The sequence below is a fragment of the Coriobacteriia bacterium genome (assembly GCA_018368455.1).
In the GTDB taxonomy this organism is placed as follows: Bacteria; Actinomycetota; Coriobacteriia; order Coriobacteriales; family UMGS124; genus JAGZEG01.
The window spans coordinates 1-115,343 of the sequence record JAGZEG010000008.1; the positions used below are offsets into that span (position 1 = coordinate 1).

75 protein-coding genes, 1 other RNA gene and 1 pseudogene (1 of these 77 running past the window's edge) are annotated in these 115,343 nt (G+C 66.0%); 24 read left to right on the forward strand and 53 right to left on the reverse strand.

Annotated elements, in window-relative coordinates; translation table 11 throughout:
• Positions 1 to 206 precede the first annotated feature (206 nt).
• On the forward strand, positions 207 to 524 hold the full coding sequence (locus tag KHZ24_06210; GenBank protein MBS5450792.1) for a DUF1653 domain-containing protein: 318 nt from the start codon (positions 207 to 209) through the stop codon (positions 522 to 524).
• A 54-nt stretch (positions 525 to 578) separates the two neighbouring features.
• Here KHZ24_06210 and KHZ24_06215 read toward each other — a convergent pair whose 3' ends face one another.
• From KHZ24_06215 to pepF, 9 genes are all read right to left on the reverse strand, one after another.
• Positions 579 to 1,511 carry a hypothetical protein gene (locus tag KHZ24_06215; GenBank protein MBS5450793.1) on the reverse strand — a complete coding sequence of 311 codons (933 nt, stop codon included), beginning with the start codon at positions 1,509 to 1,511 and terminating at the stop codon, positions 579 to 581.
• A gap of 511 nt (positions 1,512 to 2,022) precedes the next feature.
• On the reverse strand, positions 2,023 to 5,583 hold the full coding sequence (locus tag KHZ24_06220) for a helix-turn-helix transcriptional regulator (protein ID MBS5450794.1): 3,561 nt from the start codon (positions 5,581 to 5,583) through the stop codon (positions 2,023 to 2,025).
• 528 nt (positions 5,584 to 6,111) lie between these two features.
• The gene (locus KHZ24_06225) at positions 6,112 to 7,071 is read right to left on the reverse strand and encodes a transketolase family protein (protein ID MBS5450795.1); all 960 of its coding nucleotides are present in this window, start codon (positions 7,069 to 7,071) and stop codon (positions 6,112 to 6,114) included.
• On the reverse strand, positions 7,064 to 8,062 hold the full coding sequence (locus KHZ24_06230; protein MBS5450796.1) for a transketolase: 999 nt from the start codon (positions 8,060 to 8,062) through the stop codon (positions 7,064 to 7,066). The genes KHZ24_06225 and KHZ24_06230 overlap by 8 nt, the downstream gene beginning before the upstream one ends.
• Positions 8,059 to 8,958: a YitT family protein gene (locus KHZ24_06235; GenBank protein MBS5450797.1), complete on the reverse strand. Its 900-nt coding sequence runs from the start codon at positions 8,956 to 8,958 to the stop codon at positions 8,059 to 8,061. Before KHZ24_06235 ends, KHZ24_06230 begins: the two co-directional genes overlap by 4 nt.
• Position 8,959: 1 nt before the next feature.
• Positions 8,960 to 10,153 (reverse strand): peptide chain release factor 2, encoded by a 1,194-nt coding sequence (prfB, locus tag KHZ24_06240; GenBank protein MBS5450798.1) that lies wholly within the window; start codon positions 10,151 to 10,153, stop codon positions 8,960 to 8,962.
• Positions 10,154 to 10,165: 12 nt separating this feature from the next.
• On the reverse strand, positions 10,166 to 12,919 hold the full coding sequence (gene secA, locus KHZ24_06245) for a preprotein translocase subunit SecA (protein MBS5450799.1): 2,754 nt from the start codon (positions 12,917 to 12,919) through the stop codon (positions 10,166 to 10,168).
• A 381-nt stretch (positions 12,920 to 13,300) separates the two neighbouring features.
• On the reverse strand, positions 13,301 to 14,179 hold the full coding sequence (locus KHZ24_06250; GenBank protein MBS5450800.1) for a DUF362 domain-containing protein: 879 nt from the start codon (positions 14,177 to 14,179) through the stop codon (positions 13,301 to 13,303).
• Positions 14,180 to 14,646: 467 nt separating this feature from the next.
• On the reverse strand, positions 14,647 to 16,476 hold the full coding sequence (pepF, locus tag KHZ24_06255) for an oligoendopeptidase F (GenBank protein MBS5450801.1): 1,830 nt from the start codon (positions 16,474 to 16,476) through the stop codon (positions 14,647 to 14,649).
• 489 nt (positions 16,477 to 16,965) lie between these two features.
• On the opposite strand from pepF, the gene KHZ24_06260 reads away from it, so the two are divergent.
• The gene (locus KHZ24_06260; protein MBS5450802.1) at positions 16,966 to 18,912 is read left to right on the forward strand and encodes an FAD-dependent oxidoreductase; all 1,947 of its coding nucleotides are present in this window, start codon (positions 16,966 to 16,968) and stop codon (positions 18,910 to 18,912) included.
• A 175-nt stretch (positions 18,913 to 19,087) separates the two neighbouring features.
• Here the strand turns inward: KHZ24_06260 and KHZ24_06265 are convergent, their stop codons facing one another.
• The 3 genes from KHZ24_06265 to pth2 form a co-directional block, all read right to left on the reverse strand.
• Positions 19,088 to 20,020, reverse strand: a complete 933-nt coding sequence (locus KHZ24_06265) for a LysR family transcriptional regulator (protein MBS5450803.1) — start codon at positions 20,018 to 20,020, stop codon at positions 19,088 to 19,090.
• A gap of 118 nt (positions 20,021 to 20,138) precedes the next feature.
• Positions 20,139 to 21,332 carry an ATP-binding protein gene (locus KHZ24_06270; GenBank protein MBS5450804.1) on the reverse strand — a complete coding sequence of 398 codons (1,194 nt, stop codon included), beginning with the start codon at positions 21,330 to 21,332 and terminating at the stop codon, positions 20,139 to 20,141.
• Between the two features lie 117 nt (positions 21,333 to 21,449).
• Positions 21,450 to 21,863, reverse strand: coding sequence for an aminoacyl-tRNA hydrolase (pth2, locus tag KHZ24_06275; protein ID MBS5450805.1), 414 nt, complete (start codon positions 21,861 to 21,863; stop codon positions 21,450 to 21,452).
• A 355-nt stretch (positions 21,864 to 22,218) separates the two neighbouring features.
• Here pth2 and KHZ24_06280 point away from each other — a divergent pair, with 355 nt between their 5' ends.
• Positions 22,219 to 24,006, forward strand: a complete 1,788-nt coding sequence (locus tag KHZ24_06280; GenBank protein ID MBS5450806.1) for an FAD-dependent oxidoreductase — start codon at positions 22,219 to 22,221, stop codon at positions 24,004 to 24,006.
• A gap of 184 nt (positions 24,007 to 24,190) precedes the next feature.
• Positions 24,191 to 25,687, forward strand: a complete 1,497-nt coding sequence (locus tag KHZ24_06285; protein ID MBS5450807.1) for a helix-turn-helix transcriptional regulator — start codon at positions 24,191 to 24,193, stop codon at positions 25,685 to 25,687.
• A 28-nt stretch (positions 25,688 to 25,715) separates the two neighbouring features.
• On the opposite strand, the gene dnaE is transcribed toward KHZ24_06285, so the two are convergent.
• The 4 genes from dnaE to KHZ24_06305 all read right to left on the reverse strand — a co-directional run bounded on the left by dnaE (position 25,716) and on the right by KHZ24_06305 (position 32,447).
• Positions 25,716 to 29,399: a DNA polymerase III subunit alpha gene (dnaE, locus tag KHZ24_06290; protein MBS5450808.1), complete on the reverse strand. Its 3,684-nt coding sequence runs from the start codon at positions 29,397 to 29,399 to the stop codon at positions 25,716 to 25,718.
• Between the two features lie 168 nt (positions 29,400 to 29,567).
• Positions 29,568 to 29,747, reverse strand: a complete 180-nt coding sequence (locus KHZ24_06295; protein MBS5450809.1) for a hypothetical protein — start codon at positions 29,745 to 29,747, stop codon at positions 29,568 to 29,570.
• 556 nt (positions 29,748 to 30,303) lie between these two features.
• Positions 30,304 to 30,576 (reverse strand): TrpR YerC/YecD, encoded by a 273-nt coding sequence (locus tag KHZ24_06300; protein MBS5450810.1) that lies wholly within the window; start codon positions 30,574 to 30,576, stop codon positions 30,304 to 30,306.
• A 344-nt stretch (positions 30,577 to 30,920) separates the two neighbouring features.
• Positions 30,921 to 32,447 (reverse strand): MFS transporter, encoded by a 1,527-nt coding sequence (locus tag KHZ24_06305; protein MBS5450811.1) that lies wholly within the window; start codon positions 32,445 to 32,447, stop codon positions 30,921 to 30,923.
• 332 nt (positions 32,448 to 32,779) lie between these two features.
• On the opposite strand from KHZ24_06305, the gene KHZ24_06310 reads away from it, so the two are divergent.
• Positions 32,780 to 33,289, forward strand: a complete 510-nt coding sequence (locus tag KHZ24_06310; GenBank protein ID MBS5450812.1) for a winged helix-turn-helix transcriptional regulator — start codon at positions 32,780 to 32,782, stop codon at positions 33,287 to 33,289.
• Between the two features lie 1,210 nt (positions 33,290 to 34,499).
• Here the strand turns inward: KHZ24_06310 and KHZ24_06315 are convergent.
• Together KHZ24_06315 and KHZ24_06320 are read right to left on the reverse strand one after the other, a co-directional pair.
• Positions 34,500 to 35,483, reverse strand: a complete 984-nt coding sequence (locus KHZ24_06315; protein MBS5450813.1) for a nucleoside hydrolase — start codon at positions 35,481 to 35,483, stop codon at positions 34,500 to 34,502.
• An 11-nt stretch (positions 35,484 to 35,494) separates the two neighbouring features.
• Positions 35,495 to 36,424 (reverse strand): ribokinase, encoded by a 930-nt coding sequence (locus KHZ24_06320; protein MBS5450814.1) that lies wholly within the window; start codon positions 36,422 to 36,424, stop codon positions 35,495 to 35,497.
• A 249-nt stretch (positions 36,425 to 36,673) separates the two neighbouring features.
• Between KHZ24_06320 and KHZ24_06325 the strand changes: the two genes are divergently transcribed.
• The 4 genes from KHZ24_06325 to KHZ24_06340 all read left to right on the forward strand — a co-directional run bounded on the left by KHZ24_06325 (position 36,674) and on the right by KHZ24_06340 (position 45,624).
• On the forward strand, positions 36,674 to 37,288 hold the full coding sequence (locus KHZ24_06325; protein MBS5450815.1) for a Fic family protein: 615 nt from the start codon (positions 36,674 to 36,676) through the stop codon (positions 37,286 to 37,288).
• A 9-nt stretch (positions 37,289 to 37,297) separates the two neighbouring features.
• Positions 37,298 to 38,101: a metallophosphoesterase gene (locus KHZ24_06330; GenBank protein MBS5450816.1), complete on the forward strand. Its 804-nt coding sequence runs from the start codon at positions 37,298 to 37,300 to the stop codon at positions 38,099 to 38,101.
• Between the two features lie 176 nt (positions 38,102 to 38,277).
• Positions 38,278 to 41,751 (forward strand): PD-(D/E)XK nuclease family protein, encoded by a 3,474-nt coding sequence (locus KHZ24_06335; protein MBS5450817.1) that lies wholly within the window; start codon positions 38,278 to 38,280, stop codon positions 41,749 to 41,751.
• Positions 41,752 to 45,624 carry a UvrD-helicase domain-containing protein gene (locus KHZ24_06340; GenBank protein ID MBS5450818.1) on the forward strand — a complete coding sequence of 1,291 codons (3,873 nt, stop codon included), beginning with the start codon at positions 41,752 to 41,754 and terminating at the stop codon, positions 45,622 to 45,624.
• Positions 45,625 to 45,664: 40 nt separating this feature from the next.
• Here the strand turns inward: KHZ24_06340 and KHZ24_06345 are convergent, their stop codons facing one another.
• The 5 genes from KHZ24_06345 to kdpA form a co-directional block, all read right to left on the reverse strand.
• Positions 45,665 to 47,083 carry a lipase family protein gene (locus KHZ24_06345; protein MBS5450819.1) on the reverse strand — a complete coding sequence of 473 codons (1,419 nt, stop codon included), beginning with the start codon at positions 47,081 to 47,083 and terminating at the stop codon, positions 45,665 to 45,667.
• A 150-nt stretch (positions 47,084 to 47,233) separates the two neighbouring features.
• Positions 47,234 to 47,608: an MGMT family protein gene (locus tag KHZ24_06350; protein MBS5450820.1), complete on the reverse strand. Its 375-nt coding sequence runs from the start codon at positions 47,606 to 47,608 to the stop codon at positions 47,234 to 47,236.
• A 410-nt stretch (positions 47,609 to 48,018) separates the two neighbouring features.
• A complete protein-coding gene (gene kdpC, locus KHZ24_06355) occupies positions 48,019 to 48,624 on the reverse strand; it encodes a potassium-transporting ATPase subunit KdpC (protein ID MBS5450821.1) in 606 nt (201 codons plus the stop codon).
• 15 nt (positions 48,625 to 48,639) lie between these two features.
• The gene (kdpB, locus tag KHZ24_06360) at positions 48,640 to 50,727 is read right to left on the reverse strand and encodes a potassium-transporting ATPase subunit KdpB (protein ID MBS5450822.1); all 2,088 of its coding nucleotides are present in this window, start codon (positions 50,725 to 50,727) and stop codon (positions 48,640 to 48,642) included.
• A gap of 14 nt (positions 50,728 to 50,741) precedes the next feature.
• A complete protein-coding gene (kdpA, locus tag KHZ24_06365) occupies positions 50,742 to 52,595 on the reverse strand; it encodes a potassium-transporting ATPase subunit KdpA (protein MBS5450823.1) in 1,854 nt (617 codons plus the stop codon).
• Between the two features lie 331 nt (positions 52,596 to 52,926).
• Here kdpA and KHZ24_06370 point away from each other — a divergent pair, with 331 nt between their 5' ends.
• Both KHZ24_06370 and KHZ24_06375 read left to right on the forward strand, forming a co-directional pair.
• A complete protein-coding gene (locus KHZ24_06370; GenBank protein MBS5450824.1) occupies positions 52,927 to 55,707 on the forward strand; it encodes a sensor histidine kinase KdpD in 2,781 nt (926 codons plus the stop codon).
• Between the two features lie 80 nt (positions 55,708 to 55,787).
• The gene (locus tag KHZ24_06375) at positions 55,788 to 56,528 is read left to right on the forward strand and encodes a response regulator transcription factor (GenBank protein MBS5450825.1); all 741 of its coding nucleotides are present in this window, start codon (positions 55,788 to 55,790) and stop codon (positions 56,526 to 56,528) included.
• A gap of 456 nt (positions 56,529 to 56,984) precedes the next feature.
• Here KHZ24_06375 and KHZ24_06380 read toward each other — a convergent pair whose 3' ends face one another.
• Positions 56,985 to 57,569, reverse strand: coding sequence for a carbonic anhydrase (locus tag KHZ24_06380; GenBank protein MBS5450826.1), 585 nt, complete (start codon positions 57,567 to 57,569; stop codon positions 56,985 to 56,987).
• Between the two features lie 78 nt (positions 57,570 to 57,647).
• A complete protein-coding gene (locus KHZ24_06385; GenBank protein MBS5450827.1) occupies positions 57,648 to 58,193 on the reverse strand; it encodes a prolyl oligopeptidase family serine peptidase in 546 nt (181 codons plus the stop codon).
• 2,044 nt (positions 58,194 to 60,237) lie between these two features.
• Between KHZ24_06385 and KHZ24_06390 the strand changes: the two genes are divergently transcribed.
• Positions 60,238 to 61,491 carry a hypothetical protein gene (locus KHZ24_06390; protein MBS5450828.1) on the forward strand — a complete coding sequence of 418 codons (1,254 nt, stop codon included), beginning with the start codon at positions 60,238 to 60,240 and terminating at the stop codon, positions 61,489 to 61,491.
• Between the two features lie 102 nt (positions 61,492 to 61,593).
• Here the strand turns inward: KHZ24_06390 and KHZ24_06395 are convergent, their stop codons facing one another.
• Together KHZ24_06395 and KHZ24_06400 are read right to left on the reverse strand one after the other, a co-directional pair.
• The gene (locus tag KHZ24_06395) at positions 61,594 to 63,765 is read right to left on the reverse strand and encodes a S9 family peptidase (GenBank protein MBS5450829.1); all 2,172 of its coding nucleotides are present in this window, start codon (positions 63,763 to 63,765) and stop codon (positions 61,594 to 61,596) included.
• A gap of 388 nt (positions 63,766 to 64,153) precedes the next feature.
• On the reverse strand, positions 64,154 to 64,303 hold the full coding sequence (locus KHZ24_06400; protein ID MBS5450830.1) for a hypothetical protein: 150 nt from the start codon (positions 64,301 to 64,303) through the stop codon (positions 64,154 to 64,156).
• Between the two features lie 114 nt (positions 64,304 to 64,417).
• Between KHZ24_06400 and KHZ24_06405 the strand changes: the two genes are divergently transcribed.
• Positions 64,418 to 65,059, forward strand: a complete 642-nt coding sequence (locus tag KHZ24_06405; protein ID MBS5450831.1) for a hypothetical protein — start codon at positions 64,418 to 64,420, stop codon at positions 65,057 to 65,059.
• Positions 65,060 to 65,144: 85 nt separating this feature from the next.
• Here the strand turns inward: KHZ24_06405 and KHZ24_06410 are convergent, their stop codons facing one another.
• The 5 genes from KHZ24_06410 to KHZ24_06430 form a co-directional block, all read right to left on the reverse strand.
• Positions 65,145 to 65,684 (reverse strand): shikimate kinase, encoded by a 540-nt coding sequence (locus KHZ24_06410; GenBank protein ID MBS5450832.1) that lies wholly within the window; start codon positions 65,682 to 65,684, stop codon positions 65,145 to 65,147.
• 174 nt (positions 65,685 to 65,858) lie between these two features.
• Positions 65,859 to 66,452: a recombination mediator RecR gene (gene recR, locus KHZ24_06415; protein MBS5450833.1), complete on the reverse strand. Its 594-nt coding sequence runs from the start codon at positions 66,450 to 66,452 to the stop codon at positions 65,859 to 65,861.
• A 2-nt stretch (positions 66,453 to 66,454) separates the two neighbouring features.
• Positions 66,455 to 66,763, reverse strand: a complete 309-nt coding sequence (locus tag KHZ24_06420) for a YbaB/EbfC family nucleoid-associated protein (protein ID MBS5450834.1) — start codon at positions 66,761 to 66,763, stop codon at positions 66,455 to 66,457.
• A gap of 690 nt (positions 66,764 to 67,453) precedes the next feature.
• Complete coding sequence (dnaX, locus tag KHZ24_06425) at positions 67,454 to 69,985, reverse strand: DNA polymerase III subunit gamma/tau (protein MBS5450835.1); 2,532 nt, start codon at positions 69,983 to 69,985, stop codon at positions 67,454 to 67,456.
• A 171-nt stretch (positions 69,986 to 70,156) separates the two neighbouring features.
• Entirely contained in the window at positions 70,157 to 71,614 is a 1,458-nt protein-coding gene (locus tag KHZ24_06430) for a response regulator transcription factor (GenBank protein ID MBS5450836.1), read from the reverse strand.
• A gap of 379 nt (positions 71,615 to 71,993) precedes the next feature.
• Between KHZ24_06430 and KHZ24_06435 the strand changes: the two genes are divergently transcribed.
• On the forward strand, positions 71,994 to 73,724 hold the full coding sequence (locus KHZ24_06435) for an FAD-dependent oxidoreductase (protein ID MBS5450837.1): 1,731 nt from the start codon (positions 71,994 to 71,996) through the stop codon (positions 73,722 to 73,724).
• 498 nt (positions 73,725 to 74,222) lie between these two features.
• On the opposite strand, the gene KHZ24_06440 is transcribed toward KHZ24_06435, so the two are convergent.
• The 14 genes and pseudogenes from KHZ24_06440 to KHZ24_06505 form a co-directional block, all read right to left on the reverse strand.
• On the reverse strand, positions 74,223 to 75,035 hold the full coding sequence (locus KHZ24_06440; protein MBS5450838.1) for an ATP-binding cassette domain-containing protein: 813 nt from the start codon (positions 75,033 to 75,035) through the stop codon (positions 74,223 to 74,225).
• A gap of 262 nt (positions 75,036 to 75,297) precedes the next feature.
• Positions 75,298 to 76,209 carry an ABC transporter permease gene (locus tag KHZ24_06445; GenBank protein ID MBS5450839.1) on the reverse strand — a complete coding sequence of 304 codons (912 nt, stop codon included), beginning with the start codon at positions 76,207 to 76,209 and terminating at the stop codon, positions 75,298 to 75,300.
• Positions 76,210 to 76,313: 104 nt separating this feature from the next.
• Complete coding sequence (locus KHZ24_06450) at positions 76,314 to 77,435, reverse strand: ABC transporter substrate-binding protein (protein MBS5450840.1); 1,122 nt, start codon at positions 77,433 to 77,435, stop codon at positions 76,314 to 76,316.
• A 449-nt stretch (positions 77,436 to 77,884) separates the two neighbouring features.
• A complete protein-coding gene (locus KHZ24_06455) occupies positions 77,885 to 79,834 on the reverse strand; it encodes a hypothetical protein (protein ID MBS5450841.1) in 1,950 nt (649 codons plus the stop codon).
• Between the two features lie 198 nt (positions 79,835 to 80,032).
• Positions 80,033 to 80,998 carry a DedA family protein gene (locus KHZ24_06460; protein ID MBS5450842.1) on the reverse strand — a complete coding sequence of 322 codons (966 nt, stop codon included), beginning with the start codon at positions 80,996 to 80,998 and terminating at the stop codon, positions 80,033 to 80,035.
• A gap of 191 nt (positions 80,999 to 81,189) precedes the next feature.
• Positions 81,190 to 81,285: signal recognition particle sRNA small type (gene ffs, locus KHZ24_06465), an RNA gene on the reverse strand.
• 178 nt (positions 81,286 to 81,463) lie between these two features.
• Positions 81,464 to 83,419, reverse strand: a complete 1,956-nt coding sequence (locus KHZ24_06470) for a WG repeat-containing protein (GenBank protein MBS5450843.1) — start codon at positions 83,417 to 83,419, stop codon at positions 81,464 to 81,466.
• Between the two features lie 204 nt (positions 83,420 to 83,623).
• Positions 83,624 to 84,328 (reverse strand): ABC transporter ATP-binding protein, encoded by a 705-nt coding sequence (locus KHZ24_06475; GenBank protein MBS5450844.1) that lies wholly within the window; start codon positions 84,326 to 84,328, stop codon positions 83,624 to 83,626.
• Entirely contained in the window at positions 84,329 to 85,243 is a 915-nt protein-coding gene (locus tag KHZ24_06480; GenBank protein ID MBS5450845.1) for an ABC transporter ATP-binding protein, read from the reverse strand.
• A complete protein-coding gene (locus tag KHZ24_06485) occupies positions 85,240 to 86,529 on the reverse strand; it encodes a branched-chain amino acid ABC transporter permease (GenBank protein ID MBS5450846.1) in 1,290 nt (429 codons plus the stop codon). The genes KHZ24_06480 and KHZ24_06485 overlap by 4 nt, the downstream gene beginning before the upstream one ends.
• Before the next feature lie 3 nt (positions 86,530 to 86,532).
• Positions 86,533 to 87,459: a branched-chain amino acid ABC transporter permease gene (locus KHZ24_06490; GenBank protein ID MBS5450847.1), complete on the reverse strand. Its 927-nt coding sequence runs from the start codon at positions 87,457 to 87,459 to the stop codon at positions 86,533 to 86,535.
• A gap of 183 nt (positions 87,460 to 87,642) precedes the next feature.
• Complete coding sequence (locus KHZ24_06495; GenBank protein ID MBS5450848.1) at positions 87,643 to 88,878, reverse strand: ABC transporter substrate-binding protein; 1,236 nt, start codon at positions 88,876 to 88,878, stop codon at positions 87,643 to 87,645.
• Between the two features lie 475 nt (positions 88,879 to 89,353).
• Positions 89,354 to 90,547 (reverse strand): aminotransferase class I/II-fold pyridoxal phosphate-dependent enzyme, encoded by a 1,194-nt coding sequence (locus KHZ24_06500; protein ID MBS5450849.1) that lies wholly within the window; start codon positions 90,545 to 90,547, stop codon positions 89,354 to 89,356.
• A 264-nt stretch (positions 90,548 to 90,811) separates the two neighbouring features.
• Positions 90,812 to 91,606 (reverse strand): annotated as a pseudogene (locus KHZ24_06505) (2-keto-4-pentenoate hydratase).
• 1,097 nt (positions 91,607 to 92,703) lie between these two features.
• Here KHZ24_06505 and guaD point away from each other — a divergent pair.
• On the forward strand, positions 92,704 to 94,122 hold the full coding sequence (guaD, locus tag KHZ24_06510) for a guanine deaminase (GenBank protein ID MBS5450850.1): 1,419 nt from the start codon (positions 92,704 to 92,706) through the stop codon (positions 94,120 to 94,122).
• A gap of 179 nt (positions 94,123 to 94,301) precedes the next feature.
• Positions 94,302 to 95,846 carry a purine/pyrimidine permease gene (locus tag KHZ24_06515; protein ID MBS5450851.1) on the forward strand — a complete coding sequence of 515 codons (1,545 nt, stop codon included), beginning with the start codon at positions 94,302 to 94,304 and terminating at the stop codon, positions 95,844 to 95,846.
• Between the two features lie 117 nt (positions 95,847 to 95,963).
• Here KHZ24_06515 and KHZ24_06520 read toward each other — a convergent pair whose 3' ends face one another.
• Entirely contained in the window at positions 95,964 to 97,091 is a 1,128-nt protein-coding gene (locus KHZ24_06520) for a 5-methyltetrahydropteroyltriglutamate--homocysteine S-methyltransferase (protein MBS5450852.1), read from the reverse strand.
• An 822-nt stretch (positions 97,092 to 97,913) separates the two neighbouring features.
• Between KHZ24_06520 and KHZ24_06525 the strand changes: the two genes are divergently transcribed.
• The 4 genes from KHZ24_06525 (at position 97,914) to KHZ24_06540 (ending at position 100,991) form a co-directional block, all read left to right on the forward strand.
• Positions 97,914 to 98,537 carry a hypothetical protein gene (locus KHZ24_06525; GenBank protein ID MBS5450853.1) on the forward strand — a complete coding sequence of 208 codons (624 nt, stop codon included), beginning with the start codon at positions 97,914 to 97,916 and terminating at the stop codon, positions 98,535 to 98,537.
• Between the two features lie 3 nt (positions 98,538 to 98,540).
• Positions 98,541 to 99,152 (forward strand): bifunctional nicotinamidase/pyrazinamidase, encoded by a 612-nt coding sequence (gene pncA, locus KHZ24_06530; protein MBS5450854.1) that lies wholly within the window; start codon positions 98,541 to 98,543, stop codon positions 99,150 to 99,152.
• Between the two features lie 45 nt (positions 99,153 to 99,197).
• The gene (locus KHZ24_06535; protein ID MBS5450855.1) at positions 99,198 to 99,779 is read left to right on the forward strand and encodes an NAD(P)H-dependent oxidoreductase; all 582 of its coding nucleotides are present in this window, start codon (positions 99,198 to 99,200) and stop codon (positions 99,777 to 99,779) included.
• 237 nt (positions 99,780 to 100,016) lie between these two features.
• On the forward strand, positions 100,017 to 100,991 hold the full coding sequence (locus tag KHZ24_06540; GenBank protein MBS5450856.1) for a 2-dehydropantoate 2-reductase: 975 nt from the start codon (positions 100,017 to 100,019) through the stop codon (positions 100,989 to 100,991).
• A gap of 87 nt (positions 100,992 to 101,078) precedes the next feature.
• On the opposite strand, the gene KHZ24_06545 is transcribed toward KHZ24_06540, so the two are convergent.
• Positions 101,079 to 102,713, reverse strand: coding sequence for a helix-turn-helix transcriptional regulator (locus tag KHZ24_06545; GenBank protein MBS5450857.1), 1,635 nt, complete (start codon positions 102,711 to 102,713; stop codon positions 101,079 to 101,081).
• Between the two features lie 232 nt (positions 102,714 to 102,945).
• On the opposite strand from KHZ24_06545, the gene KHZ24_06550 reads away from it, so the two are divergent.
• Positions 102,946 to 104,670: an FAD-binding protein gene (locus KHZ24_06550; protein MBS5450858.1), complete on the forward strand. Its 1,725-nt coding sequence runs from the start codon at positions 102,946 to 102,948 to the stop codon at positions 104,668 to 104,670.
• 751 nt (positions 104,671 to 105,421) lie between these two features.
• On the opposite strand, the gene KHZ24_06555 is transcribed toward KHZ24_06550, so the two are convergent.
• Positions 105,422 to 107,173: an FAD-binding protein gene (locus KHZ24_06555; protein ID MBS5450859.1), complete on the reverse strand. Its 1,752-nt coding sequence runs from the start codon at positions 107,171 to 107,173 to the stop codon at positions 105,422 to 105,424.
• Positions 107,174 to 107,482: 309 nt separating this feature from the next.
• Between KHZ24_06555 and KHZ24_06560 the strand changes: the two genes are divergently transcribed.
• Positions 107,483 to 108,826: a hypothetical protein gene (locus KHZ24_06560; GenBank protein ID MBS5450860.1), complete on the forward strand. Its 1,344-nt coding sequence runs from the start codon at positions 107,483 to 107,485 to the stop codon at positions 108,824 to 108,826.
• Positions 108,827 to 109,326: 500 nt separating this feature from the next.
• On the opposite strand, the gene KHZ24_06565 is transcribed toward KHZ24_06560, so the two are convergent.
• Positions 109,327 to 110,265 (reverse strand): EamA family transporter, encoded by a 939-nt coding sequence (locus KHZ24_06565; protein MBS5450861.1) that lies wholly within the window; start codon positions 110,263 to 110,265, stop codon positions 109,327 to 109,329.
• A gap of 497 nt (positions 110,266 to 110,762) precedes the next feature.
• Between KHZ24_06565 and KHZ24_06570 the strand changes: the two genes are divergently transcribed.
• Positions 110,763 to 112,037, forward strand: a complete 1,275-nt coding sequence (locus tag KHZ24_06570; GenBank protein MBS5450862.1) for an IS30 family transposase — start codon at positions 110,763 to 110,765, stop codon at positions 112,035 to 112,037.
• Positions 112,038 to 112,332: 295 nt separating this feature from the next.
• On the opposite strand, the gene KHZ24_06575 is transcribed toward KHZ24_06570, so the two are convergent.
• Positions 112,333 to 114,105 carry an FAD-dependent oxidoreductase gene (locus KHZ24_06575; GenBank protein ID MBS5450863.1) on the reverse strand — a complete coding sequence of 591 codons (1,773 nt, stop codon included), beginning with the start codon at positions 114,103 to 114,105 and terminating at the stop codon, positions 112,333 to 112,335.
• 116 nt (positions 114,106 to 114,221) lie between these two features.
• On the opposite strand from KHZ24_06575, the gene KHZ24_06580 reads away from it, so the two are divergent.
• The gene (locus KHZ24_06580; protein ID MBS5450864.1) at positions 114,222 to 114,380 is read left to right on the forward strand and encodes a hypothetical protein; all 159 of its coding nucleotides are present in this window, start codon (positions 114,222 to 114,224) and stop codon (positions 114,378 to 114,380) included.
• Between the two features lie 71 nt (positions 114,381 to 114,451).
• Here the strand turns inward: KHZ24_06580 and KHZ24_06585 are convergent, their stop codons facing one another.
• Positions 114,452 to 114,757: a hypothetical protein gene (locus KHZ24_06585; GenBank protein ID MBS5450865.1), complete on the reverse strand. Its 306-nt coding sequence runs from the start codon at positions 114,755 to 114,757 to the stop codon at positions 114,452 to 114,454.
• Positions 114,754 to 115,343, reverse strand: partial view of a D-alanyl-lipoteichoic acid biosynthesis protein DltD gene (gene dltD, locus KHZ24_06590; GenBank protein ID MBS5450866.1) — the 3' end only. 616 nt of this gene lie beyond the right edge of the window; 590 of the gene's 1,206 nt are visible here — the last part of the coding sequence; its start codon lies beyond the right edge, outside the window; the stop codon is at positions 114,754 to 114,756. Before dltD ends, KHZ24_06585 begins: the two co-directional genes overlap by 4 nt.

Genomic DNA, 115,343 nt, shown 5'->3' on the forward strand with positions numbered 1-115,343 from the left:
GGCGCACCCGGACCCGCTACGAGACGATCGACGGCAGGAGGGCGAGGCTGGGCCTGCCGGTGTAGGATTGGTCCAAGAAATCTGCCGCATCCCCCGAGCTCGATTCCTGGCCACGATCCGGCCCCGCGCGTGCAAAATGGTCGCAACGCGCGGCAATGCAAGGCCCACAGGGGCCCGCAGCCGCCCTACACGAGGGGGAGAGTCCCATGGACGCAAGCGTCGAGAGCCCGGAAGCCATCGATAGGCACGGCCTGCACGTCGGCGACATCGTGCGCAACTTCAAGCGCGAAAACGTAGCCGACGGCAGCCAGCGCTACCTCTATCGCATCCTCGCATTCGCTCGCCACACAGAGACGGATGAGGACCTCGTCGTGTACGAGGCCCTCTACCCGCCGTTTGGCACGTGGGTGCGTCCGGCCGCGCTGTTCTTCAGCGAGGTCGACCACGAGAAGTACCCGCAGACAGCCACCCGTTGGCGCTTCGAGCCCGCCACATCCGCCGACCTCGCAGAGCTCGGGCGATAGCCATCCGGGCGGCGGGCAGAAACGAGACCCGCCCGCCGCCCGCCTTGACCTGCCTTACGCGAGGCTCGTGCCCTCGGCAGCCTCGGCGTTGGCCGCCACAACGTCGAGCTTGAAGAAGTTGCCGTTGGGCAGTTGGCCGTCAACGTTGTCCATCAGGTAGAGCCCGGAGAAGTCGGCATCGACCCGCACCCAGTACCCAATGAGGAAGTCCTTCTTCTCGCCCGGCTCGAGCTGGTAGTGATAGACCTCTCCCATGCCGGGATCGTCCTTCGTGCCGCTGAACGTGGCGACAATCGAGTCGTATGCGCCCATTTCCTTCGACGTCAGGCGCCACGAGCCGATGTTGAAGTCCTTGAACATGTCCTCGGGCAGCGTCGAGAAGTCCGCCTTCTGGTCGGGGTCATTCGCGTCGCGCGCGGCCTGCACCGGCGTCACGGCATCGACGTTCGTCATCGAAAGGCTGACGATGAGCAGGCGCCAGTCCGTCCACTCGTACTCGCAGTCGCTCAACCCACCGGGCTTGCCCTGCGCGATATAGCCGAGGTCGAGCTTGTTGAGGTCTTCATCGACATTGAACGAGCCCTGATAGAGCGTCGCGGAGTTCACCGTGACCTCCATCGTTCCCTCCCAGCCCAGGCCGTGGTTCACCTGGTCGGGCGTCGAGTTGGGATCCGTCTCGTTGCTCAGGGCGACCGTCTGGCCCATGGGAATCTCGTTACGCAGGAAATACAGGCCGTCGGGATCATCAGCCCGAGCCGAATCCGCCGGACCGTTGACCATGCCGTCTCGAGCGGACGCCGCGGCCCCGTCCACGATGCTCGCGGCCGGGTCAGCAAACGCGGAGCGCGCCACGAGCGGGGCCGCAAACGCCGCGACACAGGCGCCGGCCAGGCCAAGGGCGCCTGCGACAAAGCGACGGCGTGAGACAGCTTCGGAGATGCGGGCAGGAGCGGCGGACATCGTCGGGGTCGTATTGTTTGCCTTCATGGGGACTCCTCCTTTTCGTCGAGGCGATAGGGAACGGCACTCCATGGGGAGCGAAGCGCGCCGAGAACGGATGGGCGCTTCTGTCAGACGCGCCCCGCCTCGCCTTGGGCGTGTCCGACTCTAGGCTTGCACGACGAAGCCGCGCCGTCTGCCGTCAGGCAAGAGGGAGCGCATGCCGACGCGTGACTACAGGTCTGACCTGCATGTTTGTTGATGACTTCGAGGTGAATTCCGCCTTGCGGCGCACCATGCGTCGCTTGATTGCACCGGGCGTCGCACCGCATGCTACGGAATCGGACACCGTGACGACATCCCATCCGGGCGGCGCGGCCGTGCGAGGACGCCTCGCATACGCGCCGCCTCTCAGGCAATGCACGGTGCAAGCACGGGAGCTCCCCGAAGCGTGCGCCATCCACCGAGTGAGGCGCGACGCGGCGGATCGTGCGCGAACGTGGACGCCTCTCGAGCGGGCACGGCGCGGGCACCACGCTCTAGGCGGATCCCCGTCCTCCTATGCGGCGAGAACTGCCTGAAGAACGGTGACGAGCTGCTCGCGAGAGTGCACGCCCAGCTTGCGATAGGCCTCGCGGCGAGCGGAGGCCACGGAGGAGCGCGCATAGCTGAGCGACTGCGCCACCTGCGCCGCGCTGGCACCCGAGGCCGTCAGCAGCGCCACGTCGACTTCCAGCTCACGCAGACCCCGGCCCACCAGATAGCCGCGCAGTCGCGTCGCCTGCGAAGGCGTCGGGGCAAGGCGAACCGCTCGGGCGTCGCACTCGCGCAGCACACAGGCAGCGATCCACCCGAGCGCAAGCACAACCAGGCATATCCCCACGATGGTGCCCACAAACAGCGCGTAGCCCTCCTGGCCACCAAACACGGCGCCGCTACCCTGGCGAAACAACGCAGTGCCATAAACGTTCGCGGCATACACCGCCGCGAAGCAGCCGGCGGAAAGCATGAGGACCGGCGCATGCCAGGCCCACGCCCGTTGCTCACTCCCCAGACCGTCAGTCTTCTCAGGTGCCGAAACACACCCCGGGATCAGCAGAGTAACGAGGCAGAGCAAGGCTCCCCCAGCAACAAGCCCGAACAGCGTCCCTTCCAGCGCGGCAATACCTACGCCGAACGCCGCAGCGACCACGCAGGCAAGCCGGGCCTTCGGGCGCACGGCCCACAGCCATCCCACCCCAAAGACGGCAAGCACCAGCACGAAATACGCGCACGGCACCTCGAGCGAGGCGAATGTCCGGCCCCGCCACAGCTCCTCCCACGCCAGCGGCAGCACGGCAGCAAGCGCCAATGTCATGCACCCCAGGCCGCCAGAGACGGGCCGGGCGAGCGCACGGGCCACGGGCCCGGACGCGCGACGCTCCCCGCCCCTGCTCGCCCCGAACAGGCCGATGACCACCATCCCGAGCGCCACCCCGATGAGCGTCTTTCGCACCGCAGGACCGCAGGTCGCAAGCGTGCCAGCTGCGCCGATGAGGACAAGTACAAGAGCCTCGGAGAGGCCCACACGCACGTTGGATAGCAGCGCGTCGAGGCGACCCCGTAAACAGACAGAGCGCGAGCACGGGGAGGCGCCATTGACGCCTATAGGATGTCCACTGCCAAGCGCGCCAAAACGTCCTTGTGCGCGAGGAAACCGCGGAAGCCGGGGGGCATCGGTGCCCGCAGGATCTTCGCCATCCGCCTCCGTCCGAGACGGGTGTCCGGCACGTGACGCGCAAGGCCGACTCGGATCATCGGCCGCGTCGCCGGCACCTTCGCACTCCGCAGCGTCCTCGGGGGCGGGGCGCACGGGTGCGCGCTCGCCCGAGTTCCGCGCGACGCGGACGCCTTGCACAGCTTCGAAGGACCGGGTGGACACCCACCAACCTGCCAACCAATCAAGTGCCGCGAGCAGGCAGGTCGCAACGAGAGCCGTGGAACCGACGACGAGCGCCCACCCGCCGCTGCGCCCGCCAAAGACATTGCCAAGGTCGCCCGGTCTGCCCTGGCACCACACGAGCGCAAACGTCGATGCGACGAGCAGCGCCGATAACACGACGGCACCCAGCCAGGCAGGTAGCCCGCCAGTGTTACGACGTCGAAGGGCGAAGCGCGAGCAGGCAAACCACAAGAGCAAGCCGAGCCCGACGCCAAACGCCGTCTCCCACACCATTCCCCACGCACTGGCGATGACGCCATAGGGCAGCAGCGTCAGCAGGCCAACGATCCCGACGCCCGCCACGCCGGAAACGCGAGCAGCCTGGGCAAGAGCGCAGCGCGTCCCTCCGCCCAGCCCAAAGCGCCCGTTATCATCCAAACCTGCGGCGTCTCGCGCCCGATCGTCCTGCCGGGTGCCAGGCATCGCAGCCGAGGAGCGCTCCGGGACGTTTGCGCCCGCCTCTTCCGCACCGGCCGCCAGCTCAAAAACACGCAGGTCAGCGGCGCTTTCCAACGCCCGGCACTCCACACCGAGCGCCGCCACGAGCTCGTCGAGCGTCGCAACGCCAGCCTTCGTGCAGGCGCGTCGGCCATAGGCGCGCACCGTCGACGGCTGGATGCCCAGCGCATCGGACGCCTGACGCGACGTCAGGCCCACGACACGCGCCCTCACAGCGTTGATCTCGTTGTCGGTCAGCCCCCAGGCCGTCAGCCGAGCGAGCGCCGCATAGGGCAGCGCATCGGCGAGCAGAGCCCTGACATCACCTGCGGTTTCGGCCTCCGGGCGCGATGCGGGCTCCGTCGTCTCCCGGACAAGATCCGACCCGTCTCCAAGCGAGGCAACCGCTCCCATCCAGCGTGCCGACGCGTATGGGGAGCATCCCTTGTTCCCCGAGGCCGCTGAGCCGACGGAGCCAGCGATCCCCGCCTCCCCAACCGCGCCGCCGCCCGGCACCTCGAGATCCAGTCCGGCGCCGCCCGCAGCAGGGGGCGTCACGCCCCTGTCCGCAAGCCCGTCTGACACGTCGTCGACAGACGACTGCCCTCCGCGCCCTGCGCCGTCGCAGCGCGCCTCTCTGCAGGCAACACGCGCACTTCCAAGATTCCGCGCAAGCAGCACGATGAGCGCCGCGGCCGCGCCGACATAGAGCACCAGGCTCACGATCGCCACGCCCTGCCCGATCCCAAGCGCCGGCGGGTAGAGTCGTCCCGCCAGCCGGAATATGAGCTCCCCCGCACCCGTCGGCACGAGCACCGCCAGCAATATGCGCTCGGGGTAAAGAATCGCAGCGCTCCCATCAGCGTGAGCGCCGTGCCCCTGGCATCCCGAACTCAGCACGGCCATGAGCGTCCCGGCAACAGCAAGCGCGAGCGCAAAAGGCACCCACGCAAACGCAAGCGTGGGATCCACCCAAGCGTATTCGGGGCGCAACATCTTGTCGGCGCCCATGAGGGGTAGAGGAAACGCGGGATGCGGCAGGAGCAGCGCGCCGGCGTATGCCCGCGTCAGGCCCATCAGCAGAGAAGCGAGTTCCACCATGCCCAACCACGCACTCGCATGGCCAGCGACGCCAGGCCGCTGCGCCCCGGAATCGGCACGACGCGTCGCAATCGCCCAACCACAGGCTCCGCATGCGAAGCCGCTCACCGCCACAAGGAGGGCGCGGTGCTGCCCGATCCACGCCGTCACCATCGAGTATCCCAGGTACCACGCAGGGATGCCGGCAGGCCAGAGACCCGTGCCCGGGGAGGGAACCAGCCCCCAGGCATACGCCAGCTCCCTAATGGGGACGTCTGCGCCCAAGACGTCGCCCACAAACAGCGCCGTCGTCAGGACACCCACAACCCACAGTGTTCGGCGCAAAACGCGGCCCGTCCGCAGCGTCATGCTTACCGGTGGAAGAGACGCCACCCACAGACCGGCCAACAGGCCAAGAAACACAAACCCATACGTCGCCCCAAAGGAAACCGTCCCCGATGACCACGAGAACGTGCCGTCGGCCGACCTCGGAGAGAAGAACAGGAGAAACTCGCTGCGCGACAGATGCGGCATGGCCGTCACGACGGAGAACCACAGGCAGCAGAGCGCCTCGAGACGATGGCCCCACACCACGCCTGCGACCCGCCGCATCCACGCCATCGCACCGACCCCCTCGCCGCCGCCCCGCGCCAGAGCGCTTCCATCGTAGCCTTCTCAGATATAGCATTCGAGCCACGACGATGCCGCCAGAGCCATGTAGTCAGGGGTCTCACTCTGGGGGCACGCGTACCTGACTACGCGCGTCACCTGCGATGATGGCGTCAGCCGGCACCTTCTCTCGCCGGGCTCCGCCAGTCGGCACGCTATCTGCTACAAAATGCCGCCTCGTGAATTTCGCTGATACAAAACGTGTCGATATGTACGACACAATTGCATTACTAGGAATACTTCCGCATCGCCCACCTGCGGCTTTCCCACTCATACGCGCGCCAACGAACCGCAACACGGCCCGCAATCGTACATATCGCACCAAAACGTAGCAGCCGAATTCACAACGCGCGATTTTGTAGCCGCACGCCCCAGCAGCACCGGCAGCACGCGCCCCAAACGCCCCCCGCGCGCCACAAAAAAGCGGGCGCCCCTCGCATCGAGAGGCACCCGCCCATCGCACCCGCAAAAGCACGCTCTTTACGCCAGCAGCTCCTTGGCCGCAGCCACGATGGCGGCGGCGTCGCAGCCGTAGTGCGCCATGAGCTCGCCAAACTCGCCCGACGTGCCAAAGACGTCCTGCGTGCCGATGAGCCGCATCGGCGTCGGAGCCTGCTGCGCGAGCACGCTGGCCACCCGCGAGCCCAGACCGCCCACGATGTTGTGCTCCTCGCACGTCACGACGCGCCCCGTCTTGCGAGCCGACGCCACAATCGTCGCCTCGTCGAGCGGCTTGATGGAGTAGGCATCGATGACCTCGGCGGAGACGCCCTCGGCCGCGAGAGCCCCAGCGGCGCGCATGGCCTCATCGACCTCGACACCGCAGGCCACGAGCGTCACGTCCGAACCCTCGCGCAGGATGCGCGACCCGCCAAGCGTCATCTCGAAGCCCGGCTCGTACACCTGGGGCACCTTGGCGCGACCCATGCGCACGTACACGGGACCTTCCGTGGCGGCGGCAAGGCGGATGGCGGCGCAGGCGGCCTCGTAGTCGGCCGGCACCAGCACGCGCATGTTAGGCAGCGCGCACATGAGCGCCAGGTCCTCGAGCATCTGGTGACTGCCGCCATCGGGACCCACAGACAGGCCGGCGTGCGTCGGGCACACCTTGACGTTGAGGTTGGCGTAACACACCGTATTGCGGATCTGGTCGTAGCAGCGGCCCGTGCCGAACACGGCAAACGACCCGGTGAACGGGATGCGTCCCGCCAGCGACAGGCCGGCGGCGATGCCCATCATGTCCTGCTCGGCGATGCCGGCGTCAACGAGCAGCTTGGCGTCAAACTTGCCGAGCTTCGCCGTCGTCGTGGAGCCGGCGAGGTCGGCGTCGACAGCAACGACGGGCACGCCCGCCTCGGCGAGCTCCACGAGCGTCGCGCCGAACGCCTCACGCGTCGCGCGAGCGGGACGGTCCTGGCTCTCAGCAGCGATGTTAGACATCGGCACGTCCCTTCTCGGCGCACCCGCACGCGACGGCGGGCACGGACAGGCCGCAGGCTTCGGCGGCAGCGTTGATCTCGGCCAGGGCCTGGGCAAGCTGCTCGGCGTTCGGCGCCTTGCCGTGCCAGCCGGCCTGGTCCTCCATGAACGAGACGCCCTTGCCCTTGACGGTGTGCGCCACGACGACGGCCGGCCTGTCATCGACGGCCGTGGCCGCGACGAGTGCCTCGTGCACGAGGTCCACGTCGTTGCCGTCAGCGCACTCGACGACGTACCAGCCAAACGACGCGAACTTCTCCGCGATGTCGCCCAGGTCGACGACGTCCTGGAGGTGACCGTCAATCTGCAGGTTGTTGTTGTCGACGATGGCCACGAGGTTGCCGAGCTTGTGCTGGGCCGCGAACATGGCAGCCTCCCACACCTGGCCCTCCTGCAGCTCGCCGTCGCCCATGAGCACGTAGACGTGCGGGATCTCGGAGCGATCAGCGCCCGCGCCCTGGGCGTCATCCCACGTCAGGCCCAAAGCGAGACCCGAGGCAACGGACAGGCCCTGGCCGAGCGAGCCTGTGGAGACCTCGACGCCGGGGCACTTGCGCATGTCGGGGTGACCCTGCAGGTGCGAGCCCAGCTTGCGCAGCGTGTCGAGCCACGCCGTCGGGAAGTAGCCCGACTCGGCGAGCGCGGCATAGAGCGCGGGGCAGCAGTGACCCTTCGAGAGGATGAAGCGATCGCGGCTCGGGTCGGCGGGGTTTGCCGGGTCATGGCGCAGCACGCCGCCGAAGTAGAGCGTCGCGACGATCTCCGTAGCCGAGAGCGATCCGCCGGGATGGCCGCTGCCGGCCTTCTCGAGCATCGTCACGATGTCGCGGCGCATCTGGGCCGCAGCCGCACGCACCTTGTCGGCGTCAAACGCCGGGGACGGGGGCTGGGACGCGGCCTGCGCGCATGCGCATGCCTGCTCGTGCTCCTGAGAACCTGCTTGCGGGCTCATTGGACTCCGATCTCCTTGAATCCTTCGCCAAACGTCTCGTGCATGTTAGATATGGCAACCACAGCGTTGGGATCGATCTGAACAATCAGACGCTTGAGATCGCCTATCTGCTTACGCGAGAGTACCACGAACAGCACCGGGCGGGGCTGCTCGGTATAGCAACCGGTTGCCGCAAAGCGCGTGCAGCCGCGGTCGAGCTGGTGCATGACAACCTGCTCGATCTCGACGTGCTTCTCGCTGATGATCCACGCCGCCTTCTCCGTGGAGGGCCCGTCGACAACGTAATCGATGACGATGCTCGTGATGACGATCGTCAGCGCCGCGCACAGGGCCGTCTCCATGGAGAACATCGGGACAGACAGCAGCACGATGACCGCGTCGACGATGAGCATCCACGTGCCCACCGAGATGGACGTGCGCTTGGCGAGCAGCTGGGCGACGATGTCGGTGCCGCCCGTGTTGCCGCCGACGCGGAAGGCCAGACCGAGGCCCAGGCCGGACACAAGGCCGCCGCACAGGGCCGCCAGCAGCACGTTACTCGTCGCCAGCTCGGGCACGAACGGGGCGAGCACGTCGGTGAACAGCGACAGCGTGACGATGCCGAATATCGTGCGCGACGCGTAGCGCAGGCCGCCTGAGAGGTACACAGGGATCATCAGGATGGCGTTCATGACGAGCGTCTGAATGCCGACGGGAATGGCGAAGCCCAGCGTCTGCTCCGAGAGGTAGTAGATGATGGTAGCAAGGCCCGACGCACCGCCTGCCGCCAGCTGCCCCGGTACGAGGAAGCAGTCGAGCGCGATGGCCGTCACGAGCGTGCCGAGCGCAATGGTGAGGTAGTCCTTACCAGAAGCGCGCAGCTGCTGTGGGATGCGCACGCGAGCGCCCCCCGCCATGCTAGAGATCCTCCGACTCGTCGGCCTGGCGCGCCTCGCGCTCGGCCGCAGCCTGCTCGGCAGCGGCCTGCGTCTGGTTGTGGACGCGCCACCGGTGGTACGCGACGATGAACGGGTCGAGCTGGCCGTCAACGAGCACGGCGTCGACGTTGCTTGTCTCATAGCCGGAGCGCAGGTCTTTGACCATCTGGTACGGGAACAACACGTAGCTGCGGATCTGGTTGCCGAACGACACGTCGCGCTTCGGGCCGCGCAGCTCGTCCATCTGGGCGGCGCGCTTCTCCTGCTCGAGTTCGTACAGCTTCGAGCGCAGGATCTGCATGCACGTGGCCTTGTTCTGGATCTGGCTGCGCTCGTTCTGACACGTCACGACGATACCCGTTGGCAGGTGCGTCACGCGCACGGCGGAGTCCGTCGTGTTGACGCCCTGGCCGCCGGGGCCCGACGAGCGATAGACGTCGATGCGCACGTCATCGGGCGAGATGTCGACCTCGATATCGTCAGGCAGAATCGGCAGCACCTCGACGCCGCAAAACGACGTCTGGCGGCGCTTCTTGTCATCGGTCGGCGAGATACGCACAAGGCGGTGAACGCCGGCCTCAGCCTTGAGCATGCCGTAGACGTCCTTGCCACTCACGGTGAACGTCGCGCGGTCGAGGCCGATGATCTCGCCGACAGGAGCGTCGTTGACCTTGACCTTCCAACGGCGCTGCTCGCAGTACTTCAGGTACATGTGCAGCAGCATCTCGCACCAGTCCTGCGACTCAAGGCCGCCCTGGCCGGGCTTGATGGTGACGATGGCGTCGGCGTGGTCGAACTCGCCCGTGAACCAGCTCGCCAGCTCGAGCTCGTCCAGCGTCTTGTCGAGCTGGGCGATCATCTCGAGCGCATACTGCTCCGTCTCCTCGTCGTCGGCCTCCACGGCGAGCTCGTCAGCGCTTGCCGCCTCGTTGAGCAGGTCGACGGCGTCATCGTACGCCTTGATGTCCTCGCGCAGCCGTGCGATGTCGCCCATGACACGCTGGGCTGCCTGGGGGTCATCCCAGAAGCCCGGCTTGGCCGAGTCGCCCTCGAGCGCGGCCTGCTGGGCGCGCTTGGCATCGATGGACAGGTAGCGCTCGACCTCGCCGAGACGCTGGCGCAGAGCGGCTACCTCCCCGGCATGGGACTCGACGGTGTGGGTCTCGACGGCCATGTACGTGTGCTCCTACCTGTTCTGTCCGTGGCAGTTCTTGAACTTCTTGCCGCTGCCGCACGGGCAGGGATCGTTGCGACCGACGTTGGCGTACGGGTCGCTTTCCGACTTGACGTACGTCTGAGCCTTCCCCTGGCCTGCGGCGGCGTTGTTCGCACCTGCCGGGCGCAGGCGATTGCGACCGCCCGCGTCGCCGTCGACCTCGGCCGGGCCGGAGTAGCGCACGCCGGCCAGCGGCGAGGGCATGGCAACGCCGGGAGCGGTGACGGGGCTCACGTTGGGGCGCGCCGCGAGCTCGATGCGCAGGATCGTGCGCAGGAAGTCCTCGTACATCGTGTCGACGAGCTCGCCGAACGAGCGGTACGCCTCCTCCTTGTACTCGACGAGCGGGTCGCGCTGGCCGTAGCCGCGCAGGAAAATGCCCGTCTTCAGGTAGTCCATGTCCTGCAGGTAGTTCATCCAGCGCGTGTCGATGACGCGCAGCATGACCTGGCGCTCGAGCGTGCGCGTCATCTCCTCGCCCAGGCCCTGCGCCTTCGTCTCGTACGTCTTGTCGACGAAGGCGAGCACGGTGTCGACGATCTCCTCGGTGGTCTGATTGTCGGGATCGATGGCGAGCTCGGGCTCCTTGACGCCCGTGAGCTGGCTTGCCCACGAGACGAGTCCCTCGACGTCGCGCTGCTCCTCCGTGCCGCGCTCCGGCAGGAACTCCTGCACGCGGCGCTCGACCGTGTCGCGCATGACGTCCTCGACGTGCTCTGTGAGGTCCTTGCCATCGAGGATCTGGTTGCGCTCGGTGTAGATGGTCTGACGCTGCTTGTTCATGACGTCGTCGTACTCGAGCACCTGCTTGCGCGCGGCGAAGTTCATGTCCTCGACCTTGCGCTGCGCACCCTCGACGGACTTCGTGACGAGCTTGGCCTGGATGGGCATGTCATCGGGCATCTTGATCTTCTGCATCATGGCGCCGATGCTGTCCATCTTGTCGCCGCCGAACAGGCGCATGAGGTCATCCTGCAGCGAGAGGTAGAACTGCGTGCAACCCGGGTCGCCCTGACGGCCGGAGCGGCCGCGCAGCTGGTTGTCGATACGGCGGCTCTCGTGGCGCTCCGTGCCGATGACGGCCAGGCCGCCGGCGGCCTTGACCTTCTCCTTCTCGCCGGAGCAGATCTCCTTGGCCTGCGCGAGCGCGGCAGCCTTCTGCTCCTCAGTGGCCTCCTCGGGGACGATGCCCTGCTGGAGCAGCATGTCGCGCGAGAGGAACTCGGCGTTGCCGCCGAGCAAGATGTCCGTGCCACGGCCAGCCATGTTCGTGGCGATCGTGACGGCGCCGAGACGGCCCGCCTGTGCGACGATGGCAGCCTCGCGCTCGTGATGCTTTGCGTTGAGGACCTCGTGCTTGATGCCGCGCTTGGCAAGCAGGCGGCTCAGACGCTCGGAGCTCTCGATGGACACCGTGCCCACAAGCACGGGCTGGCCCGTGGCATGACGCTCGATGACGTCCTCGACGACGGCGGCAAACTTGGCGTCGATCGTGCGATAGACGAGGTCGTCGAGGTCCTTACGGGCGATGGGCTTGTTCGGCGGAATGGGCTGGACGGGCAGCTTGTAGATCTGGCGGAACTCGGCGTCCTCCGTTAGGGCCGTGCCCGTCATGCCCGAGAGCTTGTCGTACAGGCGGAAGTAGTTCTGCAGCGTGATCGTGGCCAGCGTCTGGTTCTCCTCGCGCACCAGCACGCCTTCCTTGGCCTCGACGGCCTGGTGCAGGCCCTCGGACCAGCGGCGGCCGTCCATGATGCGGCCCGTGAACTCGTCGACGATCTTGACCTCGCCGTCCTGGACGACGTACTGCTTGTCACGGTGGTACATGAACTGGGCCTTGAGCGCCTGCTGCAGGTGGTTGACGAGCTGACCCGAGATATCGTCGTAGATGTTCTCGATGCCGACGAGCACCTCGACCTTGTGCAGGCCCTCGTCCGTGGCGACGATCTGGTGCTTCGCCTCGTCCATCTCGAAGTCCGTGCCCTCGTGCAGCATCTTCACCGCGTGGGCGAACTTCTTGTACGTATCGCTCGAGCGCGTGCCTGCGCCCGAGATGATGAGCGGCGTGCGCGCCTCGTCGATGAGGATGGAGTCGACCTCGTCGACGATGGCGAACTTGTGGCCGCGCTGCACGCGATCCGAGGCGCGCGAGACCATGTTGTCGCGCAGGTAGTCGAAGCCGAACTCCGAGTTCGTGCCATACGTGATGTCGGCCAGATACGCCGGCTTCTTGTCGCCGAGCGGCATGCCGTTCTGCAGCAGGCCCACGTCGAGACCCAGGGCGTGATAAAGCTGGCCCATCCACTCGCTGTCGCGCTTGGCCAGGTAGTCGTTCACCGTGACGACGTGGACGCCGTTGCCCGAGATGGCGTTGAGGTAGGCGGCCAGCGTGGCGACGAGCGTCTTGCCCTCGCCGGTCTTCATCTCGGCGATCATGCCGGCATTGAGCGCCATGCCGCCGATGAGCTGCACGTCGAAGTGGCGCATGCCCATGATGCGGCGCGACATCTCGCGGCAGTTGGCAAACGCCTCAGGCAGCATGTCATCAAGCGTCTCGCCGTTCGCATAGCGTCGACGGAACTCGGAAGTCTTCTCGCGCAGGTCATCGTCGGAGAGCGCGGTGAACTGCGGCTCGATCTCGTTGATGCGCACGACCTGCTTCTCGAAGCGCTTGAGCTCCTTGTCGGCGCCGAACGAGAGCAGCTTGGTGAAGAAGTTAGCCATGATGTCCTTAGAGTGGTGGAAACCGGTCGCCTACGGTGGATATGCATTCAGGGTCAATGTACCACACGAGGCCAGGCGCTATTCCGCCAGCATGACGCGCCTGCCGCCTCTGCCGACAAACAACAGAGGGCTGGCGGGGCGTGTGGCGCCCCATCTGCGGCGTTACCCGGTGGCTCACGTATGTTCCAATACGCATCGCCACCGGGCACCTTGCATCTGGGGCGCCTCGCCGCTGACTCGGACTATAGAGGTGGACACCGCTACACCGCGAGTTGGCGCCACAGTGCCCCAGATACAAGGCGGGCCGGGGCGCGGCGTACACGAAGTACGCAAGCCCCGGCCCAACGCCGCAGATGGAGTGCTCTGGTCGCCAGCCGTCCGTTACAGAGTGACCAACTCGTATTCGCGGGAGCCAAAGCCCAGGGCCGCCGCGGCCTCGACAGTATGGACGCCGTTGCGAGACTCGATGCGCTCGACGAGGTGATCGCGGCCGGGATCGTCGCTCGCATAGACGAGGTCGAGGCAGGCCTGGTCGATGGCGACGGGGTCAAGCGAGGCGAGGATGCCGATGTCGGCGATGCAGGGGTCCTCGGCAACGGCGCAGCAATCGCAGTCAACGGACATGTTCTTCATGACGTTGACGTAGGCGATGCCGCCGCGCTGGGCGAAGAAGTCGACAACGGACGACGCCGCGTCGGCCATGGACTCGAGGAACTGATCGTGGTCGGCCGTCCAGATGTTCTCGGGCACGGTGACGCCGTGGATGTACGCCTTGCCGTACGAGGACGCCACGCCGATGGAGAGCTGCTTGAGCGCGCCGCCGAAGCCGCCCATGGGATGGCCCTTGAAGTGGGACAGCACGAGCATGGAGTCGTACTTGGCCAGATCCTTGCCGACGAAGTTCTTCTTGAGGCGCAGGCCGTTGGGGATGGGCAGCTCGAGATCGGGGCCCTCGGCGTCGAGCAGGTCGAAGGCGAAGAACTCGTTCCAGCCGTGCTCCTTGATGGCGTCGAGGTGCTTCTCCGTCGTGTTGCGGCGACCCTCGTAGGCCGTGTTGCACTCGACGACGGTACCCTGCAGCTTGTCGACCATCGGCTTCCAGAACTCGGGGCGCAGGAAGTTCTGGTTGCCGGGCTCGCCGGAGTGAACCTTGACGGCGACCTTGCCGGGCAGCTCGACACCCAGCTTGTCGTACAGTTCGACGACCTTCTCGGGCGTGATGATGCGGGAGAAGTACACGCGGGGCTTCTCGGTGCTCATGGGACCTCCTTGGGAACGGATTGGCGTGAAGCGCATACAAAGCAACTATACCCGTGGAGCGCGCTCCAGGGTCAAGCGGTAGGTACAACGGCTCCGTTTGCTGGCGCCACAGTGCCCTAGATGCAAGGCGGGCCGGGGCGCGGCGTACACGAAGTACGCAAGCCCCGGCCCAACGCCGCAGATGGGGCGTCGTGGTCGCCAGCTATGCAGGTTGGCTACACCGTTAGCCGGCGGCGAGGTGCCTCAGATGCAAGGCGCCCGGCGGCGATGCGTATTGGACATACGTGAGCCACCGGGCAACGCCGCAGATGGGGTGCCTCGTCGCCGGCCGTGCAGGTCGATTACGCCGTTAGCTGGCGCCACAGTGCCCCAAATGCAAGGCGCCCGGTGGCGACGCGTATTGGAATACGTGAGCCACCGGGGAACGCCACAGATGGGGTGCTGTGGTCGACAGCCACGCAGGTCGATTAGCGCGTGAGCTCGTCCAGCTCCTGCACCAGGTTCGCGAAAACATAGAGAGCGTCCTGGACGGGCTGGGGCGTCGAGAGGTCAACGCCCGCCCCGCGCAGCAGCTCGATGGGGGTCTTCGAGCAGCCGCCGCGCAGGAAGTCCAGGTAGCTGGCGACGGCCGGAGCGCCCTGCTCCAGGATGCGACGCGACACGGCCACGGACGCTGCGAAGCTCGTCGAGTACTGGTAGACGTAGTAGTTGTAGTAGAAGTGCGGGATGCGGGCCCACTCCAGGGCGATCTCGTCGTCCACGACGGCAGCCGGGCCAAAGTACGCCTCGTTGAGCTTGCGATAGATGGCACTCAGGGCCTCGGCGGTCACGCCCTCGCCGCGGGCCACGAGCTCGTTGGCGGCCAGCTCGAACTCGGCGAACTGACACTGGCGGAACAGCGTGCCGCGGAACATCTCGAGGTAGTGGTTGACCAGATAGGCCCGCACGCGAGGGTCGTCGGCGCGGTTCTTGAGGAACCAGTCGATGAGCAGGGCCTCGTTGCAGGTGGACGCCACCTCGGCCACGAAGATGACGTAGTCGGCGTAGCGCGCCGGCTGGGCGTGCGACGAGAGGTACGTGTGAACGGAGTGGCCCATCTCATGGGCGAGCGTGAACACATCGTCGAGCGTACCGTGGAAGTTGAGCAGGATCATCGGGTGCATGCCGAAGCCGCCGGCAGAGTAGGCGCCGCTGCGCTTGCCGGGGTTCTCGTAGACGTCGACCCAGCGGCTCGCGAGGCCCTCGCGCACGATGGCCAGGTACTCCTCGCCGAGCGGCGCTAGGGCCTGCACGATGATGTCGCACGCCTCCTCGTAGGTGAAGCGCATGTCGACGCTGTCAACGACCGGGACGTAGAGGTCCCAAAAGCGCAGCTCGTCGACGCCAAGCAGGCGCTTGCGCAGCGCTGTGTAAGCGTGCAGCGAGCCAAGGTTGGCATGTACGGTGTCGATAAGGCTGTGGTAGACCGACGTGGGAACCTCGGTGTCGGCAAGCGCGGCGTCAAGCGTCGTGGGATAGCGACGGGCATCGGCGAAGAACTTGAGCTGCTTGAGCTGCGAAGCCAGGATGGCAGCGGCCGTGTTACGGAACTGGCGGTACGTGCCGTACAGCGAGGCGTACGCCGACTGGCGCAGCGTGCGATCGGGGCTCATGAGCAGCGGGACGAACGTACCGTGGGTGACGGGGTGCTTCTCGCCGTTCGCGTCGACGGCGTCGGCAAACGTGAGGTCGGCGTCGTGGAACATCGAGTAGATGGCGTCGGGCTGGGCGGCCATCTCGCCGGCGCGGGCGAGCAGCTCCTCCTCAGCGGGCGAGAGAACGTGGTCGCGCTGGGCCAGGATGCGGTCGAGGGCACGGCGATAGAGCTCGAGCTGCGGTTCCTCCTCGTAGAAGCGCGCGAGGTCGGCCGGATCAATGGCAAGCACGGCCGCCGTGAACCACGAGCCTGCGGCGCTGGCGGCGACGCACAGCGTCACGACCTGCGAGGTAAAGTCCTGGTAGCGGGCGACGCGCGTGTCCTCGTCGGACTTGCGCTGGGCGTAGTTGGCGAGCTTGGAGAGCTCGACGGACACCTCGTCGTCCAGGCGCAGGTACGCCAGCAGGCCCGCGGCAGAGGCGGTCGCCGTGGCGCGCTGGGCCGCGATGCGCTCGGGGTAGGCGCGGGCCGCTTCGAGCGCGGCAAGGAACGCGTCGTCGTCAGCGTACATGTTGGAGAGGTCCCAGCGATAGCGAGCGTCAATCTCGTCGCGCGAGGCGAACGTGGGAAGAGCGGAGGTCGTGCCGGGCTGGTCAGACATAGCGAAGGCTGCCTTTCTGATCGCGGTGGAGCCCCGGCATACGCCCGGATGGACGCGCGGGGGCGTGTCGGAGGAGCATGGTGCGCAAGATCAGCGTCAAGTGTACGTTTCTTGGGCGGCCGCTGCGCAGAAGAGGCCTCTTGTGCACATTTCTATAGAGCGAGCGGCAAGAGGGCAGCCCGTGTGATGCGTGGCGTGCATTAAACGCGCAGGTGAAATTACCATATCGAGCTAGGTTTAAACTCAAGACGCACGGTACTGCCCGGAAGAAACGTGCACTCGACATCCGAATTGAGCGACACACCCCACGGGCACCGATGCGAAGCGCGCCCCGTATGCAACAGGATGCATACGGGGCGCGCGATTTTACATGGCAGAAGCATATGACAGGTTTTACTTGCCAGGTGACAAGCAAGCCTCGTCTTCTCCGCGTGAAAGACCGCTCCCACAATGGAATCAGCCACAGCAATTCCGGAGAAAGGGGACGAAATGGAACGGGTAACAAGGCGTAACTTCGTAGCGGGCGCCGCCCTGGCGGCTGGGGCGAGCGCACTGGCCGTTAGCGCAAGCCAGCAGGCCCACACGGCGCTCGCCAACGAGGGCGTGACCTCCCGCGAGTGGGCCGATGCTGCCGATTTGATCGTTGTCGGCGGAGGCGGCGCGGGGTTCTGCGCAGCCATCGAAGCAGCCAGCGCCGGCGCATCGGTGCTCGTGCTCGAGAAGGCTGGCTTCTGCGGCGGCGATACCCAGCTGTCCAACGGCATGATCATGGCCGCCGGCACCCCCGAGGAGGAAGAGCTCGCCGGGTGCACGACTGACACACCCGAGGCCTTCGCTGAGCAGCAGGTTCGTTACGCACAGGGCCACGGCGATGTCGAGATGATTCGCGAGATGTGTCTGGCATCGCCCGACGCCGTGAGCTTCATGCGCGACCTGGGGCGCGTCTACGCCAATTGCGATGTCATCCCGCCCGTGTGGGCTTATGACACCGAGACCTCCTGGGGTCCGCGCTCGCACTGGGACCACACACTGGTTGAGACCGACGATAACGGTCACTTCGGAACGCTGCGCCGCACCGTATCCGAGATCCAGGCCATCCGCATAAAGACCGAGCGCGAGGTCGTGCACCTCATCGTCGAAAACGGTGAGGTCATCGGCGTGCAGGACGTAGACGGAAACGTCTACCGTGCCAACAAGGGCGTCGTTCTGGCAACCGCATCATTCGGTGCCAACAAGGAGATGAATCGCCGCTACAACCACATGTACTACTGGGCCCTATGCCTCGACGAAAAGTACCGCGCCAACTCCTATGCGTGTCACCCCGCCAACACCGGCGACGGCATTCGCATGGCACAGGAGATCGGTGCAGATTTGGCCCTCACGATGTCCAACGTCATCCTCGATGCTATGTATTTTGGCGGCGTCGGCAGCTACTACACCAACACCGACAACGGCGTCGATTACACGAACCCCTACCTCTCGACGCCCATTCCCGGCAAGATCCTCGTTAACAAGCGCGGCAAGCGCTTCGTGCAGGAAGACGCGCTCTGGGGCTTCGTGAACACCCAGGTGTACCAGGAAGCCATGGCCACCGGTTGGAACGCCGCTGACGACCCCATCGGCGTCTGGGCCATCCAGGACGCCGCCAACATGGCAAACGACGTCATCTCCGTGGTGCACACCTCAGTCGAGAGCCCCTACGCGGCCCTGGTGCAGTCCGCCGACACCATCGAGGAGCTGGCCGGCAAGATCGGCGTGCCCGCCGACACGCTGGAGCAGACTGTCGCACGGTGGAACGAAATCGCCACGAGCGGCAGCGACCCCGACTTCGACCGGCGCACCGACTTCGGCACCATCGAACAGGGGCCGTTCTATGCCTATCCCTACATCCCTCAGACGATGGGCTCTCACGGCGGCCTACGCACCAATGCAGAGGCGGGCGTACTCGACGTAAATGGCAACCCGATCCCGCGCCTCTACGCTGCCGGCACCATTATGTCCGGCATGTGGTGCGGCCCGTTCTATCCGTCGTGTGGCTGGGCAATTCTGGGCACGGTGCATTGGGGTCGCAAGGCGGCGCGCTCCATCGTCGCGCTCGACGCCTGGACCGACGAGCCTGTCGAGGCGAAGACGGCGCCCGCACCCGAAGCTGTCGAGCCCAACGGCAGCTACGTTGCCGGCACCTACGAGGCCACGGGAGCCGGTCGCAACGGCGAGATTCCCGTAAGCGTGGAGTTCTCCGACACCGCCATCCTGAGCGTCGCGGCCGGCGAAAACGCCGAGACCCCGCACATCGGTACAACGGCCATCGAGCTGCTCAGCGAGCGCGTCGTGCAGCAGCAGAGCGCTGACATCGACGCCATCACCGGTGCGACGCTCACAAGCCGCGGTTTTCTGCTTGCCGTCTCCGACTGCATTGAGCAGGCCAGCAAGTAAGGCGCTTTCGTACCGCTGTGAGGGCGCTCGGTGCTGGCACCACGCGGTGCGACACACGCGCGTGCCCCTCACAACTCGCACATCCAACACGTCCCGCGTCAAAAACCAGGCGCCAGCCGGAGCCAGTCCACACGCTCCGGTCGGCGCCTTCTTGTAGGACTTGGGCGCTCCGCCCTTACCGCGGAGGGGTCGCGTCCTTTGGCGCGGAGAACGTCGCCACGAATCTCTCGTACGCAGCCCAGTCCCGGGTATAGCGTTCCTTCATGAACGCGCCGAAGTCAGCGACGCGCTCAGACGCATCCGCCCGGATGTAAACGACGTAGCGAAACTCGGAGTCCGCCAGCGGCACCTGCACCAGGCTGTCGCTCGTCAGCTGCAGCGGCCCATACGAAAGATATGCGCACCGCTCAGAGACAAGCCGGCTGCTCACGTACCCCATCCCTCGCACCGAGACGCGCGCGTCCATGCGAGCCAGCCCTCGCAGGCGCGTGACGCTGGTGGGCTCGATGCCAGCCGACAAACGCTGTGGTGGCTCCAGGACAAGCTCCCCCGCAAGGTCTTCGGGCGACAGTGTCCCCTCGGCCGATCTGCGTCCGAGCAGGGGGCTATGCGCGCTCATGACGAGGTAGCAATGCGCCGGCACCCAGTTGAGCTCGCGAAACTCTACGCCGCAGTCCTCGCTCATCTCGCTCGACGAGACGTCAACCGTCCCGAGAGCGCCGCCCGGCGGAAGCAAGTCAACGGATACGCCGGGATTCTGCGCAACGTAGTCGCTAATAACGTCGAGGTACAGTGCGTCGCCCACGAGGGCATCATTTGGAAGAACCGTGATGGTCGAGGCATCACGGGCAGCGGCGCCCCTCACCGCCTCGAACATGGCATCGCGCTCGCTAAGGATGCGCCGCGCCCAGTCGAGATACGTCACGCCTGCCGCCGTAGGCACGCAACCCCGACGCGACCGATTGAGAAGCCGTACGCCGACCTCCCCCTCGAGCGCGTTTATCTGCTGTTGGAGTGCCTGGGACGACACGAAAAGTTCCTTGGCGGCGGCGCCGATTGAGCCACACTCTGCCACCTTCACAAACGCCTGCAGCTGCCAGTCATTCATGGCATCCCCTATGCTCGATACGAGAGCGGCGACATCCCCATCATACGCCGGCGCCGAATGACAAAGCAGCTACCGTTCCGAGTAAAACCATCATCAAAGCAAGCGCCTCCTAGTGGAACTACGCCTCCATTAGCCACTCAAGCGCATTTTGCTGGATGATGCCATCGTGCGACTGGGGATCCATGTCATCGAGCGTTAGCAGGAGCTTGGGATGGTTATCGCGAATGGCCGTCAGTGACGCCAGCTCGCGCCCGAGCGTCCCCTCCGTAGCCGCCGTCTCCGCCACTTGCACATACAGCGGCTCAGGGCCGTTAACCACGAAGTCGACCTCGAGATCACCCACCCGACCGATATACACCTCGCTATAACGCCGTCGAAGCTCAAGAAAGATCACGTTCTCGAGGATTCGACCCGTGTCGCGCACTTGGTTCGACAGGGCAACACGCCTCATGCCCATATCAACGGCGTAGTACTTCTCCTGCAGCTTGAGCAAACGCTTTCCTCTGATGTCAAACCGTTTGACGGGATAGAAAACGAAGCTGTTCGCCAAACCGGATAGATACTCCCCCACCGTGTTGGAAGATATTTTGCTTCCCTGAGCGCAGAGGCAGTCGCTGATCCGTTTGGTAGATACCAGGTTGCCAATAGAGTCGAACAAAAACGTCGTAAGTGCCCCCAGCGCCAGCGTGTTCGAAATGTTGAGCCGCTGTGCCACATCCTTGAAAAGCACCGTATTAAGAATGCCCTCAAGGTAATCATAGAGTGCCAGGGGATCCTCGCCAAACTCCACCGTAGCAGGAAATGCCCCCTGAGAGATATAGCGACGGTAGGCGCGCGTCAGGGACAAGCCCTCCCCTATCGCCGAAATGTATTCGGAAAATGAGAGAGGCTGCATGGTAATCTCGACGTAGCGTCCGGAGAGCAGCGTGGCGAGCGTCCCACCCAACAGCAGGGCATTCGACCCGGTGATATAGAGGTCGATATTACGTCGCGTATACAGGCTATCGACCGCCCGCTGAAACTCAGGGACGTTCTGAACCTCGTCGATGAACACATAGTTCATGACGCCCGGCTGAATCCGAGAGAGGATCTCGTCGTGCAGCCTGTGGTAATCGAGCAGCGCCTCGTTTTCGAGTCGCTCCAGGTTGATGGTGATAATGCGATCAGGAGAGACACCTTCGGCCCGCAGCTCATCAGCAAAAAGAGTCAATAGGGTGGATTTGCCACAACGGCGAACGCCTGTCACCACCTTGATGACATCTTTATCCCTCCAGCGGCGTAGGCGATCAAGATACAAAGGCCTATCTATCACAAGAGCCTCCAAACCTCTCAGTCTATTGAGAATTTTACCTTTTATCCGGAAAGTTCTCAATGGATTGAGAGGTTTTACCTCGGGCGCATGGGATGCGCACCCGCAGGCCTGCGCCTCCTAGTACAGCGGCAGCTCACCGGTGAGGGGCTCCACCTGGTCGGCATAGAGGGGCTCAAGGGCGAGGCAGGTGTACGTAGGCTCGCCGTGGAACTCGGTGTGACCGGCGTCACGGATGAGTGCCGAGATAAAGCCGAGCTCCTTTGCGCGACGGTGCAGATCGAGCAACTCTTCCTCGGAGTCCACGTAGACGCACACTTTGGCCACGCCAGCGTTGAACCAGTCAACGACCGGCGTGGGCTCGACGTCCTCCGGCTCGTCAACGAAAATCCAGTCGAGCTCCGGTGTCGCGCGCAGCTCGTCGAGCTTGCCGTCGCGCAGCAGCGCCAGCAGCGTAGCCTCGACGCACGCATGGCCGGCCTGCGCGGCAATCTTCCCCTTGCGCATCTTGAGGTCGCGGCGCATCACGATCATCTGCTTGGCCTTGTAGTTCCCGTTCGGCACGGTGTCCTCCCCTGACGGCTTCTCTCGTTTCTTCACTCGCCCGCAAATTGTAGCCTCCACCCGACGTATCTCCCTGCCGCCGCGCGGTACCCGCGTGGCCAAAGCGCCATAAAACCGCAGGTCATCCTGTAATCACCCCATTGCGGTGATATCCGGTTCACCCCTGGTTCACGACGTTGCGGCGATGGCGGGACACCTCCGACTCGCCTAGGGTTCGTCTCAGCGTCGGTCACCCGGTGAGCAACAAAACCCGCCGGCGCACCCGCACCGCACGGAACACACGATGTGCCATCGCACATCGTCCGCACCCAACCAAGGAGGATCCATGAGCACCGAGAGCATCGATCGCCGCACCCTCATCAAGAACGCGACCCTGACCGGCGCCGGCGCGCTGGCTACCGCTTCGCTGGCGAGCGCCGCCACCGCCCGCGCCGACGAGGTCGCCGACGTCGCAGCTCCTGCTGCCACACCCGAGCACCGCTGGCAGTCCGAGGCGGCCGCAGCCTGGCGCACGGCCCCTGAGGCCGTCGCCGAGGACAAGATCACCAACGGCGGTTCGTACGACGTCGTCATCGTGGGTGGCGGCCAAGCTGGCACGTGGTGTGCTCGCTCCTGCTCGATGAACGGTCTCAAGGTAGCCGTGCTCGAGGCCATGGCGGAAGATGAGTTCCTCTACGTCGGCGGCGAGATCGGCCACGTCAACAGCGAGTGGGCAATGGCGCACGGTACGGAGAAGATCGACGAGGTCGAGCTCATGAACGAGATCTTCCGACGCAACTCCGGCCGCTCCAACCAGGCCCTCATCCACGACTGGGTCTATAACTCGGGCAAGTACCTCGACTGGGCAATCGAGGACCTTGGCGACCCTGACTGGATGGAAGACGGCCACAACGTCCACACGTTTAGCGAAGATCGCGCAGACGACATGGTCATGGATCCCTCCGGCTATAAGTACTGGTGCTCAACCGCCCTGTTCCGCGCGAAGGACGCCGAGATGGGCGACTGGAACTGGGGCAAAAAGATGATGACGCACCAGCGCGAGGCCGCCATCTCCGAGGGCGCCACGTGGCTGTTCGGCACCCAGGGCTGCTACCTGGAGAAGGACGACGCCGGCACGGTGTGCGCCGTCATCGTCCAGAACGTCGCCGACGGCAGCTACCAGCGCCTCTCCGCAACGAAGGGCGTCGTGCTCGCAGCCGGTGACTTCTCCGCCAACGAGGACATGCTGCGCGACATCAACGACGAGTACCGCCACGTCGCCGAAAGCTATGGCGACATCGAGGCGGCCAAGGCTGGCGGCATGCTCAACGTGCGCAACGGCGACGGCATCAAGATGGGCGTCTGGGCCGGCGGCCACGTCGAGGTGGGCCCGCGTGCCGGCATGAACACCGGCCAGGTCAGCGCCAGCGCGCCGTGGGGCCCGGGCTTCCTCGTGCTTAACCAGAACGGCGAGCGCTTCTGCGACGAGTGCGCCGGCGGTGCCGAGGGTGCCGGCTACCTCATCCCCCGTCAGCCGCGTGGCAGCTACGTCACGATCACCGACGCCAACTGGGAGCAGGTCACACGCCGCATGCCCCCGTGCCACGGCGCCGTCGACATCACGCCGGGCGTCCTGAACGGCATCGACACGAAGGTCGAGCTCATGAGCGCCGTGAAGCCCGGCGACGCCCCCAACGAGGACGCGAACGTCTACTGCGCCGACACGCTCGAGGAGCTGCTCGACCTCATCGGCGTCTATGACGAGGAGCAGAAGGCCGCCGCGCTGGCCTCCATCGCGCGCTTCAACGAGATGGCCGCCGCCGGGCGCGACGACGACTTCGGCATGGACAGCCGCATCCTGCAGGCCATCGAGACCGCGCCGTTCTACGCGGCCATCGGCGCCTCCGACGCGCTGGGCGCGGGCCTGTGCCAGACGGCCGGCCTCGACATCGACGCCAAGCACCGCGTGCTCGACTCGACGCTCAACCCCATCGCCGGCCTGTACTCCATCGGCAACAACGCCGGCAACCGCTACATCGTGCTCTACGCCACGCCCATCGCCGGCATGAGCCTGGGCTTCTGCCTCACCGAGGGCATGAGCCTCGGCAAGCAGCTCGCCGGCGTGACGGAGTAGCCCCCTCGTAGCGCGACCGCCGGGCCCGGCATCCGCATCAGCATCCCCCACGGCGTGCGCCCACCGCACTTGGTCGGCGCACGCCGTGCGCACAAGCGGCGCGTCGTGCCGTATGATGTCGTCCATGGAAACTCATGCCTCGACACATACGTGTCGACGCGCCTTTTCGCGCTCGCTGCGCAACATGGGATTCGCCGGGCTCACGGCATGGTCAACCGTGCTGTTCGCCAGCATGGTCCTGCTGCCGCAGCCGCCTGCCGGCGACACGCTCTCCCCCATCCAGCTGGCCAGCACCATCGCGACGATGACGTCCTCGCTGTTGCTGGCGCTGACCGCCGGGCGCATCACGTCGCTCGAACGCCACCCGGAGCTCGTCTACCTCGGCGGCATCGTCGGGGCCGCCGGCACGTGTTGCGTAGCGCTTTCCGGGTCGGGATACCTGGGTGCAGGATGGATCCCCGTCGGCTACGCCCTCGTAGGCCTGGGCACCGGCACCGTCACGGGCGCCTGGTGGGAGCGCCTCGTGCGCCTCCCGATCCTTGACGCTGCACTCACGCTGGTCGTCTGCGCATTCGTGGGGTACGCCGCCGGTGTGTGCGTCAGCGCACTGCCGTTCGCGATCACCGTGCCGTGCGCCTCGCTGCTTCCCATCGCCAGCGCCTTTCTCACGATCATCCACCCGCAGGTCACCGAGGTCGCCCACGCTGTGACGGGCGCTGTCGAGGCTGACGCACACTCCGCCAAAGAGAATGCCGCTGCGTGGAACGTGAGGGACACCGCCGAGGTCACGTACCTCCCCACCCCCGCCACGCCGCTGTCGCTTGCACACTGCCTGCATCACGCGCCCTGGCGTCTGTTCGCCGTCGTGTTACTCGTCGGCACAGCCTACGGGCTCATCCGTGCCACTGGTGTAACCGGCGGCATCGTGACAACGACGACAATCCCGGCCCTGCTCTCTCAAGTCAGCTTGGACATGGCAGCCATACTCACAGCCGCCATGATCGCCCTGGGTATGAGGCGTGCCAGCACGGCTGCCGCACTCTATCCCATGTTCGTCGCAATCGCCGCAGGCGCCCTGCTCCTGACGGGAGACAACCCGACCCTTCAGAGTGTGGCCGCCGCCCTCGGACACCTGGGCAGCTTCATCGTCACAATGCTCGCACTGTTTCTCATCATGGCGCACGTGCGCGCTGGACGGATTGCCCCGCTCTTCGGCGTTGGCCTTCTTAAGACCTGCGAGATGCTGGGCATGGCCCTGGGACAGACGTCGGTCGCCCTGTTCGTCGAGCGTAGCGTGCTGGTGGCGACTGTGCTCGCGTTGCTACTGGCAGCGGCCCTCGTCGTCATGGGCGACCCAGCCGGCTTCTCGGTGGAGCTCGTGACGACGCCCGGTATCGACGGAAATGTCGTCGAAACAGCCGCAGTACCCCCTCAGCCTGAAAACAACGCAGGCTCCGACCGCGTCGCCGGCATCGCACGACGCTTCGGCCTCTCGGCGCGCGAAACCGAGATCCTACAGCTCTGGGGCGCAGGACATACCGGCTCATTCATCGAGCAGGAGTTGGGAATCTCCAAAAACACCGTGAAGACCCATCTCAGCCACATCTATGCCAAAACCGGCGTTGCCAACAAGAACGAGCTCCTTCGCCTCGTCGAGGGCGAGGGCGAGCGCGAGCACTAGGCAAGCGCCCACCCTCCGAGCATATTCCCTACGCCACCACGACGCTACCCTGGCCGTGGAGCGCATCTTGCACCTCGGCGTAGAGTGCGACGTTGCGCGCGTCAATGTGGAGCGGGATCTCGGCGCGCATCGTGCGTCCCGACTCCTCCTCCACGAGCAGCTCGACGTTGTCGGAACCCGGGTAGCGCCCGAACAGGCGCGACAGGCCTGCGATGAAGCTCTGGTTGAGCAGCCTGCTGCCGATGCGGATCTCCATGACACGCGGCCGGTTGTTGGCCTCGGTGAGCACGAGCGGCTCAATCTCCATGACGATGATCTGGTTGCCGCGATCGGAGCGCTCGAGGCTGCCGCGAATCTTCACGAACACGTCGCCCGTCGAAATGCCGTTCTCATCAGTCTCGCCATACAGGTACCCGCCCTGCTTGCCGAACACCTTCGGGAAGACGACGCACGCCACCTCGCCTTCCATGTCCTCGAGCGTGAACACGGCCATCTGGTCGCCCTTGCCCGTAACCTTCTTCTGCACCGCGTTCACCATGCCGGCCCACGAGAACACCTTCTTCTCCGGAACGCGATAGCCGCCGTTGTCGCCCTCCTCCTCGATATCGCCGATGCCGAAGTCGCGCTCCTGCGACAGGGCATAGGCAAACGGGCGCAGCGGGTGGTCGGAGACGTAAATGCCCAGGACGGCACGCTCCTCGGCCAGCTTCGTGTGGTTATCCCACTCCACGTGATCCGACGGGACGCGCGTGCTCACCGAGCCCGTGTCTTCCTCGTCGAGCAGGTCGAACATGGAGAGCTGGCCCGCGGCGCGATTCTTCTGCTCGCGCTGCGCGGCGTCGATGATGTTGGCCGGGTTGTCCTTTGCCACGAGGAAGCTCAGCTGCTTGCGCGAGTAATCCGTCGAGTCAAACGCGCCTGCCTTGATGAGCGACTCGATGACCTTGCGATTGATCTTCGAGAGGTCGATGCGATCCACGAAGTCGAAGATGTCCTGGAACGGGCCATTGGCCTCGCGTTCCTTGACGATGAGGTCGCTGACGCCCTCGCCCACGCCCTTGATGCCAGCCAGACCAAAGCGCACGCCTTCCTCAACCGGCGTGAACTCGTTGCCCGACTGGTTGACGTCGGGCAGCAGCACCTGGATGCCGTCGTAGCGGCAGGCGGCGATGTAGTGCGTGATCTTCTCCGTCTTGCCCGTGTAGCTCGTAAGCACGGCGGCCATGTACTCGTTGGGATAGTGCGCCTTGAGCCACGCCGTCTGCATAACGAGAATGGCATAGCCGGCCGAGTGCGACTTGTTGAACGCGTAGGAGGCGAACTCGAGAACGTCGTTCCAGATGGTCTGCGCCGTCTCGGCTTTGTAGCCGTTCTTCTTGGCGCCGTTCATCCAGTGGTCGTAGATCGTTTCCTCGGCGCCGTCGGACCAGTCGAAGATCGTGCTCGTGAGCATGTCGATCTTCTTCTTGGCCACGGGCTTGCGCATGCGCGAGTCAGACTCGCCAGCCGAGAAGCCGCACATCTTCACGGAGATCTGCATGACCTGCTCCTGGTAGACCATCGTGCCATAGGTCTCGCCCAGGATGTCGTCAAGGCGCGGGTCGTACGAGACGGCCGGCTCCTTGCCGTTCATGCGGTTGATGTAGCTCGTGACCATGCCCGCGCCCAGAGGTCCGGGGCGGTAGAGGGCGATAAGAGCGACGACGTGCTTATACTCGCGCGGCTTCATGTTCTTGATCGTGGCCGTCATGCCGCCCGACTCGACCTGGAACACGCCAGCCGTATGGCCCGAGCCCATGAGCTCGAAGATTTTGGGATCGTCGAACGGGATGTCTTCCAGAACGATGTCCTTGCCAGTGGTCATCTTGATGTTGGCCTGGGCCTTCGAGAGCACCGTCAGCGTACGCAAGCCCAGGAAGTCCATCTTGAGCAGGCCCATGTCCGCAACCGTGTGGCCCTCATACTGCGTGATCTCGACGCCACCCTTGGTGTCGAGCTTCGTGGGCACGTGCTTGTTGACAGCCTCGGGGGCGATGAGCACGGCGCACGCGTGGACGCCCTCGCCGCGGGTCAGGCCTTCGATTGCCAGAGCCGAGTCGATGACCTGGCGCGAGTCGGGATCCTCGTTGTACGCCTTCACGAAGTCGGGCGAGTAGAACGCCTTGGCGTCGTCGCCCGTGTCGTTGCCCAGGGCAGCGTTGAGCGTGTTGTGCTTGTCGGGCGAGCCCGAGATCATCTTGGACAGCTTGTCAGCCAGAGACACGGGGTAGCCCTGGACGCGCGCGGCGTCCTTGATGGCGGCCTTTGCCTTGAGCACGGAGTACGTAATGACGTGCGTGACCTGATCGGAGCCGTAGCGCTGGCGGACGTAGTCGATGACGTCCAGGCGCCGCTCGTCGTCGAAGTCCATATCGATATCGGGCATCTCCGTACGCTCGGGCGACAGGAATCGCTCGAACATCAGACCATTGGCCAGCGGGTCGAACGCCGTGATGTCCATGGCGTACGCGACGATGGCGCCGGCGGCCGAGCCACGGCCGGGCCCAACGCCGATGCCGTTCTCCTTGGCCCACTTCACGTAGTCGGCCACGATGAGGAAGTACGCGGCGAAGCCCTTGTCGCAGATGACCTTGTACTCGTACTCGAAGCGCTCCACGACGTCGGGGCGTGCCGTCTTGTAGTCGGCGCCGTAGTGGCGGGCCAGACCGTCCTCGCAGTCGCGACGGAACTGGCTCTCGTGCGTCTGACCCGGTTCGAGGCCGGGGTACTTAGGCAGCAGGATCTGGCCGAACTTGATCTCGACGCCCGTGCTGGAGTCGATGACGCCATCGGGGCGAGCGCCGCATTTCTCGGCGATCTCGATGGTGGTATCGCACGCGTCCTGGTAGTCGGCCAGGGCCGCGCGCATCTCCTCCTCGGTCTTCATGTAGAACTGGTCGTTGGGATAGGGGTTCGTGTGGGGCGGTTGGTCGTTCATCTTCCAGCCGCGGCCGTTGAACACCATGAGCTCCTGCGTCGAGGCGTCCTCCTGACGCAGGTAGTGGAAATCGTTCGTCGCGACCGTCTTGATGCCGAGCTCCTTGGCCAGGCTCGCGAGCTCGCGGTCCATGTCGAGCTCCGTCATGCCCGTGTCCTGGTCGATGACGAAGTTGTTGTGGTTCTGCAACTCGATGTAGAAGTCGTCCGGACCAAAGATGGAACCGAACGTCTTGGCCCACTCGGCCGCGCGATCGCGCTCGCCCACCTTGAGGCAGCGCGGGATAATGCCTGAGATGCAAGCCGACGTCGCGAGGATGCCCTCGTGGTTGGAACGCAGGCTGTCGAGCGTCACGCGCGGTTTGTAGTAGAAGCCCGCCGTGGCGGCCTTCGACACGATGTTCATGAGGTTGACGTAGCCCGTGTTGTTCTTGGCCAGCAGGATGAGGTGGTAGAGGTCGGGCTTCTTCTCGCGCGAGAGCGTGTTGTCGGGCGTGAAGTACACCTCGCAGCCAATGATGGGCTTAATGCCGTACTCCGGGCCCTTGCGGCCGTTGGGCGAACCCGCCACGATAGCGTCGAGATACCACTCCGCACAGCCGTACATGTACCCGTGGTCCGTGAGCGCGCAGGCAGGCATGCCCAGCTTCCAGGCGCGCTTGGCCATGTCCTTGAGACGGGTGATGCCGTCGCACATCGAGTATTCGGAATGGCAGTGCAGGTGCACAAACGCCATGTAGCAGGCCCCTTTCCTTCGCCCAATCAGTGAAAGGCAAGCATAGCCCGCATGGCCCCGAAAGTGGTGGCCGCAACATGGACTTCGGCCAATGGCAAACATATGTTCGATTCTCTGGGCACAACGACCGCCAGCCAAATAACGACCGGAAGCCACCTTGACGTGCGACTACAAAACTTCTTCGAGCTTTCCCGCAGCCAAAAGGCCCTGTCTCACTAGCTCGGCATCAGAGGGGCTGAGCGTACCCATGAGCTCAGCAACAGCGACGTCCTCGATTGCAACCTCGACCGTCTTTGAACACCGCACCGTCGACGGCTTTGAGAGGCCGGCATGCTTCCAGTCGGCCAAACGTACCTCTCCGGGATATTCAGGCCGAGGACCGTGCCCCGTTACTTTGGCAAGAAGCACTGCGGCCCGGCATTCATCAACGTACCCCACAATCACCGGGCGCTTTTAAAAGTCCCCAGCATCTCCTCGTATTCAAAGGCGAGACGTCTCACCTGGTATGGCTTGGCGACATCACTCGTCATCGTCGTCCTCGCACCAATCAGCCGGGAATACGAGACGGCCCTCCACTTTTTTTGCGCGAGGTGACGCACCGGCAACAGGCCGCGTCCCCGGCAAAAGCGAGCGACTCCCGTAAAGCGAAAATGGGACGCGCCCCTGAATGGCAAGTTGTCGCAGGGCAAGGTTGAGATACGTATTGAGACTCATGCCGATTGAGTCCAGGATGGGAGCAACCTCGTCGCGAGTGCGCTCATCATATCGGATCGTAGTCGTAGGCATGGTATCTCCCTTGCGACAACAGGTGAAATGACTAGTTTCTAGCTACATAATAGCTTTATTTCTAAGCCAAATACAAGCTATCAATGAGTTCGACTAGCCACCAAGAGTCGCTCCACCGTCACGCCACGGGCTCCTCGTAGGCGGGCAGCTTGTCGAGCGTGGCGCGATAGCCGCCAGGGCCGTACTTGAGGCACCGGGCCACGCGCGCGACCGTCGTGGCCGAGGCCCCCGTCGCCTGCTGAATATGCACGTAGGGAACGCCGGCGTCGAGCATGCGAGCCACGGCGAGGCGCTGGGAAAGATCCTCTATCTCGCGCGGCGTGAACAGATCGTCAAGCAGGGCCTTCGCACCCTCCAGGCTGTCGAGCGAGATGAACGCCTCCAGGAGCATGCGCTGATCCTCGGGTAGGGCCTGGATCCCCGCGCTCGAGGACGCGGCGTCGCTGGCACGCAGGACGTTCTTCTCGGACATCAGGCAGCTCCTTTGGCATACGTCGCGGGTATCGCTTTCCAGCAGAGGGGCGAGCAGCTCGCAGCCGATCGTCCCTTCGTTGAAGAGTACTTTAGCATGCTAGAGTAGCTTGAGGAAAACAAGGCGTACCGTTGTGGCGCTCCGGTGAAGTGGGCGAAAACCCGCCGTGGCCGGCGCACTGCGCTCCGTAGAAAACATCGGGGCTCCGAAGGCACCGCTTGCCCCCGGACGAAACCCCGGCTTGGTTCAGATAGCGAAGCCTCCTACACGTGCTTGGCGAGCGGTGTGTTCTTGAGCAGGGCCATGAGCACGACGCCCACGAGCATCAGCGGGATGACCGCCACGAACACCGGCGCCAGCGCGTCGCTGTAGGCCGTCGCCACCGCACTCGCCACCTCGGTCGGCAGCTCGTGCATCAGAGCCGGCGTGAGCGAGCTCGCCGACACGCCTGCGGTCGCCACGTCGGGCCCCAGCCCCGCAAGCGCCTCGCCCATCGTCCGGGACAGGTTCGCCGTGAACAGGGCGCCCACCAGCGACGCGCCCAGCGTCGTGCCGACCTCGCGGAAGAAGTTGTTCGCGGCCGTCACCGTACCCACGATGGCCGTCGGGAACTCGTTTTGCGCGATGAGCACGAGGATCTCGATATTGAGGCCCACGCCTACACCGAGCACAAACAGGTAGAACCCGATGAGCAGAAGCGACGTGTCAACGCCTATCGTCGCCAGGCATCCCATGCCAAGCGCCGCCACCGCAAAGCTTCCGACCATAAGTGCCTTGTAGCGCCCCACGCGGCTCACGAGCACGCCCGCCACGATGGAGGCGGCCGTCTCCGCGATCATAGCCGGCATCTCCATGAAGCCCGAGGCCGTGGCCGACAGGCCGTGCACGATCTGGAAGTACGTCGGCAGGTACGAGACAACACCCATGAGCGCGAGCATGGAGACGAGGCCCGCCAGCGTCGTCAGCACGAAGTTGCGGTTGCGGAACAGCCCGAGCGGGATGAGGGGCTCGGCAGCGCGGCGCTCAGCCAGCACGAACAGCGCCCCAAAGACGACGCACGCCACGGCCAGGCCGATGATGGCCGGCGAGTCCCACGCAAGCGTCGTGCCTCCCAGCGACGTCACGAGCACGAGTGACGTCAGCGACACCGTCATCGTCACCATGCCCCACGTGTCAAACCGCCCGATCTGACCACGCACGCTCCTACGAGGCAGCCACGCGATCGCCGCGACGATGGAGAGCGCGACGAGCGGCAGGTTCATCCAGAACGCCCAGCGCCAGCCAACGACGTCGGTGAAGTAGCCGCCCAGCAGCGGGCCGAGCACCATGGGAACGGCGAACGCCACGCCCATAACGCCCATATACGCGCCGCGCACGCGTGCCGGGACGACGTCGGCGACGATGGCCTGCGCCAGGATCATGAGGCCACCGCCGCCAAGGCCCTGGATGGCGCGACCGGCGATGAGAGCGGGCATGGACGTCGCCAGACCGCAGACGGCAGAGCCCACGGCCAGCAGCACGAGGCCGCCGATGAACAGGCCCTTGCGTCCGATGAGGTCGCCGAGCTTGCCGTAAACGGGCATCGTGAGCGTGGCGGCGAGCACGTAGGCCGTCGTGACCCACAGGATGTGGTCGGCGCCGTTAAGCTCGCCCACAATGGTCGGCAGCGCCGTCGAGACGATCGTCTGGTCGAGCGACGCCACGAGCATGGCGACGAGCAAGCCAGCGAAGAGAGCGATGAGCTTGGGACGTGGCATCTCAACGACGACGCCGGCATCGTCCCGTGGCATCGTACGATCAAGGGAGCTATCGGTGGCGGACATGGGAACGCGATCCTTTCTTTCCGTTGGAGCAAACCCGCTGCTCGGGCGGGCCAATACGCCTTCCATGTTCCCAAGAAAGTCTGAGATTGATACCAATGCGAGAAATTCTAGTCTGATTTTGAGACTATCTTCACAACCGAGAAGTCAGAATAGGGACTGTGCGCGTGCGATAACCTGGACGTACTCGCATGTCAAGGAGTACCGTTACCCACAACTGCGCAGATGTGCGGCGGCGCGGGATACAGCGGCGCAACACGCGATGCCTATCGAAGGGGCGCACAACGGACGGGAGCCGACGCATGGCGAAAGACGAGACCTCGCTGCACGACAAAGAGATGCCGCAGCAGGAGCCCATCCGGCGCTTCTGGGGGATCTGGCAGGACCTCAACGCAGTCTACGAGCAATACGCCCGACTGCAAGGCATCTCGTACACGAGTCTCATCATCCTCGACCAGGTGTACAACGACCAACTCGATGGCACCGCGTGCACGCAGAAGTCCATCTGCACCGCCACGCTGCTCCCCAAACAGACGACGAACGCCATCATCTCCGGGTTCGTCCGCGACGGCATCGTCGAGCTCGTACCTCTGCCCCACGATCGCCGCGCCAAGGCAGTGCGACTCACCGAGAAGGGGCTCGCGTACGCACGGCGCATCGTCGGGCCGTCAAATGATGCCGAGGTGAGTGCGCTCGCCCAGCTCAGCGATGCCGAACGGGAGCAGTTCCTCGCCACACTCGAGCGTTTCGCTACCGCCTGCGCCGAGCAGCTCCGCGCCTTCAAGGCAAGCGGAGCCGATGGGAAGTACTAAGAAGCAAGACGGCCCGAAGAGCCAGTCACCGCCATACGAAAAGCCGGATGTGCACTCGAGGCGCGGAAACTTGGGCAAAAGGCGCAGTCATGTATGCCAAAACTGGCGGCGCCGTCCACTCCCAGATATCGGAGAGCTCCCTACCTGCAGTTCCATAGGGCACCTGCAGACCCTTGCCGACAGCGGGGATTCACAACGGGGGTTTTCGGCCATATCAGAACCCTCGCCGTGCAAAGATGCGCGCGGGGGGTACGCAGACGTCAGATGTGCGGGCCTTTGCGCAAAGGGCCTCGCCGCCCAAGACCCCTCATGCATCGAATTCGTTCATATTGAGTTGCGGAGCCGGGGGAATATGCGCGTCCGAATATCCGGGACACCGTCGGGACCCCGTGGGGAACGTTGCGCGAAAGGAAGGCGATAGTCGCACGTCACCGCAGGTATTGCACCTCGCCCACACGGAGACCGACGAAGAAGCGACGGCGCCAGTCACTGCACCGAAAACTCCCCCGTCAACCAGGGACGATGGCCTACGTCAGCAGACGGAGCGCAATTTCCGCGACACGCATGCGAAAATCGGCCGGCCTCTCGCTCAATTGTCAGTGCATGCAGCAAAAACGACGGCACGTGGTAGAGGAGCCGCACGACTTTTTTGCTAGATGCAAGCGTTCATCACAGGCGACGGTGTCCCGAATAACCGGACGCATCTACTGGAACTCGGATCTTCCACGGGACACCCCCTTGCGCTCGCCCTTGCTCACAAGGGACACCGATCTCAGATGCCCGCGTACGGGAGGCAGATAACCGAGTCTGCCTATCGGCACAGTCGGGATTATAAGACCACAATTGAGGCGCGAGAACGAGATCGGCAAACTCAGCGAGGGGCCACGGAACATACCTCTTTCCTCCACACCTTTTTCTTAAGGAAGCGGATTATTGAACTATAAGTAAGTTTTTACTGACATTAGAGACAATTAGAGTAACCCGTATGACACTTGATACAGGAGGCCTCGAAAGCAGCGTCCACCCCCGCGTCGAGTGTGGGCTGACTGGCGTCTCTTTTTGTGCGAGGTTGAGGGTTTTGCAACAAAACCGCAGGTAACAACCGCGTTCAACTCGAAGGTTTTTTCGAAAGACAACCGAGTCAGCCCACACTCGACGTAAGCGCGCGCCCACGCCCCGGGAGTCCGAGGCACGGGCGCGTCGGAGAGGGCTAGCAGGCCGGTGCGGCCTTGAGGGCGCGCGTCGTGCGGGCGACGAACTCGCGCAGGAAGCGCTCGGCATCGACGGTGAGCGCAGCCTTCGACGTCTTGTGCGGGTTGGCCAGCAGCTCGGGGTTGCCGATCGTGCGGCCTCGCTCGGCCCCTTCGAGGTCGACCATCAGGTTGATGTCGAGCGTCCCGACGAGCGTGGGGTCGATGGCCGTGGCGACAGCCAACGGGTCGTGCAGGCTACAGCCGACCATGTAGGGGTCGCGGCTCGTGTAGAAGTCGATGTAGAAGTCGGTCATATCGGCGAGGAAGCGCGCGGCGGGGGTGCCGATGGCACGCCAAGCGGCCGTCTCCGTCTTGGGCAGCATGGCCTGCAATGTCACATCGAGACCGACCATCGTCGTCGGCAGGCTCGAGCGCAGCACGACGTCGGCCGCCTCGGGGTCGTTGGCGATGTTGGCCTCGGAGCACGGCGTCACGTTGCCCGGCACGGCAAGTGCACCGCCCATCAGCGTGACCTGCATGCCCGTTTGCGCAATGTCAGGCTCGATGTCGAGCACGGCAGCCAGCGTCGTGAGCGGACCCGTCGGTACGTAGAGCAGGTTGGGGCCGTACGCGTGGGCCGCCTCGATGATGAAGTCGACGGCCGAGCCGGGCTGCGGCGCGCGCGTTGAGTCGGGAATCTCGCAGTTGCCGATGCCATTGCGCCCGTGGATGTGGTGGATGATGGGCAACAGGCTGAACGAGTCGGCCGCGCGGGGGTGGTCGACGCCGCGGTACACCGGGACCTCGGGGTGTCCGAGCAGGTCGAGCACGGCGAGGCTGTTGCGCACACCCGTGTCGACGAGGACGTTGCCGAACGTGCCGGTAATGCCAATGAGCTCGACTTCTTCGCTGCCCAGGGCGTAAGCGATGGCCAGCGTGTCATCGATGCCGGTGTCCAGGTCGAGGATGAGCTTCTTCTTGGGGGCTTCGGGGTTCGTCATGCGGGCTCTCCTTACAGCGAGGGGTCGTTAAAATGCTCGTGTACTTCGGCGAGCGTCGGGATGGACTGCTGGGCACCCAGGCGGGTGACCGCGATGGCCGAGGCAGCCGAGCCCCGGCGCAGCGCCTGTTCGAGCGGCAGTCCCGCCACGCGAGCCGAAAGCAGCGCGCCGATGAACGTGTCCCCCGCAGCCGTCGTGTCGATGGCGTCAGCGCGCTTGGCAGCGACGCGGGTCAGCGTGCCGTCGTGCCAGGCGACCGAACCGCTCGAGCCCAGCGTGATGACAACGGTGCCGACACCGTGCGCGGCCAGGTGCTCGGCCGCCTTGCGAATTCCGTCGTCGCCCTCGGGCGCAATGCCCGTCAGCAGGGCGCATTCCGTCTCGTTGAGGCACACGAGGTCGACGTCGGCCCACGCGGCGTCAGGCACGGAGCGCGTGGGAACGGGCGCGGGATTGAACACCGTGTACATGCCGAGCTCGCGGGCAGCGTGCAGGGCCGCGAGCGTCGCGTCGAAGTCGCACTCGCCCTGGGTCAGGAAGACGTCGCCAGGCGACGCGACCTGCTCGAGCGATCGGGCAACGGCCGGGCCGTCCAGCACGTGGTTCGCGCCGGGCGACAAGATGATGCGGTTGTCGCCCTCGCAGCGCAGGATGACGGCCACGCCCGTCGCCGCGTCAGAGGGAGCCTGCAGCCGGGCGCAGTCAACGCCGGCAGCTTCAAGCCCCGCTCGCAGCTCAGCTCCAAAGGCGTCGGGGCCCACGGCGCCCACGAGCACTGTCCGGGCTCCGAGGCGCGCGCAGGCAACAGCCTGGTTGGCGCCCTTGCCGCCGGCGTTCGTGATGAAGCCGCCGCCCGTGATGGTCTCGCCCGCTTCCGGCATGCGGGGACTCTCGATAGACAGGTCCATATTGACGCTGCCGAAGATGACGACGCTGGGCATAGGCACGCCTTTCTGACGGGAACGGTCGGGGCCTTCGGGCCGTGCCCCACATGATAGCCGTCAGTGGCACCGCTCGACAGCTGGCGCGCCATCCTTCCCGCGATCAAAACGCGAGGAGGTGAGGGCCCAAATCGAGCGGTCTATACGTCCTTGCGAGCAGGAGGTGCTCACCCTCTAATAACACGTTACCTACGTTGTAAGTGCACGACCATCTATAACAACTATTTTCCGTTAGAAAGTTGCGTTAGAATGCCAGTGCAAGCTGATATACCACGCCTGTCGTCAGGAGTCATCAAAGCAGCGCTCATACACTACCAGTTCGAGACCATTCACCCATTCCTCGATGGCAACGGCCGTTTGGGGCGTCTGCTCATCGTGCTGTCCCTCGTGAACGATGGCGTTCTTAAAACAGCATGTCTCTATCCGTCCTACCAACTCAAGGCACGACGGACCGAATACTACAGCCAGCTCATGCGCGTCCGCATGCAGGGCGATTATGCAGAGTGGATCAGATTCTTCTGCCAATGTCTCCTCGATAGCGCAGTCGATGCGGGCAACTCGATGCGGGAGCTCGTCGAGCTGCACGCGCAAAACGAACGTATCATCAGGGAACATTTCGCCCGCGGCGCATCCAACGCTCTGAATTTGCTTGACCTTCTTGAGCGCAATCCCATCGCCGACATAGCGTTCATCGCCAGCCGCATAGAGCTGTCCCGCACGTCCGTCTCGAACCTCGTGCGAGAGTTTTGCGAACTAGGAATCCTTTGTCAGCGCGATACCCGCAAGCAGCGCTACCGAGAGTACCTATACGAGGATTACCTGAAAATCCTACGAGCAGGGAGCGAGCCCATCCCGCGCGGATAGGAGATACGCATGCGAACCATCGTTGTGGGCGACCTGCATCTCAAGCAGTCGCGCGTCCTTCCGCTCGTCGATGAGGCCATGGAGCAGGCGGGCGCCAGACGCGTCGTTCTGTGCGGCGACGTGACTGACGACTGGGGCGCGACCGACGCCGACGCGCTCAGCGAGCTCGCGCAGATGGCGCTGTGGGTGGGCGAGCTGCGCCTGTCGGGCGTGCGCGTCGACGTCCTCATGGGCAACCACGACTTCGCCTACGTCGGCGGGCCGGACACGCCGGGCATGCGGCCATGGATCCGGCTCGAGGTGCAGCGCCTGCTCTACGAGCTCGGCGTCGTCATCGCCACGGACATCGACGACATACTCGCGACGCACGCAGGCCTTACGGAGGCGTGGGCGCGGAGCTGCCTGACATGGGAGCCATCCACAGCAGAACCTGCGGCCAACCAAATCGCCCGTCAGCTCAACAAGATGCTGGAAAGTGGGGATCGCGAGAACTTCCGGCGTCTTGGCGCGACCGGCCCGGCGCGCGGCGGCTGGGGGACGCCCGGCCCCCTCTGGGCCGACGCCACGGAGCTCGCCGCCGACTACCTGCCCGGCTTGCGGCAGATCGTGGGGCACACACCTATGACGACGTGCACGCGTCTGCTCGATGATGAGCGCCACCCCGACCTACCCGAGCTCTGGGCATGCGACACGTTCTCGACGTATCGCAACGGCACGCCCATCGGTGACGGGAGTCTCCTGCTCGTGGATGACAACGGGCGTGTGAGCGTCGTGCGAACGGAGTACGGGGCCGCACTGACTACCGTGGACTGACCTGAGAGCCGACCGATACGGCAGGTTCAAAACACGGAGACGGCAGCGCAGTTTATGCCGCGAATCTTGCCCATCACGCCTTCCGGTCATAACCACGGCAGTGCGGTTTCTGTCGCAACGGGGCAGTAGAATCGGACGCGAAGCAAAGGATCGCACGAAAGCCGGAAGGACGCGGCGTGAAAGAAACGACCGGAAACAGAGCCATCATCGGAGGGCCGGGCATCACACTCGTGCTGGCAGGCCCATCGAACGAGAGTGTGCGCACCGCAACCGACGGCGCCATGGAGGCGCTGCTCGCACAGGGCATGCGCGTCGCCCGGGTGCTACCCGACGCGCGGCGCGCCACCCAGACGGCCAAGCGCCTCGCCGCCGCGGGATCCCCCCTGCTCGGCACGCCGGTCACGACGCTCGACGAGTGGGCGCTCGAACGCTGGGCGCTGTTCGGCGACGGGCGCACGCCGGCCTTCTCAGCAGAGCGCCGCGCCCTTGTGCTCCAGGCCATTGGCGAAGCGCGCCCCCGGACGTCTCACCTGCCTGCAGACTCCCGTGGCATCGTGGGCTGCGTCGAGTCGATGGTTCGCACCGCCACCGGCACGCTCGCCTTTGACCGGGGCGTCGCCCTGGACACCGAGCGCCTCAGCGAAGCCCAGCTCGAGCTTCTCGACATCTGCCACATCTACGCGCGTCTGCTCTCCGAGCACGGCCTGGTCGAGCGCAGCGCCGCCCTAGCCAGCCTGCCTGACACCATGGGCGACGCGGGCTGGAGTCACCTGCTGCTCGAAGACGTCAGCGAGCTGGGCGCCGTGCAGGAGTCCCTTATCGCAGCGGCCGCTCGCCACGAGGGAGCCACGCTCGTCATCCGCTGGCGCGAGCAGAGCGAGGACGACGCGGCCCGGGCCGAGATGGCGCAGCTTGTCGCGCGCGCCAACGGGAGCGCCGCGAGCTGCGACGACGCCCTAGCTCCGGACGAGTCGGCGGGGACAACTGCGACGGCTGCAGCCCACGACGCCGCGTCAGGCAGCCTTGCGGGCGCAGGCCATGATGGCGCCGCCGCAATGAGCGATGATGCTCGCGCGGCCCTGGGCGAACTGCTCGAGCGACTCCACCCGGCATACGCAAAGCTTCGCGGGCTCGTCGAAGGGCTCGTGGGGCGTCAGGGACTCTCCGTGCGGCTCGTGCGTGCCGAAGAGCCACCGAGCACAGCAAGCGTGCCCCGCGCGGCAGCCCCGAAAACCTCTACCGAGCCAGTCGCACCCAGCCCGGAGCTCGCCGCCCTTCGTCACGCGCTGTTCCAGCCAAGCTCCGCGCCCACCGTCGTCCCAACCGGCACCGTGCGCTTTGTGCTGCCCGCCGGCCGCTACGCCCGCAGTGAAGCTCTCGCCCGCGAGATCGTCCGCCTGCGCGGCACCGGCATCGCCCCGCGCGACATCGTCATAGCTTGCGCCGACCCCCTCGCGCTCGCCGACGCGCTCTCGGGCCGCCTCGCATGCGCCGACATCGCCTGCGTCGCGGCCGGCATCGAGCCACTCGCGCTCACGAACGCCGGGCGTGCGCTCGCAGGGCTCGTGCGTCTCGTCGAGACCGAGGCGCTCGCCTCGCCGGAGGCGTCCGCGCCCGACCTCGTGCCGCTCGCCAGCGACCTCGCGCTCAACCCCCTGCTCGGTGTCTCGGACAAGGAGGCCCACAAGCAAGCCCACGTCCTGGACGCCGCCTGGCGCGCCAACCGACTCGCCAGCGCCTCCGACCTGCTCGCCGGGCTCGCCGGGGCCTCGGCCGTCGCCCGCAGCGCCATCGCAGCCCTGCGCTCTGGCAGCGTGAGCGACGCCGTGAGCGCCCTCGTACGCGCGAGCAAGAAGCAGGGGGTGCTCTCCCAGGCGGACCTGCTGCGCGACGAGCCCGGCCTCGCTTCGCTCGCCCACCGCGTCAGCGTCGCCACGGAACTCGCCGGCCCCATCCCCGTCAGCTCAGACGCCATCGCCCGGCTCATGGACGGCGCCAGCGTGCGCACGAGCCGGCTCAGCGTCCCACCCAACTCGCTTGACGCCATGCGCGAGGCCACCGTGCTCAAGCAGAACCCCAACGCCGTGCGTCTCATGCGCCTGCGCGACGTCGCCGGCCAGGACGCCCGCGCCGTCATCGCCTGCGACCTCACGGCCGACGACTACCCGTTCTCCGATCGCTCCGACGCCGCAAGCGCCCTGCTCGGCAAGCTCGGCCTGCCGGCACCCGCCCGCGCCACCGATGAGCTGCGCTGGGAGTTCATGGCAGCGCTCGAGGCCGCAACCGAGGCATTCGTGCTCGAGCGGCCGCTGTGCGACGAGCGCGCCGAGCCGCTGCGCCCCTCCGCGCTGTACGAGGAGACCGTGGACTGCTATCGCACCGACATCACCGCGCAGGACGACCTGGACAAGCGCACGGGTCTGCCGCTTGCCGCCTGGTCTGCAGCGGAGGCGCCCCAGGCGGGCGAGGATGCCGCCGTTGCCCCCGCCATCGGCGAGGAGGAGTTCGCGCAGCTCGCAAGCCCTGTCGGAGCGCTCGACCGCGCGGTCCTCCCCATGGCCGCGGCACAGCTGCTGCTCGCTGACAAGGACTCGGCCGCCCTGCTCGCCCGCGACGACCTCGTCCTGTCGCCGAGCAGCCTCGAGCTCTACCTCAGCTGCCCCGCCCGCTGGTTCTTCGAGCGGCGCCTCCCGACCGACGCCCCCGACGCCGCGTTCGACCCGCTGGCGCGCGGCCGGTTCTGCCACCGCGTGCTGCAGCTGTTCCACACGAGGCTCGCCACGGACGCCGGCATGGCGCGCATATCGGCGGACGCCCGCGAGGGCAGCGACGCGCTCAGGGAGGCAGACGCCCTGCTCGATGCCTGCTTCGACGAGGCGCGCGCCGAATCTCTTGCTGCCGCGCGAGGGACGGGCCCCCAGGACAACCTCACGCTCGTCGCCGCCACGCCCTTGGAGGAGCAGGTGTTCGCGAGCATCCGCCGCGACCTGCACGACTGTATCCGCCGCGACGCGCTCCTACCCGCCGCCTACGTGCCGCTGCACCACGAATGGAAGTTCGGCGACCCCGTCGACCGCGCAAGCGGAGAGCCCACGGGGCAGGCGGACGTCCCCTATGCCGGCGTGCGACTGCACGGCACCATCGACCGCGTCGACGTGGATGGCGAGGGCCACGCGCTCGTCATCGACTACAAGGGCGGCCTGGGCGCGGGCTACGAGCTGCCCCGGCCCAAGCGGGGCGAAGAGGAGCTGCCCGAGGGCACCGACCCGCTGCTCCCCCTGCACTCGCAGGCGCTCATGTATGCGACGGCGCTCATGCGCGGCAGCGACCGGGAGCAGCTCACGCCCCGCGGCGCCCTCTATCTCTCCTACGCAAAGCCGCTCGTCAAGGGCTTCGCCGATCCCGAAGCGTTCGCCCCGGGAGGCGCAGCACTGCTTCCGGAGAGGGGCGGTGCGCTGAGCCAGGACGTGCTCGTGCAGCCCCTGCCCGACGGCCAGAGCGGCTTTCTCGCGCTGCTCGCACACGTCGAGGACGTCGCGACCGAGGCCGTCTGCCGCATGCGCGACGGCGACATAGAGCCGCGCCCACGCTTTGGCGCGCTGTCCTGCGACACGTGCCCGCTGACGAGCTGCCCGAAGAGGGTGAGGTAGATGGATCTCTCCAAGTTCACACCTGAGCAGCGCGCCTGCGTCACGTGCTCCGGGCGACCGCTCGTCGTGTCGGCCGGCGCCGGCTCGGGCAAGACGTTCATGCTCACGCAGCGCATCGCCTACGCTCTGCTAAACCCCAGCGAGTCGAGCGTCACGGGCATCGACCAGGTGCTCGCCATCACGTTCACCGAGAAGGCCGCCAGCGAGATCAAGGCCCGCGTGCGCTCGACGCTGCGCGCCGAGGGCCTGTCCGAAGAGGCGCTCGCCGTCGACGCGTCGTGGATCAGCACCATCCACGGCATGTGCTCCCGCATACTGCACGAGCGCGCTCTGGAGCTCGGGCTCGACCCGCGCTTCGGCCTGCTCGATGACACGGACCGCACCGCCCTTCTGCGCGAAGCCATCAACGAGGTCATAGCGGAGGTCTCGCTGCGCAGGGCCGCCAACCAAGACGAGGACGGCGAAGCATCGGAGGCCGAGGGGAACGGGCCCTCGAGCGTCGTCGAGCAGGACTACGCCGCGCTCTTCGACGAGTACGAGCGCTCGACGGGCGACAGCGTCATCGGCGCCATGGTCGAGCGCCTCGTCAACGACGCCGCCAACGTGCGCGGAGGCCTCGACGCCGTCGTGCTCGGCCCCGATCCGGCAAGCCCGCGCGACGTGGCCCAGGCCGCGCTGCACGCGACGGAGGAGTTCTACGGCCACCTCCTCGCCCACGGCTTTGACATCAAGGGCAACGCGAAAGCGACCGTCGCCGCCAAGGCCCGCGAGGCCTGCGAGGCTCCGAACGGCCTGCCAGCCCTGCGAGACCTGCTCGACCGGCGCTCGCTTGGCTATGCCGACGTCGCCGGCGTGCTCGCGGCGTTCAGTCCCTCGTTTGGCAGGTGGTCCAAGAAGTGCGGGGACGAGAGCGTCTACGTCGGCTTCCGCCTTGCCTACGACACGGCATGCTATGAGTGCGCCCTGGGCATCGCCCGCGTGCCGCTGCGTCAGCTCGTCGGACTCGCCCGCCGCGCCAGCGAGCGCTTCGAGGCAAAGAAGGCGGCGCGCGGCGTGCTCGACCAGAACGACCTGCTGCTCCGCACGCTGCGGGCGTTCGAGCGCAACGAGGCCGGCATCGCCGACGAGTACCGCAACCGCTTCCGCCTCGTCATGGTGGACGAGTTCCAGGACACAAGTCAGCTGCAGATCGACATCATCGGCTTTCTCGACGGCGGCGAGGAGGGTCGTCACAACCGCCTGTGCGTCGTCGGCGACAAGCAGCAGAGCATCTACCGCTTCCGCGGCGCCGACGTCGAGACGTACGGCGCGTTCCAGGCGAAGCTCTGTACCGCCTACAACGCCCAGCAGGAGCAGCTCGGCAAGAACTGGCGCTCGCACGGCGACATCATCGAGTTCGTCAACCGGATCTTCTCGCAGGACGACGTGTTCGGCACGGACGACTTCATCAGGCTCACATACGACGAGGGCCACGAGCAGGCCAACCCGTTCGCGCCCGGCGTCCCCCGCATCGACATCGCGCTGACGACCGGCCCGAGCAAAGGGCCGTTCTCGGCGAGCAGACGCCTGCCCGTCGAGGCCACAGCCATCGCGCGGCGCTTCCTTGAGCTGCACGACAATACCAGCACGAACCGGCGCTGGGGAGACATGGTCATCCTGCTCGGCACGATGTCCAAGGCCGACGTCTACGCGCAAGCCCTGCGTGACGAGGGCATCCCCTGCGTCGTCGCGGGAGGCTCGACGTTCGGCCGAGCTCCCGAGGCCCAGGTCATCTGCCAGCTCGCAAGCGCCGTCGCCAACCCGGACGACGATGGGGCCCTGGGTGCCGTGCTCGCTAGCGACATGTTCGGCCTCTCCCCCGACGAGCTCCTTCGCCTCGCGACGCGGCCTAGCGGCGGCTCGCGCGGTTTCTGGGAGGGCCTGCGCGCACGTGGGGCGTCCGACCCCTCGCCGCGAGTACGCCTCGCCTCCGCCGTGCTGCGCGAGGCAGCCGAGCGCTGCGGGCGCGACAACCCCGCGCGCGTGCTCTCCGACGCCGTGCTCTCGTCGGGATGGCTCGACCGGCTGCGGGGCACCGGGCCCGCCGGGACCGTGGACGAACAAGGCATGGCCGTCGCCGCCAACGTCCTCAAGGCATTGCGCCTCGTCGAGGGCTTCGCGGACGACCCCCAGGCCCCGCGCTCCATGGCATCCGTTGCCGCCCGCCTGCGCACAAAGTTCGCCGAGGGCATGAAAGAGGCCCCCGGCGCGCTGAACGTGGCCGGTCAGGACGCCGTGCGCCTCATGACGATCCACGCGTCGAAGGGCCTCGAGTTCCCCATCGTCGCCATGGCAGAGTTCTACAAGGGCGTCGTCTCCTCCGCCAAGCTGGCCATCGAGACGGTCGGCGACCGGCTCTGCCTCACGCTCGGCCCCGGACGCTCCTGCTCGGATGCCGGAGCATTCTCCCCGCTGGCAGATCGCATGAAGGACTACGGCGCCCAACTCGCCAAGGTCTACGCGGCAGCTGCCGAGAACGCCGGCGAGGCGCCCGCCTCCGATCCCGACGACCCCTGCGAGGCCGAGTCCGCCACCCAGTTTGCACGCGCGATCAAGGCGCGTGCCAGCGCCGGCGAGCTCGCCGAGATGCACCGCAAGGCATACGTTGGCATGACGCGCCCGCGCGAGGCGCTCATCGTCGCGGCGCACCCCAACAACCGGCCCAAGAGCTCCCAAAAGGACGACGCGTCGTTCTACCCCGCTGCGTTCGACGACGTGCGACGTGGCATAGCGGGGCCAGACAACGACCTCGCAACGCTACCTGAGGGCTACGCGTTCGACGCCGCGTTCACGCCGGACCACCGCGTGTGCATCGCCTGCGAGCACCTGGCCAGCACCTGCGAGGACGCCGCGGGCCCCGTGACGCTCTGCGGCGCGCAGCTGGGCGACGGGCAGGTCGGCGAAATCGAGCTCGACGAATACCTCGGCACGGCAGATGAGGGCCTGGGCGAGCAAGCCCCGGTTACCGTGCTCGTCCCCGAGTACATCCGCATCGACGAGGTGCGGCCGCGCGTGCAGCCCGCCCCATCGGCGCAGGCAGGCCTCATCTCCTACTCCTACCTCGCGCCCGATCACGACAGCGCCGCGAGCGACCCCGACGAGACAGGCCGGGGTAAGCCCGCGCCGCAAGTGGACGACGAGGACGGCGCATCGCCCTCCGATGCCGTAGCTCAGGCGGAAGCGACGTCCAACCGGGCCGATCCGACGGCGTTCGGATCGACGTTCCACGCCGCTGCACAGTGGATGGCGGAGCAGGCCCGGACGCTACCAGGTGACGCAGCACCCGGCCTTCCCCTCGCCCAGCTCACGCCCGACGACGACCGACTGCGCACTCTAGCTCGCACGTGGGGCCTCGCGGATGACGCGCTGCCCCGCCTGCGAGAGGCTTTGACGCGCTGGGCGAACTCAGACGTGGCCCGCGAGGCCTACCGTCACGCGCGCGTGCAGGCCGAGGCCCCGCTGTTCGCCCACGTCGACGGCCCCACCGGCGAGCCGCTCTACCTCAACGGCGCCATCGACCTGCTGTGCACGGACGAAACGACACGCGCGTTCATCGTTGATTACAAAACGGGAGGCTCGCCCGACGAAACACCCGGGCAGCTCGAGGCCAAGCACCGCCTCCAGGCGCAGTGCTACGCCTACGCCACGCTCGCCAGCGGCTACGATACCGTCGACATTGCGTTTGTCCGCGTCGAGCAGCCTGATCCCGCCGATACGGCACAGCCCCAGGTCGTGCGCTATGCCTTCGAGCACGCGCAGCTTCCACAGCTTGCCGAGGCCATTCAGCGAGCCTACGCCGCCAAGCACGGTTTCGCGGCCCCCGAACCGCACTAGCGCTCGCGGGACGCCCCGGGATACACCCCGAGGCGTCCCGCTATTGGGAATCCTCCAGCGCGTCCCCTGCGGATTCGGCGGTGGCCTGCAACCACGCGATGTACGTGCCCGGGTAGTGGCTGCACAGCACGCGCACGACATCGATGTCGTGGAAGAGCCCCGTGGCGATGGACCACAGCGAGCGCGGCGACACGATGGCGTCGACCGATGGGATGTCGCGCGCGAACTTCTCGACGAGCTCGTCGACCTCGAAGCGGTCGTTGGGATCGCTCGGATTCACCGCCCCCACGTTGTGCAGGTAGTGGACCTGCATCCCCGCATACGCCTCGGCAAACCCAGCGTCACCGATCCCGGGAAGCCACACGTCCGTCCCGTAGCGATGGTAGCCCCACGTCTCCAGGGGGAATCGCGGCACAAGGTCGGAGGGGTTCAGCACGTTGAAGATGTTGTCGTACAGGGTGTCGGCCGTGTTGGCGGCCCTTGTGACCTGCGGCGTCGCAAACGTGTACGCGTAGATGGCGTCGAGCGGCGCTAGCGCGTGCCTCTCGTGGGCGATGTCGTCGGCATAGGAAGCCGCGAGGTTGGCGATGGCCCCTCCTCGGCTGTGCCCGCAGAACAGCAGCGCCACGTCCTGGCCCTGCGCTGCCAGCTCCCCCGCGCGCTCGCTCACGTCGTCGATGACGCTCTGGGCGGCCTTCGAGAAACCCAAGTGGTCGCTCTCGCCCGTGTCATGGGCCGCCGACGCGCCCAGGTTGACGTTGCTGATCCACTCCGAGCCGTACGAACCGCGCACCGCGACCATGACGAGCGTCCGCTCCCGGCCGTCAGAAGATCGCAGGTGCTTCGTGGCCAGAGAGTACGCGACGACGTCCGTTCCCCTCGTCACTGCGTCGAGCACCTCGTCCACGACCTCGCTGCGGTAGCGATACGATGTCGTGGACACGCTGTCGAATCCAAGCTGCGCCAGCGCCTCCTCCATATAGGCGGGCGCGTTCGTGGAGGCCTGGTAGTAGTCGGACTCCGCGTTGGCGATGGCCGACAGCACGGCACACGTCGTGGCGAGCTGCTGGTTATAGGCGGTTGAGTCCCGGAAGAACCAGTCGTCGTCCCAGTTGACGGTCGTCGTGGTGGGAACGTCTCCCGAGGCGATGTCGACATAGGAAAGCTCGGCGGAAAACGCGCGCTGCGTCGCTCCCGGGCCGTCGGGATTCAGCACCACGATGGGGTCCGCGACGGCTGCGAGGCCGTGGCGCTCCTGGATGGAACGAATGACGAGCACGGCGCAGATACACAGGGCAGCAACGAGAACCGCCACGATGGAAGCGAAGAAAATGCGACGCTTGAACGGCTTCTTTTTGAGCTTGGCGCCAGAGCCAGGTCGAGAGGGCACCGGGGCAACCTCCGCCGAGGAGACATGGCCACGCCGAGCGGCTCCCGGCCCTTTTTCGCTCGAACCCATGCCCACCCCCGGCGCCTTTGGAGCCCGCTTGCACCAGCCGGGCTGCCCTCCCTCCTCCGCATTGTACCCGGACGCCTGACCTCAGTGGCCAAACATTACCGTTTCGGAAGGTTCTATCTGCCCGATATGCGTCTCGGGCAACCGGAGCAGCTACGCCCCCACTGGCCAGCGGCAGGCGGCGAGATCGACGTGGGTGGCATCGCGGAACGGGACGCCCTCGGCCTCGAGCAGGGTACGCTGGACATCGGGGCCGCCAAACGCAAAACCCTCGCAGATGCGCCCGTCGGCGAATACGACGCGATGGCACGGCGTACCGGAGCCCTCCGCCGGATTACCAACAGCTCCCGGCACCCACGGCCGTGGGTTGCCGTGCAGCGCGTAGCCGACGAAGCGGGCGTTGCGCGGTGCGCCCACGAGGCGGGCGATCTGGCCATACGTGGCGACCATGCCGCAGGGGATCTGCTCGACCGCATCGTACACGCGCGCGAAGAACCCCGCGCGGTCCGTGCCTGCCCAACCTGTCATGCCGTGCCCCTTCTCCGTGCCGTGCCCAGCTCCAGCGAGCCCCGAGCGGCACGGCTTGCCCGCCGAGACTGCAGTTTAGCGCGCAGAGACTGGAAAAGAGGCTCCCGGCTGGTCAAAAAAACGAGCTATGCGAGGCCGCAGGGGCGCAATCCCGCCCAACATGTCCCCCGCAGATGCCCAAGCAGCACAAAACCGCAGGTCGCGTCTTCAACCTCAGGACCAGATGGGACAGCGAAGCATAACTGGACTCGCATACCTCACCCCTTTTGGCCACAGCACGACCTCAAAAGCAGTATTTGAGCACGCGCGAGGCAGAAGCCGCGCAAAAAGGGGCGGGGCACCCTCCCCCTGGAGAGCGCCCCGCCCCGTTGGTGCCACATGCATTGGCGAGATGTCTCGCCTATCCGCTCCTACGCGTCAATCTTGCCGTCGAGCATCAGGTTCACCTTGAGCACGTTGACGGTCGGCTCGCCGAACACGCCGAGGAAGCGGCCGTCCGTGCACTTCTCGATGACGGCGCGCACCTCGTCCTCGCTGATGCCGCGCGCCTTGGCAATGCGCGGCACCTGGTACTCCGCCGCGTCAGGCGAGATGTCGGGGTCGAGGCCCGAGCCGGACATCGTCACGAGGTCGACCGGGATCTGGTCCATCGTCGTGTCGGGGTTGGCCTCCCTCAGTGCCTGGACGCGCTCGTCGATCGTCTCCTGATACTGAGGCGTCGAGGGCGAGGCGTTGGACGGGCCGGCGTACACGGCGATGTTGCCGTCGGGGTCGGTGTACGTGTTGACGTCGTAGCTCATCGGGCGGCCCCACAGGTGGGCATCGTCGGTGAACTCCTGGCCCAGGTGCTCGCTGCCGTAGGCCACGCCGTCGTTGCCCACGATGATGGAGCCGTTGGCCTGCTTGTTGAACACCAGCTGCGAGATACCGGTCATGACGAGCGTGAACACGATACCGCAGACGATGCTGAACAGCACGAACGTCGTGATGGCGCGGACGAGTACGTTCTTGAACATGGTCTCAACTCCTCCTTACGCCAGACCACAGACCGTCAGGATCATGTCGATGATCTTGATGCAGATGAACGGCGCGATGATGCCACCCAGACCGTAGACCAGCAGGTTGCGAGAGAGCAGCTTGCCAGCCGGGACCTCGCGATACTTCACGCCCTTCAGCGCCAGCGGGATGAGCGCCACGATGATGAGCGCGTTGTAGATGAGCGCGGACAGCACAGCGCTCGTCGGCGACGTCAGCTTCATGATGTTCAGCGCGTCCAGGCCCGGATAGAGCCCCAGGAACAGGGCCGGGATGATCGCGAAGTACTTGGCGAGGTCGTTGGCGATGGAGAACGTCGTCAGCGAGCCGCGCGTCATGAGAAGCTGCTTGCCGATGCGCACGATGTCGATGAGCTTCGTGGGGCTCGAGTCGAGGTCGACCATGTTGCCGGCCTCCTTGGCCGCCTGCGTGCCCGTGTTCATGGCAACGGCGACGTCGGCCTGGGCCAGGGCGGGGGCGTCGTTCGTGCCGTCGCCCGTCATGGCAACCATGTGGCCCTTCTTCTGGAAGTCGCGGATCATATCGAGCTTGCCCTCGGGCGTGGCCTCGGCGAGGAAGTCGTCGACGCCGGCCTCGGCGGCGATGGCGGCAGCCGTCAGGGGGTTGTCGCCCGTGATCATGATCGTCTTGATGCCCATCTTGCGCAGGTCGGCGAACTTCTCCTGGACGCCCTGCTTGATGATGTCCTTGAGGTGGATGACGCCGAGCACCTTGTGGTTCTTCGCCACAACGAGCGGCGTACCACCCTCGTTGGCGATGCTCTTAACGACCTCGTCGCACTCCTTGCTGTACGTGCCGCCCGCAGCCTCGACGTACGTGCGCACGGCGTCGGCAGCACCCTTGCGGATCTCGTTGCCGTCGAAGTCGACACCGGACATGCGCGTCTTGGCCGTGAACGGGATGAACTCCATGCCCTTGTCCTCGAGCGTGCGGCCGCGCAGGCCGTACTGCTCCTTGGCGAGGATGACGACGGAGCGGCCCTCGGGCGTCTCGTCGGCCAGCGAGGACAGCTGCGCCGCGTCGGCGAGCTCCTGCTCGCTCACGCCGTCGACGGGCACGAAGCGGCTCGCCTGACGGTTGCCCAGCGTGATCGTGCCGGTCTTGTCGAGCATGAGAATGTCGACGTCACCGGCAGCCTCGATGGCGCGGCCCGACATGGCCAGCACGTTGGCCTCGTTGAGGCGGCTCATGCCGGCGATGCCGATGGCGGACAGCAGGGCGCCGATCGTCGTGGGCGCCAGGCAGACGAGCAGGGCGACGAGCACCGTGATGGATGTCGGGTTGGCCATGCCCATCTGGTTGGCCGAGAACAGCGAGTAGCCGTAGAGCGACATGACGACGAGCACGAAGATGATGGACAGCGCCACGAGGAAGATCTGCAGCGCGAGCTCGTTGGGCGTCTTCTTGCGGGCGGCGCCCTCGACCATGGCGATCATCTTGTCGAGGAAGCTCTCGCCGTACTCGCTCGTGATGCGCACGACGATCCAGTCGGACAGCACCGTGGTGCCGCCGGTTACGGCCGAGCGGTCACCGCCGGCCTCGCGCACAACGGGGGCCGACTCGCCGGTGATGGCGGACTCGTCGACGGACGCGGCGCCCTCGATGACCTCGCCGTCGCCGGGGATCTGCTCGCCAGCCTTCACGATGACGAGGTCGCCCTTCTTCAGCGAGGCAGACGGCACGACACTCACCTGGTCGCGCTTGTCGACCGACGGAATCTTGTTGGCGTCGACGTCCTTCTTGGCGGCGCGCAGCGAGTCGGCCTGCGCCTTGCCGCGACCCTCTGCGATGGCCTCGGCGAAGTTCGCGAAGATGTCCGTGAACCACAGGATGATGGCGATGGCCAGGATGTAGCCCGTGGACGCGTCGGCATCCTTCACGCCGAACAGCGAGATGACGAACAGGATCGTCGTCAGAATGGCCGAGATGTACACGAGCAGCATCACGGGATTCTCGGCCTGCGTCTTGGGGTTGAGCTTGACGAACGAGTCGCGAATGGCCCGGGTCACCATCTTCTTATCGTGGAGGGCATTTCCCGTACTCGTAGTTTTGCTATGAGACATTGCGTATGACCTCCTTAGATGACGCAGGTGAAGAACTCAGCCAGCGGGCCGAGCGCCAGGGCGGGGAAGAAGCTCAGGGCGCCGATGAGCAGCACGACGAGGATAAGCAGGAACACAAACATGCCGTTCGTCGTGGACAGCGTTCCGGCGGTCTCGGCCAGCTTCTTCTTGCGGCCCATCGAGTCGGCGATCTTGAGGATGGCGACGATGGGCAGGAAGCGGGCGAAGATCATGACGAGGCCGATCGTGATGTTCAGGAACACGGTGTTGGCGTTGAAGCCAGCGAACGCGGAACCGTTGTTGCCGCCGCCGGAGCTGTAGGCATACAGCAGCTCGGAGAAGGCGTGCGGGCCACCGACGTTGGCGGAGTTCACCGAGTCGGCCACGGAGGGCACGAGCGCGGCGATGCCGGAGCCAACGAGGATGACGATGGGCGTGGCCAGGCAGGCCAGCGCAGCCCACTTCATCTCGAACGGCTCGATCTTCTTGCCGAGGAACTCAGGCGTGCGGCCCACCATGAGGCCGGCGATGAACACGGTCAGGATGGCGAAGGCGAGCATGCCGTACAGGCCGCAGCCCGTACCGCCAAAGATGACCTCGCCGAGCTCCATCTGGAGCATCGTGATCAGGCCGCCCATGGGCGTGTACGAATCGTGCATGGAGTTGACGGAGCCGTTGGAGGCAGCCGTCGTGTAGCTGGCCCACGTGGAGGACGTGATGATGCCGAAGCGCGTCTCCTTGCCCTCCATGTTGCCGCCGGCCTGGCCGTCAGTCGCCGAGATGTTCACGGCGCCGTTGTCGGCAAGCTGGGGCGTGCCCGCCTGCTCGCTGACGACGATGACGGCAAAGAACGCCACGAGCATGATGAACATGGCCAGGAAGATGGCCACGCCCTGCTTCTTGTTGCCGACGCCCTGGCCGAACGTGAAGCACAGCGCGACGGGGATGAGCAGCAGCGAGATCATCTCGACGAGGTTCGTCCACGGCGAGGGGTTCTCAAGCGGGTGCGCCGAGTTGACGCCCATGAAGCCGCCGCCGTTCGTGCCGGACTGCTTGATGGAGACCTGCGAGGCCGCCGGGCCGCCCGGGATGAACTGCGTGTCGACGATCTGCGCGCCCTCGACCTCGTTGCCCTCGGCGTCGTAGACCTTGTCGCCGTCGATCGTGGCACCCTCGATCTGCTCGTAGGAGTCGGCCACGCCGTCGTCATCGGTGTCGACGTACTGCACGGCGATGGGCTCGACGAGCGTCGTGTACTGGCCGGGAGCCAGGTTCTGGATGACGCCGCCGCCCGCGATGCACAGCGTCGTCACGAAGTTCAGCGGAATGAGGATGTAGAACACGATGCGGACCATGTCGACCCAGTAGGAGCCGAGGCCCTTGCCGCCCACACGGAACAGGCCGCGGATGAGGGCGAACAGCACGGCGATGCCCGTGGCGGCCGACACGAAGTTCTGCACCGTCAAGCCGAGGAACTGCGACAGGTAGCTCAGCGTCGACTCGCCGGAGTACGCCTGCCAGTTCGTGTTCGTCATGAAGCTGGCGGCCGTGTTGAAGGCCAGGTCCCAGCTCACGTTCGACAGGCCCTGGGGGTTGGCGGGCAGGAAGGCCTGCACCATCTGGAGCAGCCACAGGAACACGAAGCTGATGACGGCGAAGAGAATGACACTCAGCGTGTACTTCTTGCCGCTCATCTCCTCCTGCGCATCGATGTGGAGCAGCTTGTAGATACCGCGCTCGCACGGGCCCATGACCGGGGAGAGCAGGTTCTTCTCACCGTTCATGACCTTCTTCATGAAGCCGCCGAGCGGGTATGCCAGCACCACAAGGATGGCGAGGTAGAGAACGCCCTGCACAACGTCGTTCATCATTTCTCGTCACCTTTCATGAGCACGTACACGTAGTAGACAAGGAGCGCCACTGCCACAATGCCTATTGCGGGAATGACTATGTCCACCTCTGACCTCCCTCAAAGACCGATATGCCGCACGACGGGCCCCAAAGGCCTATCGCCTGACTCTGTTAGTAAACGAGTCCGTCGATAAAGACGGCGTTAGGGGTGGCAACGTGGCGTTAAGGCCGCATTAAGACCGGGCTCGGCGCCCGTTTGAGCCCGCCGTGCGCGTCGCGTATGGGCTTACAATCCCGTGCTGGATCACAAGGACGCAGGCACAGCACGAGAGACGGGACACGCTCACCATGGCAGCAGAGGACGCCGGCCGCTCGAATCCCGACGAGCTGCTCAAGGCGATACAGCGCGAGGACAGCGCAAAGATGCGCGGCCACCTCAAGATATTCTTTGGGTACGCCGCCGGCGTCGGCAAGACGTACGCGATGCTGCGCGCCGCCCAGGCCGCGAAGGCCCGCGGCGTCGACGTCGTGGTCGGCTACGTGGAGCCCCACGCCCGTCCGCAGACGACGGCGCAGCTGAGGGGCCTCAAGCGCATCCCGACGCGCTCCGTGAGCCACGGGGACATCACGCTGCAGGAGTTCGACCTCGACGCCACGATCGCCCGCGCCCCGCAGCTCGTGCTCGTCGACGAGCTGGCCCACACCAACGCGCCGGGCAGCCGCCACGCCAAGCGCTACCAGGACGTCGAGGAGCTGCTGAAGGCCGGCATCGACGTGTACACGACCGTCAACGTGCAGCACATCGAGAGCCTCAACGACATGGTGGCTTCCATCACGGGCGTCATCGTGCGCGAGCGCATCCCCGACCGCGTGTTTGACGACGCCGACCAGGTGACGCTCGTCGACATCGAGCCGGCCGACCTCATCGACCGCCTCAACAGCGGCCAGGTCTACCAGGAGCGCCAGGCGGGGCGGGCCCTCACGAACTTCTTCACGGTCGAGAACCTCACGGCCCTGCGCGAGATCGCCCTGCGCCGCTGCGCCGACCGCGTGAACCGCCTGTCCGACGAGGCGCGCGCCAAGTCGAACCGCGAGTACTACACCGACGAGCACATCCTCGTATGCGTCTCGCCCTCGCCGTCCAACCCCAAGAGCGTGCGCACGGCCGCACGCATGGCCCACGCGTTCCACGCCACGTTCACGGCCCTGTACGTCGAGACGCCCGCCATGCACGACATGGGCGAGGAGGACCGAGAGCGTCTGCGCCAGAACATCAACCTGGCAGAGCAGCTCGGCGCCAAGATCGAGACGGTCAACGGCGACGACGTGGCGTTCCAGATCGCGGAGTTCGCGCGGCTCTCCGGCGTCTCGAAAGTCGTCCTGGGGCGCAGCACGCTCGGGAGGCGCTCGCCGTTTCACCGCGCTCCGCTGACGGAGCGTCTCATTGAGCTCTCGCCCAACCTGGACGTCTACATCATCCCCGACACGACGAAGCACGTCGACATCACGGACCCGACGCGCCGGCACCGCCTCGGCCCCATTACGCACCGCATGACATGGCGCGACACGTGGATCACCGTCGCCCTCATGGCCGCGTCGACGGCGGCCAGCTCCATCGGCGACCTCTACGGCCTGTCCGACGCGAGTGCCATCGCCATCTACATGCTGGGCACGCAGCTCACGGGCATCATCACGCTCAGCCGCGTCTACCCCATCGTCGCATCGACCGCCGCAGTGTTGCTGTTCAACTTCTTCTTCGTCGAGCCGCGCTTCACGTTCATGGCATTCGACCCGGCCTACATCCCCACGTTCATCATCATGTTCGTGACCGCCCTGCTCGCCTCCATGCTGACGGCGCGCCTCGCCCGCCACGCCGAGCAGTCCGCCCATACGGCGTTTCGTATGCGCGTGCTGCTCGAGACGAACCAGATGCTCCAGCAGGCCACAGGCAGCGGGGAGATCGTCGACGCCGCAGGGCGCCAGCTCGTGAAGCTGCTGGGGCGCGACGTGGTCATCTACCTGCCGCAGGGCGAGTACGTCGACGAGCCGCGCACGTTCACACGCGACGGGAGCCCCATCGACGCCGCCTGCGTGTCCGAAAACGAGCGGGCCACGGCACAGTGGGTGTTCAAGAACAACAAGCACGCGGGCGCCTCGACATCGACACTGCCCAACTCACACTGCCTCTACCTGGCCATTCGCATCAACGATGCCGTGTATGGCGTGGCGGGCATCGTGCTGCGCGGGCACCGGGCGCTCGACGCCTCCGAGAGCTCGATGGTGCTGTCCATCCTAGGCGAGTGCGCCCTGGCCCTTGAGAGCGACCGCGCCGCGACGCAGCGCGAGGAGGCGGCCGTGTTGGCGAAGAACGAGCAACTGCGCGCCAACCTGCTGCGCTCTATCAGCCACGACCTGCGCACGCCGCTCACGGCCATCTCCGGGGCGGCCGACGTGTTGCTCTGCGACGGCGACAAGCTGGATGCCGAGCGCCGCCAGCAGCTCTGCCGCGACATCCGCACCGACTCGCAGTGGCTCATCAGCCTCGTGGAGAACCTGCTGTCCGTCACACGCATCGAAGACGGCACGACGGACATCTCCATGGAGGCCGAGCTCGTCGACGACGTCGTGAACGAGGCCGTCTCGCACGTGACGCGCACGGCGCAGGAGACGGAGCACAAGCTGGTGGTGCAGCCCCACGACGAGCTGCTGCTGGCCCGCATGGACGCGCCACTCATCGTGCAAGTGCTCGTCAACCTCATCGACAACGCGTTCAAGTACACGCCGCGAGGAAGCACGGTCACGGTAGACGCCCAGCGGCGCGACGATCGCGTGATGATTCAGGTGGCAGACGACGGCCCCGGCATCCCCGACGAGGACAAGGGGCATATCTTCGACATGTTCTACACCGGGCACACTGCCCGCCCGGCCGACGGAATGCGCAGTCTGGGCTTCGGGCTCGCGCTGTGCAAGTCCGTCATCGCGGCCCACGGTGGGACGATCGAGGTGCTCGACAACTATCCGCGCGGGTGCATCATGCGGTTCTACCTGCCGGTCGAGGACGTGCCCGGCGCGCCGACGGGGAACGCGGGTACGGAGGCGGCACGCGGTGCCGATGCCAGCGAGGCATAGGGGCGGCAGCGCGCGGGGAACCACAGGTACGGAAGTGAACGAGGGGGCTGCCGACGTCGGTGCGCCCCGAGGGGGAGACGATGACCGTAGATACCAAGCCGCTCGTGCTGCTCGTCGAGGACGACTCGGCCGTGCGCAGCCTGCTCGCCACGACGCTCGAGACGCACGGCTATCGCTTCGTGACGGCGCCCAACGCGGCCGTCGCCATAGCCGAGGCGGCGACGCGCAACCCAGACCTCGTGCTGCTCGATCTGGGCCTGCCCGACTTGGACGGCGTCGACGTCATCCGCAAGCTACGCAGCTGGTCGACGATGCCCATTATCGTCGTGAGCGCACGCGCCGAGGGCTCGGACAAGATCGAGGCGCTCGACGCCGGGGCCGACGACTACCTCACAAAACCGTTCGATGTGGAGGAGCTGCTCGCCCACCTGCGAGCCTCCCTGCGCCGCGCGAGCATGACGACGGCGAGCGCCCCCGAAAGCAGCGTGTTCGTGAACGGCGACCTGCGCGTGGACTACGCGGCCGGGTGCGCCTACCTCGACGGGCAGGAGCTGCACCTCACGCCCATCGAATACAAGCTGCTGTGCCTGCTGGCCCGCAACGTGGGCAAGGTGCTGACGCACACGTACATCACGCGGCAGATCTGGGGCAGCTCGTGGGACAACGACACCGCGAGCCTGCGCGTGTTCATGGCGACGCTGCGCAAGAAGATCGAGCGCGACCCGAGCCACCCGCGCTTCATCCAGACGCACATCGGCGTGGGCTATCGCATGCTGCGCGTGGAGAGCGAGGACGAGCCGCACGGAGCCGCGGAGGCATAGGGGCGCGGGGCCCCGGGAGACGCGGCGGCGCGCTGTCAGCGGCCGCGCTTTCGCGAGGCGACGGCCCGGAAGTGGACGGGATTCCCGGTTGTGCATGCCGTATCTGAGCCGTCTGGCAGCCGTGCAATTCGTCTCGCGGCAAACCTGCAGGTAAAGATATGTGGCCTCACCAGGCGCTCGCTCATGCGGCGACCCGGGAGGCTACACGCATATACACGACCGGGAATCTTGGCCGTTTTCGAGCCCCCTCTTGCAAGGCGCCCGCGAACCCGAGCGGAGCACCCCGCAGCGCCGTCGGCCGAAGCATCGGTTCAAGCGCAGCTTATCTGCATATCTACTCCTGATGACACCAGCATAGGCTGCGCAGAAAAGTCCCTCGACAGCAAACGGCCCGCATCCCAACGCTACGGGGTGCGGGCCGCAATCGCTACCTAATGAGCGCCGCGTAAGTTGAGGTTACAGCCAGGTGACGACGCCGGAGGAGAGGTCGTACATCGCGCCGCAGATCTCGATGCGCCCCTCGTCGGCAAGCGCACGCAGCTGCTCGTTGTCGAGCAGGCGCTCTATGGAGTGCCTGACGTTGCGGCGCTCCGCTTCGCGCGGGTCGCTCGTATCGCCCACAGCTGCCGCGATGTCGTCGACGACGACCGCGATGTTGCCCGTCGCCCCGCCTTCCAGCGCCGCCTGCACGGCACCGCAGTGCGTGTGTCCCAGCACGACGACGAGCGGCGCGCCCAGATGAGCCACGCCGTACTCCACGCTCGCCGACTCGACCGGCCCGACGTACCCGCCGATCGTACGCGTCACGAACAGGTCACCGAGCTGGGCCGAGAACGCGCTCACCGGCTGCACACGCGAGTCGCAGCACGTGACGATGACCGCGTAGGGGTGCTGCCCGTCTTGCACGAGCTTCGTGCGCAGCACAGCCGACGCGCGCCGCCCCGTTCCGCCGCCGCGCACATACGCCTCGTTGCCCAACGCAAGCACGTCCTTTGCCGCCTGCGGCGTGCAGCGAAACGCGATCTCGTGTCCCTCGCCCATGGTGCCCCCATCCCGTTTCAGTCAATGCTTCCTAACCCGGCTCACACGTGGGGTATATTTACCCGGGCTGCGCGCCCGTTACGCCTCGGCCCCGGCGGGAGTCCCCTCCTCTGCCGGTTCTCCACCAAGCCAGCGCTCGTACCACGAGAGGATCTCTTCAAGCCGGCGAACACGATTTTGGGGCTTGCCCGAGCGGCAGAGCCCGTGGCACTCGCCCTTGAAGATGACGAGGCGGCTCGGCACGCCCCGCAGCTGCAGCGCGGTGAACATCTGCATGCCCTCGTTCAGGGGGCAGCGGTAGTCTTCGTCGGAATGTAAGAACAGCGTCGGAGTGTGCACGTTCCCGGCAAAAGCCAGCGGAGACTGCGCCCAGATGCGCCAGGGGTTATCCCCCTCGAACGCCAGGGCGCTCCCTACCTTCTCCTCGCCCACAATGGGCAGGACAGATGTCTCGTCGGGATCGGCAGAGACGTCGTCGGCGCCGGGCAGCCACCCCGTCGTCTCCGGCATGTTCACCCAATAGCCGATATCGCTGTCGAGGCACTTCGTCATGTAGTTGGCGATGGAGCGCTGGGAGTTGGCGCAGCGGAAGCGATCCGTGTGCCCGATGACCCAGTTCGTCATGAAGCCACCGTAGCTGCCGCCCATGACGGCGAGGCGCCCGGCGTCAATGGCCGGGTAGCGGCGCAGAACCTCGTCGGTGAGTGCCATGAGATCGGCGTAGTCCTGCTGGCCATAGCGACCGCGAATATCGGAGAACGCGACGCCGTGGCCGGCCGAGCCATGCGGGTTCGTGTAGAACACGAAGTAGCCGCGCGCCGCCAGACACTGCATCTCCTGCGAGAGCACCGTGCCGTACGCCGCCTTGGGTCCGCCATGGATCTCGAGCACGCCCGGGTACGTCTTGCCGTCGCCGGGCTCGTAACCAGCCGGCGCGAGAACGTAGCCCGTCAGCGTGTCGCCGCCGCTCTCGAACGTGAACGCCTCGGGCGCGCTGAGCTGCTTGCCAGCAAGGGCATCAGAGGCGTGCGTGATGCGCCGCTCGTGCGCGGGAGCCGCAGCGTCCCCATCGGCATCGAGACGGTAGAGCTCAGGCAGGTCACACCCACGCGCGGCAACGTACCAGAACGTATGGCCGTTCGCAGTGTCGAAGCACTTCACGGCGCCAGGCTCGTCCACGAGGCGCGTCATCGCCCCGCTGGCATCCATGCGACGCAGATAAACGTTGTCAAACTCCGTGCTCAGGAAATACCAGGCGTCACCAGCCGCTTTCGCCTCGAGACCCCCACCGTATGCGGAGTCCCCGCCGACGGCGCACCCGTAATACAGGTCGGGCTCGCTCTCCTCGATGCGCGTCGGCAGAGCAGAACCGTCGAGCGGCGCCCACCAGGGATGCGGGTCCTCATTGACCCCGTGCGCGCACATGTCCGTCGCCAGGTAAAGCACACCCCCGTTGAACGGGGCGAGCATGCTGCGTCGATAGGGAGCGTCGTCGACAAGCGTACGAGCGCCGGAGACGCCCGTCACACCGAGCGACCACAGTTTGTCCGTCACGGGGCGCAGGCCCGTGTAGCGGCGCGATGCGAAGACGACGCAGGAGCGGTCCTGGGAGAGCGCCCAGTCGTCGACTTCCTCGTCGGGCAGCGTGAGCAGGCGCAGGGCGTCTTCGCCCGCAACGAGGCTCTCGTCCAGGCGGGAAAGGTCGAGCAGCCGCAGACCCCAGCGCGTGCCCGCCATGTACGTGCCGCCGTTCTCGAAGAACGGCACCTCCTCGATCTCGACAACAGGCGAGGATGCATCGGCCTTCTCGCGACAGCGTAGAACAAAGCGCGTGGCGTCGACCTGATGCCAGTCGCTGACGGCCAGATCGGGAATCGTGGCGACGAGCCGGGCCTCACCACCAGTGGGGTCGATGCGGAACAGCTCCGTGGCACGAGAGAGATCGGGGTCCGAGGAGCCCGCGCTCTTCGTCCGCACAGCCGAGCGGCGCTTCGAGACGAACAGGACGCTCCCGTCGTCGCACACCTCGTAGTGACCTTCCTCGCCTGACGACGTCAGGGCACGAGACTCATTCGTCGCGGCATCGACCGACCAGATGTCCGTGCGATAGCGGTTTGCCTCCATGTCGACGCGCGTCAGCTCGTAAAACGCATGCAAGCCGTCAGACGCCACCCGAACGTCGTGCACGAACGCGTAACTGCCCAGGTCCCCCGGCGTCACGAGCGACGCATCGGTCGTCGGCTCCCCCTCGCCATCGGCTTTCCCCCGCTCGTCCTGCGTGCCTGCGGCCTCGCTCATCGAATACCCTCTTTCGCTCGCGCCTTTTGTCTCATCGTTCTCGTCAAGATGGTAGCCCCGATCTAGGCTTCGCCGTCGCGGGGTACGAGACGTCACGCCCTCGCCACGTCCCGCCCAGCACCCCGCGCCTCGCCACAAAAACAGCCAAAGCCCAACGCGCAGCGCCGTCTACACAGGTCAGCGTGTCAAGCATGCCCATCCGAGCCCGCTGAAAGCCTCTCAAGAGATGTCAGGCCTTCGTGACGAAGCGGAAATCGGTCGTAGACTGAAAGCCCGTACTGCCCCCGAGGCGCGTCCAACTTGCCGTCACGCGCCGCACCACAGGGGCCTTTGACCTGAGAACCGAGGAAGTGATGGCGGTTTGAAAGGCTTGTTCAAGGATCTCTCGCTCGCGCAGCTGACCGCCGGCGCCCTGGCTGCGGCGACTTCGTTTCTACTCTCCTCAAAGATCGGCATTGCCGGTTCGCTCATCGGCGTCGTCGTCGGCTCCGTCGTCAGCGCCGTGTCGACGTCACTCTACAAGAAGGCGATCGCAGGCTCGGCGGATGCACTCAAACAGAGTCTCGGCATCAACGACGAGGCACAGGACACCGGCGAGGCAGCCGCAAGCGAGGTGCCCCTGACCGGCGACGTCGGCCAATTCGCACGCATCGAGGAGCCCCAGCTCGGCGCGCACGCGCAGGGAAGAGGCACCGCTGCCTGGTCAGTCGAAGCCGACCGGGCGGACGTGGCTGAGGCGACCGCAGCTATCGACAGCCTCGATCGCGACCCCACGATGCTCGTGGGCGAGGGTGGCGCAACGCTCTATCCCGCTGCCAACGAGGCGTACAGCCAGGGGACGCGCACCGAGCGCACCTCAGGAGACGCCGCACGCTACAGCCGCACCCAGGCGTACGGCAGCGGGTACGGACGCGCCAGCACTGCAGCCTACACGGCAGGCAACCCGCATGCGCGCAACAGCAGCTCGCCCGATCGCACGGTCGCCATGCCGAGCAGCTACGGCGCTCGCTCCTCTGTCAGCCAGGGTGCGAGCTACGCAGGCCCATCCGCTTACGCCAGCGTCGCCACCCACGAGGCGCAGGCGCGCTCCATCGCACGCAAGAACAGGCTCATCGGCGTCGTGACCGTGCTTTCGGCCCTCGCCGCCGTCGCCGTCGTCTTCGTACTCGTCAACGTCCTCACGTCCGGCGACGGCATCGGCTACAGGCCCCCGTCGTTTATCGCGCCCGCAGCGAGCCAGCAGGCACCCGAGGCTCCCACGTCCACGGATGCATCCGCAAGCGACGCCCAGTCCCCGGCAACTGCCCCCGCCGGCACAGATGCCGCCCCCACCCCGGAGGCGGCAGGCACCACGACAACCCCTGGCGAGCCCGAGCAGGAGCCTGCGAGCGGGAGTACGCCAGGCGCGGACGACGCCCAAGGCAATGGAGCGCAGGACGGCACCGACGCGACGGCACCCAACAACGGCGATACAGGCGAGGAGCCGGCCGGGGGCGGAACGGAAGCAGGTGCCGACAACGGGGCCCAAGGCACAACGACCACGACGGGCGGCACGGACGCAACCGCAACAGACGCGGACCCCGCTGCCGCAGGGGCGGACGAAGGCGCCGCCGAAGCCGCATAGCCTGGCGAGAAACACAGGCATCCCAGCCAAAAAAGCGCGCCCACCTCGCAAGGAGATGGGCGCGCTTTTCATGAGCACCGCGTTCGACCGATCGGCCGCGTCCTACTCAGCGGGGCGAAGCGTGGGCTCGCCAGCGGGCTCATCCTTGAGCCACTGCGCATACCAGTTGGCGATCTCGGCGAGACGACGCACGCGCGCCTGCGGCTTGCCACCGCGTGAGAGCTCGTGGTTCTCGCCCTTGAACACGACCATGCGCGTCGGCACATCGTGGAGCTGCAGCGCTGTATACATCTGCATGCCCTGCTCGAGCGGGCAGCGATAGTCCTCGTCGGAGTGCAGGAACAGCGTCGGCGTCTTCACCTGGTCGGCGTACTTGAGCGGCGACTGCGCCCACATGCGCTCGTAGTTCTGCCACGGCGTGCCGGCCGTCTGATCGTCGGCGAAGTAGTAGCCGATGTCCGCGACGCCGTACATGCTCGCCCAGTTCGAGATGGAGCGCTGCGAGTTCGTGCAGCGGAAGCGATCGGTGTGGCCGATCACCCAGTTCGTCATGAAGCCGCCGTAGGAGCCGCCCATCTCGGCCAGGCGGTCGGCGTCGATGTCGGAATAGCGGCGCAGCACCTCGTCGGTGAAGTTCATCAGGTCGTCGAAGTCCACGTCGCCGTAGTGGCCGCGGATGTCAGCGAACTCGATGCCGTGGCCGCCCGAGCCGTGCGGGTTCGTAAAGAACACGAAGTAGCCCAGGCTGCAGAGGTACTGCATCTCGTGGAAGAGCAGGCGACCGAGCGTCGTCTTGGGGCCGCCGTGCACCCACAGCACGCCGGGGTGCTTCTCGCCGGAGCCCTCCACGTAATCCGTCGGCTTCATGACGTAGCCGACGAGCGTGGCGCCGTTGCTCTCGAACTCGAAGCTCTCAGGCGTGGAGATGAACGTCGTGGCCAGGGCATCGGAGAAGCTCGTGAGCTGCTTCTCGGGCTCAGCCGTCGTCCCCGCCTCGTCGACGGTGCGGCAGTAGATCTCGGGCAGCTGGTCAGGACGCATGCCGACGTAGTACAGCGTGCGGCCGTCGAGCGTGTCGAAGCACTCGACGGAGCCAGTGTCGCTCACGAGCGCTGTCACCTGGCCGGACGCGTCGATGCGCGACAGCCAGGAGTCATCGGCCGCCGAGTGGGCGTACAGCAGCGCGCCATTGACCGCCAGGCGCGTCTGACCGTGGCCGCGGCGGCAGTCGGAGCCCACCATGTTGAAGAAGTCCGTGTCGAAGTCGTCACGGCTGATGCGACGGAAGTTGGCACCCGGGCCAGCAGGGTTGGCGGCGTCAAGATCGAGCGCGTAAATGAACGGGTCCTCGTTGATGCCGTGCTTCCGCATGTCGGTGGCAACGAACACGAGCGTCGTGGCATCGAGCAGGTCGAGGCCCTGGTAGCGCATCTCAGGCGTGTCGAGGTCCGTGATGGAGCCCGTCGCGACGTCGAGGGCGCGAACCTTCGCCGCCAGCGGGGCGCGCGTGGCGAACGTGGCAGACGTGAAGTAGAGTGTCGCGCGGTCCTCGGACAGCGCCCAGGCGCCCACGGACTCGCCCGGAGCCGTGAGAAGCTGCGGACGCTGGGGGTTCTCGGCGTCGAGGTCAAGCAGGTACAGGCCGGCGCGCAGGCCTGACGTGTACGTGCCGCCGTTCTCCCAGAACGGGATGTCGACGAGCGTGGCATAGGCCGCGGCGCTGTCGATGAGGTCACGAGCGCGCAGCAGGAAGCGGTGGTCGTCGAGCTGCTTCCAGCCCAGGACCGTCAGCGCGACGTGGGCAAACAGCGTGGCCTCGCCGCCGTCGAGCGCGATGCGGTAGAGGTCGGTGCCCTGGGCGGGATCCTCGGCAAGCTTCTCAGGCGTCTTCTCGAACGCGAGGGCGGCGACGTCGGCCTGCGAGCGAGGCTCGCCGGACTTCGCAGTAGCCTTTGCAGGGGCGCCCGCGGCCTTGGCGGCCTCCTTGCCGCGGCCGGACACGAACAGCACGCTGCCGTCGTCAAGCAGGTCGAACGCGCCTTCCTTGCCCGAGCTCGTGAGCTGACGCTGGGCGCCCGTGGCGACGTCGAGCGTCCACAGGTCGGCCTCATAGCGGTTCTTGTCCATGTTCACCGAGCTCACCGTATACACGAGGCGCGTGGCGTCCTTCGTGACGCGCACGTCGCTCACGTAGCGGTAGTTGGCGAAGTCGTCGATGCGCACGTGGTGCTTTGCCTCAGCAGAGGCGGCGCAGGGGCACGACTGATCTGACATGCGGTTCCCACCTTCCTAGAAACGACAGCCTGAAACGGAGCGCCCCCATAGTAGCGCGCTGTTGACAACGAACCACGCAGCCACGACGGCCTCGCGGACAAACGCACGGGAACGGCAGGTCGGCACGCCCGGTCACGCCGGTTAATCCTGAGATTCGGCATGGGCATGCCTCCCGGCCCCTGCCACTTTTAACGAGCCCGGGGATTGGAAGGCGGTTCAACCCTGCACGGCGGGGCCGCCTTTTTGGACGAAGATGCCGGGCGTGTATGGGGACGCGGCACCCATGACGCGGTTGCGCCGACAAACCCGCAGTTCGGTCCCGGGGAAGCCGGACAGCAGGCGGCGCGGGGCGTGCACGGGCCCCATTCCTGGCCGTCGAGGAAGCTCCCTACGACAGCAGTCCCCTGACGTCGAGGATGATCATCATCTCCTCGCCGGCGGGGACAACGTACATGCGCAGCCTGGAGTCGGGAGCGGAGATGAGCCACGGCTCCCTATGGCGCCGCCCGCTTGCCCGCTCGTCAAGCACGAACCCCATGCTCGGCGCAAGGCACCTCCTTTCGCATGACAGCCACCGCACAATCAGAGCAGAGCTTCCCGCACTCCCCCTATAATGTCGCCGTCATCGGCCAAAACGGAGGGACGTCGCACGATGCTGTTCATCCTGACGGGAGACATCCAGATCGGCAAAACGCGCTGGCTGCAGGAGCTCACTGCAACGCTTGAGCACGCAGACGTGCCCGTGGCCGGCGTTCTCGCGCCCGGCGTGTGGCGCGAGAACGCTGCCTGCGACAACGGACTCGAGAAGATCGGCATCGACAACGAGATGCTGCCAGGGCACGAGCTTGTCCACTTTGCCCGCAGGCGCGACCTGCTGCTGGCCGAGGACGGAGCCGACTCCCTGCGGCGATGCGGCCAGTCGGAGACGGAGCAGCTGGGCTGGGCGATGGATGACAGCGTCATCGAGCAGGTCGATGCGCACTTCGCCGCCCTCGAGGCGCAGGTCATCGCAGATGGCGAGCATGCCGAGAAGCCTCGCCCCAGCCTGCTCGTCGTCGACGAGCTCGGGCGGCTTGAGCTGCTGCGCGAGCTCGGCCTTGTCCACGCCACGTCACTGCTGCAACGCGGACCCAGCGCGCGCTACCCCCACGCCGTGCTCATCGTGCGTGATTGGTTGCTGCCCAAGGCCCACGAGCGCTTCGACGCGGCGTGGCCCGACGCCGTCGAGGAGATCGCGCCTACAGCCGATGCCCGCACTCGCGTGCTCGGGGCGTACGGGGTGACGGGAGCGTAGGACTCTCCGGGCGCGAAGAGCCCCCGAAGAGCGAGAGGTTCCGCACGTGGCGGGTGCGTAAGGCTCGCTGGGCGTCAAGCCCGCCTTATTCCCCCGCCACCGGGTGCTCCTCGAACCAGGCACGCAGCGCATCGGCGACGGCGTCGGTCGAGCGTGCCTGCGACAGTCCCGATGTATCAACCGTGACGTCTGCCCAGCGCTCGTAGAGGGGAACGCGCTCGTCGTAGAGGTCGGCGAGCGTCTGGCCGGGCTTGAGCACGACACCGCGCGCTTTGGGATCACCCATGCGGCGCTTGAGCTCGGGCAGGTCGAGCTTGAGGTAGACGACCGGCCCCGTCTTGCGCAGGCTCTCCATGGCGGGCTCGCTGTAGACGGCACTACCGCCCGTCGCGACGACAGTACGTGCCGACTCGATCGTCTGGACAGCTGCGCTCTCGATGTCGAGGAAGCGCTCGTTGCCGACCTCGGCGATGATCTCCGCCAGCGTCGCGTCGTTGGTTACCTGGATCACGATGTCCGTATCGGTGAAGTTGTAGCGCATCTGGCGAGCCAGCAAGACGCCCACCGTGGACTTGCCAGCCGTAGGCATGCCGATCAAGACGATGTTGCGCTTATCGACGGGCATGGGAGGCGCCTGCCTTTCCGGACATCATGTCGGAACCACAAGGATAGATATTTCCTATTGTGCCCCGTCCATGTTACCGCACGTTTTCAAACGGAAAGCCCGCCGACGAACCTAAGGCCGCAGGCAGGCTTTATGCGAGCGCTTTTGGAATGGAAGTGCCCGCGACCCCGGCGCTTACAGCTCGCGGCGCGCCTCGATGGCACGGCCGAGCGTGACCTCGTCGGCGTACTCGAGCTCGCCTCCCACGGGAAGACCACTCGCCAGACGACTCACCGTGATGCCGAGCGGCTTGATGAGGCGCGCCAGATAAGAAGCGGTCGTCTCGCCCTCGACGTCGGGATTCGTCGCAAGAATGACCTCGCGGATGGGCTCGGCGCCCAGACGTGCCATGAGCTCGCGGATGTGCAGCTGCTCTGGCCCCACGCGATCCATAGGGCTAATGATGCCGCCCAGCACGTGATAGATGCCCCGGTAGCTGCCCGTACGCTCGATGGCCTGGATGTCGCGCGGCTCGGCCACAACGCAGATCGTCCCCTGGTCGCGGTCGTGGTCCGCGCAGATGGAGCACACGCTACCCGTGGCGTAGTTGAAGCACCGCGGGCAAAAGTGAATGACGCGCTTCACGTCGAGCAGGGCGTCAGCCAGGCGCCGCACCGACTCCTCATCGCTGCGCAGCACGTGGTAGGCAATGCGCTGGGCCGACTTGGGACCGATGCCCGGCAGCCGACCCAGCTCGTCGACGAGGCAATCAAGCGTCTCGTCGGCCACGACTACATCAGCCCGGGGATGTTCAGGCCGCCGGTGACGCTGGACATGCGCTGGTCAGCGAGCTCGCGCGCGTTGCGGGACGCCTCGTTGACGGCGGCGACAATCATGTCCTGGAGTAGCTCGACGTCGCTGGGATCGACGGCGGCCGGGTCGATCGTGATGGAGGTGAGGTTGCCCTCGCCCGTCATGACAGCCTTGACCATGCCACCGCCGGCCGTGGCCTCGACGGTGACCTCCTTGAGGCCATCCTGGACCTCGGCGAGCTGAGCCTGCATCTTGCGGGCCTGCTTGAGCATCTTCTGCATGTCCATAGATACGTCTCCCTTTCCTGTGCGGGTCGCGCGCGGAGCCGACCGCCAAAATCTGCCAATGTGTGATTGTACGATGCCGGGACGGCTTTGCGGCGCGCGCTCGCTCAGCTGCGCCAGAACAGCGGAAGCTCGCGGGTGGGGCGACGAGACGCGAGGGGCTTGCGAGAAACCGCGGGGCCACGGCAGTCGGGCTCGCCAGACGCCCGGGCCGACCCGAGAGATGCCTGCGAGGGGCTTGCGAGGCCAGGCGCCGTGATCGAGCCGGGTACGTCGAGCGACGAAGTCGTGGCGAGCGTCGAGCCGCCCCACAAGGACGCCTGCAAGGGCCCGTGGGGCCCCGGCGTACGAAATCGAGGCGTTCGTGGACAGTAATGGGAGCCGTGTATGCCGCCTACGTAGCAGCAGGATGACGCGTTCGGATGCAGCGCGCCTTCTACCTGCGGGTTCGATGTCCTTCCCCCAAGTCAGCCGCCGGTCCCGAAAGCGTAACCGCAAATCCCGCCCACCTCCGGCATACACGGCTCGACTTTCTGGCCGCGAATGGGCGCAAACGATGCGAGAAGTCGAAAAACGGCCGCGGCAACGATCCGACGTGGCAACCGCAGGCAGCCTCGCGATCGAATGCGATGGCCCAAAGGAGAGGCGGAGCAGCCATCCTCGCCGCCCCGCCCGGTACGATCCGCCCACAAGTTAGTTCGTGCCCCGGTCCTCGCTGACCTTTACGTAGCCGCCGAAGCCCGCGGAGAGCATCTTGGCGAGGTCGGCCATCGAGCCTCCGACGCCCTCGCCCGCGGCGTCGCCCGCCGGCGCCGACTGCGCTGGGGCAGCGTCGCCCACAGAGACGTTTGCCGGCGAGGCGTCAGACTCGTCGAACGGAGGCAGGTCGTCATCGTCAGGCACGTAGGCGTCGTATACCTCGTCGGGAACCCGCTCGTAAGCTGGCGTATCGTCTTCCGAGAGCGCCCGCTCAGGAGCAGCGGAGACCGGGGGCGTTGACGGGATCTCAGCAGCCCCCACCGGCGCCCCCTGCCCGACGGGCCCGGCGGCCACGCCAGCAGAGCCCACACCCGCGGCGGCCGGACCCTGAGGCGCGCGCTGGACAGGACGTGGAATCGGCGGCCTCGCTGCGGCAGACACCCCGGCAGCCGGGGTGTCAGGAACCTGCGGCGTTGCAGCACTCGCAGGAACGGGAGCACCGGGCCGCGCCGGGGCGGCACCTACAGGAGCAGGAACGTTAGCCCGGGGAGAAGCAGCGCTCGCAGGAACGGGGGCACCAACTTGCGAGGAGGCCCCGCCCGCACCCGGCGTCGCAGGACCGCTCGCAGCAACACCAGCACCCGCAGGCGCCGCGGAGGAAGCCCCACCTGGCACATCCATGACGACCTGAACCGGCGAGCCGTATACCTCAGCGGCGAGGCGTTCGAGCACAACCTTGTTGTTCGCACGCATGAGCATCGTGCCTACGAAGCTCGAGCCGTGGTTCGTAATCGCAAGCACACCGCCCTCTCGCAGCGTGCCTTCGGTCTGGCGCAGCAGGCCGCCGACCGAGGGGTTGGCCGCCTGTACACGGCTGGCATACTGGCCCCAAAGACGCTGCGCCGTCGCAGGATCATGCACAGGCGCGCCCAGCGCCGACGCAGATCCGACAGGCGCAGGGCTTGCAGGGCTTCCGGGCATGGCAACAGCGCGGGAACCGGCGCTCGCCGGTGCACCCGCAGGCCGAGGGATCTCTGGACGAGCCCCACCCTGAGGGCGCGGAACATCGCGAGAGGACGAGGCGGTCGGAGCGGGAACGGCCGGACGCGCGACTGGCCGAGGGATGGGCATACCGCTTGCCGTGCAAGCTGCCGGGGAGGGAGCGCCCCCGGCAACAGGAGACGATGCGCCCGCGGCAGGTGCGACTCCACCCGCAAATCCTGCAGTGCCAGCGGAGCCGGTAGCCCTTTGGGCGCCAGCCCCCGGTGCGCCCGTGGCGCCAGCAGGGCCCGTGGCCCTGGGGACGCCCGCGGCACCCATCCCAGGCACGCTTGCCGGAACCCCCGCAACCGCCGCGGCCCCGCCGCCCGCAGCAATCTGCCGCTCGAGCAGGGACACGCGCTCGGCCAGAGCCTCGAGCGTCAGGTCTGCTTGGGGACGTGCGATCCTCGTCAGAGCGACCTCGAGAGAGAGCCGCTGGTCGAGCGAGGTGCGCAGGTTCGTCTCGAGCTGCCCCAGCACGTCGAGCATCCGCGCCAGGCGATCGGAGCCGCCAGCCTTCTCGGCTTCCTCGGCGGCGCGCGCCGCGTCGGTGCCGCCCGACAGCACGCCCTCCTTCGTCCCCGTCACGCTCGCCACGTACAGGTCGCGCACGTAGCTCGTGAGGTCACGCACGTACTGCGCGATGTCGACACCGCGGTCAGCCAGGTCGGCTACCTGCGCAAAGCACCCAGCCACGTCGCGCGCACATATCTGCTCGACCATGCGCACGAGAGCCTCGCTGCCCACCTCGCCCAGCACGGTCTGAGCATCGTCGAGGCGCACGGATCCGTCGCCGAACACGGAGAGCTGTTCGAGCATCGACAAGGCGTCACGCAGGCCGCCGCGCGAGTGACGAGCGATGAGCGCCAGCGCCTCGGGGTCGGCCGTGAAGCCCTCGTGCTCGCAGACGTAGGCCAAGCGTGCCGTGATGTCCTCCGTCGTGATGCGGTGGAACTCAAGGCGCTGACAGCGCGAGAGAATCGTCTCGGGGACTTTCTGCGGGTCGGTCGTGCATAGGACGAATATGACGTGGGCCGGCGGCTCCTCAAGCGTCTTGAGCAGGGCGTTGAACGCCTGCGTCGTCAGCATGTGGACCTCGTCGATGATGTACACCTTGTAGCGGCCACGCGTCGGGGCGAATGCCACGCGGTTGATGATCTCCTCGCGGACGTTGTCGACACCAGTGCGCGAGGCGGCGTCGAGTTCGTAGACGTCGGGGTGCGTGCCGGCGGCGATGGCCAGGCACTCCTCGCACGTGCCGTCTGGGTCGGGCGTGAGACCGTCGGGGCCGGCGCCCGTGCAAAGCAGGGCCTTCGCCAACACGCGCGCTGTCGTCGTCTTTCCTGTGCCACGCGGGCCGCAGAACAGATACGCGTGCGCAACGCGGTTCTCGGTCAGAGCGTTGCGCAGTGTCGCGACGATGTGTTTCTGGCCCACCATGTCGGCAAACGTCTGCGGGCGGTACGTGCGGTACAGCGACTCCATGCGCGGCTCCTCCTCAGCGGCGAGTGTGGGCGGCACGCTCGCAACCCGGCGGGAATGCCCCCGACAGGCCGGCAGCGGCCCAGTGCTCTCTAGTGTAGAACAGGCCATCCGCCCGAGACTCCCCGGCCACACGCCCCTACCAAAGCAGCGTCCGCGGCGAAGACCGAGAAACTACCCTATCTGCGCGAACACCAAGTCGCTAAGCGCCTCACGCGTATTGACGCCCGTCTTCTCGTAAATGTGGGCTATATGCGTCTTGACCGTGCCCTCCGACATGCAAAGACGCTGGCAGATGGCCAATCGGCTCTGCCCCTGGCACAAGAGGTAGAACACCTCGCCCTCGCGCTCCGTCAGCCCGTAAAGCCCCGCGACGTAGCGGCACCGCTCCCTCAGCACGTCGGCGAGACGCCCAGCCGTCTCGAACCCGAGGTCGTCGATTTCTGACGCCAACCGCGGCTCCAGGTGCCCAGGAGTCGCCGCGTTCAGTAGCGAGCCCTCGCCAGCAAATGCGGGCGCATTTGTCTCAACAGACGCGTACACAGCAGAAGGCAAAGCCCTCCGAGAACCTGTCGCCGGCACCCATGTGGCGTGTTTCATCATCGCAAACGGCAGGACAATACCCGCCAGCACGGTAACCAGCAAACCAAACACAATCGTGAGAACTGAACCACTTGCCGAAGACACGTCGACAGACAGCGGCCCCACAAACGTCGCCAGCAGCTCGTGCATGCAAAAGACGGCCGTAAAACCTCGGATAGTCGTCGCCTGCCCTCTACGTACAACGCACACGAGCAGTGCCCAAGAGAGGTACTGATTGAAGTCGTACACTCCAAGCAAGAGCGTTTCAACCGTCTTCATCGCCAGGGCACCTCCCATCATCGAGGCGACGGTTGCCAGAGCTGATGAGAGTGCGATAGCGACAAACGCCGGCACAAAGCGCACAGCGAGCGGGCGATGGGCCCGACAGACAACTGTAAAATATCCCAGCCCCACGCACACCAAAAGCGATACGATCTTGCCTGGCAATGTAGAGATTACCCCGCTTGTTGCACTCGACGCGACCGATGTCGCAGCCCCCGCCAACCCAACGTGGCTTACGCTGTTGAAGAAAAATACGGACAAACTCGAAATAGCGCCCAGCGCCACCAGATACCAAAGATCTCGCCACTCGTGCACAGAAGCAACCCGCACGCAGACAGAGTCAGGAGGCAGCGCGCGGCACGCTCCCCAAAACGCAGTAAGCGCCCCCATCATGAGCACGACAATCCCCAACAAAGCCCATATCCGAGCGTTCTCGGGTAGCAAGGAAACAAGGGCGGGGCCCTGTTCTTTGCACACCATGGCCAAGAGCGTCACGATGAGCGCCGAGGTGAGATCGAACGTCCGCGCCAAACCGTAATACAGCAAGAAGAGACACGGCATATAGCCCAGGCCGCTCAGCGCATAGCCGACGAGAACCATGCCGTCATAAGACGCGCCATTAATAGGCTGCGCCGCCACGATGCGCACCATGGTCCCCAGTACCATAAGCGAACAGCCCATCACGCTGACACGCGCGGCATTGCGATAGATGGGGCCGTGAAAAGCGATGAGCAAAAGCAGCGAGGCCAGGCGGCACCCGTAAAACACAGCCTGGCCCGTCTCGGAGTATGACTCGACAAGCACGCCACCGCGACCCGAAACGTTCAGCCAAATACCAACGAGCGACAGCGAGGCACACGCCAGAACGAGGCCGAGCACGCGCCCGCCAATACGAGGTCCCCCAGTCACAAGCGCCCCCTGAACCCTCGCAACCGTCCATATCGACTCCGTCGGCGCATCGGCCGCAGCGGATGATATGCCCACGCAGAGTATACCGCCCACTGCTGGCCCCACCGGACGATAGGCTCGCACAGCCGGTAGGAGGCACCATGTGTGCTGCGGGGCCAAGGGGAGCCCCGCGCCCCTGGGATGGGCAGACACACCTGCACAGCCTCAGGCACATCGCCACGTGTACAAGGAGGAACGCATGGGGAACGCGACTCGTCGTCAGTTCGTAGGCATGGGTGCAGCTGCGGCTACCGCAGCCCTGGGCGCCACGGCGCTGACGGCCTCAGCGAGTGAGGCAACCGATCAGTTCGACATGGAGTACGACGTCGTCGTCATCGGCTTCGGCGGGGCAGGCGCCTGCGCAGCTATCGAGGCCCATGATGCCGGCGCGACCGTCGGCATCATCGAGAAGAACCCCGAGGACGCTCACTGGAGCAATACGCGTCTCTCGGGTGGCGTTTTCCACTGTGCCGATCCCACCGGCGACCACGACGCGCTCGTCGAGTACATCAAGGCCATGATGAGCGGCGAGAACTGCCCCTGGAAGCTTGAAGGCGAGCAGCCGCACGTGTCGCAAGAGATGGCCGAGATGTTCGCCGATGGTGTCCTGCAGACGAAGGACTTCTTGCTTGCCCAAGCCCCCGATCTCGACGGCGATCTCATGACGCCCGGCGGCGATGCCTCGTTCCCGATGTTCCCGTGCTTTGAAGAGGCCAAGTATGGCGCCACGCGCAGCTGCCGTTACCTCGGTTCTGCCGACGCCGACACGAGCCTTCTGCCCCAGGACCGCCCCCGCGAGACGAAATCCAATGGCGAGGCGTTTTGGTGGGCACTTGCCGAGGACGGCGTGAAGACACTGCGCCCCGAGATCGACGTCATGTACGAGACGCCGGCCAAGGAGCTCATCATGCAAGACGGACGCGTCGTTGGCGTCGTCGCCACGCAGGGCGACAAGGAGGTTCGCATCTGCGCCAAGAAGAGCGTCGTGCTGTGCTGCGGCGGCTACGAGTACAACCTGCCGATGCGTCGCGCGTTCCTCGAGGGCCCCGGCGTCAAGGGATGGTGCTTCTACGGCACGCAGAGCAACACAGGCGACGGCATCGAGATGGCCATCAAGATCGGCGCCGGCCTGGCCAAGGTCGGCAAGGCGGCCTCACGCATCGAGATCGCTGTGCCCTACGGCGAGCACTGGGACTCCGACGGTCTGAAGCAGGGCGTGGCCTCTGCCATCACGTCTGCTCCCAACTCCATGGTCGTTGACAACTACGGCAACCGCTACGCCGACGAGTTCATCATTACCGATTCGACGCGCCCCTACCGTTACCAGTTCTACAAGGAGGCCGTGCAGTACGAGCTGCTCACGATGAGCTATCCGCGCATCCCCAGCTGGCTCATCTTCGACGAGACGCTGCGCAGCTCCAAGTGCGCCGTGTCCTCGAGCTCGTCTGTGGCGGCGTTCGGCCTCGTGCCCTGGTCCAAGGACAACCTCGACGCCATCGAGCGCGGCTGGATCCTCAAAGCAGACACGCTTGAGGAGCTCGCCGAGAAGATCATCGCTGACCCCGAGAACCGCGAGATGATGACACCCGAGCAGCTCGTCGAGAGCGTCAAGAGGTTCAACGACTCCTGTGCCGCCGGCAAGGACGAGGAGTTCGACCGCGACATCTCCACGATGGCGCCGGTCGAGACTGGCCCGTTCTACGCCATCAAGCTCTATCCGGGCGGCCCCAACACGAAGGGCGGCATCGACGCCAACGCCAAGCGCCAGGCGCTCGACTGGAACGGCGAGCCCATCCCCGGTCTGTACACGGCCGGCGAGATCTCGTCCGTCTTCAAGTTCACGTACCAGGCAGGCGGCAACCTGACGGAGTGCATCGTCTGCGGCCGCGTCGCCGGCCAGAATGCCGCCGCCGAAGAGGCGTGGAAGTAGCACTCCAAGCACGGCATCCCTAATCGCACGACCATGGACCCCGCATCCGACCGGCGCGGATCGGACGCGGGGCTCCTTTGGCGCGCCGAAAGGCGCCGCGCATGACAGCCCTTCGCTCGCGTGGGCGCGCCTTGAACAGACGAGCGAGGCGCCGCGACGGCCCTCACCTGCATGGGCGCATCTTGCGTTTGTGCTAGGTCTTGCAAAAGCGGGAGCTGAATCTGGGCGCAAATTGCGGACATGCTAGGTTTGCGCGGAGTTTCGGGCTCCCTGATCATGGAGGGCGCGCCGCCCACAGTGCGTCTACCTGCAGTTTCTTTGAGAGACGGCGATTCACGCGGCCGCAGTTGCCTCCGCAAACCTCGCACGCCCGCAAATCGCGCCCATTTTGAGAGCGTCACTTTGCAAAACCTAGCACAGCCGCGTTTTGCGCCCGGGCGAACGGGGCGCCCCGTGCCCCGTGCCCCACGCTATCGCGTCCGGCGCCCCGGGGCGCCCCTACCTCGTCAGCAGCATTTCATCGGAGGCGAGCTCGGCACCGGCGCGCTCGCGGTAGAGGGCCATGAGGTCGCTCAGCGTCATCGTCGCGCGGCGTTGCTGGGGGATGTCGGCCACAACGCGCCCGGCATCCATGACGATCGTGCGGTCGCCCACGGAGAGCGCCTGCTGCATGTTGTGCGTCACCATGAGCGTCGCGATACCCCGCTCGCGCACGACCTGCTCCGTCAGCGCCATGATGCGCTCGGCAGCCACCGGGTCGAGCGCAGCCGTGTGCTCGTCGAGCAGCAGCAGGTCAGGGTTGCCGATCGTGCACATGAGCAGCGAGACGGCCTGGCGCTGGCCGCCCGAGAGCAACCCCACCTTCGTGTCCATGCGATCCTCCAGGCCAAAGCCCAGGCTCGCCAGCTGCTCGCGAATGCGCTCGCGCGTCTTTCGACCCAGCGCCAGCCGCAGCGGCGACCCGCCGTGCCCGCCCGCACGCATGTAGGGCATCGCGATGTTCTCCGCCACGGTCAGTCCCGGCGCCGTGCCACGCATCGGGTCCTGGAACACGCGCGAGATGCGCCGCGCCCGCTTGTAATCGGGCTGGTAGGTGATATCGCGTCCACCGAGCGTCACCGAGCCGCCGTCGGGCATGAACTCGCCGGAGATCGCGTTGAACAGCGTCGACTTCCCGGCGCCGTTGCTGCCGATGATGCAGGCGAACTCCCCCGGCGCCAGCGTGAGGTCGACGCCGCGCAGCGCCTTCTTCTCCATGGGCGTACCCGGCGAGAACGTCTTGCTCAGGTCGCGCACCACAAGCGCCGGCACGACGCCCGCCACGGCCACCGCGGCCTCGCCAAACCGCGCGGCAGCCCCCGAGCGCACCGCGGCGCCCGCCACGGCCCCGCATGCACCGCCGGCCACGGAACCTGCTCCCCCATCCGCAGACGCCCCGGCCGCCTTCCCCACGCGCTTCCTCTCCGCCATCGCCGCACTCTCCTCCGTCATCGCTCGCACCGCCTCCACCGCGCCGGGAGCACGCCAGACCCGGCCCCGCGCCGCATCGAAAGCCTGCTGGACCCGGGCCATACTATCCACGCCCCTTCGCCCGCGCCTGGGCACGCATCCGCCGCTCGGAAACCCACACACGCACGGCCGGCACGCACAGAAACGCCGCCACGATGACGGCGGACACGAGCTTGAGCGAGTTAGCGCTCATGATGTCAAGCGACAGTGCCACCTGCACGATGATGCGGTAGACAACCGAACCCACGACAGCGCCCACCAGCCCGAACGTCACGGAGCGCCCGCCACCGAACAGCTCACCGATGATGACGGACGCCAGGCCGATGATAATCATGCCCGTGCCCGAGCTCACGTCAGCGAAGCCCTGGCACTGCGCCAGCACGCCACCGGCAAGGGCGACGAGCGCGTTGGACAGCGCCAGTGTGCCCACCTTCATGGCGCCGGCGTTGATGGAGCTCGCACGCACCATGGACTCGTTATCGCCGGTCGCGCGGATGCACAGGCCCAGCTCGGTGCGGAAGAACAACGCGAGCAGGACGACAACAGCCGCAACGATCGCCAGCGTGAACACGATCTCGGATACGTCGGCCGACAGTCCCGTGACGTCCGAGATGACCGTGTATCCCTTATCAGCCATGAGCAGCGAGACGTTCGGGCCGCCCAGCACCGTGATGTTGACGGTGTAGAGACCCGTCATCGTGATGATGCCGGCCAGCAACGGGTTGATCTTGGCCTTCGTCATGAGCAGGCCCGTGACCATGCCCGCAGCCGCACCCGCCAGCGCGCCGGCGAGCAGACCGAGGAACGGATGGCCCGCCACGCACAGCACGGCCGTCACCGACATTCCGAGGCAAAAGCTCCCGTCAACGGTGAGGTCGGGGATGTTGAGAATGCGAAACGTCAGGTAAACGCCAACGGCCAGCAGCGCGTACTGCAGGCCGAGCAGCGAAGCGTCGAGAAGCAGCGGGATACTCATGACAAGGCAGCCCTTTCAGGTGGCGCGGAAAGGCGGGGCCCCTCGTGCTGGCGAGACGCGAGGGGCCGGCGGTGCAAAGGTGCAGCAGGCATGCGCCCGCTCCCTTACGCCTCGACGATCTGCATGGAGCCGTCGTCGGGCAGTGTGACACCGAGCGCTTCGGCCGTGGCCTTGTTGACGACGGGCGTAAACGTGTCGAACGTCACGGCCGGCACCTGCTCAACAGGCGTGCCGTTCGTGATCTCGACGGCCATCTGCGCCGAGCGCTCGCCCAGTTCCTCGTTGGAGACGGAGACGCACGCCAGCGCGCCGGAGCGCACCATGACGGGGTCGCTGCCGTACACGGGGATGCCCGCCTTCGCCGCGGCGTCCACGACCTGCGGCATCGCGGCCTGCACCGTGGAGTCCACCGGGATGTAGATGAGATCGACCTTGCTAGCCAGCTGAGCCGCTGCCTGGGCGACCTCAGAGGAGTTGGCGACGGTGGCCTCCTCGTACTTCTTGCCCTCGCCGTCGAGATAGGCCTTGGCCTTGGCGATGGTGGCGACGGCGTTCGTCTCGCCCGTGCAGTACAGCAGGCCGTACGTGGCGATGTCCTTCGTCTTGAGCTGATCGGCCAGCTTGAAGATCTCGTCGACCGGAATGACGTTGCTCGTGCCCGTGACGCCCAGCGTCGGCTTGTCGAGTGCCTCCATGATGCCGGCAGCGACGGGGTCCGTGACGGAGATGAACACGACGGGGCAGCTCAGGCCGGCGTTGGCGCACGCCTGGGCAGCCGGCGTGGCGATGGGCACGACGACGTCGTAGTCAGCATTCTTGAGGTCGATGGCGATGGAGTTGAGCGTCGGGGTGTCACCCTGGGCGTTCTTGACGTCGAACGTGGCGTTGACGCCCTCCTCGTAGCCAGCCTTCTTCATGCCCGTCTTGAAGCCGTCGATCATGCGGACAAACGCATCGTTGTCGACGAGCTGAACAAAGGCGACCTTGATGGAGTCGAGCGTGCCCTGAACGGCGGGCTCTTCGGCGGCAGCGGAGTCGGCCTTCGCAGAGCCGGAGGCATCTTTGGCGTCAACAGCAAGAGCCAGGTCCGGCTGGCCGGAAACGCCCAGACCAAGGCCAAGCAGCGCGGCGCCGGCAGCGGCGAGGCCACCGAGGAAGGCGCGACGGGAGATGCCCTGGCCTGCGAGGATGTTCTGGGAGCTCTGGGTGGCGGCAATGCGGTTCATGGTGGATCCCCTTTCCGATGCGAGAGATCGGACGGGTACAAAAAAGCGCCCGTCCTTGGCTGGTATGCTCAAGGACAGGCGCTTGTAAGCGTCTGCGGTGCCACCTTGATTGGCGCGATGAGGCGCCCTCTCGTGGGATGCAAACACATCCCTTCCCGTAACGTGGGATGACGTCGCGGCTTCCACTCTGCTCGGCTCCGTCGGCTCTCTCTTGAGCCCGGCCTCCCTCGGCTTCTCCACGCCCTCGGCGGTCCATTGTGCCATCCAGCCACGATCGGGATTCCAGCGTCCCCGACTCTCTGTGCGCGCGTTCCGGCTTCGACGTCTCGGGTTACCCCTGCTCGCCGTTGCCCAGATGGCTTTACTTCCGCGTCAACGGTTTGGTGTCGCGTATGCGATTGACGGGCATCCTAGGGCCTCGCTGCTCAGTTGTCAACAGAAAAGTTCGTCTATCGCCCGCGAGCGGCGTCGTCGGAACGGCCGTCACTCCCATCCCGGCCTTCCTCGCCGGCGTCGTGATGGGCGGTGCCATCGGCAGGCCCGAAGTCGTCCGTCCCACCGTCGGGCGTGACGCGCAGCACCATGATCTCGATGCCGGTCAGGCTGTCCTGCAAGCGCGCTTCGACCTGTGACCCCGCGTTTGGCCAGTACAGCTCGCGGACGGCACGCATGACGCCGTCGGCCTCTTTCTCGCCGCGCACAACCAGACGCGCGTTTTCGTTGGTCGCTAGGTCGCGCAGGGGCATGGCGAGGCGCGCCTCCTCGTTGCGGGCCATGTAGAACGGCGACTCGACCGCCCAGCCTCCGAGCGTGATGTTGCGCGCCAGGAACTCCTCCTCGGGCACGAAGCGCATGGCGTAGGCATACGAGACGGTCTCGAACGCGCCGGGCGTCCAGGCGTACGTCGTGTCCGGGTGCCCCTCGATGTAGTCGACGATGCTGCCCATGGGCTCGTACGTCCTCTGGTCAATCACGGCAAGCGTCCGGGAGGGCTCGAGCGTCGGGCGCAGGAACGCCACAAACGCACCGATCCAGGCGATGCCGAGGCAGCCCGCCATCAGGGCCACGCCCCGGGCGAACCGGTTCCCGCCCGTGCGCTCCGAAGCCGCGCCCCAGCCCACGACGAGCAGTGCCGCCATGCAGGCGTACGCCCAGATCGGGCGTTCCACGCGGTCGGGCAGACGTCCGAGCGCCGCGAAGTACCAGCAGGCCACAAGGGCGATGAGCATCAGCGCCGCTATTACAAGCCGCGCACGTCGACCCCGCGCGAACACCAGCGCGCACGTCAGCACGGCCACGGCGGACATGAGGGCATACGGGGGATGTTCCTTCGAGAGAACCTTGGCGTACTTTGCCGGGCCTTGCAGCAGACGCTCCGGACCGGCCTCGCGATGCAGCGCGGCGAGCGCCTCCATCTGCTCGATGCCCAGCGACGTGTCGCCCGTCACCCAGTGCGTCGCCAGCCAGTAGTCGCTCTTCGTGACGCCCGTCCCCACCAGGGAGTCTGCCACCTCGTCGTACGGCGGCATGGGGTAGTCAGACACAGCGGCGCGCGCGTCGTTATAGCGCGTCCACGACGCCCAGGGCTCGGCCGACCAGGCGACGCGATCCGCAACGAGCAAGGCCCCGAGGCAGACAGCAAGCACGACGAGAGGCAGCAGGCGAATGCGCCGCTCGCCAACAGAGGCCTCGCGAGACTGGTCGCAGACAGGGTCGGACCCGTCAGAAGTGGGGGCCTCGACGTCGACGCCGGATACGGCAACCTGCCGGCGCCCTCTGCACCGAGCCAGCATCGGCCAGACGACGGCAACGGCAAAGAACGGCAGGCACAGCACGAACGACTCGAGGCGCCAGCATGCACCCAGGCAGCAGAGCACGACGCCGCACACCGAGAGCGCGACGCGGGAGCGTGCGTTCTCGCCGCGCCGACCCGGCCGGCAAGCACCCGCCAGCAGCGCAAACCCCGCCAGCGAGCACAGAGAGGCGACGAACGTGAAGTTGGGAGCGTAGGTGCAACCCGGCAAGAACATGAACGCCGTCGCGGCCCAGAGCAGCACGCCCGGGCCAAGCGGCACGAGCGACAGGCAGGCCCAGCCGAGCGCCCACAGCGCAGCAAACGAGGAAACGAGCTCGAAGACGTACAGCCAGGCCACGTTGGGGAGCACCTGGCTCAGCGCGAATATCGCCTTGCTGAGGAACACGTTGATGAAGAGCGTGAGCCCCTCATCAGGCAGGCGGCCGCTCAGGGCGATAGACATCGTCCAGTCGTCGTCGGTTCCCCCCGTGCGGCAGGTCATCACGCACAGGATGATGAGCGCGAGCGAGAGCACACCGGGAACAGCAAGGCGGACGGTGTGATGCCCCGCAAGAGGTCGGCCCCAGACAGAAAGAGACGGCACGTGCACGCGGTAACCCCCCCCGCGCAGGCGCGCGGAACGAAGCTGATGAGCCATGCGGGGACCGGTTGGAACGCGATCCCCGCTTCCGCCCCGCAATTATCCACGAACAAGGCCGATTGTCACTTGGAGTTTACTAAAAACGCCCGTCAACCCCGATGAGGGGCGATGGGCGTCGCACGTGGCCTGTGAAGAAGGCCGCTAGGAAGCGAAGTGCCGGCCGAGCTTGCGCGGCTCGTCCTCGGGGTCGGGCTCCTCAGCCTCCTCGGGATCGGCAGGCTTCTTCTCGCGGCGGTCAGCGTTCTCCGCCGTCGCGGGCTCCTCGGAACTGGCGGGCTCGTTCTCCTCTTCCGGCTCGGGCTCGTCAGCGGGCTCGGCCTCCAGAGGCTCGCGCGGCGTCTCGTCCTCGTCGGGGTCGCGATTGAGGTCAGCCATCGAGAAGTTCGCCACAGACGCCATGATGTCGGCATCCTCCGGCGCGTCAACGGTAGCGACCTGCTCCGGAACACCCGCCGCCTTGGACTTCTTGCGAGCAAGTGCCGCCTTGATAGAGCCAACGATGACCGGAATCACCGAAATGAGGATGATGAGGATAATGACCCATTCGAAGTGCTGCTGTACGAACGGCACGCCACCGAAGAAGTAGCCGAGCAGCGTAAACAGCGTGGACCACGTCAGACCGCCCAGCACGTTCCACACAACGAAGTGGCTCCAGTGCATGCCGCCAATGCCGGCGAAGAACGGCACGAACGTGCGCAGGAACGGAATGAAGCGGCCGAGGAAGATGGCAAGCGGGCCGAACTTCTCGAGCAGGGCCTCCGTCTTCTGCACGCGCTCGGGCGTCAGCGACTTGATCTTGCCCGACGCGACGATGCGCCGGCCGAAGAAGTGACCGATGGCAAAGTTGCACTGGTCGCCGAGGATGGCGGCACACCACACGGTCGCCAGCAGCGGGAACAGGCTGAGCCCGCCGCCGTTGGCAAACACGCCGGCCGCGAACAGCAGAGAGTCGCCCGGCAAAAACGGCATGACGACGACACCGGTTTCAATGAAGATGATGAGGAACAGCGGCGCGTACACCCAGATGGCGCCCAGCGTCGTGATCCAGCCAGCAATGGCCCCGCGCGGGTCGTGCAGCAAGTTCAGCAGAAATTCGATGGGGTTCATCGGAGTGGCGTCTCTCCTTCTGAGCTCGGCGAGCAACGGGCGCGAGCCGGAAGGGCGCTTCGCTCGGGGAAGCTCCGACACCGGGCCGCGGCCGACACAGGCATGCGGTCAGGTCGTGGCGCGCGACCACCGGAGCCTCCGCCCTGTATGGCAGGCGGGAATCTCTGCGGCAGTCAGCGCGCAAAAAAGCGGGTCGCATAGGTACGGGCGCTCGTCAGAGGACGCTTATGGCTGCTTCCTCCCGGACCTGACCAGGTTCGCGACATGGCGCCGCCCGCACCCATGCGAACCGCTCTCGGCGCAGTATACCCGACGCACGCCCACGCCCATACCCGCCTGCGCACCCTTTTGACGCAAGCGCAGAAACACGACAGAAGCGCCTAGAACAAAAAAGCGCCCGGGAGCGGATGGGAGATTCCCCTTTCCTGCCCCCGGACGCATACGCAACGGACAGCGCCGCGTCCCCTACTTCGTAGGCTTGCGCGCTGTGACGGACTCCAGGTCGCTTCCGCCCTCGAACGTCATGAGCTCCTCGGTAGCCCCGCCGTTCGACGTCGCCTTGGTGCACGACGCGATGTGGCAGCGCAGGCCCTGCGCCCCGTCGACGTCGACGTAGATAGCGCCCGGCGCGCCGAACAGCAGGCCCGCGACCATCTGCCGGCCCTCCTCGCCTGCGCCGTAGAGCGTACCGGCCAGGCGCGGCGTACCCGACTCGGTGGGGCAACTCGCCAGTGTGCCGGTGACGTCGCACTCGATGCGCCCGTTTGTCTCGGGCGGCTGGAAAATGACGTGCGCGCTCACCGTGCCGTCGGCACCGACGCTCTGGATGTCGATGACCGTGCCCTCGCTACCGTCGCTGCCCGACTCGCGGTAGGTGGCCACGAGCGTGGAGAGGTCGTCTTGCCACGTCGGCGTGCCATCGCCCTCGCCGTCCAGCTCGCTCGTCGCGGCGCGCGAGACCGTCTCCCACTTGACGATCCACGCGCCCGTCTCGTCGACCCAACCGTCGTAGGCGCCTTCGTCGGTCGACAGCTCGGCAAACGCGCAGCCGCCGACGAAGCACGCGCACAGCGGCACGCCCGTCATCATGTCGGACAGCCCAAAGCGCGGCGGGATGACCCAGGCACCTGTCGTGTCGATCCATCCAGCGTCGCCCGTGGCCAGGTCTTGGACGAACGCCTTGCCCTCCGAGAACGGAAACGCCCAAGAGAAGCGAGGTGGAATGATCCAGGCGCCGTTGGGATCGGCATAGCCCCACAGTTCGAGCGCCGTGTCCTGGGCGCTCAGGCCACCGTCCTTAAAATACGTCGCCTTCTGGTACGTATGGTTCTGGTGCTGGATGTCATAGACCGACGAGCCTATGCGCGTCGGGCACGTCACAGCCGGCATCGTGTCAAAGATGAAGCCATCGAAGGCCAGGCGCCCCTCGTGATAGTCGCAGCCCGCGAAGTCGTTCTCCGTATAGAACGTGTCCGGGTAGAGCTCGGTAAAGTCAACGACGGGGTTCTCGTCGACGTCCAGGTACTGTTTGTGCAGGCGCGCAAGGCCGTCGGCGGTGTAGAGCAGCGGAATCGTGTAGCAGTACGGCAGCGAGGGATCCGCGGCCGACTGATGGGCCCACGCGCCCGTCGCGTCAATCTCTCCCCACGCCTCGTCCTGGCGCATGCTGAGCAGGAACGCACGGCCCTGGCAGAAGCACGTGGCATCCGAGCAGTCAAGCGTGCCGAACGCGTCGGAGCCGTCGGGCTTGATGTAGTGCAGGCCGTCCTCCGTGTCCTGCACGAGCGCCAGCCCCTCGTTGAAGAGGGCCGCCGCCTGGTATTGCGGCTTGATGGCCCAGGCACCCGTACGATCGATGTAGCCCCACAGGCCCTCGTCCGAAGAGCCCGAGCCGTCGGCCTCGCCCCGCTGGGCCGGCATGAGGTCACCCGTGAACACGCCGGGCATCACGAGTAGAGCGTCGGCGTAGCGCTGGGAGAGCTGCACACCCTGGTTTGGCCCGAGGCACAGCGTAACCGTGCCCATAGGCTCGCTGCCCAGGGCGGCGAACTGGGGCTCGATGACCCACGAGCCCGTCTTGTCGACGTAGCCCCACAGCCGCGTTCCGTTCGCGTCGTCCTGCGCGGCCGCGTACAGGACGTCGGATGCAACCTCGCCCACCGTGATGGGAGTAGCGTTCGGATCAACTACGGCGTTGCCCAGAACAGGAACGTCCTGCTCGCGCTCGGAATCGATGTTCAGCCACGAGGGAGCAGAGCTGTCATCGTCCGCCTTCGCGAGGCGCCCCGGCAACCCTAGCGACGTACCGGCCGTCAGCGCACCCATGCCCATCAGCGCAAGCACCTCGCGGCGCGTCATGCGCAGCGTGCGACCGAAGCGCAGATTCGCCTCGGCCATGCCACGATCTAGCCTCTGGTCCATGATCCCCCCATCACGTCAGCGGCCCGCCCTGCAAACGCACCCCGGGTAACCGGTGATGCGCTCGAGGGCAGGGCCGCGTTCACATTCAGTTGGAGCCCATTGTACGACCGAAAGACACCCGGACAGGACTGATTCGCAGCGCGGCATCGCCAGATCCGGGGGGCCAGATGAGCGCCCGCCCGATGCGGGACACTCCGCGCCCAGCTAGTTACCCAGGTATGCCTTGCGGACCTTGTCGTCGTGCAGCAGATCGTCTGCATTGCCCTGCATCGTGATATGCCCGGCCTCAAGCACGTAGGCGCGATCGGCGATAGACAGGGCCATCTTGGCGTTCTGTTCCACGAGCAGTACCGTGATGCCTTGGTCGTGCAGCGTGCGGATGATGGAGAAGATCTCCTTCACCAGCAGCGGCGAAAGACCCATCGAGGGCTCGTCCATCAGCACGATCTTCGGCGAGCTCATCAGGGCGCGCCCCATGGCGACCATCTGCTGCTCGCCGCCCGACAGCGTGCCGGCAAGCTGCCCTTTGCGCTCGAGCAATCGTGGGAAGTACTCATACACCTTGGCAAGGTTGCGCGACACCTCGGAGCGGTCACTGCGCGAGTACGCTCCCATCTCGAGGTTTTCTTGAACCGTCATGCGCGTGAACACGTGGCGTCCCTCTGGCACGTGCGCCATACCGAGCGAGACAATCTTGTGAGGGTGAACCTTGCGCAGGTCATGGCCGTCATAGGTGATCGTGCCGCTCGTCGGCTTCACCAGGCCTGTGATCGTGTGCAGCGTCGTCGTCTTGCCCGCACCGTTCGCCCCAATGAGAGAGACAACCTCTCCGTCGTTGACCGTGAGGCTCACGTCATAGATGGCGTGAATGGCGCCGTAGGAGACGTTGATGCCCTTGACCTCCAGCATTTATGCCTCGCCTCCCTTCGCGGCCTCCGGGCGCGCGTCGGACGCCCCGCTCGCGCTCGCGGCGGCCACGCCGGCATGCGCGCGCTGCGCCATGGCGACGGCATCCTGCTCGTCCTCGTCATCCTTGCCGAGGTAGGCCGCGATGACGCGCGGGTCGCTGGCGATCTGCTCCGGCAGGCCGCTGGCGATCGTCTGGCCGTAGTCGAGCACCGTGATGCGTTGGCACACCTTCATGACAAGGCTCATGTCATGCTCGATGAGCAGGATGGCAATGCCAAAGCGGTCGCGGATCTCGTTGATGCACGCGAGCAGCTCGGCCGTCTCCGTGGGGTTCATGCCGGCGGCGGGCTCGTCGAGCAGGAGTAGCTTCATGCCCGTCGCAAGAGCACGCGCGATCTCGAGCTTGCGCTGCTTGCCGTAAGGCAGGTTGGCCGCCATGCTCGAGGCCTCGCCCTCCAGGTTAAAGATGCGCAGCAGATCGAGTGCCTTCTCGTGTTTCTCGGCCTCCTGGCGCCAGTACGCCCGCCCACGGAAGATGGCGCTCGCCATGCCGTAGTGGTAGCTCTCGTTGAACGCGACGAGCACGTTCTCCTCGACGCTCATCTGCTTGAACAGGCGGATGTTCTGGAACGTGCGCGCGATGCCGGCCCGCACGACCTGGTGCGTCTTCTTGCCGTTCATCCGCTTGCCCTCGAGGTAGTACGCGCCCTCCGTGGGCTGGTACACGCCCGTGAGCAGGTTGAACACCGTCGTCTTGCCGGCACCGTTCGGGCCGATGAGCCCGACGAGCTCGCCCTTGGCGATCTCCATGTTGAAGTCCTGGACCGCCTTGAGGCCGCCGAACGAGATGCCCAGGTGCTCGGCACGCAGCACAGGCTCGCCCGCGGCCTTCGTCCCCGTCGTCGTATCGCTCATGCGCGCACCTCCCCGCTCGCCATCCGCCTGCCCAGTCCTCCGACACTCGTCGTGATGCCGCCGCGCTTGACGGGCGGCCGTCCGTGCGGGCTGTGCGAGATGTCGTCGCCGCCCGCGATGTCGGGGTTGGCGCCGGCCGCGCCGATGTCAGAGATCGGTGCCGGCTCGACGCCCTTCGGATCGACAAACGAAGCCGACAGTACCGCATGGCCGCCCTGGCTCTGGCCCGAGCCGCCCTGACCGCCGAATATCCGGCGCAGCAGGCGGCTCAGCGAGAACTCCCAGCTGCCGAAGATGCCCTGCGGGCGGAAGATCATCACGAGCACGAGCGCCACGGAGTACACGAGCATGCGATAGTCGGCGAAGGCGCGCAGGGCCTCGGGCAGCAGCGTCAGGCCGACGGCTGCCAGCACGGAGCCCGTCATGGAGCCCATTCCGCCGAACACGACCATGATGACGTAGTTGACCGACTGCAGCCAGCCAGCGTTGGCGGGCTGCAGCGTGCCGAGGTGCTGGGCGAAGATGCTGCCGGCGATGCCCGCAAAGAACGCCGAGATGCCGAACGTAAGCACCTTGTAGAACGTGACGTTGATGCCCGAGGCTCCCGCCGCGATCTCGTCCTCGCGGATGGACTTCACGGCGCGGCCGAAGCGCGAGCGCGCGAACAGGAACAGGAACGCCACCGTGGCCACCATGATCCAGAACACTATATAGAGATGGTTGTCGGCGAGGCGGTCGATGCCGACGAGCGCCTGGCCGGCCTGGCCCTGGTCGAGGCCCTGGCCGCCGGCGAACTTGAGGTTCTGCAGCACGACGCGCACGATCTCGCCGAAGCCCAGCGTGATGATGGCAAGGTAGTCGCCGCGCAGGCGCAGCGCCGGGATGCCGACGAGGATGCCGAACAGCAGCGCCATGAGGCCGGCCGCCAGCGTCACGAGCAGGAAGCGCGCGATCTCGGCGTCGACGAGCACGCCGTTGGCGACCATCAGCTTTGACAGCAGGGCCGCCGTGTACGCGCCGATCATCTGGAAGCTGCAGCAGCCCAGCGTCAGCTGGCCGAGCAGGCCCAGCGTCAGGTTGAGCGACGTCGTCATGATGACGGCGATGCACGACACGACGACGATGCCCTTGACGTAGCTCGTCATCGCGCCGGACTGGTCGAAGCCCACCAGCGCGAAGAACATCGCGACGACGGCGATGGCGTTGATGAGGTAGTTGGCCTTGATGGTGCGCGACGCCTGGGGCCGGGCGCTGCCGGCGCCGGGAAGGATGAGTGAGCGAGCCATGGCCTACACCTTCTCCCCGACGTTTTTGCCGAGCATGCCCGACGGCTTCACGAGCAGAACGACGATCAGGATGAGGAACACGACAGCGTCGGAGAACGCCGAGGTGATGAGATTGCCGGTCAGCGGCCCGATGTACGCCTTCGTCAGGCTCTCGACGACGCCGATCGTCAGGCCGCCCACCATGGCGCCGGGGATGGACCCGATGCCGCCGAGCACGGCCGCCACGAACGCCTTCAGGCCGAGCATGACGCCGAGCGTCGGCGTGACCTGCGGGTAGGAGGCGCAGTACATCAGCGCGGCCACCGCGGCAAGGCCCGAGCCGATCGCGAACGTCTTCGTGATCGTCGAGTTCACGTTGATGCCCATCAGCGTGGCCGCCTCCTTGTCCTCGGAGACGGCACGCATGGCCTTGCCGGTCTTCGTGCCCTTGACGAACATCTGCAGCGCCACCATGACGACGATGCCGATCGCGATGGTCACGAGCGTCACGCCCGGGATGGTAACGCCGCCGACCTTGAACGTCGGCACCTGGAGGAACGTGGGCATCGGCTGGGGGTTCGCCCCGAACAGCGTCTGCGAGAGGTTCTCGAGCAGCAGGCTCATCGCGATGGCGGTGATGAGTGCCGTCATCGAGTTGCCCTTCTCGCGCACGGGCTTGTACGCCGCCTTCTCGACAAGGACGCCCACGATGACGCACACGACGATGGCCGGTACGATGGCCAGCCACGCCGGGACGCCGGCGGCGATCATGACCGGTATCGCGAACAGCATCGCGTACGCGCCGACCATGATGAAGTCGCCGTGGGCGAAGTTGATGAGGCGGATGATGCCATAGACCATCGTATAGCCCAGAGCGACGAGCGAGTAGACGCTGCCGATCTTCAGGCCGTTGAGCAGCTGCTGGATGAACAGGGCGAGCTGCGGGTCCATGGGTCCTCCTTTCGTCTCCTTCGTCATAAACCGTACGGTGAGCGGTTTCGGCGTGCCGCGCGTGGCGTGCATGGGAGGCTTCGATTCCCCGCCCGTGCACCCCGCGCAAGACGCGCCGCAAACGCAGAATGAGGGAGGGCGCACCGGTCGTCACCCGGAGCCCTCCCCCACGCCTTAGAGCTGCTACTTGTCGGCCTTGGCCGAGTCGCCCGCGGCCGAGCCAGCAGCCTCGCCGTCAGAGGCGGAGCCGGCGGCCTTGACCGTCGAGTTGTAGGCGGGCTGACCGTCCTTGTACTCGAGCACGACGGCGTCCTTGATAGGCGAGCCGCTCGCGTCGAGCGTAAACGTGCCGCTGACGCCGGTGAACGTCATGCCGGTCATGGCCGCGTGGATAGCCTCGCGGTCGGCGGAGCCGGCCTTCTCGATGGCGGCCTTCATCATGTAGACGGCGTCGTAGGCCAGCGTGTTCAGGAAGTTGGGCTGCTGGTCGTCGCCGTACTCGGCCTTGAACGCCTTCGTGTAGTTCTGAACGGCCTCGGAGGGGTCATCGGGCGCGAAGTGGTTCGTGTAGTACACGCCGTTGTACTGCGAAGGATCGCCGCTCATGACGTTCTGGATGCCGTCGAAGCCGTCACCGCCCATGATGGGGCCGGTGAAGCCATTCTGACGCGCCTGTGGGATGATGTAGGGGCCCGCCGAGGTGAAGTAGTACGGCGCGTACAGGAAGTCGGCACCCGAGGCGATGATCATGCCGAGCTGCGAGGAATACTCGGTGTCGTCCATCGACGAGGAGGCCTGCTCGCTCACGACCTCGAGGCCGAGCTTCTGGGCCTCGGCAACGAAGGCGTCATGCAGGCCCGAGGAGTAGGCGTCGCCCGAGGAGTACAGCACGGCGGCCTTCGTGGCGCCCAGCGTGTTCTTTGCGAACTGAGCTGCGACCTGGCCCTGGTAGGAGTCCTTGAAGCAGGCGCGGAAGACGTAGGAGCCCGTCTGGATCGAGTCGGCCGTGGCGACAGGCAGCAGGCAGACCATCTTGTCCTGGTCGGCCAGCGGCTGGACAGCCGCAGAGGTCGCCGAGATCGTGGGGCCGAGGATGGCGCAGACCGACGAGTCGCCCTGGAGCTTGTTGAAGGCGTTGGACGCCTCGGTGGCGTCGCCCTTGTCGTCGAGGCTGTCGAGCTCGACCTGCTTGCCCAGGATGCCGCCGTTGGCGTTGATCTCCTTGACGGCGAGCTGGTAGCCCTGCATGTTGCCCTCGCCGTACGCGGCGGCCGTGCCGGTGTTCGTCGAGATGGTACCGATCTTGATCGTGCCGTCATCGGCCAGTGCGCCCGTGGCGCCGGCGCTCAGGCCCAGGCCCGCCGTTGCCAGGGAGACGACGGCGAAGCCGGCCAGGCCGAGGAACGACCTCCTGCTCATGGCGGCGGCCGAGGTGCGTGCGGTTGCGTTCTCCATTGCCATTGCTGCTCACGTTCCTTTCTTCGTGCCTCATCAGGGGTGTGGTGGGGTGTGGTGCCAATAGGACGCTGGTGAAACCGGTGGATCCATTCCCGCGACGCTTAACAAAAAAGGGGAACCGGAAGCCGTCTTTGGTGTGACAGCTTCCGGTTCCCCTTTAGCTGCCCGTGAGGTAAGCACGGGCAGCGGCGACGAGCCGGCCCGTGCTAGCTAATAAGGAGGCTAATTACGAGGTGAAGCCCACCTACCTGCTGCATGGCCAAAACCCTACCAATCTCGTCGGCGTTAAACGTTAGTCGGGTACTATCGCCCGTTTTTGTTTCTGGTCAAGGTCTAATCCAGCCAATTCCGGGATTCCTATGCCGCCTGCAGGCAATCGTTACATTTCGGAAACACTTGCAAGGCGGAAAGACAAGGCAGGCCCTTCCGCCCCTCGCTATCTACGGGGATGTATCTTTGCCCGCAGACCCTCCAGACGGTTGAGGGCCGCGTTGAGCGTCTCGTCGCGCTTGGCAAAGTGCAGGCGGATGTAACGGTGCTCCGGCTCGGCAAAGAAGCTGGATCCCGGCACGGCCCCGACCCCCACCTTCTGCGCGAGCTCGGTGCAGAACGCCAGGTCGCCGTCGTAGCCGAACTCCGAGATGTCGACCATCACGTAGTAGGCGCCCTCGGGTCGGTTGTGGGGCAGGCCCAGGCGCTCCAAGCCGTCGCAGAGCAGGTCGCGCTTGCTCGTATACAGAGCCGTGAGCTCGTCATAGTATTCCTGGCCGAACTGCAAGCCCGGGATGACGGCCTCCTGCAAGGGGGCGGCCGCGCCAACCGTCAGGAAGTCGTGCACCTTCTTGATGCGCTCCGTAATCTCGGGGGCTGCAATCGTATAGCCCAGGCGCCAGCCCGTGATGGAGTAGGTCTTCGACAGCGAGCTGCAGCTGATGGTGCGCTCGCGCATACCCGGCAGGCTCGCCATGTAGGTATGGACGTGCGGTGCGTACACGATGTGCTCGTAGACCTCATCGGTGATGACGAAAACGTCGTATCGCGTGGCGAGGTCGGCGATGACCTGCAGCTCGGCGCGGGTGAACACCTTGCCGCACGGGTTTGAGGGGTTGCACAGCACGAGGGCCTTGGGATGGTTCTCGGCAAAGGCCCGCTCCAGGAGCTCGGGGTCAAAGTCGTAGCTCGGGGGCACCAGGGGAACATAGACCGGCTCGGCTCCCGACAAGATGGCATCTGCCCCGTAGTTCTCGTAGAACGGCGAGAACACGATGACCTTGTCCCCGGGGTTCACCACGCTCATCATTACGGCCATCATGGCCTCGGTCGAGCCGCAGGTCACGACGACCTCCGCGTTGGGGTCGATGGCGCCAGCCTGGCCGGGCTCGACGCCGAACATCCAGCGGGACTGCTTGGCCGCGATGGCCTCGCGCAGGTCGCGCGCACCCCAGGTGACCGCGTACTGGTTGAAGTCCTCGCGGGAGACCTCTGCCAGGCGTTGCGTGATGGCCGCCGGAGGGTCGAAGTCGGGAAAGCCCTGCGACAGGTTGATGGCCCCCGCCTCGTCGGAGATACGGGTCATGCGGCGGATGACCGAGTCGGTGAAACTCGCGGTGCGCCTTGACAGGCTTGGCATGGAGGACTCCCTTCGGGGAGAAAGCGTGCGAGTGGGATGCCCCACACCGAACACAGGGGCGATGGAGGCGAGCATAGCCCTTGGCTTCGCAGAGAACGCGGGGATGGCCGTGATATCACGCAGACGTAACGAAGCGGGGGCGGGCCTGTCTCACGCGACCAGCCCGCCCCCGCTTGCCACCCACATACAGCTGCGGGTCAGGCCACGCCAGCAGAGCCCGTAGGCCTGCCTGCGACCTTCCCACAGTTTGTGCCGGGACCTCAGTTACTTCGCCGTAACCTCAAGCGTGCCAAACGGGCCGTCCCACTCGACGCGCCACGTCCCGGCCGTGAAGTGCGGCGGGACGAACACGGTGCCCACGGAAGCGCGCATGCCGGCCGTGAAGTGCTTGCCCTGGCTCGCGAGCTTCTCGACGAGCCATTTCATCGACAGGACGGGGTTGCCCAGGATCTCAGAAGAGTCGCCTTCCTTGACGAACGCGCCGTCGTGATAGCACTTCGCGTGGTAGCCGGCCATGCCCTCGACCGTGAGCTCGCTGCCGTCGACCTCCTTGCCGTAGAGGACGTAGCCGCCCACGGCGCAGTCGCTCATGACGAGGTACTTCGACAGCGTGGGGAACCAAGCCGCGAAGCGCGCGTCGGGCACCTCCATGTCGCCGGCGACCGTGCACTTGGCCAGCAGCTGCTCGGGCGTGTCGTCGGGGCTCAGATCCTCCTTGGCCTTGAAGCAGAACTCCACCTCGACGAGAGGCTCGTTGAGCTTGGACAGGTCGAGCTCGCACGGAGTAGCGACGAAGCGCTCGGCCACCTGGGCGCCATAGAGCGGGCAGGTGGAATCGAACATCTTCTGGGTCTCCTCCGAGGTGAGCGAGACCTTGTAGCCGGCGACCGGAGCGCCCTTCTTCGCCATGACGGCGTCCTGGACGGCGTAGGCGGTGTCGTCATCGGAGACGACGTCCTCCCAGTCGGCCATCGTCAGCGGGGCGTTCGTGCCGGCGCAGTTGGCGGCGTATGCCTGGTAGAGCGCGTCGACGAGTTCCTGCTGGCGAGCGGTGAGCTCAGGAGCCTTCTTGGCGGCGTCGGAGGTGCCGGCGTCCTTCGTGCAACCGCATCCACATGCCATGATCGATCGACCTTCCCTTCTGCTGTCGCGCGCCACCCCCTGCGACGGGAAACGAGCGCGCGTCCGATAAGCTAGGCACGTCACGCCGGCCGGGCGAGCCACAAGGCATCCGGGCGCCACAGGCGCGGCCGTCTGACGCAAAAGGCGTAGGCGCCGCAGGTGGCACGAGGAAACGCGCATACAAAAAGAACCAGGGGCCGCGGATGTGTGCTTCCGACAGCCCCTGATCCTCGTCAGCTGCCCGTATGGAACGGGTCAGCTGAATGTATGCGCTGGCCCGCCCTAGATAATGGCGCTGGTAATTCGAATCTGAATCTGGGCAAACGAGCAGCTCATCGCGGTACCTTTCGAAAATGGGAATCACTCGGTCGCCGACGGGGCGATCCCCCGCCGTGGCGATTGGCGAGTATGATGACCTTTACTCGGCATTCGTCAAGTCTTGAAGCGTGCACCGGTACAGACCCTCACAGAATCCGTAAGGAGGCGTCTCCGCCGAGCACGACGCCTCCTCCGAGTGCGGGCTGACAGCCTTTTCGTTCCGGCAAAGCATCAACCTACTTCCGAATTGCCTGCGGAACAGGCGGAAAGCGAGCCCCAATGACATCCGGGGCAAGCTGTCAGAACCCGGAGCTTCGGGGTACCCCGCGCAGGCATCTAATAATGCTCGCGCCCCACCTGTTTGGCCAAAACTACCGCGCTTTGCGAGTCCCCAGGAACAGTGGGACATGCCAGCAAAAGGAAAACCGCAGGTGAGCTCGGAGAGCCGGACGAGCAGAGGGGCTTTCGCGACTCAGAATCATCCCATCGCCTCGCAAAGTAGGGGTGTTTTGACCAGCAGGACGGGTTTTCTTCCTTCTCTGGACTGGCAGAACGGCAGAAAGGGCGGTCGCGTGCCCACTTGGCATCGACCAAGCTACGCAGGTGCCCGCCAGCCCGCATTCGGTGCACGACAGCAACGTCAGGCAGGCCGGAAGCCAGCCCGCGGTACAATCGCGGCAAGCGATGGTCAACCAGAAGAGAGAGGATGCGCGAGCATGGCGAACGAGACGAGCACGGCAGCGCAAACGAACGACGCGGGCGCAACGACCTCGAGGGCGCGTACGTTTCGCGGGTCGTTCTTCCACACGCCGCGCTACGGGGAGTTCGAGCTGCTCGAGGACGTGCTCATCGAGGTGGACGCCCGCGGCGTCATCGCCTCCGTCACGCATCCCGAAGCGCCCGACTACGGCAAACGCCTCGCGGCGTCCCGCAACACCGGCACGCTCGTCGAGCTGCCGCAGGGCTACTACGGCCTGCCCGGCTTCGTCGACCTGCACGTGCACGCCCCGCAGTGGCCCCAGGCCGGCATCGCCCTGGACGAGCCTCTCGACGTGTGGCTGCAGACGCGCACGTTCCCGCTCGAGGCCCGCTTTGCCGATCTCGACTTCGCCCGCCGCGTCTACACCGACCTCGTGTCCCACCTGCTGAGCCTGGGCACGACGACGTGCACCTACTTCTCGAGCAACCACCTGGCCTCGTCCATCGAGCTCGCCCGCATCTGCGCCGAGCAGGGCCAGCGCGCCATCGTCGGCAAGGTCGTCATGGACGACCCCGCCGCCAACCCCGACTTCTACCGCGACGCTTCCACCGCCCAGGCGCTCGCCGACACCGAGACGTTCATCTCCGAGATCGCCTTGCTGGCACCCGACGCGCCGCAGGGCGTCTACCCGGCCGTGACGCCGCGTTTCATCCCGAGCTGCACCGACGAGGGCCTCGCCGGCCTCGGCCGCATCGCCGAGCGCCACGACGCCTACGTGCAGTCGCACTGCAACGAGGGCCAGTGGGAGCACGACTTCGTCATGGCGCGCTTCGGCAAGTCCGACGCCGAGGCCCTCTACGACTTCGGCCTTCTGCGCGAGAAGGCCGTCATGGCGCACTGCACGTTCCTCACCGAGGCCGACGGCGAGCTGTTCGCCAAGACCGGTGCCGCCGTCGCCCACTGCCCCATCTCGAACTCCTACTTCGCCAACAGCACGGCCCCCATCCGCCGCCTGCGCGCCCAGGGCGTCTACGTAGGCTTGGGCACCGACATCTCGGGCGGCTTCTCGCCGAGCCTCTACGACAACATCCGTCACGCCGTCATGGTCTCGCGCATGCTCGAGGACGGCGTGGACGCCTCGGTTCCCCAGGAGCAGCGCGGCCTCGGCCAGCCCGCCCGCATCAGCTCCGTCGAGGCGCTGTGGCTCGCAACGGCCGGCGGTGGCCAGGCGCTCCACCTGCCGGTGGGCACGTTCGAGGTCGGACAGGCCTTCGACGCGCAAGTCATCGACACGCAGCTGCCCGGCGCCGACCTCACCGGCTTCGACGTCTTTTCCGCTCCGCGCGACGTGCTCGATCGCATCCTCTACCTGGCAACGCCGGAGAATATCCGCCAGGTGTGGGCACAGGGTCGTCTCGTCAGCAAGCGAGCATAGAAAGGGCCCGCGGACCGATGCGGACAAAGGGCGCGCCACGGCATACGAGGCCGTGGCGCGCCCTTGTGCGTTTAGTCCCACAAAGAGGGGTTTCGACGTGCGTAAGCGGGCTGGCGCGCGTATAGAATGAGCTCGTAAAAATGCGCTCGAAGGGCACGGGTTCCCCAGCTGTCAGGCAAATGGGCCCCGTGACGCCGCGGAGCGCGAGGCGGCACGCGCAGGCGTGCACGAGAGAAGGAGGAAACACCGTGAGCGAATCGGACGTCACGAAAGACGTCGCTACCCCCGGGAAGGAGGCAGCCTCCACGCAGGCGCCCGCGGCCCAGCCAAGCCCAAGCACGCAGGCCACCGCAGTCGCTGACCCCGACGCGCCCCACCCCTCGACGGGCCTCACGGTCGGAGTCGACCAGAAGGTGCCCGTCGGTCAGGCCTTCCTGCTCGGCCTGCAGCACGTCCTCGCCATGGACGTCTACGTGCCGCCGTTCATCATCGCCACGTCGCTGGCGCTGACCGGCGATGTCTCGACGGGCCTCATCCAGTCGACGTTCCTCGGTGCCGGCATCGCCTCGCTCATCCAGGTGCTGTTCTTCCTGCGTCTGCCCGTGTGCCAGGGTCCCTCGTTCGTACCCGTCGGCGCCATCATCGGCCTGTACGCCGGCACGCAGGGTTTCGAAGCCGTGTTCGGCGCCTGCCTCGTCGGCGCGGCGTGCGTCATATTACTCGGACTATCGGGCCTGTATAAGCGGGCCGTACACCGCTTCGTGCCGCCCATCGTCAGCGGCACCGTCATCATGATCGTCGGTCTCACGCTGCTGCCCTCGGCGTTCTCGAGCAACATCTTCATCGAGGGCGCAGCCGGCAACGGCATGACCATGGGCCAGAACGTCATCCTGGCCTGCGTCTCCGCCAGCGTCATGATCCTGTTCTCCATGCTGGGCGTCTACAAGCCCAAGGTGGGTCGCCCGCTGCGCATCTGCTCCGTCATCATCGCGCTTGCCGCCGGCTGCGTCGTCGCCTGGATGATGGGCGGGCTCGATCTGAGCTCCGTCGCCGCCGCGCCGCTGTTCAGCCTGCCGCACATCGCGTTCGTCAACTACGGCCTCGCGTTTGACCCCTCGGCCATCCTCACGATGCTCGTCATCTTCCTCGTGCTGCTCGCCGAGACGACCGGCACGTGGTACGCCGTGAGCTCCGTCATCGGCAAGCCGCTGAGCGACGAGCAGATCAACCGCGGCGTCATCGGCGAGGGCATCGGCTGCTTCGTGGGCGCCCTCATGGGCACGACGCCCGTGACCGGCTACTCCACGAACGCCGGCATCATCTCCATCACCGGCGTCGCCAGCCGTCGCGTGTTCGTGTGCGCCGCGCTGTGGTTCATCGCCCTGTCGTTCATCGGCAAGCTGTCTGCGCTCATCATGGCCATCCCGGCGGCCGTCATCGGCGGCGTGTTTGCCGTCGTGTGCGCCATCATCATGCTCAACGGCTTCCGCCAGATGAAGTCCGAGCCGCTGAGCGAGCGTCAGCTCTACATCATCGGCGTGCCGATCGCCGTGGCCGTCGGCCTGCTGTTCATTCCCGACACCCTCGTTGCCGGTGCCCCGGAGCTGCTGCAGTACCTGCTGAACTCGCCCATCGCCGTGAGCGCCCTCGTGGCCATCGTGCTGAACAAGGCGCTGCCCGAGCGCACGGCCGTTGAGGCGCGTATCGAGGCTGCGTCGAAGTAGACGTCAGCCCCCATCAACGCCCGACACGAGCGCCCCGCATCTCCCGCCTGTACGCAATGGCGAGATGCGGGGCACTTTTTGTGCAGGGAGGCCGCCTAGGAAGAGGAGAGGGCACTCCTACGCGCCCCAAACCTCCTCGGCAATCTCGCGCACGAGCACCACCTTGGCCCACTGCTGCTCTTCGGTCAGCTTGTTGCCGATCTCGCAGCTCGCAAAGCCGCACTGCGGAGAGAGGCACAGGTCCTCGAGCGGCACGTACTGCGCGGCCTCGCGGATACGGGCGATGACGGCAGCCTTGTCTTCGAGCTCGGGGCGCTTCGTCGTGACGAGGCCCAGCACGACCTTCGTCCCGCGCGGCACGAAGAGCAGCGGCTTGAACCCGCCAGAGCGCTCGTCATCGTACTCGAGGTAGAACGCGTCGACGTGCTCGTCGGTGAACAGCGGGCGCGCCACAGCGTCGTAGGCACCGCTCGAAAAGTACGTCGAGTGGTAGTTGCCGCGACAGGCATGCGTCGTGATGGTGAGGTCGTCGCCCGGCCGCGCGTCAATGACGGCGTTGTTGATGTCGACGAGCAGCTTCTTGTACGCGGCGAGCTCCACGCCGTCGAGGCCCGTCAGCTGGCGCGCCACCTCGGGGTTGACGAAGCCGCCCCACGTGCAGTCGTCGAGCTGCAGGTTGCGCCCACCCGCAGCGTAGAAGTCACGCACGAACTGCACGTAGGCGGCAACGACATCGGAGGCAAACGCCTCGACGCTCTCGTAGTGACGCAGCGTGTTCTCCAGCTCCGTCTTGCCGGTGAAGATAGCGTAGAACTGGCCGGGCGCGGGAATCGTGAGCTTGGCAACCGTGTGCTCGTCCTCCTGCGCCTGCACGAACTTGAAGTGCTCGATAAACGGGTGGTCGTGCACGCCAAGCTTGCCGCAGATGTGCACGTCGGGAATGGCCGCGGCCTCGCCCTGGAACGTCGTGTTGCCCGTCTTGGACGCCACGCGCTCCACGCCGTCGAACGCCCACATGAAGTCGAGGTGCCAGGTCAGGCGGCGAAACTCCCCGTCAGTGATGACGTGTAGGCCCGCGGCCTTCTGCTTGGCGATGAGATCGAGGATCGCCTTGTTCTCCGTCTGCTTGAGCTGCTCTGCCGGTAGCTCGCCGCGCTCGAACGCGGCGCGGGCCGCACGCAGGTAGTCGGGGCGCAGGAAGCTGCCGACGACGTCGTAGCGCTGCGGGGCGTGAATCGTGCTCATAGCGGGTCTCCTCCCTGAGCAGGCGTATTGCCGGGTTCGGCAGACCGCCTGCGGTGTGGTCTCGTTGATTGCGAGCAAACAATAGCGAAGCAAAAGGGAATTGGGAAATACGAAGTAGCTTGGCATATAAATAGGTAAAACCTATATCTAGAGGAGGAGCGGGCTCGAGGTTCCGCACGGCTGGCACCAGCTCGCAAATCGGCGCAAACGCCATGGGCATGTGGGGTCCACCCGAGACCCCACCTCGCGGGGCGCTCAGAGAGTCGGAAGCGCATCCAACGGGGCGCGATTTGCGGTTGTGCAGGATTTTGCAAAATGGCGCCTCCAAAATGGGCGCGAATTTCGGTTATGCAAGGTTTGCAGCGGTATCCGAGCACCCACACCACGGACAGCATGCTCCCCACAGCCCATCTACCTGCGGTTTCCCTGGGAGGCAGCATGTTTTGCGATCCCAACAGTCGCCGCAAACCTCGCATAGCCGTCAATCGCGCCCATCTCCAGACTTCGATTTTGCAAGACCTTGCATAACCGAAAGAAACGCCCTAGCAGGCAGGCCTCCTAGCCGACCACAGGAACCCGGCGAGCTCCGAGGGCTCGCACGGCGCGGGACACGCCCCCGCAAGCGAGGGCCAAGCGCCGCCGCGCGCCGCGCAGGCCCCATGCCACCGCCCCAGCACACGCAATGTGGCGTCTTACCGCCAGTCATCCGGCCAGGCATCGCGGGGGGCTTAACACACACCCCGCATGTCACAGCTCCGTCACCCCTCGCCGGGTATACTCAGGAGCATCGTCTCCCCCAGTCCCGAAGCGAGGATATCTTTCATGAGCGACGAACAGAACGAGGGCATCACGGCCATCGAGCCCCAGGAGAAACCACTGGCTCCCGACACCGAGTCCGAGAAAGAAACACCAGCTGAAACCCCCGGCCCGGCGCAAACCCCGCTATTCTCCGCCGAGTATGCCACGGACCTGCCGCTGCTCACCAGCTACGTCGACCTGCTCGTCGGCGACAAGCAGCGGCGCTTTGCCCTCGTCATGGCCGGCATCGACATCGTGCTCGCCCTCGTCGTCGCGTTCGTGGCAGCGCCCCTGTGGCCCGTAGCACTCGTGCTCGCCGCTATCGGCATTGGCATGCTCTGGTATCGCACCAACGTCTGCCGGTTGACGGCTACAAAGATGCTGCGCGGCCTCGACCCTGCCGAGCTGCACCGCCACGTGCACGTCTACGCCGACCACGTGGAGCTCGTAAAGGACGACGGCTCTGTCGACGACTTCCCCCTTGCGGCGCTTTCCGATGTGATGCACGATGACGCGCTGCTCGTGTTGGCGTTCGGCCACTCCGGCATCACCGTACCTCGTGGCTCGCTCTCGAGCGGCACGTATGAGGATCTGCTCGCCTGGGCCCTCGAACGCGCAGGCAAGCCCGCGGCAGAAACGGAGGCATAGCGCATGAAAGCCTTGCTCATCATCGACGTCCAGAACGACTTCTGCCCCGGAGGCACCCTTGCCGTGGCAGACGGCGACGCTGTCGTACCCGTTGCCAACGAGCTCATCGCCCAGTTTGCGGCACAAGGGCTGCCCATTGTCGCCACGCAGGACTGGCATCCGGCCGGCCACGTGAGCTTCGCCTCGGCCCACCCCGGCCACGCTATCGGCGAACTCCTCGAGCTGCCCGGTGGCGGCGCCCAGATGCTCTGGCCCGACCACTGCGTGCAGGACACGCCCGGCGCCGAGCTGCATCCCGACCTCGACGTCACCCGCATCACGCACGTTGTGCACAAGGGCTGCGACCCCGCACGCGATTCCTACTCGGCGTTCTTCGACAACGACCACGTCTCCGCGACCGGCCTGGACGCCTGGCTGCGTGAGCACAGCGTCGACGAGCTCGTCGTCTGTGGCCTAGCCTGTGACTACTGCGTCAAGTACAGCGTGCTCGACGCGCTGGCGCTCGGATATGCCGTGAGCCTGCCGCGCACGGGCACGCGTGCCGTGGATGCGACCCCCGGCGACGGGGAGCGCACTCTGCAGGAGATGACCGCAAAGGGAGCGCACATCCTGTAGAGAGAAGCGCGAGACGGCGTAGGCGGCTCAGCGGGCGATCGCTCGTTGAGTCGCGGCGACCACTTCGTTCAAAAGACGCTCGGAATCGTCGTCTCAGGCCACACGGACCCGGGGCATTCTGTCGCCAACAAGGAGATCGTTGCTAACCTGGAGAAGCTCCCGGAGGTGACCGTCGACCGCCTGGGCGTGCTCTATCCCGATTTCAATATCGACGTTCCCGCCGAGCAGGCGAAGCTCATCTCCGCAGACATCGTGGTGTTGCAGTACCCCGTGTTCTGGTACAGCATGCCGAGCCTTCTGCACCGCTGGATGGAAGATGTGTTCCAGCACGGCTTCTCTCATGGCGCGACCGGCGATAAGCTGCGCGGAAAGGCGCTTGTCGCAAGCATCACGACCGGGGCGCCGGCGCAGATGTACGGGCGCGATGCCGCCATGGGCCACGCGATCGAGGAATACCTGGCGCCGCTCGAGAGCACGGCAAAGCTCACCGGCATGAGCTGGGGTGGATACGTATACACCGGCAACGTGAGCTACCAGACGCGCGACGACGAGGCGGCACTGGCGGACATGAAGGTGCGCGCCCGCGACCACGCCGAACGCCTGGTCAAGTTGCTGGAGACGCTGTAGGCTCAATCTGACGCTTTGAGCAAGACGCGCTGAGCCGCTGCGCAATGCAGACCGCCGGCAGCTCAGTACGGCAAAAAACCTTCGCTGGGCTCAGATCTAACAGTATCGCCAGCGCGGAGCCGGGCGAAACGTCTATGATGCGGTGACTTCATATTTACGGGCCCCTCGAACGCGCCCCATCTTTCGCAAGATGCGGCTTCAACGAGGGGCCCGCACCCGTCGCAAGGGAGCCTCATCATGAAATACACCGTCATCGGCGCCGGCGCCATGGGCCTGCGCTACGGCATCCAGCTGATAGAGAACGCCGGGGCAGATGTCGACTTCATCGACTGCTGGCAGGACAACGTCGAGAAGATCCGCGAACAGGGCGGCGTCTGGGCGATGCGTGACCACCAAGGTCGACATCTCGTGCCCATCAACGTCTCCTATCCCGAAGAGTACCAAGGCGACCCCGACGTCTGGATCTTCTTCGTGAAGCAAATGCAGCTCGATGGGTTCCTGGAGCGCTGCGGCCATCTGTTCAAGGACCACCAGGCCGCGTTCACCGCGATGAACGGCATGGGCCACTACGAAAAGCTGCTCAAGTTCTTCAAGCCGAGCCATCTCTATGGCGGCACCGCCGTCGTCGCAACGGTGCTGCCCGGCCCCGGCGAGGTCGACTTCATGGGCGCGGCGGGCACAGAATACATGCACATGTGCGCCTACGATAACGGCAGGCACGAGGCGGGCGACGCCCTGTTCGCCGACTTCAAGAAGGCCGGACTGGGCCCGGAGTGGAGCCCCGACATCATGAGTATGTCCATGGCCAAGGTCATGCTGAACTCGGTGTGCAACACGCTGTGCACGATGTTCGAGATCAACATGGGCACGCTCGGCAGCGACCCGCACACCCGCCCGCTGTGCGACCAGCTCGTGCACGAGGGCTTCGAGGTGTGCCGCCGCGCCGGCATCGACCTGGGCGTTTCCGAGCAGCAGGAGTCCGACGCCATCATGAAGAGCATGGACGACCTGTCGCTGCACTATCCCTCGATGTGCCAGGACATGTTCAAAGGGCGCCCGACCGAGGTCGACTACATCAACGGCTACATCGTCAAGCTCGGCCGCGAGCACGGCTACGAGGCAGTGCGCCATGAGTTCCTGACGAACGAAGTACACCTGGCCGAGACGGCCCACAGGTTCCATGAGGAGCAAAAGGCCGCCCGCGAAAAATAGGTCACACATCGGGAGGCCGGGCGTGAGCGCGCATGTCCGGCCTCCCGCAGCGACACCCTCACTCACGCGCATACCAGGGTGCGCCCTCTACCGCGCAGGGCCCGCCTCGTAGAGGTCGATGAGCTCCTGCTTGCTGGCGACGCCGGCCTTGCGATAGATGTGCATGACGTGCGTCTTCACGGTGCCGGCCGTCACGTAGAGGCGCTCGGCGATGAACGGCAGGCTGCGCCCGCGCACGAGGTAGGCGCAGACGTCCGCCTCCCGCGGCGTCAGGCCGTAGCGCACGGCGAACGCAGCGAGAGCGCCGTCCTCCTCGGCTGGCGCCTCCGACGACGGCTCGCCGGCGCGTCCAACGTCCTCCCCCGCGCACGGCGCACCGGACGGCCCTCGCGTCGCGCTCGCGAGGCGGTCCGCCATGGTGTCCGCCACCATCACGAGCAGGAAGAACAGCGCAAAGACTCCCGCGGCACATACGAGCGCCAACAGCGGGCCCGTGCCGCCCGGAAGTGCGCTCAGCGCCCGCCCTCCCACGTTGCCCGCGAACACGACGCTGCCGATGAGGCCCTGCCCCACGCCGAACGCCAGCATGGGAGAGACGCCCACCTCCTGGACGGCCTCGGCCACCTTGAGCACGACGAGCGCCTGGAGAAAGACGCTGGCCCCGGTCACGAGGGCCCCGGCCAGCGCGGGCGCCCCCTGCGACATCGCGACGCCCCCGCCGAGAATGGCGGGCAGGGTCGCGTCGCCCGCCGCCCCGCCGCCGGCGGCTATCAGCAGGATGAGCAGCATGCCAAGCACCGAAAACGGCAGGCAGTAGCGATAGAGTCGCTCGATGGACGTGCTGCGCTCCCCCGACCCGACGACGGTCAGCGCCGCGAGCGTGATGTACGCACACACGAGAAACGCGCCGGGGAAGATGACGGCGGCCCCGTCGTAGCTCGCGCCCATGATGAGCGACGAGACGACGTTGCCGACAAGCGCGGTAACCGCGAACAGGCCCATCGTGCGCCACGGCAGAATGGCCGCGTCCGTCGAGCCCTCCGAGCCCTCGCCCAGATGGCGCACGCCTCCGTCGGCCTCGCTCGGGCCCTGAGGCCAGACCTCGGAGGTCAGCTGGTGGCGCTGCCAGGAGTCCAGCAGCCACAGCGCGCCCGAGGCGAGGGGCAGGGCACAGGCAAGCACTCGAGCGACCGAGACCGGCAGCCACAGCGAGGCAAGGTAGATGACGTAGGCCAGCAGAAACGACAGCAGAACGAGCCGGCGCATCGAGCGCCCGCCCAGCGAGAACCGCGCACCCCATGCGATGGAGAGCACGAGGCCGCCCGCGCCGTAGACGACCCCGCACGCCGCAACGAGCAGCGGCGGCGGCTCAGGCAGCCGCATGGCGTTCGCAAGCACAAACGACGCGAGCGCCAGGCCGAGAGCCGACACCACGGCAGCGATCGGCGAGAACCTCGGATGCCAGCGGCGCAGGGCGGCCGCGAGGACCAGGCCGAGCACGAGCAGCGTCAGCTGGGAGACGTAGTAGGCGAACTCGATGCCGATGCTATCCGTGACGCCGGCGTCCGGGAACAACGCCGTGCTGAGGCTCGCGACGTATCCCCACGCCCACAGGCAAGCCGCGCCGATGACCGTGCACGCCGCCGAGGCGCGCCGCGACCACGGCCGCCCCGGTGCGGCGCAGCTCGCGATCTCACCCTGTCCCGCTGCGCCGCCTCGCACCGCGCCTCCCCCTCCCGGCATTTTCGACATCGTTGAGCATCTGAGCCGCATCAGCATACTCCACCTATTGTTACCTGCGGCTTCTCGCATCTCTACCATTTTGGCAGACGCGTGATTTGACGCCTGCGCCCCATGATAGCAAGCGTCACGCAGCACGGCGCGGCATAGGGGCGCCCGGCCCCGACGCATCTCACGTGCCGCTGCACACCACCCGACACAAGGGGGATATCGCATGAACACGAACCGTCCCGAGACCCTGAGCCGCCGCACGTTCCTGGCCAGTGCCGGCATGGCGAGCGCCGCTGTCGCCGCCAGCGCAGCCGGCGTCGCCCTGGCCGCCGAGGGCTCCGCGCCCGCCGACGCCAACGCCGACGCGAGCAAGCCGCACGCTGAGGGCTCGCTTGCCGGCAAGCAGGCCACCGCGGGCAACGCCGACGCCAACTACCCCACGAACGATCCCAACATGTTCGCCCCGTGCGCCGCGGGCGAGGGCCAGATCGCCTTCGTCGCTGAGCCCATCTCCGATGACGAGATCGTCGCCACCCATGACGTCGACGTCGTCGTGTGCGGCCTGGGCCCGGCTGGCGACGCCGCCGCGCTGTCCTGCGCCGAGCACGGCCTCAAGACGGTCGCCGTCGAGAAGAACGGCTGGGCGAACTACTGCTCCGCGACGCTGGGCGGCACGAACTCCAAGATTCACCAGCACTGGGGCGTCACGTTCGATGAGGCCGAGTGGCTCGACGACGCCATGGCCGACTGCGGCTATCGCGGCAACCTCGACCTGTACAAGCGCTACCTCGCCTGCAACGGCGAGGCTGTCGACTGGTATGTCGACCACCTCATGAAGGCCGGCAACAAGACGGAGGACGATTTCCCGCTGACGTTCAACGCCACGGGCGACTTCCCGGACTTCCGCGACTCCTACGACGCCACGTCGCTGTCGCGCTCCTGGAACACGAGCTTCAACCTGCCGTTTGCCCCGGGCGACCTCGCCACGCTGCTGCCCCAGCTCATCGAGGAGGCCGGCGCCGAGATCCGCTACGAGTGCCCCGCCTGCCAGCTCGTGACCGACGAGAGCGGCGCCGTGACCGGCGTCATCGTCAAGAGCGCCGAGGGCTACGAGAAGTACAACTGCGCCAAGGGCGTCGTGCTGGCCACGGGCGGTTATGGCTTCAACCTCGAGAAGCTCCAGCGCTGCTGCCGTCCGCGTGACCTCGCCCTGTGCGGCTGGATGAGCCCGTCGACCGGCAACACGGGCGATGGCCACGAGATGGCCGTGGCCATCGGCGGCATCGAGGACGAGTATCCGCATCCCCTGATGCTCGACCCCATGCAGCTGATGCCCTACCTGCGCGTCAACAAGCTCGGCAAGCGCTTCACACCTGAGTACGAGCCGTATAACCACCTCGCCTGCGCCATCCAGGCCCAGCCCGGCGCGTGCGACTACTACATCGTCGACGGCGCCATCGCCGACAAGATCGACGCTATCTGGACGCCCTCCAGCTCGTGCTACGGCCCCAAGGAGGTCTGGGTCGGCGCCGCTACGAGCGAGAACGCCCTCAAGGCCGACACGCTCGAGGAGCTGGCCGAGCTCATGGGCGTGCCTGCGGACGAGTTCGTCGCGACGATCGAGCACTGGAACGAGATGTGCGACGCCGGCGAGGACAGCGACTACCACTTCCCCGGCTCGATGATGGCCAAGATCGACACTCCGCCGTTCTACGCCAACCTCGAGGGCGCCGAGGCCCTGTCCACGGCGGGTGGCCTGCAGGTCGATATCCACAGCCGCGTGCTCAAAAGCGACTTTGCGCCGATCCCCGGTCTGTTCGCCGTGGGCCTGACGTCGGGTGGCATGTTCAACAACACGTACCCGCACAACCTGAACTGCCTATCGCACACACGTAACTGCACGTTTGGCTACCTCGTCGGCAAGTACCTCTCCGGCGACGAGAGCTAAAAAGAGCCGTCTGGCTTGCTAGCAGAGAGCCCCGGGTTTCACGCTCCGACGAGGAGGGTGGGCCCGGGGCTCTCTGCTTTCGGGCGGGTGGAAGACTTGAGGCTCGGGAGTGACACCGGGCTTCCAGGGGAAAGCCCGCCTCAGCACGTTCCATCCTGGGCAGAACAAACGGATGTGCAAGGTTTTGCAAAGCAGGCTCTCGAAAATGGGCGCGAATTGCGGCTGTGCAAGGTTTGTAGGCCTCGTACCCCGCCCCTGTGGCACAAACCCGCAGGTAACCCGTTTTGGGAGACACCACGCGACCCCGAAACGCCCCCGCAAACCTCGCAGCCCCGCGATTCGCGCCCAATTTCAGCGCCGTGTTTTGCAAAACCTTGCACATCCGTCAGGATTGGCCACACCCCGCAGCCCAGCGCCCGCCCGTTCTCGCACGACCCAAGCCGCCCCACGCAACCTGAGCCTCTGCCTCCATGTCCGCGTTAACACACTTCAAGCAGGCATCGCATTCCGAGCCGCGAGCACGCAACCCCATCCCCGATGCGGGCTCTCATACTTCTCGGCAATCTCGCTCCGAGCTGCGCGCATGCAGCCACACCCCGCCTCCTCGCACGCGGAAAGTGGGCGGTAGCGTCTCACGGCTTACGGCATGTCCTACACCCCGCCCCTCGCATGCAAAAAGGGGCCCGGACCCCGCCCCATCCCGCGGGCGAAAGCCGAGCCCCCCTCACAATCCAACAGCGCGTAAAACGCCCTACTTCGCGGCAAGATACTTGCCGACGTGGCGGCCAAACGTCACGGTGCGGCCGCACGCCATACCCGTCGACAGGTTAGGGTACGTGTTGGCGAAGTAGCTGCCCGAGTCGTTACCGATGACGTAAAGCCCCTCGATGGGATCGCCGTTCACGTCGAGCGCGTTGAGGTTCGTGTCGATCTGGATGCCATCAAGTGTGCACAGCACGTAGCCGGTGTTCTTGCACCCGTAGAACGGCGCGGCGTCAACGGGCGTCAGGCGGTGGGCCTCCTTGCCGAAGTCCGTGTCCTCGCCAGCGGCGGCCATCTCGTTGTAGTGCTCAACCTCAGCCACGAAGGCGTCGACGGGCAGACCGAGCCCCTCGGCCAGCTCCTCGAGCGTATCGGCCTTGATCACCTGGCCGCCCTCGATGAGCTGCGGCAGGAAGACAGCCTCGTTGACCTCGCGGGGGATGTCGCACGCGGCGCCGTTCACAAACGGGATCTGGCGCGAGCAGCCATGCATCTGGAACTGCTCGACGTACGTCGTCCAGTTGCTGTCGAAGATCGTGTAGTGGCAGTGGCCCTTCTGGTACTCGTCGGCATGCAGAATGCCCTCGTAGGTGCCCGACTCGTTGAAGAAGCGCTTGCCGTCGGCGTTGACCTTGAGCCACGGCTGCGAGCCGATCCAGAAGAAGCCGTTGTCGCCCGACTCGGCCGTCGCGCGGCCTGTCTCCTGGTCAGGGCGCAGGGCACAGCGGTCGAACATCATCATCGAGTGCGTCTCGTCCATCTTGGCGCCGGCCCACAAGCACGCCTTGATGCCGTCGCCGAACGCGCCGGGCTCCGAGCCGTTACGGCCGATGATCCGCAGGTTCCACGGCTGCATGGCGGCCATCATGTCGTAGTTGAGCGAGTAGCCACCCGTGCAGACAACCGTGCCCTTGGACGCAACGTAACGCACGTAGTCGCCGTCCTCGTTGGTGGCGATGCAGCCAGTGACCTTGCCGTCCTCCTTGACGAGCTTGATCATCTGCGTGTTGTAGTGGAACTCGGCGCCCTTCGAGACGGCGTAGTCGTAGAGCACCGTGTTGCCATTGAGCGACTCGTTGCCCTCTTCGTCTGCAGGCCAGGCGGGAGAGTGACCCGTCGCGTAGTGCTTGTAGCGATCGCCCTCGTCATCGTCGCCCGCCTCGTGCCACAGCACGACGTCGCGCTCGGCAAGGCGATCGCCGTACCAGTCGATCGTCTCGCCTGACTCGTCGCAGAACAGGGCGACGAGCTGCTGGTTGATATGGCCTGCGGCATACTGCGTCGCCATGGTGATGTAGTCGAACTTGTCGATCTTCGTGCCCCACTCCTGCTGGTAACGCGAGTTGATGCCCGCCAGGTCATCGCGGATGCCCACGCCCGTGGGGAAGCGCTCGATACCGATGACCTTGGCGCCTTCCTCCGCCGCCGTGGCGACGGCAAACATGCCGCCCGTGCCACAGCCAATGACGAGGATGTCGGTCTCGTACGTCTGCACGATGTCAGCATCAGCGATCTCGGGCTCGACACCGAGCCAATCAGGCGTAGTACCGAGAATGGCGCCGTTAGCCGGCCACACGCCCTCGCTACCAACTGCAGAATCGGCCGCGGGCGCAACGTCCTTGGCAGACGACTCTGAGGCAATCGCCTGTGCCGCCGTCCCCGCAACGGCAGCGGCACCGGCAAGAGCCGTGGCGCCTGCAACGAACGTACGACGGGACAGCGCGCTCTCATTCTGTGCCATGAAAATCCCCTTCTTCTCGATAGTTCACACCTTGTGGGCCCCACGTACGCCGGAAGCTCCCGCGTACGCCAGCAAACTCGTTTATCATGGCGAAGTCGGCGTCCCCCTTTCATCACCCCAATGGGGGGCGAGGCAGCATCATCGCAGGCAGAATGCCGAAAAGTTGGGAGAAGTACCGTGGGCTGCCTCCGGGGGCATCGATCGGGAACGCATAGCACGCAACCTGCCGCGCAGGGCGAACGCACCTCTCGCAGGGACGCCCTCGTCGTCCTTCTGGCGTTCGCCTGCTCTCCGCTCAGGACGACGCTCATGAACGCAGAGCTCTTCCCGCTGTTCGACGCCGTGTTCCCGTTCGCCCGAGACATCGGAGAACTCGCCGGGGCGCTGGCCGCCCTCAGCGTCGCAGCCGTCGCCATCGCGCGCCCTCGCCTGCTCAGGCCGGGAGCCATCACGATGGGGGCGCTCGCGCTGTGGTTTGTCGGCGTCGCCGGGACATTCCTGGGGCTCAGCGTCGGCTCCGTGGGCCTTCTGCTCGTCGGCACCTCTCTCAACAAGATCGGCGGTGCTTGGCTCTCGCTCTGTATCCTCGTCGCCTGCGGCACGACGCTCTCGCAGCGCCAGCTTCTCGGAGGGATCCCGGCAGCCATGGCCCTCGGATGCCTCGCGGCGCTCGCGGCAGACGCAGTGTCTCTGCCGTTTGCGCTCGCCGCCTACACCGCTGCAGCCCCCATCGGCGCAGCGCTCATCTATCCCATCGCACGACGCGCCATTCACGCCATCGCCGCCGCGCCCCCTGCACGCGAGGCGGCCATCACCTGGCCATCCTCCTACCTTCCACTGGGCAACCGCCTGTTCGTCTGCATATTTGCCTTCTCCGTCGCCACCGGCTTCGCCCAGCGATTCGGGCCGCAGGAGGGCAGACTCGACAGCGTCCCCATCGCAGTTGCAACGTTTACCGCACTTGCCCTCTACTGCCTGCTGCGCGTCTCCGGTCAGAAGTTCGACATGCTGCTCGGGCTGTCCGTCGTGTTTACGATGGCAGGCTTTCTCGTCGTGCCCGTCGAGGGAGCGGCACACGTCTCCGCGGGGGCGCTTATCGTCGGAGACTCGTGCTATCAGGTGCTCTACGACCTCGTGCTGTTTTCTCTCGCAGCGAGAAACCGCCTCGCCAGCCTTTCGGTCATCGGCTGGGGATGGGGGTGGAGCGTGCTCGGCATCATCCTGGGCGCCAATGCCGGAGCGTTCGCGCAGAGTGGCTCCCAGCCAACCATCGCCTATCTCGCGTCGGCAGCCATGGCGACCGCGCTGCTGGCCTACGTGCTGTTCGGCCTGCGCGGCTTTAGCTTCGACGCGACCATCGAAGGCATCGTGCCCGTTGAACCGCTCAGCATCCCCCAGGGAGCGCCCGGCCTCAGCATCGAGCAAGCCTGCGCAGAGCTTGCCACGGCCCGAGGGCTCACGACGCGCGAGGCTGACGTCCTGTGCCTGCTAGCGCACGGGCGGAACAACTCGTATATCCAGGAGGAGCTCGGCCTTACGAGAAACACCGTCAAGTCGCACATCAAGCACGTCTATCAAAAGCTCGGCGTGCACAGCCAGCAGGAGCTCATCGACATTGCGAGCGCAGGAAGAAATGGTGGGGATCCCACATAGGGGAAAACCTAGCTGGTGGGGCCGGCTCGCGGAGAGGCTGCGAGGCGAGCCCGATTGCGAGGTCGGGGCTCCAGCGGCCCAACGTACGCCGGCGCCGGAGGGCAACTCGAGAGGACCCGCGACGCCAATCCCGCCGAGCACCGCGCACCATCGATCGGGGGAAGGCGCGACCCAGGACAAGATGGCACATCCTGCACGCAGAGGGCGCGAAGGCGGGCAGAACCTCGGCCTGTGTATGGGCACACAAGCGCGCAGAGGCCACACAGGATGCAGACTGCAGGGCTACCTGCGAAAATGCCGAGCATGGTGCCGGTGCCCTCCGGGGACCCATACACGAGCTCCGTTCCTGGCCGCAAATCAGCCGAGAACCAGCAATGTGGGACGCCGAGACGCTTTCCGCGCCAGGAAAGCGGCCCGTGTCAGCCGCGCGCAGGCAGCTGATCGGGATGTGGGGCAGGAGCGCCGGACACAGGAAAGCAGCGCGCCCCCTCGCCTACCAGCTAGAGCAGCATGGCAAGCGTGCCAACGACGATGAGCACCAGGCCAACGGCAGACTTGCGCGTCAGTCGCTCGCCAAAGACAACGTAGGCAAACGCAATGGACACGAGGATGCTCAGCTTGTCGATAGGCACAACGAGGCTGGCTGGCCCCGTCTGAAGCGCACGGTAGAAGCAAAGCCACGACGCACCGGTCGCAAAGCCTGACAGCACGATGAACAGCAGCTCACGACCGTTGATATGGCGAAGCTCACCCTGCTTGCGCGTCACGAACACCATGACCCACGCCATGACGAGCACGACGATCGTACGGATAGCCGTGCCCAGGTTCGACTCGACATCCGTGATGCCGACCTTGCCCAAGATGGACGTCAGCGCGGCGAACACGGCACTCAGCAGCGCGTAGACGAGCCAGGCATGACGACCGTTGAACAACGCGGATATGCGCGCGCCAAGCGTGGAGGGCCCGGAGCCGGTAGCGGCATGCGCCACCTCTTCGGAAACGGAAGCGGAGCCCTCCCTCTTCTGGATCATAAGGAAGGTACCCACGGCAATGACGATGATGCCGACAATCTGCGGCGCCGCAACCGGCTCGCCCAACAGGATGAACGCGAGCAGAACGGTGAGCACGATGCTCGACTTGTCGATGGGCACGACCTTGTTGACGTCGCCAAGCTGGAGCGCCTTGAAGTAACACAGCCACGATCCACCCGTCGCCAGACCTGACAGCGCAAGGAAAAGCAGCGTGCGTCCTGAAATGTCGCCGATCGAATCCTGTGAGCCCACAACGAACACCATGACCCACGAAAACGCCAGCACAACGACCGTGCGGATAGCCGTTGCCACCGTGGAGTCCGTCGTACGGATGCCGCATTTCGCCAAGATGGACGTCAGGCCTGCGAACAGCGCCGATCCCACCGCAAACAGCAGCCACGATCCCATCGCGCCCACCCCTTCAGAATCGAACCGGGGACGTCTTCTGGCGCCTCCAGAAACTAGCGCGAAGCGTACCGCCGCTGTGCGACGAGGGGGACGATCCCTGCTGGCAAAAGAGGACCACCACGGTTTTTCAACGGGACAAGTATGCTCGTTAAATTATGTACAGTTGTGGTGTATTTGCTACAAAGACGATCGAAAAGATCCGCGCCATCCGGCGTTCGAGTTCGTCTCATAAAAAGGGCCGCTAAAGGTGCAACTTTAGCGGCCTGAACAGAGGCGCTGCCCGACCCTGCTTAAGGTCACTCGGGCCCCGCTGGTTCTAGTATACCCCATGTGATGCGTATCTATAGCGTGTTTTCTCAACAAGATAACACCACGTACGAGACGTTGATTATCAAAGCCACTGCAACGCTTCCCATACTGATCGCAACGCGTTGCGCTGAGTCCGGGAATGAACTCCCCTGTAGGCCGGATGGGCCGGCCCGGAGAGGAGGCCGGCCATGTGCGCCGCGAAGAAGGGCAAGCCGCCGACCGAGAGGGCCTACGGCAGGCTGACGATGCTCGAGAGGAAGGACATCGAGAGGGCGCTCGGGCGCGGGGAGCCGTGCCGCAAGATCGCCCGCGGGCTCGGCCGCAGCCCCTCGACGGTGAAGCGCGAGGTCGACCGGCACCGCTTCGTCACCTCGCCCAAGTCCCTGCGCGGCGAGCCGGCGCCCGAGGACCTCGGCGGCGCCTGCCCGAAGCTCGGGGCGTGGCCGCGGTGCTGCAACGGCTGCAGCCACAAGGGCGGCTACGGCTGCAGCAGGAAACCGAAGGTCGCCTACGTCGCGAAGTGGGCGCAGGCGACGGCCGACGCGGAGCTCTCGGAGAGCCGCTCCGGCATCGACGAGACCGAGGAGTCCGCTGAGGCGAAGCTGAGGGCCCTGCGCGAGGGGACCGGGCGCGGGCTGTCGCCCGCCCAGATAGCGCTCATGGGCGGCCCGCCCGCGAGCACGGGCTACCGTTGGATCGACCGGGGCTACGCCGAGATGACCAACCTGGGGAACCTGCGCCGCAAGACCGGCTACAGGCTGTGCAAGAAGCGCAAGAGGGCCGTGACGCGGCACTCGCCCTCCAGGTCGCACGCGGCGTTCCTCGCGCTCGGCGAGGACGCGTGCGCCGCGGCGTGGGAGATGGACACGGTCGAGGGCTCCGCCGCCGACTCCGCGCGGCTGCTCACCGTCCTGCACAGGCCGAGCCGGTTCCAGGCGGCGCTGCTGATCCCGGACGGGACGTGCGGGTCGGTGCTCGCCGCGCTGCGATCGCTCTCCGAGGCGCTCGGCGGCCCGGCGGCCATGCGGCGCGTGTTCGGAACCGTGCTCACCGACAACGGCTCCGAGTTCGCCGACGAGGCCGCCATCGGCGCCGTCCTCGGAGAGCGCCCGGGCGAGGTGAGGCTTTTCTACTGCGACCCGAGGCAGTCGCAGCAGAAGGGCGCCTGCGAGAGGAACCACGTCGAGATAAGGAAGATGCTGCCGAAGGTGTCCGGCATCAGGTTCGACCTGCTCACGGGGGCCGACGTGTCGCTCGCCATGAGCCACGTCAACTCCGAGCCCAGGGGCGCGCTCGCATGGGGCAGGCCCGTCGACGCGCTCGAGGCCGCCTTCGGCGACGACGCACGCGCGCTCATGGCGGCGCTCGGCGTCGAGGCCGTCGGGATCGACGCGATAGACCTCACGCCGGGGCTCGTGGGGCGCGCCCGCGAGGAGAGGGGCGACCCGCCGCTGACCGGGTAGGCTCCGGGGACAACCCAAGGTGCGCGGGCCCGTTGCGCTGAGTCCGGACCGACGGCGCGGCGGGCCGGCGGAGCATGGTCCGAACCCAGCGCAACGCCTTTCCCCACAACCACCTCAACTGCGGGAAGGGTGCAGGGGGAGCGCCAAGGGAGGCCCCTCCGCGTTGCGCTGACTGCGGAAACGCGGAGGGGCTCGGATGTGTTGCATTAAGGTTGGTACTCAACCCACCACGTACGAGAGATTCAGAGCGGACCCGCGATCCCAGGCGGATCGCGGGTCCGCTCGTCAGTCGTCGCTACGCCTGGCTTGCGTACATGCCCGCGATATAACCGGACGTCTGGACCTTGCCGATGCCGTGCACGTGGTGGCCGCCAGCAGACTCGCCGCAAGCAAACAGGCCATCGATCGGCGTTCCGTCGATCCTCAGCACCTGGCGATGGGCGTCGGTGCGCAGACCGGTCAGGCAGTCATGCAGAATCGGCGTCGCCCAAGCGGCGTAGAACGGACCCGTCTCGATCTTGGCAGTCAGCGTCTCCGGATCACGACCGTAGACCTCGTCCGTGCCCGCATCAACGGAGGCGTTGTAGGCCTCGACCTCCTTGACCAGTGTAGCGGGGTCAACTTTAACGTCCTCGTAATACTTGTTAACGATGGCCGCTGCAAGGTCTTCGATCGTATCGGCCTTGAAGAAGTAACCGTTCTCGATGTCGACGTTGGGGTAGTCGCAATTCCAGCCGTTCGCCTCAGCCGTCGCACTGTCAAAGATGGCCCAGATCGGGCCGCCGACGCGCTCGGTGCCCAGGTCGGTCGTGATGACAGCACTGCCCATGGCATCGGCATAGAAGTCGTACTTATCGGCGTCTTTGCCCTTGAGGCTCATATTCTCGTCGTGGAAGCGCGCGCCGAGCATGTTGACGAAGATGATGCCGTTCACATCGGCAAGGCGCAGGCCCACGCCTCCGGCCAGCGGAAACACCTGGCTGCCCGTCTCCCATGCGAGGTTCTGGTAGCCGTAGCGAACGCCGATGTGCTTGTTTGCCGTAATGGGCGAGGCAGCCTGCACCGTCCAATTCGCCGTGTCGCCCAGGCCGGCGCCGATGGCCAGACCCGCGATTTCGCCCGATGCGTCCTGGAAGCTATACGGCTCGCCGGCAACGCCGTCGTACTCCTTCGTCCAGCGCGGGTCGAACATCGTGCGCCACTCAACGTTGCCCGTACCGCCACCCGTTGCGATGATGACGGCCTTCGATGCGCTGATAGCAAGAACCTCGGTTGTGTCCTGGATGTTCTCGTCAGCATGCTCGCCCACCAGTTCGGTGCCGTCAGGCAGCGTGCGCGGGTTGTAGCTCGCGCGAATGCCGACAACGCGGCCGGAGTCATCCACAACGAGGGCGTCCATGTGACGGTTCATCATGAAGTCGACGCCCTCCTTGCGCGCCGTCTCCTCGAACGGACGCGTCAGGGCGATACCGTTGTTGCCCGACTCCTTAGAGCCTGTGTCAATCTTGACGTAAGGGCTCGAGTCGGCCACAGCGCTACGCGGTACGGAGTCGGCCTCGTCACCCATGCCATTGACGGCGACGGTGCCCTCGGGGAACGACAGGCCCTTCGTCAGCATCCAGTCGAAGCACTCCGCCATGCGATCAGCGCACTCGCGCAGAATGGCGCGATCGTTGAAGCGCGTATTGATGTATGCGGGGTTGGTGTGGTCAAGATAGTACTGGTCAGGCGAATCCTCGACGCCCGAGTCCTTCTGCAGCTTCGTGCCGCCACCGGAGTGCGTGATGCCGCCGGAGACAGCCGCGTGACCACCGGTGTCGTAGTTGGCGTCGATGCACAGGACCTTTAACCCCTCGTCGTTGCACTTAAGCGCCGCGAGCAGGCCCGCGGCACCCGCGCCGCACACGACGATGTCGTACTCGTAATCCCAGGCGTCAGGAACGTCGTTCTCGGACGCCTTGGCAAACATCGGCGCCAAGCCGGCCGAAGCCGCGATGCCAGCTCCCGCCAGAGCCGCGCCCGTCACGAAATTCCGCCTCGTGATATCCCCCGAGATCTTGCCCTCCATTAGAAATCCCCCCTTACTTGGGCCGTATGCGGGCGCCCCCATGCGCCCCCAGGCCAGCTATGGGAGCATGCCTCCATAGCTTGCGCACAATCATAGTCCGCGCGACGGAGAAATCAATGGCAGTTAACTGCGGGCTCGCAGCCTGGAAAGAGGAGTACCCCGAGGTCTATGCCAAGACGATCCAGGGCATCCCGATGGGCTGCCCGGCGACTCCGAACCGGCATCGGCGCCACGTGCGTGTTCCTGGCAAGTCCCAGCGCCAAGTACATCTCTAGCGAGACGCTCACGCTCCAGGGCGGCAGCGGCCTGCGCCCGTAAGGCGAGACGAGCCTGCCGGCCGGGCCCTCTAGAAGCTCGCGTAGACGAACTGCGGGGGCTCAGCCATGCCGGAGAACACCGTGAACCACACAAGCAGGGCCACCATGCCCGCGGCCGCCACGCACCCGCCCAGTGCCGCAAGCCGCGAGTGCGCCACGCCAAAGCGCACGACGGCCTGAGCAGCGGCATGCAGTGGCCGCCGCTCCTTCTTCTTGGCACCCGGGTGGCGGGTCGCGGAGACCGGCTTGCGGGGCTGCGGGCCAGACGCGTCCCGCACCGTCGCGTCCCCCGCGCCCGCAGCCGTCCCCATCTTCTTCTCGCGATCCTCGCTCATAGCGCGCTCAGCCCCTCCGCCGTCCCGTAGCCGTCGCCGCCACCAAGGAACGCGTCGTCCCAGTCGTGCGCGAAGTCGTAGAACGACTGCTCGATGCGCACCCAGCCCACCCAGCCGGGGTGCACGGTGTCGCACAGGAAGTACTTCTCGTACTCGCAGCTCGAGAAGTCGGCATACGCGACGTCCTGGGCGACACACATATCGCGTACTCGCTGGTAGAACACCGCGCGCGTCGTCGCGTCCACGCCCTGCTTGTCGTACCACGCCCCGTGCAGCGGCAAGATGACGAGCAGTGGCTCGAGTCGGGACTCCTTACACACCTGGACGAAACAGGTTAGGTCGTCATACTCGGAGTCCGCCTCGGCAAAGTTCTGGTGCTGCTCCGGGGCATACCCCTTGTTCTTTTCCCAATATTTGTCGTAGATGCCGTACTCGTTGGACGTCGTCGCGGCGGCGCCGTCAGCCTGCGCCTGGCTCAGCAGGTCATTCCAGTGCGGCTCACCCGTCCACGTCCCCTTCTGCTTGAAGCCGTTCTTGCGCGGCGCTTGCTCGATGACGTGCGGCAGCTTCGTACGGTTGCGCATCT

Bases quoted from the DNA above. Each gene is read 5' to 3' on its own strand.
- KHZ24_06210 (MBS5450792.1), top strand. From the start codon at position 207: ATGGACGCAAGCGTCGAGAGCCCGGAAGCCATCGATAGGCACGGCCTG.
- KHZ24_06215 (MBS5450793.1), bottom strand. From the start codon at position 1,511: ATGAAGGCAAACAATACGACCCCGACGATGTCCGCCGCTCCTGCCCGC.
- KHZ24_06220 (MBS5450794.1), bottom strand. From the start codon at position 5,583: ATGGCGTGGATGCGGCGGGTCGCAGGCGTGGTGTGGGGCCATCGTCTC.
- KHZ24_06225 (MBS5450795.1), bottom strand. From the start codon at position 7,071: ATGTCTAACATCGCTGCTGAGAGCCAGGACCGTCCCGCTCGCGCGACG.
- KHZ24_06230 (MBS5450796.1), bottom strand. From the start codon at position 8,062: ATGAGCCCGCAAGCAGGTTCTCAGGAGCACGAGCAGGCATGCGCATGC.
- KHZ24_06235 (MBS5450797.1), bottom strand. From the start codon at position 8,958: ATGGCGGGGGGCGCTCGCGTGCGCATCCCACAGCAGCTGCGCGCTTCT.
- prfB (MBS5450798.1), bottom strand. From the start codon at position 10,153: ATGGCCGTCGAGACCCACACCGTCGAGTCCCATGCCGGGGAGGTAGCC.
- secA (MBS5450799.1), bottom strand. From the start codon at position 12,919: ATGGCTAACTTCTTCACCAAGCTGCTCTCGTTCGGCGCCGACAAGGAG.
- KHZ24_06250 (MBS5450800.1), bottom strand. From the start codon at position 14,179: ATGAGCACCGAGAAGCCCCGCGTGTACTTCTCCCGCATCATCACGCCC.
- pepF (MBS5450801.1), bottom strand. From the start codon at position 16,476: ATGTCTGACCAGCCCGGCACGACCTCCGCTCTTCCCACGTTCGCCTCG.
- KHZ24_06260 (MBS5450802.1), top strand. From the start codon at position 16,966: ATGGAACGGGTAACAAGGCGTAACTTCGTAGCGGGCGCCGCCCTGGCG.
- KHZ24_06265 (MBS5450803.1), bottom strand. From the start codon at position 20,020: ATGAATGACTGGCAGCTGCAGGCGTTTGTGAAGGTGGCAGAGTGTGGC.
- pth2 (MBS5450805.1), bottom strand. From the start codon at position 21,863: ATGATCGTGATGCGCCGCGACCTCAAGATGCGCAAGGGGAAGATTGCC.
- KHZ24_06280 (MBS5450806.1), top strand. From the start codon at position 22,219: ATGAGCACCGAGAGCATCGATCGCCGCACCCTCATCAAGAACGCGACC.
- KHZ24_06285 (MBS5450807.1), top strand. From the start codon at position 24,191: ATGGGATTCGCCGGGCTCACGGCATGGTCAACCGTGCTGTTCGCCAGC.
- dnaE (MBS5450808.1), bottom strand. From the start codon at position 29,399: ATGGCGTTTGTGCACCTGCACTGCCATTCCGAATACTCGATGTGCGAC.
- KHZ24_06300 (MBS5450810.1), bottom strand. From the start codon at position 30,576: ATGCTCCTGGAGGCGTTCATCTCGCTCGACAGCCTGGAGGGTGCGAAG.
- KHZ24_06305 (MBS5450811.1), bottom strand. From the start codon at position 32,447: ATGCCACGGGACGATGCCGGCGTCGTCGTTGAGATGCCACGTCCCAAG.
- KHZ24_06310 (MBS5450812.1), top strand. From the start codon at position 32,780: ATGGCGAAAGACGAGACCTCGCTGCACGACAAAGAGATGCCGCAGCAG.
- KHZ24_06315 (MBS5450813.1), bottom strand. From the start codon at position 35,483: ATGACGAACCCCGAAGCCCCCAAGAAGAAGCTCATCCTCGACCTGGAC.
- KHZ24_06320 (MBS5450814.1), bottom strand. From the start codon at position 36,424: ATGCCCAGCGTCGTCATCTTCGGCAGCGTCAATATGGACCTGTCTATC.
- KHZ24_06325 (MBS5450815.1), top strand. From the start codon at position 36,674: ATGCCAGTGCAAGCTGATATACCACGCCTGTCGTCAGGAGTCATCAAA.
- KHZ24_06330 (MBS5450816.1), top strand. From the start codon at position 37,298: ATGCGAACCATCGTTGTGGGCGACCTGCATCTCAAGCAGTCGCGCGTC.
- KHZ24_06340 (MBS5450818.1), top strand. From the start codon at position 41,752: ATGGATCTCTCCAAGTTCACACCTGAGCAGCGCGCCTGCGTCACGTGC.
- KHZ24_06345 (MBS5450819.1), bottom strand. From the start codon at position 47,083: ATGGGTTCGAGCGAAAAAGGGCCGGGAGCCGCTCGGCGTGGCCATGTC.
- KHZ24_06350 (MBS5450820.1), bottom strand. From the start codon at position 47,608: ATGACAGGTTGGGCAGGCACGGACCGCGCGGGGTTCTTCGCGCGCGTG.
- kdpC (MBS5450821.1), bottom strand. From the start codon at position 48,624: ATGTTCAAGAACGTACTCGTCCGCGCCATCACGACGTTCGTGCTGTTC.
- kdpB (MBS5450822.1), bottom strand. From the start codon at position 50,727: ATGTCTCATAGCAAAACTACGAGTACGGGAAATGCCCTCCACGATAAG.
- kdpA (MBS5450823.1), bottom strand. From the start codon at position 52,595: ATGAACGACGTTGTGCAGGGCGTTCTCTACCTCGCCATCCTTGTGGTG.
- KHZ24_06370 (MBS5450824.1), top strand. From the start codon at position 52,927: ATGGCAGCAGAGGACGCCGGCCGCTCGAATCCCGACGAGCTGCTCAAG.
- KHZ24_06375 (MBS5450825.1), top strand. From the start codon at position 55,788: ATGACCGTAGATACCAAGCCGCTCGTGCTGCTCGTCGAGGACGACTCG.
- KHZ24_06380 (MBS5450826.1), bottom strand. From the start codon at position 57,569: ATGGGCGAGGGACACGAGATCGCGTTTCGCTGCACGCCGCAGGCGGCA.
- KHZ24_06385 (MBS5450827.1), bottom strand. From the start codon at position 58,193: ATGACGAACTGGGTCATCGGGCACACGGATCGCTTCCGCTGCGCCAAC.
- KHZ24_06395 (MBS5450829.1), bottom strand. From the start codon at position 63,765: ATGTCAGATCAGTCGTGCCCCTGCGCCGCCTCTGCTGAGGCAAAGCAC.
- KHZ24_06400 (MBS5450830.1), bottom strand. From the start codon at position 64,303: ATGGGGTTCGTGCTTGACGAGCGGGCAAGCGGGCGGCGCCATAGGGAG.
- KHZ24_06405 (MBS5450831.1), top strand. From the start codon at position 64,418: ATGCTGTTCATCCTGACGGGAGACATCCAGATCGGCAAAACGCGCTGG.
- KHZ24_06410 (MBS5450832.1), bottom strand. From the start codon at position 65,684: ATGCCCGTCGATAAGCGCAACATCGTCTTGATCGGCATGCCTACGGCT.
- KHZ24_06420 (MBS5450834.1), bottom strand. From the start codon at position 66,763: ATGGACATGCAGAAGATGCTCAAGCAGGCCCGCAAGATGCAGGCTCAG.
- dnaX (MBS5450835.1), bottom strand. From the start codon at position 69,985: ATGGAGTCGCTGTACCGCACGTACCGCCCGCAGACGTTTGCCGACATG.
- KHZ24_06435 (MBS5450837.1), top strand. From the start codon at position 71,994: ATGGGGAACGCGACTCGTCGTCAGTTCGTAGGCATGGGTGCAGCTGCG.
- KHZ24_06445 (MBS5450839.1), bottom strand. From the start codon at position 76,209: ATGAGTATCCCGCTGCTTCTCGACGCTTCGCTGCTCGGCCTGCAGTAC.
- KHZ24_06450 (MBS5450840.1), bottom strand. From the start codon at position 77,435: ATGAACCGCATTGCCGCCACCCAGAGCTCCCAGAACATCCTCGCAGGC.
- KHZ24_06460 (MBS5450842.1), bottom strand. From the start codon at position 80,998: ATGAACCCCATCGAATTTCTGCTGAACTTGCTGCACGACCCGCGCGGG.
- KHZ24_06470 (MBS5450843.1), bottom strand. From the start codon at position 83,419: ATGGACCAGAGGCTAGATCGTGGCATGGCCGAGGCGAATCTGCGCTTC.
- KHZ24_06475 (MBS5450844.1), bottom strand. From the start codon at position 84,328: ATGCTGGAGGTCAAGGGCATCAACGTCTCCTACGGCGCCATTCACGCC.
- KHZ24_06480 (MBS5450845.1), bottom strand. From the start codon at position 85,243: ATGAGCGATACGACGACGGGGACGAAGGCCGCGGGCGAGCCTGTGCTG.
- KHZ24_06485 (MBS5450846.1), bottom strand. From the start codon at position 86,529: ATGGCTCGCTCACTCATCCTTCCCGGCGCCGGCAGCGCCCGGCCCCAG.
- KHZ24_06490 (MBS5450847.1), bottom strand. From the start codon at position 87,459: ATGGACCCGCAGCTCGCCCTGTTCATCCAGCAGCTGCTCAACGGCCTG.
- KHZ24_06495 (MBS5450848.1), bottom strand. From the start codon at position 88,878: ATGAGCAGGAGGTCGTTCCTCGGCCTGGCCGGCTTCGCCGTCGTCTCC.
- KHZ24_06500 (MBS5450849.1), bottom strand. From the start codon at position 90,547: ATGCCAAGCCTGTCAAGGCGCACCGCGAGTTTCACCGACTCGGTCATC.
- guaD (MBS5450850.1), top strand. From the start codon at position 92,704: ATGGCGAACGAGACGAGCACGGCAGCGCAAACGAACGACGCGGGCGCA.
- KHZ24_06515 (MBS5450851.1), top strand. From the start codon at position 94,302: ATGGGCCCCGTGACGCCGCGGAGCGCGAGGCGGCACGCGCAGGCGTGC.
- KHZ24_06520 (MBS5450852.1), bottom strand. From the start codon at position 97,091: ATGAGCACGATTCACGCCCCGCAGCGCTACGACGTCGTCGGCAGCTTC.
- KHZ24_06525 (MBS5450853.1), top strand. From the start codon at position 97,914: ATGAGCGACGAACAGAACGAGGGCATCACGGCCATCGAGCCCCAGGAG.
- pncA (MBS5450854.1), top strand. From the start codon at position 98,541: ATGAAAGCCTTGCTCATCATCGACGTCCAGAACGACTTCTGCCCCGGA.
- KHZ24_06540 (MBS5450856.1), top strand. From the start codon at position 100,017: ATGAAATACACCGTCATCGGCGCCGGCGCCATGGGCCTGCGCTACGGC.
- KHZ24_06550 (MBS5450858.1), top strand. From the start codon at position 102,946: ATGAACACGAACCGTCCCGAGACCCTGAGCCGCCGCACGTTCCTGGCC.
- KHZ24_06555 (MBS5450859.1), bottom strand. From the start codon at position 107,173: ATGGCACAGAATGAGAGCGCGCTGTCCCGTCGTACGTTCGTTGCAGGC.
- KHZ24_06560 (MBS5450860.1), top strand. From the start codon at position 107,483: ATGAACGCAGAGCTCTTCCCGCTGTTCGACGCCGTGTTCCCGTTCGCC.
- KHZ24_06565 (MBS5450861.1), bottom strand. From the start codon at position 110,265: ATGGGATCGTGGCTGCTGTTTGCGGTGGGATCGGCGCTGTTCGCAGGC.
- KHZ24_06570 (MBS5450862.1), top strand. From the start codon at position 110,763: ATGTGCGCCGCGAAGAAGGGCAAGCCGCCGACCGAGAGGGCCTACGGC.
- KHZ24_06575 (MBS5450863.1), bottom strand. From the start codon at position 114,105: ATGGAGGGCAAGATCTCGGGGGATATCACGAGGCGGAATTTCGTGACG.
- KHZ24_06580 (MBS5450864.1), top strand. From the start codon at position 114,222: ATGGCAGTTAACTGCGGGCTCGCAGCCTGGAAAGAGGAGTACCCCGAG.
- KHZ24_06585 (MBS5450865.1), bottom strand. From the start codon at position 114,757: ATGAGCGAGGATCGCGAGAAGAAGATGGGGACGGCTGCGGGCGCGGGG.